An 86,195-nucleotide genomic window follows, 5' to 3' on the forward strand; every position below is an offset into this window, starting at 1 on the left:
CGTGTGAGCAGATGGCCGACGACGACGCCGACGTGGCGGCGAAGGCCATGCGGCGGTACGGCAACCTCACCGAGCGCTTCGAAGCGCTCGGCGGGTATGCCGCCGAGGCGGAGGCCGCGTCGATCGCGCACAACCTCTCCTTGCCGGACCGCATCCTCGACCAGCCGTTGAAGACGCTATCGGGCGGTCAGCGACGACGCATCGAGCTCGCGCGCATCCTCTTCTCCGACGCGCAGACGATGATCCTCGACGAGCCGACGAACCACCTCGACGCCGACAGCGTCGTGTGGCTGCGCGAGTTCCTCAAGGGGTACAAGGGCGGGCTGATCGTGATCAGCCACGACATCGACCTCGTCGGCGAGACGGTCAACCGGGTGTTCTACCTCGACGCCATGCGTCAGGTCATCGACGTCTACAACATGAACTGGAAGAACTACCTGCGTCAGCGGGTGGCTGATGAGGAGCGCCGCAAGAAGGAGCGCGCCAACATCGAGAAGAAGGCCACTGCGCTCCAGCTGCAGGCGGCCCGATTCGGCGCGAAGGCGTCGAAGGCCGCCGCCGCGCACCAGATGGTCGCCCGCGCCGAGAAGATGCTCTCCGGGCTCGAAGACGTCCGTCAGGACGACCGCGTCGCGAAGCTCCGGTTCCCCAAGCCCGCGCCGTGCGGCAAGACGCCGCTCATGGCCAAGGGGCTCAGCAAGTCCTACGGGTCCCTCGAGATCTTCACAGATGTCGACCTCGCGATCGACCGCGGCTCGAAGGTCGTCGTCCTGGGCCTCAACGGCGCCGGCAAGACGACGCTCCTGCGCATGCTCGCCGGTGTCGACAAGCCCGACACCGGTGTCATCGAGCCCGGCCACGGCCTGAAGATCGGCTACTACGCGCAGGAGCACGAGAATCTCGACGTCGACCGCTCCGTTCTCGACAACATGATGTCGGCGGCGCCGGACATCACCGCCACGGAGGCGCGGAAGGTGCTCGGCTCGTTCTTGTTCACTGGCGACGACGTCCTCAAGCCCGCGGGGGTTCTCTCCGGCGGTGAGAAGACGCGCCTGTCGCTCGCAACGCTCGTCGTCTCGTCGGCGAACATGCTGCTGCTCGATGAGCCCACGAACAACCTCGACCCGGCGTCCCGCGAGGAGATCCTCGACGCACTCGCGCACTACGAGGGCGCTGTCGTCCTCGTCTCGCACGACGAGGGGGCCGTGCAGTCGCTGAACCCGGAGCGCGTCCTCATCCTGCCCGACGGCGTCGAAGACATCTGGGGTCGCGACTACATCGACCTCATCACGCTCGCCTGACGACTCCCGCTTTCCGGGGCGTGAGCCTGTCTCCGAGCGGATGCCGCGTGCTCAGAGCGCGTCGAGGAGTTCGTCCTCGGCTTCCATGTCGCGGTCGCGGCGGCGACGCACGGGCCGGGACTTCGCGCCGGCGGCATCCTCCTGCTCTTCGCGACGCGCCCGGATCTCGGTGCGGATCATGTACCAGATGAAGCCGAAGCCCATCACGGCGAACAGGATCCACTGGATCGCGTACGACAGGTGCGGACCCGGGTCCTCCGACGGAGCGTCGAGCGGATTCGGGCGGGCGGCGGGTGCGGGGTCTTCGGTCGTCATCAAGACGTACGCCGACGTCACGACCTCGCCGGAGGTCGGGAGCTGCTCGGCGATCAGCGGAAGGTCGATCGTCGCGACCTGCCCTTCCGGGGCCGAACGGCCGTCACGGGCGGCCATCTCGCCGGGCTGGAGGCGACCGGTGAGGGTCACGTCGCCCGTCGGAGCGGCCGGGATCTCATCGGGTTCGGGCTGATCGGTGCCCGGCGGCACCCAGCCGCGGTCGACGATGATGATGCGGCCGTCATCGGTGCGGAACGGCACCAGGACCTCGAACGCGCTGGTGCCGCCACGGGGACGGTTTCGCACCAGCAGGGTCTCGTCGGAGATGTACTCACCGCGGACCGTGACGGGGCGCCACTCGTCGTCCGCGTCGAAGGTCGAGCCCGGCGCGATCAGGTCGCCGAGCGCGACAGGGTCCTGTCCGTAGTTGTCGGCGACGAGCGCCAGCTCGGCCTCACGTTCGTCGCTGCGCGTGAACTGCCAGTTCGAGAGCCAGACGCAGGCGATCGCGAACACGATCGCGACGGCGATGTACCCACTCCACCGCAGAGCTGTGCGGCCGTTCACGACGCGTCGACCCGCTCGAGCGGCGCCACGTCGACGGGGAAGTTCCGGGTGGCGAGGTACTCGCGGAGGTACTCGACGTGCTCGTCGCACGCGGCCCAGATCTTCCGGCGGTCGGCGGTGTGGATGCGGGGGTTCCGCCAGATCACCTGCCACGCAGCGTCGGCGCGGCATCCGGCTCGCGAGCACTGCGCGGTCATGGCTTTTCCTCCGGACGGGTCTCCTGGATGCGGATGATGCCGTCCGTCGGGCCCGGCTCGCCCGCCGGGGCGGACGGGGGAGCGTCCACGGCGCGCAACGGCTCCTCGGCCTTGCGCGCGGTCGGTGCGGCGCTGACGTTCGCGATGACGACGGCGAGGTAGGGGAGGACAGCGGCGCCGAGTCCGAAGATCCAGGTGTACCAGCTGTACGGGGTGACGCTGACCATGAGGATGAAACAGGTGACGCGGACCGTCATGACGATGAAGTACTTGCGCGTACGAGCGCGGGCGTCATCCTCCGGCGCGGTGGCGAGGGAGGTCGCCGACTGCGGTGGTGCGGGTCTCATGCGACGTGACGTGAGCTCAGCTCCAGGAATTGCTCATGTCGATCATCACGGCGCCCCAGGCGAGGAAGGCGATGATCGACACGACGATCACGAGGATCCAGAAACCGGCGCCGATCCATCCCACGATCGTGCCGCCGAGGGCCAGTCCGCGACCCTTCTCGCCGGAGGTCTTGAGCTGGCGCAGGGCCATGTGGCCGGTGATCACGCCGGCCACCGAGCCCAGGAACGGGACGGCGGTGAGTCCGATGATGGATGCCACGAGGGAGATGATCGCGAGGACGTTGGTCCGGGCCTCGGGCTGTCCGTACCCGTACACGGCGGGCTGCTGCCCGTATGCCGAGGCGGGGTACTGCGGAGCGGCGTAGCTGGGCGGTGCCTGCGTGGGGTTGCCGTAGGGAGAAGAGCCGTACGGCGCGGCGGCGTGGGACGCGGTCCCGTACGGGGGCGCGGGCGGCGGCGGGGGCGTCGGACCGGCCTCGGCGTGCGGCGTCGCCGGCGGCTGCGGCGAGGCGGGATTCGTGGCATCGGTCACGGGATGTCTCCTTCGTCAGGGGTGCCTCTCCAGCGTACCGGGGATGCGCGCCGATAGGCTGGGGCGGTTCCCTCGCCGTGACCCCCAAGGAGCATCACCATGTCCAGCGATCGCGTCGTCCTCGTCACCGGTGGAAACCGCGGCATCGGCCGCGCCATCGCCGAGCGGTTCGTCTCCGACGGGTACAAGGTCGCGGTGACCGCGCGCTCGGGCGAAGGTCCCACGGGCACGCTGACGGTGCGCGCCGACGTCACCGATGCGGCCGCCCTGGACGCCGCGTACAGCGAGGTCGAGGAGAAGCTCGGGCCCGTGGCCGTCGTGGTCGCCAACGCGGGCATCACCAAGGACACGCTGCTGCTCCGGATGACCGAGGAAGATTTCGATTCGGTCGTCTCCACCAACCTCGGCGGCACGTTCCGCGTCGTCAAGCGGGCAGCCAAGGGCATGCTCCGCGCCCGCTGGGGGCGCGTCATCCTCATCTCCTCCGTCGTCGGCCTCTACGGCTCGGCCGGTCAGGTCAACTACTCCTCCTCCAAGAGCGCGCTCGTCGGCTTCGCGCGTTCGATCACGCGCGAGCTCGGTGCCCGCTCGATCACGGCCAACGTCGTCGCGCCCGGATTCATCGAGACCGACATGACCGCGGCGCTGCCGGAGGACACCCAGGCGGACTACCGCAAGAGCATCCCCGCGGGACGCTTCGGCAGCGCCGAGGAGGTCGCCGGTGTGGTCGCGTGGCTCGCCTCCGACGACGCCGCCTACATCTCCGGCGCGGTCATCCCCGTCGACGGCGGCCTCGGCATGGGGCACTGACGCGAGCCCGAGGCATCGGTCTCAGCCGATCGCTGCGAGGATCTCCTCCGTCAGCCGCTCCGGCTGAGTGAACTGCGGCCAGTGCGCGGTGTCCAGGCGCACGACTGCAGCGTCCTCGATCGCCGCGAACTCGGCGCCGGTGGCGCCCCAGTTCTCGGACAGCCGTCGGAAGGTCTCCTCGTCGAGGCCACCCATCAGCAGCGTGACCGGCACCCGGAAACGAGCCTGGTCCATCTCGCCGATCGCGTCGGTCGGAACCTGGGCCGGCACCGACTTCGTACGCGGCGCGGTCTCGGCGCGGACGGTCGGGTCGAGGTCCCAGACGTCCTCCTCGTCGAAGTAGTCCCAGCCCGGGAACGGGACCACACCGTCCACGACGGGGAACTCCGAGATCGTCCCGCCGGGCGGGGGCGGGACGGTGTCCACGAAGACAACCCGGGCGACGCGATCCGGTCGCGCCGCGGCGGCACCCCACGCGACGTTGCCGCCCCCGCTGTGGCCGACGAGGACGACGGGACCCGCGGACGCGTCGATCTCGGCGACGACGGCGCCCACCCACTCCGCCATGCCGATGGCGGCGGATTGGGTCGCCGGCGCACCGACACCCGGCATCGTGAGGGCGACCGTGTCGTGCCCGCCGCGGCGGAGGCCCGGGACCACGGCATCCCACGACGACGCGTCGAGCCAGAGGCCCGGTATCAGGAGGATTCGCATACGGCGAGGCTACGACCGGGTTCCGACACGGACCAGGGCCCTGCGCATGGCGACGCCGCCCGAGGTACCGCGGGTGTCAGGGGAGGAGGGGGATGACCTGGGCGAGGTCCACGGGGCCGACGACGAGGTCTGCCTGGGCGCGCACGGCGGGCTTGGCGTTGAACGCGATGCCGAGGCCGGCGGCATCCATCATCTTCAGGTCATTCGCGCCGTCGCCGATCGCGATGGTCTGTGCGAGGGGGATGCCGTGGGCGCCGGCCCACTCACGGAGTGCGTCGGCCTTGCCGGCGGCGTCGACGATGGCACCGTCGACCACCCCGGTGAGTGCGCCGTCGGCGACGGCGAGGCGGTTCGCCCGCCACACGTCGATGCCCAGGCTCGGAGCGATGGTGTCGAGGATCTCGTGGAAACCGCCGGAGACGACCGCGGCAATGCCGCCCCGCTCATGGATCGCGTCGATGAGCTCGCGGACGCCGGGGGTCGGCTCGACGCGGGCCAGCACACGCGCGAACGCGGCCACCGGCACCCCGCTGAGCGCGCTGACGCGGGAACGGAGGCTCGCGGCGAAGTCGACCTCACCGCGCATGGCGGCCTCGGTGGCCTCGGCCACCTCAGCGCCCCGACCGGCCTCATCGGCGATCAGCTCGATCACTTCGTTGCGGATGAGCGTGGAATCAGCGTCGAACACGACGAGGAAGCGAGGCGCGGGCATTCGTCCACGCTACCGGCTCGGCGGTGGCCGCTCAGGCCGTGATGCGGACGTTCTTGCCCACGACGGTCAGGCCGCTGTCGGTGACGGTGAAGCCGCGCGACAGGTCGAGTTCGCGGTCGACGCCGACCGTCGCACCCGGCTCCAGGACGACGTTCTTGTCGAGGATCGCCCGGTGCACCCGGGCTCCCGCACCGACGCTGACGTAGTCGAACAGCACCGAGTCGGTGATCGTCGATCCGCCGCCCGACAGGGTCCACGGGCCCACGACGCTCCGTTCGAGGTGGGTTCCGGAGAGGACGCAGCCGAGCGAGACGATCGAATCGATCGAGTTGCCGATGCGGCCCACCCCGTCGCGCACGAACTTCGCGGGCGGCGAGTTCACCGACTGCGAGCGGATCGGCCAGTCGGTGTTGTACAGGTTGAAGATCGGCAGCGCCGAGATCAGGTCCATGTGCGCATCGAAGAACGAGTCGATCGTCCCCACGTCGCGCCAGTAGTCGCGGTCGCGATCGGTCGACCCCGGCACGTCGTTGCGCTTGAAGTCGTAGACGTGCGCCTCGCGACGGTTCACGAAATACGGGATGATGTCGCCGCCCATGTCGTGGTTCGACGTCGGCAGCTCGCCGTCCGACTCGACCGCCTCGATGAGCGCATCGGTGTCGAAGACGTAGTTGCCCATCGATGCGAGCACCTCGTGCGGGCTGTCGACGAGGCCGGCGGGGTTCTGCGGCTTCTCGAGGAAATCGCGGATCGTGGACCCGTCGGCGGGGTCGACGTCGATGACGCCGAACTGATCGGCGAGCGCGATCGGCTGACGGATGCCGGCGACCGACGCACGGGCGCCGGAGGCGATGTGGGCGTCGATCATCTGCTGGAAGTCCATGCGGTACACGTGGTCGGCGCCGATGACCGCGACGATGTCGGGCTTCTCATCGTGGATGAGGTTGAGCGACTGCAGGATGGCGTCGGCGGAGCCCGAGAACCAGCGCTTGCCGAGGCGCTGCTGCGCGGGCACCGAGGTGACGTAGGACCCGAGGAGCGCGGACATGCGCCAGGTCTGCGACACGTGACGGTCGAGCGAGTGCGACTTGTACTGCGTGAGCACGACGATCTGGCGCAGCCCCGAGTTGATGAGGTTCGAGATCGCGAAGTCGATCAGCCGGTACTGACCTCCGAACGGGACCGCGGGCTTGGCCCGGTCCTGCGTCAATGGCATGAGCCGTTTGCCCTCGCCGCCGGCGAGAACGATACCGAGGACCTTCGGAGATGCTGGCATGTGCCCACACTAGGACGGTTTCCGTCTCCGTGGACATGCGTGCGGCGAGTTGTTTCGCGTGTCCGCGGACCCGCTCGGTGTCCTAGAGTTCGGAACATGCGCGTCGACATCGTGACGAAGGAATACCCGCCGGAGATCTACGGGGGAGCGGGTGTCCATGTCACCGAGCTGGTGCGGTCCCTCCGCTCGCGGATGGAGGTGCAGGTGAGGGCCTTCGGCGCCGAGCGCGATGAGCCAGACACCACCTCGTACGGCGTGCCCGCCGGGCTGCAGTCGGCCAACGGCGCCGTGCAGACCCTCGGCACCGACCTCGAGATCGTCGGTGACGTCGCCGGGGCCGACGTGGTGCACAGTCACACCTGGTACGCGAACTTCGCGGGCATGCTGGCCGGGATGCTCCATGGCATCCCGCACGTGATCACCGCGCATTCGCTGGAGCCGCTCCGGCCGTGGAAGGCGGAGCAGCTCGGCGGCGGTTACGCCGTGTCGAGCCACATCGAGAAGACCGCGTACGAGAACGCTGCAGCCGTCGTCGCGGTGAGCGACGGAATGCGCCGCGACATCCTGCGCAGCTACCCGAACCTCGACCCTGCGAAGGTGCGCGTCATCTACAACGGCATCGATGTCGAGGCCTGGCAGCCGCGGGAGGATGCCGCGCTGCTCGAGCGCCTCGGCATCGACCCCGCCCGGCCCTCCGTCGTCTTCGTGGGACGCATCACCCGCCAGAAGGGCCTGCCGTACTTCCTCCGCGCCGCGGAACGCCTGCCCGCGGACGTGCAGCTGATCCTGTGCGCCGGGGCGCCGGACACTCCCGAGATCATGGCCGAGGTGCAGGGGCTCGTGCGCGACCTGCAGGAGACGAGGGAAGGCGTCGTCTGGATCGAGGAGTTCCTGCCACGCCAGGACCTCTGCACGATCCTCACCGCCGCGACCGCCTTCGTGTGCCCCTCCGTGTACGAGCCCCTCGGCATCGTCAATCTGGAGGCGATGGCGTGCGGCGCCGCCGTCGTCGGGACGGCGACCGGCGGCATCCCGGAGGTCGTCGTCGACGGCGTCACCGGGCGGCTCGTGCCGATCGAGCAGGTGCAGGACGGCACCGGCACACCCGTCGACCCCGAGCGCTTCGTCGCCGACCTCGCCGCCGTCCTCACCGAGGTGGTGTCCGACCCCGAGCGCGCGGCCGCCTACGGCGCCGCAGGACGGGAGCGGGCGGCATCCGAGTTCAGCTGGGAGGCGATCGCCGACGCCACGGCCGACCTCTACCGCGAGGTCGCCGGATCCGGCCGATAGGCTGGGACCCATGCCAGAGGTCCTCGAACTCACCGACGTCGTCGTCCGCCGAAACGCCCGCAACATCGTCGATGGGATCGACTGGACCGTCGCGTCCGACCAGCGCTGGGTGGTCCTCGGGCCCAACGGCGCCGGCAAGACGACGATCCTGCAACTGGCCGCGACCCTCGTCCACCCGACTTCGGGCGCCGTCACGGTGCTCGAGGAGCGTCTCGGCCGCACCGACGTGTTCGACCTGCGTCCCCGCATCGGGTTCGCGTCCTCTGCGATGGCCAAGCGCATCCCGCAGGACGAGAGCGTCATCGACGTGGTGCTGACCGCTGCGTACTCCGTCGTGGGGCGCTGGCGCGAGGATTACGAGGCCATCGACGAGCGTCGCGCTCGCCGCGTGCTGGGGGAGTGGGGCCTGGCCGACCTCGCCGAGCGCACGTTCGGCACCCTCTCCGACGGCGAGCAGAAGCGCGTCCAGATCGCGCGCGCGGTCATGACCGACCCCGAGCTCCTGCTGCTCGACGAGCCGACCGCGAGCCTCGACCTCGGTGCCCGCGAGGAGCTGCTGACGCTCCTCGGCGGCTACGCGCAGGAAGAGACGACGCCCGCCATGATCATGGTCACGCATCACGTGGAGGAGATCCCGGTCGGCTTCACCCACGTCCTCCTGCTCCGGGAGGGCAAGGCGGTCGCTGCGGGCCCGATCGCCGACACCCTCACCGCCGAGAACCTCAGTGAGACGTTCGGGATGCCGATCACGCTCACCGCCGACGGTGGCCGGTTCGCCGCGCGCGCGGCATCCTGATAAGATCTCTCTTTGGCGCACTCGCGCCGCAGACTTCCACCCGCACCTGGCAAAATCCAGGGCACTTCGTGAGGAACCCAATGAAGACTGACATCCACCCCGAGTACAAGGCCGTCGTTTTCCGCGACCTCGGCTCCGGAGAGACCTTCCTGACCCGTTCGACGGTCACCAGCGAGAAGACGATCGAGCTGGACGGCGAGACCTACCCGGTCATCGACGTCGAGATCTCGTCCGCGTCGCACCCGTTCTACACGGGCAAGCAGCGCATCATGGACTCGGCCGGCCGCGTCGAGAAGTTCAACCAGCGCTTCAAGAACTTCGGCAGCAAGTAGGCAGCCGCTTCGAGAGCCCCGCTTCGGCGGGGCTCTCGTCGTTTTCGGCGCGGGGACCGGTTCAGCGAACGGGCCAGGCGCCGTCGATGACCTCCTCGGGGGCGAGCCGCCCGATGCGCACGAAGTACTCGGTGAGGCTCTCGGCCTGCTCTCGTGCCCATGAGATCTGCTGCGTGTGAAGGGCGACGGGGCACTCCGGCAAATCGAACCGTGCAGCGAGCGCCTGCGCGACCCGCCCCGCGGCGACGGCGTCGGCGGTCGCGTCGTGCGCGCCGTCGAGGGTGACCGCGTAGTGGGCGGCGACGACCTCGAGGGTGCGCTTGCCGCGGCGGTACCTGTCGACGCGCTTGTCCACGACGAGCGGGTCGATGACCGGGGAGGGTGAGTCGAGCGCGGGCAGACCGTGGCGCAGCGCCTCGTGCTTGAGCAGCGAGAAGTCGTAGGACGCGTTGTACGCGACGACCGGGATGCCCTGTGCGAACAGGCCGGCGAGCGCCGCCACCACCTCGGCGACGACCTCCGCGGCGGGTCTGCCCTCGGCACGGGCCCGCTCCGTCGTGATGCCGTGCACCGCGGTCGCGCCGGCCGGGATCTCGATGCCGGGATCGGCCATCCAGCTGGACGACTCGACGACCGCGCCGGTGCCGTCCAGCACGCCGACGTACGCCGTGACGACACGGTCGGTCGCGACGTCGACGCCGGTGGTCTCGAGGTCGAACACCCCGACCCGTGCCGCCCAACCCTGCGCGGCGGGGGGAGTCGGCACTCCCTCGACGGCTGACGCCAGCCAGGCGTCATCCCAGAGGGGCGTGGGGTCGGCTCCTGCGATGGTCACACTCCGACGCTAGGACGGGCCGCCGACATCCCGCGGTCGGCACGCCGCGCGCCGCCACCGGGCCGTCACCTCCGCGCGCCGGGCGCTCGTAGACTCGTCGGGTGAGTGCGCCGAACCCCTATGCCGAGCGGCTCGCCGCGATCCCCGTCGAGCGACGCGACGTCGAGGTCCTCGGGGCGACGACGACGTACTGGGTGTACGGGCCGGCCGACGCCGAGACCACGATCCTCGCCGTGCACGGGTACCGGGGCGAGCACCACGGCCTCGAGCCGATCGTCGCCTATCTGGAGGGCATCCGCGTCATCTCACCCGACCTGCCCGGTTTCGGGGAGACCCCGCCGATCCCGGGCCGCCGGCATGACCTCGACACGTACGTCGACTGGCTCACGGACTTCGCCGCTCAGGCTGCTCCGGATGCCGTGGTGCTCGGGCACTCGTTCGGCTCCATCGTCTCGTCGGCCGCCGTCGCCCGCGGGCTGCCGACCGACCGGCTCATCCTCGTCAACCCGATCGGCGCCCCGGCGCTGGAGGGTCCGCGCGGCCTGCTCACCCGCCTCGCGATCTTCTACTACTGGGCCGGCGCCGCTCTGCCGCGAGCGCTGGGCGACGCGCTGCTGCGCAATCGTCTCATCGTGCGGATCACGAGCGTCGCGATGGCCAAGACGCGGGACCGCACTCTTCGCGCCTTCATCCACGACCAGCACGACACCTACTTCTCGCGCTTCTCCGACCGCGACACGCTGCACCACGGCTTCGTCACGTCGGTCTCGCACGATGTGCGCGCCGCGGCGCCGCGCATCGCGCAGCCCACGCTCCTGATCGCCGCAGAGAAGGACGACATCACGCCGATCACGGCGCAGCGCACCCTGCGCGAGCTCTTCCCGAACGCCGAGCTCGTGGAGATCGCCGACGTGGGACACCTCATCCACTATGAAACGCCGCAGGCCGCGGCATCCGCCATCACGCGCTTTCTTCAGCCTTCCGACGCCGGTACGCGTTGACGTTCATGCGGTTGCCGCAATTGCCGGTGTCGCAATACCGCTTCGAGCCGTTCTTCGAATAGTCGATGTAGACGGCTGAGCAGTCGTCGGCGTCGCACTCGCGCACGCGGTCGAACTGGTCGGAGCGGATGACGTCGACGAACGCCATCGCCACCTCCACCGTGATGCGAGTCGCGAGCGGCGCGCTGTCGTCGGTCGCATGGATGTGCCAGTCGTACTCGTCGTGGATGACCAGCTGGGGGAGCGCCTTCCCCTCCCGCAGCATCGCGTTGACGATGGGGACGGCGCCTTCACGGTCTCCCGCCCACAGCATCCGCAGTCGCGAGCGCGCGGCGCGGAGCTCGGAGAGCTCGACGTCGTCGCGGCGGATGCTGCCGCTGTAGGGGAACTCCTGCAGGAAAGCGGCGAGATCCTCCTGGGTCGCGAGGCGATCCTGCCCGTCCGGATCGGTCTCGGGGAGCGAATTCACGAGGGCGGTGGCCGCCCGGAGCGACTGTTCGGTGTCACGGATGAACATGATGTTGACTCCTGACGATCGTTGGCAGTACTGTCACCAGTGTTAGCACACTTCACTCCTTACGGCCTGGCGTGGCCTCGCTGTTCCCGCTCGAAGGACGACCCCGGTGACGCACACGGCGCCTCTCACTCTTCCCCGCCCCGTCCCCGCGGCATCGCCGCAGCGGTCATCGGCCACGTCCGGCCTCGTCATCGCCGTGGTGAGCGCCCTCGCGTTCTCGGTCAGCGGACCCGTGGCGAAGCCCCTCCTGGAGCAGGGCTGGTCGCTCGCCGCGGTGCTGTTCATCCGCATGGGGGTCGCCGGACTCGTCCTCGCTCCCGCGCTCGTGCGCACGATGCGCCGACACCGTGGATTCCTGCGCACCCACTGGCTGTCGCTGACCGCGTTCGGTCTCATCCCGGTGGCCGGATGCCAGTTGTTCTACTTCTCGGCGATGCAGCGGATGCCGGTGGCCGTCGCCCTGCTCATCCAGTACCTCGCCCCGGTGATGCTCGTCCTGTTCGTGTGGTTCCGCACGCGGCGGACCCCCTCCAAGGCGGTGCTGGCGGGCTCGGTCGTCGCGATCGGCGGGCTCGTTCTCGTCGTCGACGTCACGAGCGCGAGCGCCGACGCCCTCGGCGTGTTCTTCGCGCTCCTGGCCGCTGTCTGCGTCTGCTTCTACTTCGTGCTCAGCGAGAAGACCGGACCCGACCTTCCCCCGCTCGCCCTCGCCTCGGGCGGCCTGCTCGTCGGCGCCGCGACCATCGGCGCACTCGCGCTCGTCGGCATCCTTCCCTTCACCGCCCCGGCGATCACGGTCGACATCGTCGGGATGACGCTGCCCGCCCTCGGCGCGCTCACCCTCGTCGGTCTGTGCACGGCCGTCGGGTACGCGTTCGGAGTCATGGCGGTGCCGCGGATCGGGTCGCGCGTGGCATCCTTCGTCGGCCTGTCCGAGGTCCTGTTCGCGCTGATGTTCGCGTGGATCCTGCTCGCCGAGACGCCGGCGCCGGTCCAGTTCGCCGGCGGCGCGCTGATCCTCGTGGGTGTGATCCTGGTGCGACTCGATGCGCGGCTCGCCGACGAGGTCAGTGCTCCCGTCGAGCCTCTGCCAGGAGAGGTCGGACCCGGTATCCGATGACCTCGCCCATCGCGAGGGAGGTCTCCGTGCGCTCCACCCCGTCGATCGCGAGGATGCGGGCGTCGACGTCGAACAGATGCTGGGTGTCGCGCGCCGCCACCCGGACGAGCAGATCGACCGGTCCGCTCAGTCCGTGACACTGCACGACCTCGGGGATCCGCTCCAGCTCCACGGTGATGCGGGGGAGGTCCGCCTGTCGCACCTGCACCTGCAGGACCGCGTCGATCGCGTACCCGAGAGCGGCCGGGGACATCGCCCGCTCGAAGGAGAGGAACACCCCCGATCGCTCGAGTTTCGCCATGCGCGCCTGCACGGTGTTGCGGGAGAGGCCGAGACGTTCGCTGAGGGCCACGACGGTGGCGCGGTGGTCGTCGGCGAGGGCGTTCAGAAGCTCGAGATCGACGTGGTCCAGGGCGCTCATAGTGCGAAACCCTAGCAGGACACGCCCGGGCGGTCTGCGCAGGATGCTCAATCGCCACGCCGATGGTTGAGCGAGGTGCGATGTCGGCATAGTCTCGCGGCATCCGGCGACGATGCCGGTGTATCTGCGCAGGTCGCCGCCCCACAAGGACATCGACCGCGATCAGAGAGGACGATGATGACCGACACTCTGACCCCCGCCGCCGACCGGTCCACCGACACCGAGAACGTGGCCCGACTGCTCGACCACACCGGCGCCCGCATCCGCGACGAACGGCTCGATCCCTGGATCGCCGACGTCGACGCCCCGATGCTCCGCCAGCTGTACCGGGACATGGCCCTCACTCGCCGCCTCGACGCCGAAGGCGTCGCGCTGCAGCGGCAGGGACACCTCGGGCTGTGGGCACCCGCGCAGGGCCAGGAGGCCGTGCAGATCGGAACGGCATGGGCCTGCCAGGACGACGACTTCCTCTTCCCCAGCTACCGCGAGATCGGGATCGAACTCGTCCGCGGCGTCGAACCGGCTGATTTCGTGATGGTCTGGCACGGCGTGCAGCACTCCTCATTCGACCCGTTCGCGGTTCACATCGCGAGCCCGCAGATCATCATCGGCGCCCAGAGCCTGCACGCCGTCGGCTACGCCATGGGCATCCAGCGCGACGGCGGTGACCAGGTGGCGGTCGCGTACTTCGGCGACGGCGCGACCAGCCAGGGCGACGTCAACGAGGCGATGGTCTTCGCGGCCTCGTTCGGCTCTCCGATCGTGTTCGTCTGCTCGAACAATCAGTGGGCGATCTCCGAGCCGGTCGCACTGCAGGCGCAATACCCGATCGCGGGCAGGGCGCCGGGGTTCGGCATCCCGAGCATGCGTGTCGACGGCAACGACGTCCTCGCCTGCCTCGCCGCGATGCGCTGGGCAGCCGACCACGCGCGCAGCGGGCGCGGCCCCGCCTTCCTCGAGGCCGTGACCTACCGGCTGGGCCCCCACACCACGAGCGATGATCCCACCCGGTATCGGGATGCCGCCGAGGTGGAGCACTGGCGCGCACGCGACCCGCTCACTCGCGTGGAGACGTACCTGCGGGGCCTCGGCGCGTTCGACGACGCGTTCGCCGCCGCCGTCTCCGCGGATGCCGATCGGTTCACCGCCGCGATGCGCCGCGCCGTGGTCGACACACCCGCCCCCGCGCCGCTGGGCGTCTTCGACCACGTCTACGCAGAACCGCACACCGGGATCGACGAGCAGCGCGCCGCGTACGCCGCTTACCTCGACGGCTTCGCCGACGGGGGTGCCGCATGAGCACCATGACCCTCGGCAAAGCCCTCACCGCCGGCATGCGGCAGGCGATGCGCGACGACGAGAAGGTCCTCGTGATGGGGGAGGACATCGGCAAGCTCGGCGGCGTCTTCCGCATCACCGACGGCCTGCTCGACGAGTTCGGCCCGCGCCGCGTGGTGGACACCCCGCTGGCGGAGTCGGGCATCGTCGGCACCGCGGTGGGCCTCGCTCTGCGCGGCTTCCGGCCCATCGTGGAGATCCAGTTCGACGGCTTCGTGTACCCGGCGTTCGACCAGATCGTCAGTCAGGTCGCGAAACTGCACTACCGCACACGCGGGCGCGTGAAGATGCCGCTGACGATCCGGATCCCGTGGGCCGGCGGTGTGGGAGCCGCCGAGCACCATTCCGAGTCGCCGGAGGCCTACTTCGTGCACACGGCGGGACTCCGCGTGGTCGCCGTCTCGAACCCGCAGGACGCCTACACGATGCTCCGGCAGGCGATCGCCTGCGATGACCCGGTGATCTTCCTCGAGCCCAAGCGGCTGTACCACGCCAAGGGCGAAGTGGACCTCGACGGCGACATCGCCGACGCCGCGCCGCTCGGTCTCGCGCGTGTCGTCCGTCCCGGCACCGATGTCACGGTGCTCACCTACGGATCCCAGGTCACCACGGCGCTCGACGCCGCCGTGGCCGCGGAGGATGAGGGTCTCTCGCTGGAGGTCATCGACCTGCGGTCGATCTCGCCGGTCGACTACGCCGCCGTCACGGCATCCGTCCGCCGCACCGGACGCGTCGTCGTCACGCACGAGGCCTCCCGAGAGGGTGGAGTGGCCGCCGAGATCATCGCGAGCGTCACGGAGAAGTGCTTTCACTACCTTGAGGCCGCGCCCGTCCGCGTCACCGGACACGACATCCCCTACCCGCCCGCAAAGCTCGAGCAGTACCACTTGCCCGACCTCGATCGGATCCTCGACGCCGTCGACCGGGTCATGGGTCGCCCGAACAGCACCACGGAGGTGACTGCATGATCACGGACTTCCGTCTGCCGGATCTCGGCGAAGGACTGCCCGAAGCCGAGATCGTGCAGTGGCACGTCTCCCAGGGTGACGAGGTCGCGCTGAACCAGACGATCGCCGAGGTGGAGACCGCAAAGGCGATCGTCGAGCTGCCGTCCCCGTTCGCGGGGACCGTCGCCGCCCTTGCGCATGACGCGGGGGACGTCGTCGCCGTCGGCGATGTGCTGATCTCTTTCGACGTGGCAGGAGACCCCGCGACCGAGACTCCGGATGCCGCGCCCGCGTCCGCCGAGGAGCGTCGCGAGCCGAACCTCGTCGGCTACGGCGCCGTCCCCCGCGGAACCGGTCGTCCGCAGCGGCGCGCCCGCGGCGGAGCGCCGGCGGTGACCGCGGAGCCCGACGTCCGCTCCGCGGCTCCCCACGATGCGATCGCCGACACCGTCCCCGAGCGCGAACTGCGCGAGCGCCCCCGCTCGACGCCCCCGGTGCGGAAGCTCGCGAAGGACCTCGGCGTCGACCTCGCTCTCGTGGAGGCTTCGGGTGTGACCGGGATCATCACCCGCGAGGACGTGGAGGCCTATGCCGTCAGCACGGCGGCCTCGCCGACCGGCGCCCCCGCGCTGCGCACGGACGTCTCCGGCGACCGCGAGGAGCGGATCCCGATCCGGGGTGTCCGCAAGCACACCGCCGACGCGATGGTCCGCTCGGCGTTCACGGCACCGCACGCGGCGACCTTCCTCACCGTCGACGTCACGGCATCCGTCGCCCTCATCGACAGCCTGCGGCAGGACCGGCGTCACGCCGACCACCGCGTGGGCGTCATGGCGGTCGCGGCGAAGGCGGTGTGTCTCGCGCTGCGGCGGACCCCCGTGCTCAACGCGCGGTGGGACGACGCGGCAGGGGGGATCGTCCTGCACCACTACGTCAACCTGGGCGTCGCCGCCGCAACGGATCGCGGCCTCGTCGTCCCCTCAGTGAAGGACGCCGACCGGATGTCGCTGCTCGAACTCGCCGACGCGATCCGCGCGCTCGCCGAGACCGCGCGCGCCGGCAAGGCCACCCCCGCCGACCTGACCGGAGGCACCTTCTCGATCACCAACTTCGGTGTGTTCGGCGTCGATGCGGGGACCCCCATCCTCGTGCCCGGGGAGGCCGGCATCCTCGGCCTGGGGGCGGTCAGACGCATCCCCTGGGAGCACGACGGGCAGGTCGCGCTCCGCGACGTGATGACCCTGAGCCTCTCGTTCGACCACCGACTCGTCGACGGGGCGGAAGCCGCGCGCTTCCTCACCGATGTGGCGGACGTGCTCCGCGAGCCCGGACGTGCGATGGTGCTCGCATGAGCCTCGGACTGTCGGGATACGACCTCACCGATGAACAGCGTGAACTCGCGGGCTTGGTCCGCGCCTTCGCCGACGAGGTGGTCGCACCGGTCGCCTACGAGGCGGACCGCACGAAGACCCTGCCGATGGACGTCGTCGCGCAGATGGGCGAGATGGGGCTGTTCGGGCTGCCCTTCCCCGAGGAGCTCGGCGGTCAAGGCGGCGACTACACGGCGCTCGGCCTCGCGATCGAGGGCCTCGCCCGGGTCGACCAGTCGATCGCGATCACCCTCGAAGCCGGGGTCAGCCTGGGCGTCATGCCGATCCACCGGTTCGGCAGCGACGCGCAGAAGGCCGAGTACCTGCCCGACCTGCTCGCCGGACGCGCCCTCGCGGGCTTCGGCCTGACCGAGCCTGAAGCGGGGTCGGATGCCGGGGCCACCCGCACCACGGCACGCCTCGACGGCGGCGAGTGGGTCATCGACGGCTCGAAGCAGTTCATCACGAATTCCGGTACGCCGATCACGCGGTTCGTCACGGTGACGGCCGTGACCGGCGAGCGCGCGGACGGCGGCCGCGAGGTGTCGACGATCATCGTCCCGAACGGCACCCCCGGGTTCACGGTGGAACCGGCGTACGACAAGGTCGGCTGGCATGCGAGCGACACCCACCCGCTGACCTTCTCGGGCGTCCGGGTCCCGGAGGCGAACCTGCTGGGTGAGCGCGGTCGCGGGTTCGCGAACTTCCTGCACATGCTCGACGAGGGCCGCATCGCGATCGCGGCGCTCGCCACCGGGGCGGCGGAGGGATGCCTGGACGCGGCGATCGACTACGCCGACAGCCGCGTCGTGTTCGGGGAGAAGCTCGGCACGCGACAGAGCATCCAGTTCATGCTGGCGCGCATGCAGCAGCGCGTCCACGTCGCGCGGCTCGGCTGGCTGCATGCGGCGCGCCTGCGCGATGCGGGCAAGCCGTTCAAGGCCGAGGCGGCGATCGCCAAGCTCACCGCGAGTGACGCGGCCATGGACAACGCCCGCGACGCGACGCAGATCTTCGGTGGCAACGGGTTCATGAACGAGTACCCCGTGGCCCGTCACTACCGCGACTCGAAGATCCTGGAGATCGGAGAGGGGACCACCGAGGTGCAGCTGCTCGTCATCGCCCGCGCGCTCGGGGTCGCCTGACCCGGCCGGTCAGACCGCGAGGGCGGGGGACTCGAGCAGGCGCAGCCGTTCCCGCTCGACGAGGAACGTGTGCCGGGAGCCGTTGGCCAGGCGCACGCCGTCGACCGGGTGCTGGCCGGCGGTGGCGTGGCGCATGACGGCGCGGATCAGGCCGCCGTGCGCGACCGCGACGATCTCGGGCGAGCCGGGCGCGTGCGATCGCCGCGCATCGGAGATGACCTGCCGCATGCCGTCGAGGGCGCGCGCGGTGACGACGGGCCAGGGCTCCGCGCCGGGGATCTGCGCGGTCGCCCAGGTGCCGTACCGTTCGAGGAACTCGACGTCGGTGACCCCTTCCGCCTCGCCGTACGCGCGCTCTCGCAGCGCCGGGTAGACGAGCGGGCCGGGGATGCCGAGGATGCCGGCGACGATCTCCGCCGTCTCGCGGGCGCGGGAGAGGTCACTGGAGACCAGGACGAGGGGGACCGCCGGATCGTGGTGCTCAGCGAGCTCCCGCCCGATCCGGCGGGCCTGTTCGCGACCGGTTTCGTTCAGGGGGATGTCGGTGGATCCCTGGATGCGGCGGTTGCGGTTCCAGTCGGTCTCGCCGTGGCGCACGAGGGTCAGGGTGGTCACCCATCGAGCCTACGTGGCGCGCGGGGTTCCGCCGTCCCGCCGTCAGCGGAGCGCGGAGAGGGCGCGAGAGAGCGTCGTGAGCACCTCGGACGCGCCGGCGTCGATCTTCACGGTCGCACGGGCGTCACCGCGGGTCGCACCGCGGTTGACGATGACGACCGGCAACCGGCGTCGGCGGGCGCGCTCGAGCAGGCGGATGCCGGAGTTCACCACGAGGGACGATCCGGCGATCAGCAGCGCGGAGCTGGAGTGCACCAGCTGTTCGGCTTCGCGGAACTTCTCGGTCGGGATGAACTCGCCGAAGAACACCACGTCGGGCTTGAGGACCCCGCCGCAGACGGAGCAGTCGGGAATCGCGAAGCCGTCGCTGACGTGCGGCAGCACGTCGCCGTCGGGGCCGAGCTCGACGTTCTCGGGCACGGTGATCCACGGGTTGTCGCGCTCGACCCGCACCGCCAGGTCGCGGCGATCGAACACCTGCCCACAGTGCACGCAGGTGACCCGGCGCATGGTGCCGTGCAGCTCGACGACGCGATGGCTGCCGGCTCGCACGTGGAGGCCGTCGACGTTCTGGGTGATGACCCCGGATGCCACGCCGGCGCGCTCGAGGTCGGCGAGCGCCTCGTGGCCGGCGTTGGGGGAGGCCGCCGAGAAGGCGCGCCAGCCGAGGTGGCTGCCCACCCAGTAGCGGCGTCGTGAGGCTTCGTCTGCGAGGAACTGCTGCGCGGTCATCGGCGTCCGCGTGGGAGCGCCTTCGCCGCGATAGTCGGGGATGCCCGAATCCGTGGACAGACCCGCGCCGGTGAGGACGGCGATGCGGCGACCGGCGAGCGCGTCGATGGCGCGGCCGATAGCTGCCGTGGCATCCGCGTCCAACTCCGCCAGCATGCCCATCCCCACCTCCGCTCGGTGTCCGCCCGTTGCAGGTGCGAGCCTACGCGCTCTCGTTTACGCCCAGGTTTCGGGCGGCCGTGCGAGCGCGCGCGGCCGGGGATGAAACGATGACGGCATGGCTATCGAGTGGGTCGAGGACCCGGCGGACCCGAGGCTCAGCGACTACCGGGACCTCACCGACATCGCGCTTCGTCGCGTCAGCGAACCCGCCGCGGGGCTCTACATCGCCGAGACCTCGAAGGTCATCGAGCGGGCCGTTGCCGCCGGACACAGGCCGCGGTCGTTCCTCGTGCACGAACGGCGGCTGGCCGACGTCGACCATCTCGCCGGCGACGCGCCCGTGTTCGTCGTCCCGGCGGAGGTCGCCGAGCAGGTGACCGGGTACGCCGTGCACCGCGGCGCCCTCGCGGCGATGCACCGCCCTGCTCTGCGTCCGGTCGCCGACGTCGTGGCGGGGGCGCGGCTCGTGATGATCCTCGAGGACATCGGCGACCACACCAACGTCGGCGCGGCTTTCCGTGCGGCGGCGGGTCTGGGCGCCGACGCCGTGCTGGTCTCACCCCGCTGCGCCGATCCGCTGTACCGCCGGAGCATCCGGGTGAGCATGGGCACCGTCTTCCAGGTGCCGTGGACGCGGATGCCGGAGTGGGACGACGCCCTCGCCGACCTCCGCAACGCGGGCGTCCACCTCGCCGCGCTCGCGCTCGCCGACGACGCGGTCACGCTCGACGACTTCGCCGCCTCTCGTCCCGAACGCGTCGCGGTGGTCCTCGGGGCGGAAGGGGACGGGCTCTCGCGCAGGGCGCTGGAGGTCGCCGACACCGTCGTCACGATCCCGATGACGGGCGGGGTGGACTCGCTCAACGTCGCGGCCGCGTCCGCTGTCGCGCTGTGGGCGCTCCGCTGAGCGGGGTCAGTCCTCGGCGCGGGAGCGAATAACCGGGAGGGCGTCGGGTCGCTTCGCGGTGACGAGATCACCCGAGGACTGGTGTCGGAGCCTCCGGAGGACCCAGGGCACGAGGTGCTCGCGCGCCCACACCAGGTCGTTCTGTCGCGCCGCGCGCCACGTGATCGCCGGGAGCGGGTCGGGCTCCATCGGATGCAGGTCGTTGGGGACGTTGAGCGCGCGCAGCACCATGCGCGCCACCTCATGGTGGCCCAGGGCGTTCAGGTGCAGGCGGTCGTCGTCGAAGAACCGCATGTCCTGGATCTCCTTGAGCGCCCACTGGTCGGCGACGATGCAGTCGTACCGATCGGCGATCGCGCGGATGTTCTCGTTGTAGATCGCCACGCGACCCCGGATGCCACGGAACACCGGCGTGAATGCGGTGTCGATCCCGGTGAACACCACGACGGTGGCTCCCTGCGAGGACAGGCGCGCGACCGCATCCTCGAACTGGACCGCGACGGCGTCGGGGTCACCGCCCGGGCGGATCACATCGTTGCCGCCGGCGGAGAAGGTGATCAGGTCGGGCTTGAGAGCCAGGGCGGGCTCGATCTGCGCCGCCACGATCTGGCCGATCAGCTTGCCACGGACGGCCAGATTCGCGTAGGCGAAGTCGTCGACCTGCGAGGACAGCACTTCGGCGACGCGGTCGGCCCAGCCGCGGTGACCGCCGGGGAGGGAGGGCTCGGGGTCGCCGATGCCCTCCGTGAAGGAATCGCCGAGGGACACCATTCGGCGCCACGGGTGGGTGATCGGATTGGGGACGTACGGGGAACGATTATCGTCTGCCGCCGGCTCGTTCTTTCGCATGGCAACCTCCGCGTCGAGGTTACCTGTCGGCGGGAGCATCTATCGTGGATCGACGTGACAGGCGAGCAGACGACGAAGGAGGTGGAGGTGAACGGTTCGAGCCACGATCCGTCCCAGCCGCACTTCGGAAGCTTCGCCGCCGAGCATCTCTCGCCCGCCTTCCCGCAGCGTGCGCCCTGGGGAACCGCCCAGAACCTCCGCGCGTGGCAGGCCGAGGCCCTCGAGCAATACTTCGCGATGGACGGCCCCGACGGGCCCGGCAGCGGTCCCCGCGACTTCCTCGCCGCCGCGACACCCGGCGCCGGCAAAACGACCTTCGCCCTCCGTCTGGCGAGCGAGCTGCTGCGCCGCCACGTCATCGACCGGATCATCGTCGTCGCCCCGACCGAACACCTCAAGACCCAGTGGGCCGACGCCGCCGCGCGCGTGGGCATCCGCCTCGACCCGCGCTTCAGCAACAAGCACTTCTCGCCCGCCCGGCACTATCAGGGCGTCGCGGTCACGTACGCCCAGGTCGCCGTGAAGGCGTCGGTGCACCAGCACCTGACGCTGAACTCGCGGGCGCTGGTGATCCTCGACGAGGTGCACCACGGCGGAGACGCGCTCAGCTGGGGCGATGCGCTCCGTGAGGCCTACGGGCGGGCGACGCGACGGCTGCTGCTGTCCGGCACCCCCTTCCGCAGCGACACCGCCCCGATCCCGTTCGTGGAGTACCACCCGAACGACAAGGGCATCCGGATCTCGCGCACCGACTACAACTACGGCTACGGGCGGGCGCTCGTCGACGGCGTCGTCAGGCCGGTGCTCTTCCACGTCTACGCGGGGCAGATGCGCTGGCGGACGAAAGCGGGCGACGAGTACGAAGCCCACCTCGGTCAGGACAACACGAAGGACATCAACGCGCAGGCGTGGCGGACGGCGCTGAATCCGGAGGGCGACTGGATCCCCGCCGTGCTGCGCTCCGCCGATCGCCGGCTCACCGAGATCCGCGAGGACGTCCCGGATGCCGGTGGCCTGATCATCGCGACCGATCAGACCGCGGCTCGTGCATACGCCGCGATCCTCCGGCAGATCACGGGTGAGTCTCCGACCGTCGTCCTCTCCGACGACAAGGCGGCCTCGGGCCGCATCGAGACGTTCTCGCAGGCGACGACCCGCTGGATGGTCGCGGTGCGGATGGTGTCCGAAGGCGTCGACGTGCCGCGCTTGGCCGTCGGCGTGTACGCCACCAGCGCCTCGACGCCGCTGTTCTTCGCGCAGGCGATCGGTCGCTTCGTGCGTGCCCGACGGCGCGGAGAGGCGGCATCCGTCTTCCTCCCCAACGTCCCGCAGCTGCTGGCGCTCGCGAACGAGATGGAACGCGAGCGCGACCACGCCCTCGACCGGGAGAGCGACGGCGAGGACGGGCTCGAGGACGCGATGCTCGCCGAAGCGGAGCGCGAGGACAAGGCCTCCGATGCGCTGACGGAAGAGGGCAGCTACCAGGCACTCGGGTCGACGGCGCACTTCGACCGCGTCCTCTTCGACGGCAAGGAGTTCGGCCAGCTCGCCGTGCCCGGCACCCCCGAGGAAGAGGAGTTCCTCGGCATCCCGGGACTCCTCGAACCCGAGCACGTGCACGACCTGCTGATGCAGCGGCAGTCGCGGCAGAGTCGGCACCGCAAGGCCCGCGAGAGCCGGGAGGCCCAGCGCGCCGAGGAGACGGGCGAGGCGCCCGCGCTGCCCCCGGCCCTGCACCGCACCCTCCGAGAGCAGCGGCAGCTGCTCAACAGCCTCGTCGGACTGTACGCGCGCCAGAGCAACCAGCCGCACGGCTCGGTCCACGCCGAGCTTCGCCGGGTCTGCGGCGGCCCCGAGGTCGCCCGCGCGACGGTCGCGCAGCTGCAGGCGCGCATCGACGTCCTCCGCCGCCGCGTCCACTCCTGAGGGTGGCCCGGCGACCCCGCTTCGGCGATCCGAAAAGCTGACAGTCTCGGCTTTCGGGCCCGCCGCGCGCCCGCCGCTGGCTAGCGTGGAAGGGACATGAGCGCGAAGAACCCGACGGCATCGCCGACCACCACGGCCAAGGATCGACGTCGCTGGGCGCAGTACCTCGTCGACGAGCGCGCGGAAGCGCGCGTCTACCGCGAACTGGCGAGCCGCAAAGCCGGCGAGGAGCGGGCGATCCTGATCGCTCTCGCCGACGCCGAGGGGCGACACGAGGAGCATTGGCTGCGCCTGCTCGGCGGCGAGCCGGCGAAGCTCCCCGTCGCGTCGCTGCGCACGCGAATGCTCGCGAACATGGCACGCCGATTCGGGTCGATCTTCGTTCTCGCGCTCGCGCAGAATGCCGAGAACCGGTCGCCGTATGACGACGACCCCCATGCGACGGCGGCGATGCGCGCCGACGAGAAGATCCACGGCGAAGTGGTGCGGAGTCTCGCCGCGCGCGGCCGTACGCGCCTCTCCGGCAGCTTCCGGGCCGCGGTGTTCGGCGCGAACGACGGACTCGTGTCGAACCTCGCACTCGTGATGGGCATCGGCGCCACCGGTGTCGCACCCGGGTTCGTCCTGCTCAGCGGTCTCGCGGGTCTGCTCGCCGGGGCCCTGTCGATGGCCGCGGGGGAGTACGTCTCGGTGCGTTCGCAGCGGGAGCTGCTGCACGCCACTCAGCCCAACAACGACGCCGATCACGTCCTCCCCGACCTCGACCTCGACGCCAACGAGCTCGCCCTCGTCTATCGGGCCCGCGGTCTCGACGAGGCGACCGCCCTGACGCGCGCCCAGACGGTGATCGGAGCCGCCCACGCGAGCGACCGCACGGTGCCGTATCGGCGGCAGCCGGAAGCCGCCGCCGATCTCGAGACGGTGGGGTCAGCGGTGTCCGCGTCGCTCGCGAGCTTCGGGTTCTTCGCCTCCGGCGCGATCATCCCGGTGCTGCCGTGGATCTTCGGTCTCTCGGGGGTCGCGGCGGTCGTCCTGTCCCTCGTCCTCGTGGGCGCCGCGCTGCTGGCGACGGGCGCCATGGTCGGCCTGCTGTCGGGCGCTCCGCCGCTCCGGCGCGGTCTGCGGCAGCTCGCGATCGGGTTCGGAGCCGCCGCGGTGACCTACGTGCTCGGCCTCGCGTTCGGCGTGTCGGTGACGTGACCGTCTCGATTTAACGCTGCGCCGGAAGCGTGCTAATCTCGATCTTCGGTTGCGAAACCGAAAACACCTTGCGCGGGTGGCGGAATAGGTAGACGCGCTAGCTTGAGGTGCTAGTGCCCGAATAGGGCGTGGGGGTTCAAGTCCCCCCTCGCGCACGAACGAATGGGTCCCGGAAACGGGGCCCATTCTTCATTTCCCCGCACCGCTGAGCGGGCCCGCGTCGGACGGGTGCGCACGCGCCTCCGGGGTAGCGTGGAACGCATGTCCGAACACGAAGATCTGCCCGAAGTCGCTCGCGTCGCCCGCGATCTCATCCGGTTCGACACCACGAACTTCGGCGAGGGACGCTCCCACGGCGAGCGCGAGGCCGCCGAGTACGTCGGCGCTTACCTCGAGACCCTCGGGCTCACGCCGGAGTACTACGAGCCGATCTCGCGGCGCACCAACGTCTCGGCGCGCATCCCCGGCCGCAACCCCGACAAGCCCGCGCTCATCCTCCACGGCCACCTGGACGTCGTCCCCGCCGTCGCGGAGGACTGGTCGGTCGACCCATTCGCCGGGGTCGTCAAGGACGGGATGCTCTGGGGTCGCGGAGCGGTCGACATGAAGGACATGGACGCCATGATCCTGACCTCCGTGGCCGACATCCTGCGCGCCGGCGAGCAGCCCGAGCGCGACATCATCGTCACGTTCTTCGCCGACGAGGAGAACGGCGGCGTCGAAGGATCGCAACTGGTCATCCGCGACCGCGCCGAGTGGTTCGCCGGTGCCACCGAGGCCATCAGCGAGGTCGGCGGGTACTCGATCGCGGTCGGCGACCGACGCGCATACCTGCTGCAGGTGGGGGAGAAGGCCCTCGTCTGGATCCGCCTCCACGCGCGAGGCCTCGCCGGACACGGCAGCCGCCATCACCCCGACAACGCCGTCACGCGTCTGGCCGAGGCGGTCGCCGCTCTCGGCCGCACCGGCTGGCCGATCGAGCTCACCTCGACGACCCGACAGCTGGTGGCCTCGCTCGCCGACCTGTCCGGTTCGCTCGCCGACGACCCCGACGCCGTCGCCGACTCGACCGGCGCGGCATCCGCGTTCCTGCGGTCCACGTTCCGGACGACCACCAACCCGACCGGCCTGACGGCCGGGTACAAGCACAATGTGATTCCGGATGCCGCGACCGCCGCGATCGACATCCGCACCCTGCCGGGGCAGGAGGAGGCGGTGCTCGCCGAGGTGCAGCGGATCGTCGGCGAGGACATCGAGATCGAGGTCGTCCACCGCGACATCGGCCTCGAGGTGCCCTTCGCGGGTGACCTCGTCGACGCGATGGTCGCCTCGCTCGCGCGCCACGATCCGGGTGTGCCGGTGATCCCGTACCTTATGGGAGGAGGGACCGACAACAAGGCCCTCGCCGAACTCGGCATCGCCGGCTTCGGATTCGCACCGCTGCGACTGCCCGCCGACCTCGACTTCACCGGGATGTTCCACGGTGTCGACGAGCGTGTCCCGATCGATGCGCTGGTGTTCGGGCAGCGTGTGCTCACCGACCTGATCCGCAGCTACTGAGAGGCGTCCATGCAGATTATCGAGGCGATCATCCTGGGCATCGTCCAGGGCCTGACCGAGTTCCTCCCGATCTCCTCGAGCGCACACCTGCGGATCGTCGGCGAGTTCCTGCCGTCGGCCGAGGACCCCGGCGCGACGTTCACCGCCATCACGCAGATCGGCACCGAGCTCGCCGTCCTGGTCTACTTCTGGGGCCGGATCATGCGGATCATCGCGGCGTGGGCGAAGTCGCTCGCTGGCAAGATCCCGCGCAACGACCCCGACGCGCGGATGGGCTGGATCGTCATCATCGGCACCCTGCCGATCGGTGTGCTCGGCTTCCTCTTCCAGGACGTGATCCGCGACACGTTCCGCAACCTCTGGCTCGTTGCGACGGTGCTCATCGTGTTCGGCATCATCCTCGGCATCGCCGACGCCCTCGGCAAGCGCGTCCGCACCGAGAAGGACCTCACGATCGGGCACGGCCTCGGGCTCGGCTTCGCGCAGGCGCTCGCGCTCATCCCCGGCGTCTCGCGCTCGGGCGCGACCACGACGGCCGGTCTCGCGCTCGGCTACACGCGCCCCGCCGCCGCGGAGGTCGCCTTCCTCCTCGCCGTGCCCGCCGTTTTCGGTAGCGGGTTCTACGAGCTGCTGCAGGCGATCAACGAGCCGGGCGAGTCGGTGTTCACCCTCGGGGAGACCGCCGTCGCCACGGTCGTCTCCTTCGCCGTCGGCTGGGCCGTCATCGCCTACTTGATGCGGTACCTGCAGAAGGGCAGCTTCCTGCCGTTCGTCATCTACCGCGTCGTCCTCGGCGTCGTGCTGCTCATCCTGCTGGCCACCGGAGTGCTGCAGGCGTTCTGACCCGGGTCCGGGTCGGATGCCGCGCCTCCCGCGGCCTGCGGCGGCGATCCGTCCCGGCTCAGCGGCGCGGGTCGTCCTTGCCGCCGCCGCGCGGGCCGTCACCGCGACGGCGCAGGTACTTCTCGAACTCCTGCGCGATCGCGTCGCCGGAGGCCTCGGGGGAGTCCCACGTGTCGCGGGTGTGCTCGAGCTGGCGGATGTACTCGGTCATCTCCTCGTCGTCCGCCGCGGCGGCATCGATCGATGCCTCCCACGCGAGCGCGTCGCCGGGGAGCTCTCCGCGGGCGACGGTCGCCCCGGTCATCTCCTCGAGCTTGTCCAGGAGGGCGAGCGTCGCCTTGGGTGAGGGGGTGTGTCCGGCGACGTAGTGCGGAACGCTCGCCCACAGTGCGGCCGTCGGGATGCCGCTGCGCTCGGCGGCGCTAGCGATCACCGACAGGATCCCCACCGGGCCCTCGTACGTCGAGCGCTCGAGGCCGAGCAGCGTCCGCAGCTCTTCGTTGTCGGAGCCGGCGAAGACGGAGATCGGGCGCGTGTGCGGCACGTCGCTCATCATCGATCCGAGCGCGACGATGCCGGTGATGTCCTCGTGGAGCGCCGCGTCGACGAACTCCGCGGCGAACGCCTGCCACGCGCGCGCGGGCTCGGGGCCCGTCAGCAGCCACAGGGACGTTGCGTCGGGATCGACCGCGAGGGGACGCCACAGCACAGCTTCGGGCCACACCAGGGAGCGCACACCGTCGGCATCCGCCTTCATCTGCGGTCGCGTGTACTGGTAGTCGAAATAGAGTTCGGGGTCGACGCTGGAGGCGCGCTCGAAGTGGCCTGCGGCCTGAATCTGGGTGGCCGCAGCCGTCGCCGCTTCGCCGGCGTCGTTCCAGCCGTCGAAGGCGATCACGAGCACCCGATTACCCAGTCCCTGCACGGACGTCCTCTCTTTCGGTACCCCCACGATACGCCGCCGCCCGCCAGGCGGGTGGGCGCGGCTCACTTAGGCTTGTGCGGTGACTTCCCCCCTTCCCGCCGCGGTCCTCTGGGACATGGACGGCACCCTCGTCGACACCGAGCCCTACTGGATGACGGCGGAGACCGCTCTCGTCGAGCGCTTCGGCGGCACCTGGAGCCACGAGCAGGCACTGGGGGTCGTGGGTCTCGGGCTCGAGGATTCCGCGCAGGTGCTCCAGGCCGCCGGCGTGCAGCTGAGCGCATCCGAGATCGTCGACCACCTCACCGAGGAGGTCCGCCGCCAGCTGCGTGAGCTGGGCGTGCCGTTCCGTGCCGGTGCGCAGCAGCTGCTCCGCGACCTGCGCGACGCCGGAGTGCCCACGGCGCTCGTCACCATGTCGATGCGCCGGATGGCGCAGGAGGTCGTCGACCTCATCGACTTCGACGCCTTCGATCTCGTGATCGGCGGTGACGAGGTCGAGCGACCCAAGCCCTTCCCCGACCCGTACCTGCAGGCGTGCGAGCGGCTGGGGGTCGATCCCGGCGAGACCGTCGCGCTCGAGGACTCTCCCAACGGGGCCCGCTCGGCGATCGCCGCCGGGACGGTGACGATCGGCATCCCGAACATGCTCCCGCTCGACGACGTGGGCGCCTACACCCTTTGGTCCACCCTCGACGGCAGGACGCCCGCGGACCTCGCGGACGTCCTCGCTGCGGCTCGCGCGGAGGTGCGTGCATGAATCTCGATCTTCGACCCAGCGGTCCGTTCCGCCTCGGCGACCGCGTCCAGCTGACCGGTCCGAAGGGCAAGCTGCACACCGTCACCCTCCGCGAGGGCGGTGAGCTGCACACCCACCACGGTGTGCTGCGGCACGAGAGCATCGTCGGCCAGCCCGACGGATCGGTCGTCGTCGGCAGCGGCGGACACGAGTACTTGGCGCTGCGCCCGCTGCTGAAGGACTTCGTCATGTCGATGCCGCGCGGCGCCGCCATCGTCTACCCGAAGGATGCCGCGCAGATCCTGGCGTCTGCGGACATCTTCCCCGGCGCGACGGTCGTGGAGGCGGGCGTCGGCTCGGGCGCACTGTCGATGTGGCTGCTGCGCACCATCGGATCCTCTGGCCGGCTGCTCTCCTTCGAGCGCCGCGAGGAGTTCGCCGACGTCGCACGCGCGAACGTGGAGACCTTCTTCGGCCACTTCCCGGAGTCGTGGAACGTGCTGGTCGGCGACCTCGCGGAGGAGCTTCCCGCCGCCGCGGCACCGGGCACCGTCGACCGGGTCGTGCTCGACATGCTCGCCCCCTGGGAGTGCATCGACGTCGTCGCCGAGGCGCTGACCCCCGGCGGCGTCGTGCTCTGCTACGTCGCCACCGCCACGCAGCTCAGCCGCGTCGCGGAGTACATCCGCGGCACCGGACTGTTCACCGACACCGAGGCCACCGAGACGATGGTGCGCGGCTGGCACGTGGAGGGCCTCGCCGTCCGACCCGACCACCGGATGGTCGCGCACACCGGCTTCCTCATCACCGCGCGCCGTCTCGCTCCCGGCGCCGTGCCCCCCGATGTCCGCAAGCGCGCGCTGAAGAAGCCGAGTTACGCCGACGAGGACGTGGAGGCGTGGACCCCCGGCGCCGTCGGCGACCGGCAGATCACCGACAAGAACCTCCGCAAGCGTGTCCGCAATGCGCAGAAGGCCGTCGACGGCGCACGTCGCGCGGCGGAGGACCGATCGGACGAGACCGTAGACTGAACCAATGCGTCAGATCCCCGCGGCCCTCGCCGTGCTCGGCCTCTCCGCCCTCGCTCTCACCGCCTGTTCCGCAGCCCCTGGCGACCCCGCCGACTGCGACCGCGCGGCATCCGAGTCGACGGCGCTCGACCTCATCGACGTCACCGGCGAGCAGGGCCAGCCCAGGGCCCGCACCAGCGCACCGGTCCACGTGACCGAGACCGCATTCACCGACCTGACCGTCGGCGCGGGAGCGGCCGTCACCACCCGCGCGCAGGACATCGTCTTCACCACGACCGTGCTCAACGGCACGACCGGCCAGACCCTGCTCTCGTCGGGGACGACCGTCCAGCAGGTCGAGCAGTGGGCCACCTTCTCCGAGGGCATCGCCACCATGCTCGAGTGCGCGACCGAGGGCTCGCGCATCGTCGGCGCGATCGCTCCCGACGACCTCTCGGATCAGGCCATCGCCAACATGGGGCTCTCCGAGGGTGACAGCGCCATCTTCGTGATCGACCTCGACAAGGTTTACCTGCCCGCCGCCGACGGTGCACCGCAGTACGTCGACGGCAGCGGCATCCCGACCGTGGTGCTCGCTCCCGACGGTCGTCCCGGCATCACCGTGCCCGACGCCGAGGCGCCCACGGACCTCGTCCTGAAGACCCTGAAGAAGGGCGACGGCGAAGAGGTCGACGGCGACGCCACGGTGCGCGTGCACTACACGGGCGTGCTCTGGGAGACCGGAGAGGTGTTCGATTCTTCGTGGGAGAAGGGCACGACCGCCGCGTTCGGTCTCGACGGTGTCGTCCCCGGCTTCGCCGAGGCGATCGAGGGCCAGACCGTCGGCTCGCAGGTGCTCGCGGTCATCCCGCCCGAGCTCGGCTACGGCGACGCCGGTCAGGGCACCATCCCCGGGGGAGCGACGCTCGTGTTCGTGGTCGACATCCTCGGCATCGACGAGGACGCCCCCGCCGCGCAGTGACGCCCGTCGCGTGACGCGGAGCGGCGGAGCGCAGGACACGGCACGGTGACCGGCCGCCCGCGGAAGCCCGCGCCTAGGATGGTCGTGTGAACGCCGAGTCTGCCCGCAGCGCACCCGAGGAGCGCCTGGTCAACCTCGTCGTCGCGCTCCTCGCCACCGAGCAGGGGCTCACGAAGGACACGATCCTCGGCTCGGTCTCGGGCTATCGCGAGCAGATGGATGCCGGTGCCTCGAAGGACGCACTCGAGAAGATGTTCGAGCGCGACAAGGAGAACCTCCGCGGGCTCGGCGTGCCGATCGAGACGATCGGCGACTTCACCGATCCCGACGACCTCCGCGAGGCGCGGTACCGCGTTCCGACGGCGGAGTACGCGCTTCCCGCGGACATCGGGTTCAGTCCCGCCGAGATCGCCGTCCTGAACCTCGCCAGCGGCGTGTGGGGCGAGACCAGCATGTCGGCGCAGGCGCGCAGCGGCCTCCGCAAGATCCGAGCGCTCGGCATCGACGTCGACGCGCCCATCATCGGGTACGCGCCCCGCATCAGCCTCCGCGAGCCCTCCTTCGCCCCGTTGCAGCGCGCGATCGAGCAGGCCCGCGTCGTCGAGTTCGACTACATCAGGGGCGGTTCCGCCACGGCGCACCGCCGCCGCGTGCAGCCTCTCGCGCTCCTGGAGTACGAGGGCAGGTGGCACGTCTACGGCATCGACGAGTCGATGCAGGCCGAGCGCACCTTCCTCCTCACCCGGATCAGCTCCGACGTCACCCTGACCCGGGCCTCCTTCGACCCGGCGCTGCGCGAAGGCGCCGGGGAGAAGGCCCTCGCAGGGCTCGCCGCCCTCGCCCAGCGCCAGCGGGCGCTGCTGGAGGTCGAGCCCGGCACCGAGGCGGCGCTGCGGCTGCTGCGTCGCGGCATCCCGGCCGAGCAGGGACTGCACGTGCCGTATGTCGACGCGCACATCTTCGCCGACGAGCTCGCCTCGTACGGACCGGAAGTGCGCGTGGTCGCACCCGCCGATCTGCGTGCCCTCGTCATCGACCGCCTCGAGCGCACCCGCGCCCTTCACGCCGCGGAGGAGGTGGCATGAGAGCCAAGCCGATGGTCGCGACCGACCGCGCCTCGCTCATGCTGCAGCTCGTGCCGTATCTCATCAGTCGCGGCGAGGTGTCCGTCGACGAGGCCGCGGAGGAGTTCGAGGTCACGCCCGATCAGATGCGCGCGATGGTCGAGAAGCTCACCGTCATCGGCCTCCCCGGTGAGGGCGGCTTCTGGCAGATGGCGAACGACCTGTTCGACATCGACTGGGACCTCCTCGACGAGCAGGACCGCATCGTCATCACGAACGCCGTCGGGCTCGAGCGGACGCCGCGCCTGACCGCGCGTGAGGCTGCCGCCCTGCTGGCGGGCCTGCAGATGGCGGCGAGTCTCCCCGGCGTCGGGGACAGCGGCGTCGTGCAGGGCCTGCTCGCCAAGCTCGCCCGGGGTGCCTCCAGCGCGCCCGCCGACGTCATCGTCGCACCCACCGCGGTCGACGAGGTGCGCACGACCGTCGCCGAGGCGATCCGGGCAGGCGTCGCGGTGTCGTTCACGTACAAAGCGCCGGACGCCGCGCCCACCACTCGCACCGTCGACCCGGTGAAGGTCCACATCGCCGACGGTCAGTGGTACCTGCAGGGCTGGTGCCATCTGCGTGAAGCGGTGCGCACCTTCCACCTCGACCGGGTTTCCGAACTCGCCCTCACCGGCATCCCGATCAGCCACGGCACCGACCCCGTCCCCGGGCTGTTCACACCCGGTGACACGGATGCCGTGGTCTCGGTGCGCTGCCGGCCCGACGTCCTGCCGCTGCTCGGCGAGTACGTCGACCGGTCGTCCGTCCGCGGAGACGGGGAGTTCCGCGAGGCGGCACTGCGGGTCGCGGATGAGCGCAGCATCAAGCGCGTCGCGGCGCGCCTGGGCGGGGACGTGGAGATCGTGGCGCCCGTGCAGGCGCGCGTCTCGGCAGCGGCGTGGGCCGATGCCGGGCTTGCGCAGTACCGGTGATCCCCGGATCTGAGCCCCCGGTTAGACTGAGGTGACATCGACCCCGAGGAGGCTCCCATGGGCGGCTTGCAAGGCTGGCATCTGATCATCGTCCTGCTGGTGATCCTGCTGTTGTTCGGGGCTGCCAAGCTTCCGGCGCTCGCGAAGAGCCTCGGCCAGTCCGCCCGTGTGTTCAAGGGTGAAATGAAGGCGATGAAGGAAGAGGACGCGCCGGCGACTCCCGAGACGTCCACGCCCCCCACCTCGACGTCCTCGTCGGTGCCGCCGTACCCGCCGCCCGTTCAGGGCACCGGTGGGCCGCAGACGCCCGGCGCCTGACACCCGCAGTGGCGCGCACGCGTCGCAGCGTCGATCCTGACGCGCCCTACCGCGACAAGCGCATGTCCCTCGCGGATCACCTCCGCGAGTTCCGGAAGCGACTGCTGATCGCCGTTGCCGCGCTCGTAGCGGGCATGGTGATCTCGTTCTTCCTCACCGACGGCATCATCTGGGCCATCACCGAGCCGATCCGCGTGGTCGCGGAGCGACGTGGCGACGGCGCGGAGGTGGTGTTGATGTTCGACACGGTCACCTCCGCATTCGACCTGCGCCTGCGCATCGCGTTCGCCGTCGGCATCCTGCTGTCCGCGCCGGTCTGGCTCTGGCAGATCTGGGCATTCCTCATGCCCGGTCTCACCCGCAAAGAGGTCACCTACACGATCGCGTTCGTCTCGGCGGCCGTGCCGCTCTTCTTCGCGGGAGCGTTCTTCGGCTGGCTCGTGTTGCCGCATCTGGTCGACCTCATGGCCGGGTTCACCCCGAACCAGGCGGCCAATTTCTACCAGGCGAAGTACTACTACGACTTCGTCTTCAAGCTGCTCCTCGTGGTCGGCGTCTCGTTCGTCACCCCGGTCTTCCTCGTGGCCCTCAACCTCGCGGGGGTCATGACCGGGAAGGAGATCATGAAGGGGTGGCGCGTCGCGATCGTCATCGCGACGACCTTCGCGGGCTTCGCGACTCCGGCCGCCGACATCATCAGCATGCTCGTGCTCGCCGCCATCCTCACCGTCCTCTTCTTCGCCGCTGCCGGCCTGTCGATGCTCTTCGATCGTCGCCGCAGCAAGCGCGAGACCGAGCTGCTCGGATCGGCCGCGTGAGCGACCCGGCGTCCCGCTACGCCCAGGCGCAGGCACAGCGATCCCACCCGAGATCGGCCGCGTTCGCCGCCGCGCAGTCCTTCGACCTCGACCCGTTCCAGATCGCCGGATGCCACGCGCTCGAAGACGGACGGAGTGTGCTCGTCGCCGCCCCCACCGGGGCCGGCAAAACCATCGTGGGGGAGTTCGCCATCCACCTGGCGATGGGGGAGCCCGGCGAGAAGGCGTTCTACACGACGCCGATGAAGGCCTTGTCGAACCAGAAGTTCCGCGAGCTGCAGCAGGTCTACGGCGACGAGAACGTCGGACTGCTCACCGGCGACACCAACATCAACGGCAACGCGCGGGTGGTCGTGATGACCACCGAGGTGCTCCGCAACATGATCTACGCCGACTCCCCGGCGCTGCGCGGGCTGCGGTACGTCGTGATGGATGAAGTCCACTACCTCGCCGACCGCTTCCGCGGAGCGGTGTGGGAAGAGGTCATCATCCACCTGCCGTCCTCCGTGCGGCTGGTCTCGCTGTCGGCGACCGTGTCGAACGCGGAGGAGTTCGGTGACTGGCTCGACACCGTGCGCGGCGACACCGCCGTCATCGTCTCCGAGATCCGCCCGGTGCCCCTCGAGCAGCATGTGCTCGTCCGGGGCGACCTGCTGCCGCTGTTCGACGACCGCGCCGGCATCGCGACCGCGCAGGTGAATCAGGAGCTCACCCGCATCCGCTCGCCCAAGGGCGCGACGTTCGAGAGCAACCGCCGAGCGTCGGAGTACCGCGGCCGCAACGACCGTGAGGCGCGCCGCCCGCACCGTGGCGGTCACCGGCCCGTGCGCCCCTCCAACGCGCAGCGCATCGAACGGATCGATCGACCGCAGGTGGTCGAGCTGCTCGGCCGGGCGAACCTCCTTCCGGCGATCTTCTTCATCTTCAGCCGCGCGGGCTGCGACGCCGCGGTGCAGCAGGTGCGGCGTTCGGGCGTGCGGCTCACCTCGACGCAGGAGCGCGACGAGATCCGTCGGATCATCGACGACCGTATGCGGCCGCTCCAGGATGAGGACCTCGGCGTGCTCGGATACTGGGAGTGGCGCGACAACCTCGAGCGCGGCGTCGCCTCCCACCACGCGGGGCTCCTGCCCGCGTTCAAGGAGGTCGTCGAGGAGCTCTTCCAGCGCAAGCTCGTGAAGGTCGTCTTCGCCACCGAGACGCTCGCCCTGGGCATCAACATGCCGGCGCGCACGGTGGTACTCGAGAAGCTCGAGAAGTTCAACGGCGAAGCGCGCGTGGCGATCACCTCGGGGGAGTACACGCAGCTGACCGGTCGGGCCGGCCGCCGCGGCATCGACGTCGAAGGCCACGCCGTCGTGCAGTGGACCGAGGGCCTCGACCCGCAGGCTGTCGCCGCTCTCGCCTCGCGTCGCACCTACCCGCTGAACTCGAGCTTCCGCCCGACCTACAACATGGCCGTCAATCTCATCGACCAGTTCGGCCGCGAGCGCGCCCGTGAGGTGCTGGAGTCCTCCTTCGCGCAGTTCCAGGCCGACCGCGCCGTCGTGGGCATCGCGCGTCAGGTGAAAGATGCCGAGGAGTCGCTCGCCGGCTACGAGAAGTCGATGACCTGCGACCGAGGCGACTTCACGCAGTACTCCGGGCTGCGGCGCGAGCTGAGCGCCCTCGAGAAGCTGAACCGGGCCGACAAGACGGCGCCCGCGCTGATCCGCCAGCAGCGCCAGAACGAGATCCAGTCCGTGCGGCGCCGAATGCAGCGGCATCCGTGTCACACCTGCCCCGATCGGGAGGCGCACGCACGCTGGGCGGAGCGCTACTGGAAGCTGCGGCGGCGCACCGACAAGATGCGCCGCGACATCGAGACCCGTACCGGCACCGTCGCGCGGATCTTCGACCGCATCGTCGACGTGCTCAGTGAGCTGGATTACGTCACCTTCGACGACCAGGGCGCTGCGTCGCTGACGGATGCCGGTCGCACGATGCGCCGGATCTACGGCGAACGCGATCTGCTGGTCGCCGAGTCGCTGCGGCGCGGGCTGTGGAACGACCTCGATCCGGCGTCGCTCGCCGCGCTCGCGTGCTGCCTCGTCTACGAGCCGCGACGGGAGGAGTCGGCGGAGTACGGCCTGCCGCGTGGCGCCTTCCGCGAGGCGCTGGCACGCACCCAGGAGCTCTGGGCCGAGCTCGACGATCTCGAGCAGGATCACCGCCTGCCGGGCAGCGAGCCGATCGCCACGGGACTCGCGCGCGCGATGAACTCGTGGGCTCGGGGCGGGAGCCTCGATCGGGTGCTCGACGAGGCGGACATGGCCGCCGGCGATTTCGTCCGCTGGACGAAGCAGACGATCGACCTGCTCGATCAGCTGTCGATCGTCGCCGACATCGCCGTCGCCGGCACGGCGCGCAAAGCACTCGACGCGGTCCGCCGCGGCATCGTCGCCTACAGCTCCGTCTGACTCGTCGCCCCCTGGCACCCGCCGCGCCCGGCGCTCGCCCCAGCCCGGGCGTCCGGCGGGGGGATGCGCGGGCCGGCGATGACGACGTCCCGGGAGGGGGAGGCGGGCCGAACGTCGGTCAGTGGAGGGGATGACGGGAATCGAACCCGCGTAATCAGTTTGGAAGACTGAGGCTCTACCATTGAGCTACATCCCCGAGCCGCTGGAAAACAGCGACTCGACGAGTGTACCGGACGTGGTCGGCTAGACTGACCAACGGCCGTTTTTCGGCGCTCGCCCGCGTGCGCGCCCGGGGCGTAGCTCAGCTTGGTAGAGCGCCCGCTTTGGGAGCGGGAGGCCGCAGGTTCAAATCCTGTCGCCCCGACATAACGGCCCCACGAACCCAGACCCCAAACAGACGCGCGCCTGCGCGGCTGGCGAAGGAGAACGACAGGCATGGTCACCAGCACCGTCGAGCAGCTGAACCCGACTCGGGTGAAGCTCCACATCTCGGTCACCCCCGAGGAGCTCAAGCCCAGCATCGCGCACGCCTACGAGCACATCGCTCAGGACGTGCAGATCCCCGGCTTCCGCAAGGGCAAGGTCCCCGCACCCATCATCGACCAGCGCATCGGTCGCGAGGCCGTCCTCGAGCACGCCGTCAGCGAGGGTCTCGACCAGTTCTACCGTGAGGCCGTCACCGCGAACGAGGTCCGCATCGTCGGCCGCCCGTCCGCCGAGATCGTCGAGTGGCCGAGCACGAAGGACTTCTCCGGCGACCTCAAGGTCGAGGTCGAGGTCGACGTCCGTCCCGAGTTCGAGCTGCCCTCCTACGACGACATCACCGTCGAGGTCGACGCCGTCGAGACCGACGAGGCCGCGATCGACGCCGAGCTCGACAAGCTCCGCAGCCGCTTCGGCACCCTCGTGACCGTCGACCGCCCCGCGAAGGCCGGTGACTTCGTCGAGCTCGACCTGGTCGCCACGATCGACGGCACCGAGATCGACCGCGCCGAGGGCGTCTCCTACGAGGTCGGCTCGGGCGAGCTGCTCGAGGGCATCGACGAGGCGATCGACTCGCTGACCGCCGGTGAGGACACCACCTTCCGCTCGAAGCTGGTCGGCGGCGACCACGCCGGCGAAGAGGCTGAGGTCTCCGTCTCGGTCAAGGCCGTCAAGGAGCGCGAGCTGCCCGAGGCCGACGATGACTTCGCGCAGGTCGCGAGCGAGTTCGACACGATCGCCGAGCTCCGCGAGAGCCTCGTCGAGCGCGTCTCGCAGCAGTCCGTCTTCACGCAGGGCTCCGCCGCGCGCGACAAGCTCATCGAGATCCTCATCGAGCGCTCGGACATCCCCGTCCCCACCAAGCTCGTCGAGGACGAGGTGCACGCTCACCTCGAGGGCGAGGGTCGCCTGGAGGATGACGTCCACCGCGCCGAGGTCACCGAGGCGAGCGAGAAGCAGTTCCGCACGCAGATGGTTCTCGACAAGGTCGCTGAGAAGCACCAGGTGCAGGTCTCCCAGGAGGAGCTCACGCAGTACCTCATCCAGTCCTCGCAGCAGTACGGCATGTCCCCGCAGGACTTCGTCGACGCGCTCCAGGAGGGCAACCAGCTTCCCCTCATGGTCGGCGAGGTCGCCCGCAACAAGGCTGTCGCCGTCGCGCTGGGCAAGGTCAAGGTCGTCGACACCAACGGCAAGACGGTCGACCTGACCGGTTTCGTCGCCGAGGAGGACGAGGCCGAGGCTGAGGCTGAGGAGGCTCCCGCCGAGGAGAAGCCTGCCAAGAAGGCTCCGGCCAAGAAGCCTGCCGCGAAGAAGGCCGACGCCGACGCGGATGCCGCGGCGGACGAGAAGCCCGCGAAGAAGGCTCCGGCCAAGAAGGCGCCTGCCAAGAAGGCCGCCGACGCCGACGCCCCCGCGGAGAAGAAGGCTCCGGCCAAGCGCGCCACCAAGAAGGCCGCTGACAGCGAGTGATCTGACGTCGTCCGAGGGCGGTGGGAGCCGGAAGGCCCCGCCGCCCTCGGTCGTTTCCGGGCAGCGGATGCCGCGGGCGGTATGCCCACGGCGAACACGGGCGAGACGCCGAATCCGCGCCACTAGATTCGAAACACGAACACGAATCCAGGAGAACATCCATGGCTGAACCCCTCATGGCGACCAGTGTCTTCGACCGGTTGCTGAAAGACCGCATCATCTGGCTCGGTTCGGAGGTGCGCGACGAGAACGCGAACGAGATCTGCGCCAAGATCCTGCTGCTCGCCGCGGAGGATTCCGAGAAGGACATCTACCTCTACATCAACTCGCCCGGTGGCTCCATCACCGCCGGTATGGCGATCTACGACACGATGCAGTTCGTCCCGAACGACATCGTCACCGTCGGCATCGGCATGGCGGCATCCATGGGTCAGCTGCTACTGACCAGCGGCACCAAGGGCAAGCGCTACATCACCCCCAACGCCCGTGTGCTGCTGCACCAGCCCCACGGTGGCTTCGGCGGCACCTCGAGCGACATCCAGACGCAGGCGCAGCTCATCATCAGCATGAAGAACCGCCTCGCCGAGATCACCGCGGCGCAGACCGGCAAGTCCGTCGAGCAGATCAACGCCGACGGCGACCGTGACCGGTGGTTCACTGCTGAGGAAGCCCTCGAATACGGGTTCGTCGACCACATCCGCGAGCACGCCGCCGACGTGGCCGGCGGCGGCGGGACCGAGAACTGAAGCGACCGGAGGACACCGACAGCATGAACACCCCCACCTTCGGCCGCCCGCAGGGCATCGCGATGCCCTCGAGCCGGTACATCCTGCCCCAGTTCGAAGAGCGCACCGCCTACGGCTACAAGCGCCAGGACCCCTACAACAAGCTGTTCGAGGACCGTGTCATCTTCCTCGGTGTGCAGGTGGACGACGCGTCGGCCGACGACGTCATGGCCCAGCTGCTCGTCCTCGAGTCGATGGACCCCGACCGCGACATCATCATGTACATCAACTCGCCCGGCGGCTCGTTCACGGCCATGACGGCGATCTACGACACGATGCAGTACATCTCGCCCCAGGTCTCCACGGTCGTCCTCGGCCAGGCTGCGTCCGCGGCATCCGTGCTGCTTGCCGCCGGCGCCACCGGCAAGCGTCTGGCGCTGCCCAACGCGCGCATCCTGATGCACCAGCCCGCCGTCGGCGAAGCCGGTCACGGGCAGGCGTCGGACATCGAGATCCAGGCCGCGGAGATCCTCCGCATGCGCACGTGGCTCGAAGACACGATGGCCCGCCACACCAACCGCGACGCGGCACAGGTGCACAAGGACATCGACCGCGACAAGATCCTCTCCGCGCAGGAGGCGCTCGAGTACGGCATCGTCGACCAGGTGCTGACCTCGCGCAAGCGTCTGCCGGCCGCGATCACCTCCTGATCGCACCGCGCCGGACGATGCCCCGCCGATCCGTCGGCGGGGCGTCGTCGCATCTGGCGCTCATCCACACTCGCGTCGCAATCCCCTCCGTGTCGGGATCTGCGATTAGGCTCATCACCAGCACCTGGAAACCTGAGGGGGAGCGGACATGGCACGAATCGGTGAGAGCGCCGACCTGTTCAAGTGCTCCTTCTGCGGAAAGAGCCAGAAGCAGGTGCAGCAGCTCATCGCGGGCCCCGGCGTCTACATCTGCGACGAATGCGTCGAGCTCTGCAACGAGATCATCGAAGAGCGTATGGCGGAGTCGGGAGGCGGCGAGGTCAGCGACTTCGACCTCCCGAAGCCGCGTGAGATCTTCAGCTTCCTCGAGGAGTATGTCGTCGGGCAGGAGCCGGCCAAGCGGGCCCTCGCCGTCGCCGTCTACAACCACTACAAGCGCGTCCGTGCCCGCGGCACCCTGCAGCCCGCCGAGCAGCGCGCCGACGAGGTCGAGATCGCGAAGAGCAACATCCTGCTCCTCGGTCCCACCGGCTGCGGCAAGACCTACCTCGCGCAGACGCTCGCCAAGCGCCTCAACGTCCCGTTCGCGGTGGCGGATGCCACGGCCCTCACCGAGGCCGGCTACGTCGGCGAGGACGTCGAGAACATCCTCCTGAAGCTCCTTCAGGCCGCTGACTTCGACGTCAAGCGTGCCGAGACCGGCATCATCTACATCGACGAGGTCGACAAGATCGCCCGCAAGGCGGAGAACCCGTCGATCACCCGTGACGTGTCGGGCGAGGGTGTGCAGCAGGCGCTTCTGAAGATCCTCGAGGGCACGGTCGCATCCGTCCCTCCGCAGGGGGGACGCAAGCACCCGCACCAGGAGTTCATCCAGATCGACACGACGAACGTGCTGTTCATCGTCGCCGGCGCCTTCGCCGGGCTGGAGGACATCATCTCCTCGCGCGTCGGCAAGCACGGCGTCGGATTCGGCGCGCCGCTGCAGGACAAAGAGCAGGAGCTCGACGTCTTCCGCGATGTGCTCCCCGAAGACCTCCACAAGTTCGGGCTCATCCCGGAGTTCATCGGCCGTCTCCCGGTCGTCACGACCGTCTCCCCGCTCGACCAGGACGCGCTCATCGAGATCCTGACGGGTCCGAAGAACGCTTTCGTGAAGCAGTATCAGCGGATGTTCCAGCTCGACGGCGTCGAGCTGGAGTTCGAGGAGGAGGCGCTGCGCGCCATCGCCGACCTCGCCGTGGCGCGCAAGACGGGCGCCCGTGGTCTGCGCGCGATCCTCGAAGACGTGCTGGGCCCGATCATGTTCGAGATCCCGTCGGCCGAGGACGTCGACAAGGTCATCGTGACGCGGGCCTCGGTCACCGAGGGCGCGCCTCCCACGCTCGTGCTGCGTCAGAAGCGCAAGAGCGCGTGACCCTTCGCCGCGGCTGACCCTCCGCGAGGCCCCGCCGCGCGTCAGGCGGAGCGGACCGGCAGGATGAGGTCTGTGCGAAGCTGGTCGGTCGCCGTCGTCGACGGGTCGCTCACGTACGCCTCGATGAACACGCCTTTCGGCTGGCCGTCGGCTGCCGCCACGAGACGTCCCCACGCATCGCCGAGCCCGTCATAGGAGCCGAGGTGCGAGGTCACCATCGCGTTCCCGGCGGGCAGTGCGGAGGCGTGGATCGCACCGGCGGGCGTCTCGATGTCGCGCGTCGGGGCACCGGCGGTGGGGAACCCGATCTCGACGTCGAAGACGCCCGAGGGGTCGCCGTGGTAGATCGCAAACGCCGGACCCACCGGCGTGACCAGTCCCGCGCCGACGGCCGTTCCCAGCGCCGTGAAGGATCGGTCGAAGAGGGTGCGCAGATCGTCCAGACGGATCCCGTTGTGGCGGATCACCGTCATCAGCGCAGCCTCCAGGAAGAGGAGCTGTGCGCCGTCATAGGGGGTCGGTGCGAGCGGAGGAATGGAGTCTGCCATGGGCTGATCCTGGCACGGTCGCCCGGGGCGCGACAGGGGGTCGCCGGCCAGGTCGTGGATCAGGCGACGAGGATGTTCAGACTCAGGATGCCAGGCCGCGACGCTCCAGGAGGGGCTCGATCCGGGCCTCGCGGCCCCGGAAGTCGCGGTACGCCTCCAGCGGGTCCATCGACCCGCCGACGCCCAGCAGGCGTCGGCGGAACCGCTCGCCGTTGGCGCGGGTGAGTCCGCCGTTCTCGGCGAACCATTCCACCGTGTCGGCGTCGAGGACCTCGCTCCAGATGTACGAGTAGTAGCCGGCGCTGTAGCCACCGGAGAACACGTGGGCGAAGTACGTGGAGGAGTAGCGGGGTGGGACGACGAGGTTGTCCAGCCCGATGTCGGTGAGTGCCGTCGCCTCGATGTGGGCCACGTCGAGGGTGGTGGAGGCCGTGTCGGCGTCCACGCTGTGCCAGGTCTGGTCGAGCCACGCGGCGGCGAGGTACTCGCTTGTCGCGAAGCCCTGGTTGAAGGCCTCCGACTCACGGAGCTTCTCGACCACCTCGGCGGGGAGCGGCTCGCCCGTCTCGACGTGTCGCGCGTACTCCGCCAGCACCTCCGGCCAGAAGATCCACATCTCGTTGACCTGACTCGGGAACTCGACGAAGTCGCGGAAGACGGCGGTGCCGGCGAAGTGCGGGTACGTCACATGCGCGAAGAGCCCGTGAAGGGCATGACCGAACTCGTGGAAGAGGGTGGTCACCTCGTCGAGGGTGAGCAGGGTCGGCGCACCCGGGGCGGGCTTGGGGACGTTGAGATTGTTGACGACGATGGGAGCTGTGCCGCGGAGCTCGGACTGCGAGACGATCGAGTTCATCCACGCGCCGCCCCGCTTGGTGTCGCGGGTGTACAGGTCGAGGATGAACAGCCCCAGCGCCGAACCGTCCTCCTCCGACACCTCGAAGACGCGCGCGTCGGGGTGGTAGGCCTGCAGGTCGGTGCGCTCGGCGAAGGTGATGCCGTACAGCGCGGATGCCGCGCGGAAGACGCCGTCGACGAGCACGCGCTCCGCCTCGAACCAGGGCCGGAGCGCGGTGCGGTCGAGGTCGTAGCGGGCGGCGCGGACCTTCTCGGTGTAGAACGCCCAGTCGTGGGCCTCGATCGTGAACGGTGCATCTTCTGCATCGACGATCGCCTGGAGCGCCTCCTGCTCGCGACGTGCGTTGGCCGCTGCGGGAGCGGCGAGTCGGCGCAGGAGCGCGTGTACGGCCTCCGGGGAGCCTGCGGTCTGGTCGGCGGTGATGTAGGAGGCGTGCGAGTCGAAGCCGAGGAGCTCCGCGCGCTCGGCGCGGAGGCGCACGATCTCGGTCAGCACTTCGCGGTTGTCGTGCGCGTTTCCGCGGCTCGCACGGGAGCGCGAGGCGTCGAGCAGACGTCGCCGGCTCTCGCGCGACGTCAGGGTGGAGAGGTAGGGGTGGCCGGTGAAGAGGGTCAGGGTGACCACGTACTTCCCGGGGAGGCCGCGGTCGGCGGCGTTCTGCGCGGCGGCCGACAGTTCGCCGTCGGTGAGGCCGTCGAGCTCATCGGCGTCGTCGAACACAGCGGCGAGGTCGTTCGTGTCGGCGAGGAGATTCTTCTCGAACGTGTTCGAGAGCACGGATAGGCGCTGATTGATTTCGGTGAGCACGGACTTCGCACCGTCGTCGAGTGCGGCGCCGGCGCTCGTCATCTCGCGGTACCGGCGTTCGACGAGGTAGCGCTCCTCGGCTCCGAGGTCCAGCGAGTCGAGCTGCTCATAGACGGCCCGGACGCGCGCGTACAGCGCGGCATCGAGCTGGACGGCGTCGTCGTGCGCTGACATCAGCGGCGCGAGGGCGGCGTCGATCTCCTGGATCTCGGGCGTCGCGTGGGCGGAGGAGACGGTGTAGAAGGTCCGAGCCACCCGACCCAGGAGGTCGCCGGCCGCTTCGAGCCGTTCGAGGGTGTTCGCGAACGTGGGTGCCTCGCTCTGCGCGGTGATCGCGTCGATCTCGGCCCGGTGCTGCGCGAACGCGGCCTCGAACGCCGGGAGGTAGTGCTCTGCCCGGATGCCGGGGTAGTCGGGAAGACCGAAGGGGAGTGACGAGGGGGAGAGAAGCGGGTTGGAAGCGGCATCCGTCATTCCTTCAGCGTACGTGGCCGCGTCGGTCCCGATGCTCGCCGAGCTCGCGCTGCGATCGATTGCAAAGAAATAGTTGCAAAGAAGACAATGCAAAGATATCTTTGCATTATGTCTGACGCCGACTCCACCGCCGCCCGCCCCGAACGCGTTCTCGACGCCGGCGCGCTCAAGGCGCTCGCGCACCCCCTCCGGGTGCAGATGTACGACATCCTGTCGCAGTACGGCGCGCAGACAGCGAGCTCCCTGGCGGCGTTGACGGGAGAGTCGACCGGCTCGACGAGCTACCACCTGCGTGCGCTCGCGAAGCACGATCTGATCCGCGAGGTGGAGGGGCGGGGGTCGGCCCGTGAGCGGTGGTGGGAGCGGGAGAAGGGCTCCGTGTCCTTCACGAACCCCGAGGCCATGAAGACGCCGTCGGGCAGGGCGGCGACCCAGGTCGTCATGACCGAATTCCTCAACCGACGCCACCAGCAGCTGCTGCGCTTCGTCGGGGACAGCATCCGCACACCGGCCGAGATCGATGACATGACCGCGCTCATCTCGACCGCCAACCTCCGCCTGACACCTGACCAAGCGAAGGAGCTCAACGAGCGCTTCTCGGCGCTCATCGATGAAGCGAGCGACCGCTACCGCGGACAGGACGAGGCAGGCACACAGCCCTACACCGTCCGCGTGGACGTCTTCGCGCTCCCCGAAGGAGGCAACTGACATGACCACTCTCACCCTCGTGCGCCCCGTGGCGGCGGCGACGCCGACCTCCCTCGACCGCGCGCTCCTCGTCGTCAGCCACACGCTGCAGGACGCCGTCACCCGGCGCATGTCACGGCGGGCCGCATCTGCACCGCTCCGCCTCGCGCACGACGAGGCGATCGAGCGTCGGCGGGACGGCGCCGCGGTCTTGCACACCGGGATCCTGCCGCGGTGACCGTGGTCCGGCCGCGGCCTCCGGTGAAGCCGGGGTTGGGCCCGGCCTTCGGCCGCCTGTGGACCGCCGCCGCGTTCAGCAATCTCGCCGACGGTCTCGGGCGCACCGCGGTGCCGCTCATCGCGACCACGCTCACGCGTGACCCTCTGATGATCTCGATCCTCGCGGCCCTCGCGTTCGTGCCGTGGTTCGTCTTCGCGATCCCGGCCGGGATGCTCGTCGACCGATTCGACCGTCGCATCCTCATGGCGGTCGCGAACACCGTCCGCGCCGCCGCGGCGCTCGGCCTCGCGGTGCTCACCGTCACGGGTGCCCTCGACATCTGGTGGCTGTTCGCCGGCACGCTCGTGTTCGGGTTCGGCGAGACGGTGTTCGACAACGCGACGAACGCGGTGATCCCCGCGGTCGTGCGCGACGAGCACCTCGAACGCGCGAACGGTCGGATCCAGGCCGCGCAGATCACGATCGACAGCTTCATCGCGCAGCCCATCGCGGGCGTGCTCTTCGCGGTGTCGCTGGCCCTGCCGCTCTGGGTCGGGTCGGTCGGCTATCTCGTCCCGATCGTCCTTGCGGTCCTGCTTCCGCTGTCAGCCGCGCGGCCGCTTCGCACCTCAGCATCGAAACCTGATGCCGCGCCGCGCGTGCCGGCATCGGAGGCGCTCCGCTTCCTCTGGACCCACCGTTACCTGCGCGCACTGGTGCTGTTCACGTCCCTCATGGGCTGCGCCTTCTCGTTCGCCCAGGCGCCGACGATCCTCTACTTCCTCGATGAGCACGATGTTGCGCCGGCGGCGATCGGATTCGTGACCGCAGGCATCGGTCTCGGGGCGCTGGCGGGTTCGCTCGTCGCCGCGCCCGTCGTGGCTCGGTTCGGACGCGGCGGCGTGATGTGGGCGGCGAACCTGCTGGCGGCGCTCGCGCTCGTGGCCGTGGGCATCGCGGCCGAGGTCGTCACGGCGGTCGTCGCCTACGCGGCGATGGCGTTCGCGATCTCGACCTGGAACGTCCCGTGGGCGGCGCTGCGCCAGCGGCTCATCCCGCCCGTGCTGTTCGGACGGACGCTGGGCGTCATCCGCATGATCACGTGGGGCATGTTCCCGCTGGCGACCGTTCTCGGCGGGTGGGTCGCCCGGGGAGATCTCCGGCTTCCCTATCTGCTCGCCGGCGGCCTCTGCCTCGTCGCCACCCTCGTGTGCACCAAGCTCCTGCTCGAGGCGTCCCGGCAGGGGCTCAGCCCCGCCGACGCCTGAGCGGGGTCAGTCCTCGAGCGCGTCGACGTGGCCGACGACGACCTGGCCGTCGCGATCCTGTCGGACGACGGCACCCGTCTCCAGCTCGGCGACGGGGCGGCCCTCCAGCCAGGTGAGCGTCCAGCGGGGCTTCGGCTGCACGCCCGACTGCGTCACCGTGGCATCCACCACCGCAATCTGCTCGTGCAGCAGAGCCGGGACGGATGCCGGCGGCTCCGCCCCGCTGTCCCAGCGGGTACCCATTCGCATCATGCCTCCTGAGGGGCGAGTTCGATGTCGGTGACGGCGATGGCGTCGGCGTCGGCGTAGCTGACGGCGGCGATGCGACCGACCGCGGCGAGGTCGCCCTCGGCGGAGCGGATCGCGTCGAGCGCGGCGGCGGGGCCTGCGACGGTGAGCGAAGCGACCGGCGTCTTCTGCGAGGCCTTCGCCTCAGTCTTCGCGCGGCGCACGCCGATCAGAGCCTCACCGACCGCGCGGAGCACCGCCGGGTCGCCATCGATCTCGAGCGGGGTCGGCCAGGCGGCGGTGTGGACCGAGCCCTCCTCGAACCACGACCACGATTCCTCCGCGGCGAAGGAGAGCACCGGAGCCAGCAGACGCAGCAGGGTCGACAGCGCGAGGCGCAGGGCGAGGGCCGCCGAGGCCTGACCGGCGTCGGCCTGGTTGTAGGCGCGCTCCTTCACGAGTTCGAGGTAGTCGTCGCAGAAGGTCCAGAAGAACGCCTCCGTGATCTCGAGTGCGCGCGCGTGGTCGAAGGCGTCGAAGGCCTTCGTCGCGTCGCGGACGACCTGATCCAGCGTCGCCAGCATCGAGGCGTCGAGCGCGTGGGTGATGCGCGCGCCCTCCGGTACGGGGAACGACAGCACGAACTTCGCGGCGTTCAAAACCTTGATCGCCAGGCGACGGCCGATCTTCACCTGCGTAGGGTTCTGCGGGTCGAACGCGGCATCCGCGCCGAGGCGGCTGGAGGCCGCCCAGTAGCGGACTGCGTCGGTGCCGTGCGCGTCGAGGATGTCGGCCGGGGTGACCACGTTGCCCTTCGACTTCGACATCTTCTTGCGGTCGGGATCGACGATGAAGCCGGAGATGGCGGCATCCGTCCACGGCGCACGACCGTCTTCGAGGACCGAACGCACCATGGTCGAGAAGAGCCAGGTGCGGATGATGTCCTGCCCCTGCGGGCGCACGTCGAAGGGGGCGACGAGGTTCCAGAGCTCCTCGTCACGCTCCCACCCGCCGGCGAGCTGCGGCGTGAGCGACGAGGTCGCCCACGTGTCGAAGATGTCGCGCTCGGCGTCGAACCCGCCGGGCACGCCGCGCTGATCCTCGGTGTAGCCGTCGGGCACGTCGGTGGTCGGGTCGACGGGCAGGCGGGACACGTCGGGCGTCAGGACGAGGTCGTAGTCCCGTTCGCCGTTCTCGTCGAGGCCGTACCAGACCGGGATCGGCACACCGAAGAAGCGCTGCCGCGAGACGAGCCAGTCGCCGGTGAGGCCGTTCGTCCAGTTCTCGTACCGGACGCGCATGAAATCGGGGTGCCACCCCATGTCGCGGCCCATTTCGATGAGCTTGTCGCGCAGCTCCGCGTCGCGGGCGCCGTTGCGGAGGTACCACTGGCGGGTGGAGACGATCTCGAGGGGGCGGTCGCCCTTCTCGTAGAACTTCACGGGGTGGGTGAAGGGCTTCGAGACCTCGAGCAGCTCGCCGGACTCCTGGAGCAGCTCGACGATGCGCTTCTTGGCGCTGAACACCGTCTTGCCGGCAAGCTCGGCGTACGCCGCCTTCGCGGCATCCGTCACGAGCACATCGGGAGCCTCATCGATGATGCGGCCGTCGCGACCGAGGATCGTGCGGTTCGGCAGATCGAGCTCGCGCCACCAGATGATGTCGGTCACGTCGCCGAAGGTGCAGATCATCGCGATGCCGGTGCCCTTGTCCTTCACCGCGAGGGGGTGAGGGAGGACGGGGACCTCGACGTCGAACAGCGGCGTGCGGACGGTCTGACCGAAATACGGCTGATAGCGCTCGTCGTCGGGGTTGGCGACGAGGGCAACGCACGCCGCGAGCAGCTCGGGCCGGGTCGTCTCGATGTGGATGTCGCCGGAGCCGTCGGTCTTGTGGAACGCGATGCGGTGGTACGCGGCCTGCTGGTCGCGGTCTTCGAGCTCGGCCTGCGCGATGGCGGAGCGGAAGTCGATGTCCCAGAGCGTCGGCGCCATGGCCTGGTACGCCTCGCCGCGGTCGAGGTTGCGCAGGAACGCGAGCTGGCTCGTGCGGATCGTGTCATCCGAGATGGTGCGGTAGGTCTGCGTCCAGTCGACCGACAGGCCGAGCTTGCGGAAGAGGTCCTCGAACTGCTTCTCGTCCTCGATGGTGAGCTCTTCGCACAGCTCGATGAAGTTGCGGCGGCTGATCGGCACCTGGTCGGCGGGCTTCAGGCTCTTCGCGTCTCCGCGGAACGGCGGCGTGAAGTCGGGGTCGTAGGGGAGCGAGGTGTCGCAGCGCACGCCGTAGTAGTTCTGCACGCGGCGCTCGGTGGGCAGGCCGTTGTCATCCCAGCCCATCGGGTAGAACACCGTCTTGCCGCGCATGCGCTCGTAGCGCACCTTCACGTCGGTGTGCGTGTAGCTGAACACGTGCCCGATGTGCAGGGATCCGGATGCCGTGGGCGGTGGCGTATCGATCGAGAAGACGCCGGCGCGCCCGGAGGCCTTGGCCGCGTCGCGATCGAACAGGTACGTGCCGGCGGCGGACCACGCGGCATCCCACTTCTGCTCGAGGCCCTCCAGGGCGGGCTTGTCCGGGATCTGCGCGTTCGTCATGGTGCTCCTCGAGCGATATGTGCGGCACCGTGTGAGCGTGCCTGAGTGTGGATCGCCCTCAGTCTACCGGCGGTCGCCGCGCACCCACCCCGCACACGGGATGCCGCGGCTCGGTCAGAAGGCGACCTCGATCGTCGGGTTGTCGTCGATGATCGCGCGGACGGCGTCGCTCGTGAACGCGTCGACGAGCGCGGCGGTCGCGTCAGAGTCCGCCTCCTCACCCGGAACGACGACCTGCAGCGCGAAACGATCGTCGAGCTCGGTGAGGAGGCCGTCGTCCTGCGGCGTGAGACCGAGCGCGGAGATGTGGGACGGCCACTGGAAGACCAGGTCGGCCTCGTCGTAGGCGGTGTTGAGCTGCGCGATCTCGAGCTGGAGGAACTCGAAGTCGCGGGGGTTCTCGGCGATGTCGTCGACCGTCGCGGCGTAGGGGTCGACGCCGGATGCCAGCTCGATCACGCCCTCGTCGGCGAGGAGCTTCAGCGCGCGCCCGGTGTTGGACGCGTCGTTGGGGATCGCGACGACGGCGCCGTCGGGGAGGTCGTCGATGCAGTCGTACGCCTTGGAGTAGAACGCGATCGTGAAGTTGTACACGGACTGCACGGGGGTGAGGTCGGCGTCGTTCTTCGCGTTGAACTCCTCGAGGTACGGCACGTGCTGGGAGAAGTTCGCGTCGATGTCGCCCGCCGCGAGCATGTTGTTGATCGTGACGTAGTCGCTGACCTCCACGAGCTCGATCTCGTATCCGTCGGCGATCTCCTCGCCGGCTGCTTCGACGATGTCGGTCATGGGGGAGGTGACGGCCCCCACGCGCAGGGTGACGGTCTCCTCGCCCTCGCTCTGGCTGGCGGCGGGCGCGCACGCGGCGAGCGCGAACACGGAGAGCAGGCCGAGGGCGGCGGCGGAGAAGCGGGGGAGCGAACGGGTGGTCATGAGGTCTCCTTGAGGGTCACGGGGAAGGTCAGCGGTGATCGAGGCGCACCGAAAGGCGCTGCCCGAGGGATTGGATGATGAGCACGACCGCCAGGATCAGCAGGATCGTGAAGTACATGAGCGGGTAGTCGTACTCCTGGTACCCGTATCGGAGCGCGAAGTCTCCGACGCCGCCGCCCCCGACGACCCCGAGCACGGTCGAATACGACAGCAGGCTGATGCTCGCCGAGGTGAGGGCGTAGACCAGGCCCGGGACGGCTTCGGGCAGGAGGAAGCGGAACACCGTCTGCGGCACGGTCGCGCCGAGCGTGTCCGCCATACGCGGGATGCCGGGACTGATCTCCCGCAGGATCTGCTCGACCAGTCGGCCATAGATGGCGACGGCGACGACGCACAGCGAGAAGGTCGCTGCGGGCGTGCCGAAGGTGGTCCCGTAGATGGCGCGCGTCACCGGGATGAGGAACACGACCAGGAGGAGGAAGGGGAAGGACCGGACGACGTTGATGAAGAAGTTCGTCAGGGTCCACGCGACACGGTTCGGCGCGAGCCCGCCGGGACGGGTGAGATAGACGGCTGTCCCGAGCGGTGTCCCGAGGATCACGGCGGCGGTGAGGGAGACGACGAGCATGTATCCCGTCTCGCCGAGGGCCTCGAGCAGATCGTCGCCGCGCTCGCCGAGGCTGTCCTGCAGTGGGCCGAGGATGTCCGCGATCATGCGCGCAGTTCCCGTCGTGCGCGATCGAGGTACGACTCGGATCCGGCGGATGCCGCGGGGCTCACGGTCAGGATCTCCTGCAGGCGTCCGGACTCGAACAGGGCCACGCGGTCGCAGACCGCTCGGACCACGTCGAGATCGTGCGTGACGACGACCACGGTCGTGCCGAAGCGGTCGCGCGCGGAGCGCAGCAGGTCGAGCACTCCCGCCGCCGTCGTGGCATCCAGAGCCGACGTGGGCTCATCGCAGATGAGCAGACGGGGACGCGTGACGAGGGCGCGGGCGATGCCGACCCGTTGACGCTGTCCGCCGCTGAGCTGCGCGGGGAACGCGTCCGCACGCTCGATGAGTCCGACGAAACGCAGCACCTGGTCGACCAGCTCGCGGTCGGCGGAGCGCCGCGAGCGAGCGTTGGGGCGGAGGGCGAGGGCGGCGGCGACGTTCTGCCGAACAGTGCGGTTCGACAGCAGGTGGACCCCCTGGAAGACGACGCCGAGCTCGCGCCGCAGCGCGCGCAGTCCCCGCCGGTCGAGCGCGCCCACCCGGGAGCCGAGGACGTCGACCTGCCCGTCGGCGGCGCGCACCTCTCCGGTGAGTAGGCCCAGCACGGTGCTCTTGCCGGCGCCGCTCTCGCCGATGATCCCGAAGACCTCGCCGAGCTCGATCTCCAGGGTGACGTCATCGAGGGCCCGCACCCCGTTCGGATAGGTAACCCCGACGGAGGAGAGGACGACCGGTCGGGGGTCGGAAGAGGGCACGACGAAACCTCACGGAGAGAATTGTTGGACGAAGTACAACTATAGTTCGGGGATGAGCACACGGTACCGCACGCAGGCGATCAACGATGACGGCGGAACGGGCATCAGTCGGGTGCCGGCAGGCCTCGAGGTCGCGGTCTCGAACCCGTTGAGCGCGGACGCCGACCTCACCCGCAGCAACCCCGAGCAGCTGCTCGCCCTGGCCTGGGCCACGTGTCTCAACGCCACCGCTCAGGCGATCGTGAAGGGCGCCCACCGCACTGCCGTGCGGGTCGAGGTGGAGCTGCAGGACTCCCTCTCGCGCGACGGGTACGAGTTCGCCGTGACCGCGTTCGTGTCCGCCGAGGGGAAGGATGCCGATGCGGTCGCCGCGCTCGCCGAGGCGGCGCACCAGCGCTGCCCCGTCTCCCGCCTGCTGGCCGGGTCCGAGACGGCGTGGGTCCGCACGGAGCCGTGGGCGGGAGCGGACGTCGCCTGAACCGGGATCGGGGGGACCCGGATCCGCCTCCGACGGGCGTCAGTCCTGGACGTCGATGCCCACGGCGATCGCGAGCGCACGCGCGTGCGCGGCGACCTGCGCGTCGGTGAGGGTCGCGCCCCGGAGCGCGCGGATGTCCGTGAAGCTCAGGGCGTCGAGGCCGCGGAGGTCGAGGTCGCGGAGCTGCAGTTCGCGGCTGTCGAACTCCTCCACCTGGCTCTCCGTGATGCGGACCCGCTCGAGCCGGGCGCCCGGCGCATCGAGGGTGCCGATGCGGCATCCGGTGATCTCGACATCGAGGAGGACGGCGGCGGAGAGCGAGAGGTATTCGACCCGGACGCCGTCCAGGAGCACACCATCCATCCGTGCCCGCGACAGGTCGAGGGTCCCGATCCGGCCGCCGCGGATCACCACCGTGCGCCAGGTGCTGTGGCGGGCGATCACCTCGACCGCCGACAGCCCATCGACGGCGACATCCGAGAGGATCGCCCCGCTGACATCGAGGGAATCCACGGCGCCCGAGGCGATGACGCTGCCATCGAGCCGGGAGTGCGCGGCATCCGTCGATCCCGGAGGCAGCGCGATGCGTGCATCCCGCACCTCGCCCGAGCGGGTCAGGGTGGCCTCGACGAGATCCTCAGCGACATCGGGCTCGGAGATCCGGGGTTGCTCGGGACGGATGCGCGATCGGGCCATTCCGTCAGCCTAGGCGGCCGGTATGATGGGGTCATCAGCACCGATCCGGCCATCACCGGGGAGCTCTCGGAAGAACAGCGGTCCGCCGCCCAGTAGAACCGGGCGGGGCAGGCCCGTCATCGCCGCAGGTGAGTGGGTGCACCCGGAACCGGGTCGCATCAAGCGGGGTGGTACCGCGGTCTTTCGGATCGTCCTCGCAGGAGCAGACCTGCAGGAGTGACAATGACCTACCCCCGACCTTCCGCCTTCGGCCCCGCCGCCGACGCGCCCGCGGCCGTCGTCCCGAGCCCGCGCTTCCCCGACCTCGAGCGCGACGTCCTGGCCTTCTGGGAGCAGGACGACACGTTCCGCGCTTCGATCGCCCAGCGCGAGGGTGCGGACGAATGGGTCTTCTACGACGGCCCTCCCTTCGCCAACGGCCTGCCCCATTACGGGCACCTGCTCACCGGATATGCGAAGGACCTCTTCCCGCGCTTCCAGACCATGCGCGGCAAGAAGGTCGACCGCGTCTTCGGCTGGGACACGCACGGTCTTCCCGCCGAGCTCGAGGCCATGAAGCAGCTCGGGATCACCGAGAAGCGCGAGATCGAGGAGATGGGGATCGCCGCCTTCAACGCGAAGGCGCGCTCGTCCGTCCTCGAATACACGCAGGAGTGGGAGAACTACGTCACCCGCCAGGCGCGCTGGGTCGACTTCGAGCGCGGCTACAAGACGCTCGACACCAGCTACATGGAGTCGGTGCTGTGGGCCTTCAAGGAGCTGTACGACAAAGACCTCGCCTACGAGGGTCACCGCGTGCTGCCGTACTGCTGGCGCGACGAGACCCCGCTCTCGAACCACGAGCTGCGTATGGACGACGACGTCTACAAGATGCGTCAGGATCCGTCCGTCACGGTGACCTTCCCGCTCGTGGGCGCGAAGGCCGAAGCCCTCGGTCTCACCGCCGTCCGCGCGCTCGCCTGGACGACGACCCCGTGGACCCTCCCGACCAACCTCGCGCTCGTCGTCGGCCCCGATATCGAGTACGTCGTCCTCCCGGGCGGACCGGCGGGCGCCGCCGACATCCACGAGGACGCCCTCGAGGGGCAGTCGCACCGCTACCTGCTCGCCGCCGATCTGCTCGCGAACTACGCGAAGGACCTCGGCTACGCCTCGGCCGACGAGGCGCGCGACGCCGTCGACCAGACCGTCCGCGGGGCCGACCTCGCCGACGTCGCCTACGACCGGCTCTTCGACTACTACGCCGACGAGGCGACCTGGGGCACACAGCACGCCTGGCGCATCCTCGTCGACGACTACGTCACCACAACCGACGGCACCGGCATCGTCCACCAGGCACCCGCGTACGGTGAGGACGACCAGCGCGTGACGGCGGCCGCCGGCATCCCGCTCATCATGTCGCTCGACGACGGCGGCCGGTTCCTCCCTCAGGTCACCGATGTCGCGGGAGAGCTGTGGCTAGACGCGAACCGTCCGCTCATCCGCCTGCTGAAGGCGGAGGGGCGCCTGCTGCGTGAGGCGAGCTACGAGCACTCCTACCCGCACTGCTGGCGCTGCCGGAACCCCCTCATCTACAAGGCTGTGTCGAGCTGGTTCGTCCGCGTCACCTCGATCAAGGACCGCCTCGTCGAGCTCAACGAGCAGATCACCTGGGCGCCCGAGAACGTCAAGCACGGCCAGTTCGGCAAGTGGCTCGAGGGCGCGCGCGACTGGTCGATCAGCCGCAACCGCTTCTGGGGCTCGCCGATCCCGGTGTGGAAGAGCGATGACCCCGAGTACCCGCGCACCGACGTGTACGGCTCGCTGGAGGAGCTGGAGCGCGACTTCGGCCGGCTGCCGGTGAACGAGGCGGGCGAGGTCGACCTGCACCGCCCGTTCATCGACGACCTGACGCGCCCGAACCCCGACGACCCGACCGGCAACTCCACGATGCGCCGCATCGAGGACGTCTTCGACGTGTGGTTCGACTCCGGCTCGATGCCGTACGCACAGGTGCACTACCCGTTCGAGAACCGCGACTGGTTCGACGAGCACGCACCGGCCGACTTCATCGTCGAGTACATCGGACAGACGCGCGGCTGGTTCTACGTCATGCACGTGCTCTCGGGCGCCCTGTTCGACCGTCCGGCATTCTTGGGCGTCGCCTGCCACGGCATCGTGCTCGGCAGCGACGGGCAGAAGATGTCGAAGTCGCTGCGCAACTACCCCGACGTCAGCGAGGTCTTCGACCGCGACGGGTCCGACGCGATGCGCTGGTTCCTGATGAGCTCGTCCGTCCTCCGCGGCGGCAACCTCGTCGTCACGGAGGAGGGCATCCGCGCGGGCGTCCGCGAGTTCCTGCTGCCGCTGTGGAACACGTGGTACTTCTTCTCGACCTACGCGAACGCCGCCGGCGGGCCGGAGGGTGAGGGGTACGAAGCGCGCTGGCGCACCGATTCCACCAACGTGCTCGACCGATACATCCTCGCGCTCACCGGGGATCTCGTTCGCGGCGTCGCCGCCGACCTCGAGGTGCTCGACTCGACGATGGCCGCCGCCAAGCTGCGCGACTTCGCCGAGGCGCTGACGAACTGGTACATCCGGCGGTCCCGTGACCGGTTCTGGGTGGGGGCGGATGCCGCCGACGCGACCTCCACGGAGGCCTTCGACACCCTCTACACGGTGCTCGAGACGCTCACCCGGGTCGCGGCGCCGCTGCTCCCGCTCATCTCCGAGCGGGTCTGGCAGGGCCTCACCGGCGGACGCAGCGTCCACCTGGAGGACTGGCCGGACGCGGACGCGTTCGCTCCGGCATCCGACATCCGCACCGCGATGGACGCCGTCCGCGAGGTGTCCTCGGTCGCCAACGCCCTCCGCAAGAAGGAGGGCAAGCGCGTGCGCCTGCCGCTCGCCTCGCTCACCGTCGCGGTGCGCGGTGCCGACACGCTCGCCCAGTTCGAGGACATCGTCCGCGATGAGCTCAACGTCAAGGCCGTGCAGCTCGTCGAGCTGACCGACGGTCTCGCCGAGCAGTACGGCATCAGCCAGCGCCTCGCGGTCAACGCCCGTGCCGCGGGTCCGCGCCTGGGTAAGCAGGTGCAGCACGTCATCAAGGGCGCCAAGGCGGGTCTGTGGACCGAAGAGGGCGGCGTGGTCGTCGTCGACGGCATCGCGCTGGAGCCGGGCGAGTACGACCTGACGCTCGAGGCAGGCGGCGTCGCCGAGGGCACCGCCATCGCGCTGCTGCCGGCGGGCGGCTTCGTCCTGCTCGACACCACGACGACCCCCGAGCTCGAGGCTGAGGGGCTCGCGCGCGACGTCATCCGCGCGGTGCAGGACGCCCGCAAGGCGGCCGGCTTCGACGTGAGCGACCGGATCGCCCTCCAGCTGACCTTCGACTCCGACGAGGACGCGCGCGCGGTGGCATCCGCCTTCGACGTCGCCGAGGTCGCGGGGGAGACCCTCTCGGCCGCCGCCCTCGTGGCGACCGCCGACGGGACCGTCCTCCTCGGAGAGGCACTCCGGTCGACCCCCGAGTATACCACCACGGTCACCGCCGGCACGTACGCCAACGTCGGTGCCCTGACGATCGGCGTGCGCCGGATCGGAGCGACCTCATGAGCGACCGGACACGAGCGGATGCCGTCTACGCGGCGCTCCTGGAGCGGCAGGGCGAGCGGTGGGTTCAGCCGCGTGTCGAGCGGACGCGTCGCGTGCTCGAGCTGCTCGCCGACCCGCAGCGCACCTACCGCGTCATCCACGTGACGGGCACGAACGGCAAGACCTCCACGAGCCGCATCATCGAGTCGATCGTGCGGGCGCACGGGCTCCGGACCGGACTGTTCACCAGCCCTCACCTGGAGCGTTTCACCGAGCGGGTCATGATCGACGGCGAACCGATCGCCGACGCCGCCATCGCAGACGCGTGGGACGAGATCTCGCCCTTCGTCGAGCTCGTCGACGCCGAGCTCGACGCCGCGGGCGAAGCGCCCCTGACGTTCTTCGAGCTGCTCACCGTGCTCGCGTTCGTCGCGTTCGCCGACGCTCCCGTCGACGTCGCGGTGATCGAGGTGGGGATGGGCGGCGCGTGGGATTCGACCAACACCGCCGACGGTGACGTCGCGGTCTTCGCGCCGATCGACATCGACCACGCCGACCGCCTCGGCGACACGATCGCCGAGATCGCCCAGGTGAAGTCCGGGATCATCAAGAAGTCCGCGGCGGTGGTGTCCGCTCAGCAGGATGCCGCGGCCGCGGCGGTCCTGGCCGAGTCCGCACGTCGACAGGAGGCGACCTTCGCCTCGGAGGGCGAGCAGTTCGGCCTCCTCGAGCAGAAGCTCGCCGTCGGCGGTCAGCTGATCACGGTCCGAGGGCTGGCGGGGACGTACCCGGAGCTCTACCTGCCGCTCTACGGCGCACACCAGGGGCACAACGCGGCGCTCGCGATCGCGGCCGTGGAGTCGCTCATCGGCGGCGCCTCGCAGTCGCTCGCCGAGGACGTGCTCGCCGACGGCCTCGCCGGGGCCACCTCGCCCGGACGCCTCCAGCTGATCGGCATCGCACCCACCGTACTCGTCGACAGCGCCCACAACCCGCACGGCGCCCGCGCTCTGGTCGCGGCTCTGGGCGACTCGTTCGACTTCGACGAGTGGGGGGTCGTCCTGGGCGCCTTCGGCGACAAGGACGTGGCGGGCATCGTGAACACCCTCGCGCCGGTGGCCGCGCACGTGTTCGCAACCGCGCCCGAGTCCGATCGGGCGGAAGACCCCGATTCCATCGCCGACCTCGTCGAGCAGGTCGGCACCGCCGTGACGGTGCACCGCGACCTCGCCGAGGCGGCGGAGGCCGCCCGTGCGTGGGCCGCAGACGCCGATCGCCGCGCCGTCGTGATCGCCGGCAGTGTCGTGCTCGCCGGCGAGGCCGTGACGCTCTCGGCCGCGGAGGACTGGAAGTCGGGGTACCGCGCATGAGCCCCCGGGTTCGTCGTCACCGCGGGGCACGGGAATCGCTGACCTCGGTCATCCTCATCGCCGAGTCGCTCGTGGTGTTCCTCGGCGGGCTCGTCGTGTTCGGGTTGAAGGTGCTCCCCGATGGGATCGAGGACTGGTGGGGCATCGTCGGCGGCTCCGTCCTCGCGGTGCTCATGATCGTGACGGCGGGCTTGACCCGTCACCTGTGGGCGATCGTGGTCGGGGCGGTGCTCCAGCTCGTGCTGGCCGCCGGTGCGATCCTCGTTCCGGCGCTGCTGATGGCCGTCGCCGTTTTCGGCGGCATGTACGTGTATGCGACGATCAAGGGCGGCGCTCTTGACGAGCGCAACGCCGCGCTCGCTGCGCAGGCGGAAACGAACGGAGACTGACATGGCCACCGAACAGACCCTCGTCCTCGTCAAGCCCGACGGCGTCGCCCGCGGGCTGACCGGCGCGATCCTCGCCCGCATCGAAGCCAAGGGCTACGCCCTCGTCGACTTGCGCCTGGTCGAGCCCGACCGCGAACGGCTCGAGGCGCACTACGCCGAGCACGCCGGCAAGCCGTTCTACGAGCCGCTGCTCGACTTCATGATGTCGGGACCGTCGGTCGCGATCCGCCTCGCCGGCAATCGTGTCATCGAGGGCTTCCGCTCGCTGGCCGGCACCACCGACCCGACTACGGCCGCCCCCGGCACGATCCGTGGCGACTTCGGTCGCGACTGGGGCCTCGCGGTGCAGCAGAACCTCGTGCACGGCAGTGACAGCCCTGAATCGGCAGCTCGCGAGCTGTCGATCTGGTTCGACTGACGCGCGTGAGAAGCGCCCGATGCCCCGCTGGGGATCGGGCGCTTCGTCCTTGCGGCGATCGGGTGCCGGGTCAGAACTCGGCGATCCAGTTGAGGTGGAGCTGGGCGAGCAGCCCCACGACCGCGAACGCGATGATCGCCATCAGCGGGATCCAGGCGGTCAGGGCATCGCCGAGCCGCCGCGCGCGATCCGAGCGGCTGATCACGCCGATGCGCAGCAGATGGACCGCGACGGCGAAGAACGTCGGGATCGTCACCGACCACGTCACCATGCACCACGGACACAGGGTTCCGAGCACGTAGACGCTTTGCGAGATCAGCCAGATCACGAACGTCATCGCGCCCGCGATCCCCAGGCCGAAGAGCGCCCAGAACCACCGGGCGAACTGCGCTCCGGCAAGCAATGCCGCTCCCACGACGACGGGCGCCATCCATCCGGTGAGCCCGAGGATGGGATTCGGAAAGCCGAACACCGATCCCTGCCACGACTGCAGGTTCGCGCCGCACTGGACGAGCAGGCTGATGTCGCACGCCGCCGTCGCCGTCGGATCGGCCAAGAGCTTCAGACGTTCGAGCGTCAGCTCGAACGCGGCGAACCACCCGATCACCCCGGCGACGATGAGCCAGATCGCCAGGATCGTGGGTCGGCGGGTGGTCGTCGGGGAGGTCATGGGGGCGATTATCGCACCGGGGCGGCAGGGCCCTGGGGCGCCACCGGCCGTGCAAATTGGGTCACGTCACGGTTTCGGGTCGGTTAGTGGGATAATGGTCGCTGACATCACCGCGGCCGCGCCGCCGAGATGCCACCCAGAAGACTTCGGGCGATGACCGCCCGCGCAGCGTCACCTCGCCCAGAGAGCGGGGATCGGCTGCAGACCGAGAGAGATGCGGCCCTCCGCCACAGAGCGAGGTCGCCAGAGTTTCGCCGGACGGCACGCGGAGCCGTCCGCTAGGAGTAAGCCAGTGATGGCCGATGAGAACACCGGATCAGCAGACACCGACAACGAGCTGGAGCTGAACGCTCCCGCGCCCGGAGGCGACCACCTCGCCGCCGCGGCGGACACCGCTTCGGCAGAGCCGGAAGCACCCGTGGCCGAGGACACCCCCGCCCACGCGCAGTCGGCATCGGAGGAGTCGACCCCCGACGAGACGCCCGAGCCTGCAGCCGAAACCGACGAGCCCGCTGCCGAGGCCGAGCCCGCTGCCGAGACCGAGATCGCTGCCGAGGCCGAGCCCGCAGCCGAGGTCGACGCAGAGCCCGCAGTCAAGGCTGAGCCCGAGGCCGAGCCGACCGAGCCCGCTGTCGAGGAGACTCCCGCTGACGCGTCGGCGGCCGAGGAAACCCCCGCCGCTGATGAGGCATCCGCCCCGGAGACCCCGGCGGCTCCCACCGCCGTGAGCCTGGGTCTGCTCCCGGAGGACTTCGTCTCCGCCGTCTCGACCGCCCTGCACTTCTACGCGCCCGAGATCGTGCCGCTCCCGGCGCGTCCCGGCGCAGCGCGTGACGACCGCGACGACCAGGGCGGAGAGGGCTCCTCGAACCCCCGGCGCCGCAACCGTCGGCGTGGCGGGGCGGGAGAGGCCGCCGAAGAACCGGCTCCGCGTCGCCGCGCCGTCGAGGTCATCACCGAGCCCCAGCGCATCAAGGGTTCCACCCGTCTCGAGGCCAAGAAGCAGCGTCGCCGCGACGGTCGTGAGGCGGGACGTCGCCGTCCGGTCGTGACCGAGGCCGAGTTCCTCGCCCGGCGCGAGTCGGTCGACCGCGACATGATCGTCCGATCCAAGAGCGGCCGCATCCAGATCGCGGTGCTCGAGGACAACGTGCTCGTCGAGCACTACGTCGCCCGCAACCAGGACGCGTCGCTCATCGGAAACGTGTACCTCGGTCGTGTGCAGAACGTCCTGCCCTCCATGGAGGCCGCCTTCGTCGACATCGGTCGCGGCCGCAACGCCGTGCTGTACTCCGGCGAGGTCGACTGGGATGCCGTCGAGACCGGCAACCAGCCCCGCCGGATCGAACTCGCCCTCAAGAGCGGCGACCGTGTTCTCGTCCAGGTCACCAAGGACCCCGTGGGTCACAAGGGTGCACGTCTCACCAGCCAGATCTCGCTCCCCGGCCGCTACCTCGTGTACGTGCCCGGCGGTGCCATGAACGGCATCTCCCGCAAACTCCCCGACACCGAGCGCGCGCGCCTGAAGAAGATCCTCAAGGAGGTGCTCCCCGAGTCGTCGGGCGTCATCGTGCGCACCGCCGCCGAGGGCGCCACCGAGGACCAGCTCACGCGCGATGTGCAGCGTCTCACCTCGCAGTGGGAGCACATCAGCAAGCAGGCTGAGTCCGGTCAGGCGCCGGCGCTCCTCCACTCCGAGCCCGACCTGCTCGTGAAGATCGTCCGCGACGTCTTCAACGAGGACTTCCGCAAGATGCTCATCCAGGGCGAAGAGGCGTACCAGACGATCACCTCGTACCTCAACGGCGTCGCGCCTGACCTCCTCGAGCGCATCGAGAAGTACGAAGGCGACCACGATCCGTTCGACGAGTTCCGCGTGACGGAGCAGATCGAGAAGGCGCTCGACCGCAAGGTCTGGCTGCCGTCGGGTGGCTCACTGGTCATCGACCGCACCGAGGCCATGACCGTCGTCGACGTCAACACCGGCAAGTTCGTCGGCACCGGGGGCAACCTCGAGGAGACCGTCACCAAGAACAACCTCGAAGCGGCCGAGGAGATCGTCCGGCAGCTGCGTCTGCGCGACATCGGCGGCATCATCGTCGTCGACTTCATCGACATGGTGCTCGAGTCCAACCGCGACCTCGTGCTCCGCCGCCTCATCGAGTGCCTCAGCCGCGACCGCACGAAGCACCAGGTCGCCGAGGTCACCTCGCTCGGCCTCGTGCAGATGACCCGCAAGAAGCTCGGCCTCGGCCTGCTGGAGACCTTCAGCGAGGCGTGCGATGTCTGCGCCGGTCGCGGTGTCATCGTCCACCACGACCCGGTCGTCAAGCACCGCTCCAGCGGTGGCCAGAGCGGCGGCAACGGCGGCGGCAACCGTCGCCCCCGTCAGGGCGGCGGCTCCGGCCAGAACGGCGGCGGCACCGGGGGAGCGGGCAGCACCCCCACCGGCGGCACCCACGTCATCACCGAGGGCGTGAAGTCGGCGCTCGCCCAGATCGCGGCATCCACGATCCAGCCGCACGGCGAAGAGGCTCCGGTCGAGCAGACCGGCGTCGTGGCGCCGCCCGAGCGGGGCGAGCGGGCCGAGCGTCCCAAGCGTGCCCGCAAGAAGAAGGCGGATGCCGCGCCGAAGAGCGACACCGAGCGCATGCTCGACTCGGTCCTCGAAGCGCTCCCCGAACCGAAGGCTCCCGGTCAGGGCCGCGGACGCCGCCGCGTGACGACGGCCGCCCTCACCGGCACGCCCATCTCGACGTCCCCCACCTCCGACGAGGCGTGAGACTCACCGCCCGCGGCGTTCGCGGGCGGTGACTCGCAGGCCCGAGGCGATCAGCCGACGCGTGAGCTCGCGCCCGCTGACCGCTTCGGCGCCGCCCGCCACCAGGCGGGGGATCGCGTCTGCGGGGACGTCGTAGTGGTCCCGGTCGAACGCGCGTGGAGGGATGCCGTGCGCAGCCGCGAAGGCGTGCAGTTCGTCGATGTCGCTGTCCGACACCAGGTGGGCCCACAGCCGCCCGTGCGCGGGCCACATCGCGGTGTCGACGAGCAGGGCCATGGCGTGATCCTAAGCCGACCCGCCTCCCGGGCTGCCCGGCCGCGACTCGCGGGCGGGTGCTTTTGCCCTAACTCAGGGGATCGGGTATTCTGGACCCTTGGTGCGTCACGTGTCGCAGGCCTATGGCGACGCAGAGCCTAGCTTCCGCACCAGGACTTTCCAGTCTCATCAGAGCCCGGAGCCGAGCGCTCCACAGAAGAAACAAGGTGTGAAGTGGTTTACGCAGTTGTGCGCGCCGGTGGCCGGCAGGAGAAGGTCGAAGTGGGCACCATCGTGGTGCTCGACCGCCAGCAGGCGAAGATCGGCGACAAGATCGAGCTTCCCGCCGTTCTTTTCGTCGACGGCGACGCCGTGACGACCGACGCCGACAAGCTCGCGAAGGTCAAGGTCACCGCTGAGGTCCTCGGCGAGGAGCGCGGCCCCAAGATCATCATCCAGAAGTTCAAGAACAAGACCGGCTACAAGAAGCGCCAGGGCCACCGTCAGGACCTCACGCGCGTCAAGATCACCGGCATCAAGTAAGCCAGGAGGCACGAGAGATGGCACACAAAAAGGGCGCAAGCTCCACCCGTAACGGTCGTGACTCCAACGCACAACGCCTCGGCGTGAAGCGCTTCGGTGGTCAGAAGGTCCTCGCCGGCGAGATCATCGTCCGCCAGCGCGGCACCCACTTCCACCCCGGCGCAGGCGTCGGTCGTGGTGGCGACGACACGCTGTTCGCTCTCGAGGCGGGCGCGGTCGAGTTCGGCACGAAGGGCGGCCGCAAGGTCGTCAACATCGTGTCGATCGCCGAGTAAGACACAGAATTCCACGGTGAGGGGCGGGCTACGGCTCGCCCCTCACGTGTTCCCACCGACAGGAGAATCCGCATGGTGACGTTCGTCGACCGCGTGACGCTGCATCTGAGCGCGGGCAAGGGCGGCAACGGCTGCGTCTCCGTGCGACGAGAGAAGTTCAAGCCGCTGGCCGGCCCCGACGGGGGCAACGGCGGCAGCGGTGGCGACATCGTGCTCGTCGCCGACCCGCAGGTCACGACCTTGCTCTCGTACCACCACTCGCCGCACCGCTCGGCGGGCAACGGCGGTTTCGGTATGGGCGACAACCGTTCCGGCGCGGCCGGTGAACACCTCGAACTGCCGGTGCCGGTCGGCACCGTCGTCAAGGACGAGAACGGCGAGATGCTCGTCGACATGGTCACCCCGGGGCTCCGCTTCGTCGTGGCTCCCGGCGGTCAGGGCGGCCTCGGCAACGCCGCGCTCGCGAACCCCAAGCGAAAGGCTCCCGGCTTCGCCCTCCTGGGCACCCCCGGATGGCAGGGCGACGTCCAGCTCGAGCTGAAGACCGTCGCCGATGTCGCGCTCGTCGGATTCCCCTCCGCGGGCAAGTCGAGCCTCATCGCGGCGATCTCCGCAGCTCGTCCGAAGATCGCGGACTACCCGTTCACGACCCTTCACCCGAATCTCGGCGTCGTGCAGGCCGGCGACGCCCGCTACACGGTCGCCGACGTGCCCGGCCTCATCGAGGGTGCGAGCGACGGCAAGGGTCTCGGACTCGAGTTCCTCCGCCACGTCGAGCGGTGCACCGCACTCCTGCACGTCCTCGACTGCGCCACTCTCGACCCCGGCCGCGACCCGATCAGCGACCTCGACGTCATCCTGGCCGAGCTCGCGGCGTACCCGGTGCCCGAGGGTCAGGTTCCGCTGCTCGAGCGTCCCCAGCTCATCGCACTCAACAAGCTCGATGTCCCCGAGGCGAAGGATCTCGCCGACCTCGTGCGCCCCGAGCTCGAAGCGCGCGGCTACCGTGTCTTCGACATCTCGACGGTCAGTCGTGACGGTCTGCGTCAGCTGACCTTCGCCCTGGGTGAGATCGTCGAGCAGCATCGCCGCGACGTGGCATCCGCTCCTCAGCCCGAGCGCATCGTCATCCGCCCGCAGGGATCCGAGAAGGACTTCGAGATCCGTGTCGAGGGCGGCACGTATGGCAACATCTACCGGATCCTCGGCACGAAGCCGGTGCGGTGGGTGCAGCAGACCGACTTCCAGAACGAAGAGGCCGTCGGATTCCTCGCCGACCGCCTCGAGAAGCTGGGGATCGAAGACGAGTTGTTCCGCCTCGGCGCGGAGCCGGGTTCGACCGTCGTGATCGGCGCGGGCGACGGCATCGTCTTCGACTGGCACCCCTCGCTCAGCTCGGCCGCCGAGCTGATGACGGCGCCCCGTGGGACCGACCCCCGTCTCGACCTCAACCCGCGTCGCACCACATCGCAGCGTCGTGAGCGCTATCACGAGCGCATGGATGCCAAGGCCGAGGCGCGTGCCGAGCTCGAGTCCGAGCGTCTCGCCGCCGGAAGCGACTGGGAGGACGAGGACGAGTCGTGAGTCTGCAGGATCGAGCCGGCATCGCCGGCGCCCCTCGTGTCGTCGTGAAGGTGGGCTCCTCGTCTATCAGCGGGGAGAACGCGGAGAAGATCCAGCCGATCGTCGAGGCCCTCGCCGAAGCGCACGCGCGCGGCACCGAGGTGGTTCTGGTGTCCTCGGGCGCCATCGCGACGGGCATGCCGTTCCTGATGCTCGACTCGCGGCCCAGCGACCTCGCCACACAGCAGGCGGCCGCTGCCGTCGGCCAGAACGTGCTCATCTACCGCTACCAGGCGGCGCTGCGCCCGTTCGAGATCGTCGCCGGTCAGGTCCTGCTCACCGCCGGTGACCTCGAGAACCCCACGCACCGGTCCAACGCGCGCCGTGCGATGGAGCGGCTCCTGGGCCTTCGGATCCTCCCGATCGTCAACGAGAACGACACCGTCGCGACCCATGAGATCCGCTTCGGCGACAACGACCGCCTCGCCGCGCTCGTCGCACAGCTGACCGGTGCTGACGCGCTCGTGCTTCTCAGCGACATCGAGAGCCTGTACACGCGGCCGCCGGGTGAACCCGGCGCCCGGCCGATCCACACCGTCGAGTACGGCGACGACCTCGCCGGGTACGAGTTCGGCTCCGTCGTGGTGAACAGCGTCGGCACCGGCGGCGCGGCCACCAAGGTGTCCGCAGCCCGCCTCGCATCCGCGTCGGGTGTCGGTGTGCTCGTGACCAGTGCGGATCTCGTGTTCCAGGCGCTCCGGGGCGAGGACGTCGGCACGTGGTTCGCGCCGAACCCGCAGCCTGCGCCGCCGACGGGCACCGCACCCGTGCGCGTCTCCGAGCACTGAGCGGCGCGTCGCGGCATCCGCTCGCGTTCTAGAATTGCGGGATGACCACCACCCTCGTCAGCGCCCAGGAGCGCATGCAACTCGCGCGTGACGCGTCCCGTTCGGTCGGGCTGATGACGGATGCCGCGAAGGCCGACCTTCTGCGGAGAATCGCCGACGCGATCGACGCCGAGGTCGCCCGGATCGTCGCCGCGAACGCGGAGGACCTTGCCCGGGGCCACGAAGCCGGCATCTCCGAGGGACTTCTCGACCGGCTGCGACTGGATGAGGTGCGCGTGAGCGCGCTGGCCGCGGCCGTCCGCGACGTGGCTGAGCTCCCTGACCCGGTCGGACGCCTGCTCGACGAGCGCACGCTTCCCAACGGGCTGCTGCTCCAGAAGGTGTCGGTGCCGTTTGGAGTCGTCGGCTCTATCTACGAAGCACGCCCCAATGTGACCGTCGACATCGCCGCGCTCGCGCTGCGGGCCGGCAACGCGGTCGTGCTGCGGGGCGGCAGTGCGGCGCAGTCGTCGAACGCCGCACTCATCGACGTCATGCGCGGCGCGCTGGCGGCGGCCGGAGTGGACCCCGAAGCGATCCAGACGGTCGACGACTTCGGTCGCGAGGGCGCTCGAGCGCTCATGCGCGCGCGTGGCCTGGTCGATGTGCTCGTGCCGCGGGGGAGTGCGCAGCTCATCGAGACCGTCGTGACCGAATCGTCCGTCCCGGTCATCGAAACCGGCGCCGGCGTCGTGCACATCATGCTCGATGAGACGGCGCCCCTCGACTGGGCGACAGACATCGTCGTGAACGCGAAGGTCCAGCGCCCGAGTGTCTGCAACGCCGTGGAGACGGTGCTCGTGCACGAGGGCGCCGCGGAGCGGCTGATTCCGACCGTCGTCACGGCTCTGCAGGAGCGCGGCGTGACGGTCCACGGTGACGACACCGTGCAGCGACTCGCGACGGATGTGGTGCCGGTCGTCGACGCGGACTGGGCGACCGAGCACATGAGCCTCGACGTCTCGGTCAAGGTCGTGGCCGACCTCGACGAGGCGCTGGGGCACATCCGCACCTACTCCACGCACCACACCGAGTCGATCATCACCGAGGACGACGCGAACGCGGAGCGATTCCTCGCGGAAGTCGATTCGGCGGTCGTGATGGTCAACGCGTCCACTCGGTTCACCGACGGCGGCGAGTTCGGCTTCGGCGCCGAAGTGGGCATCTCGACGCAGAAGCTGCACGCGCGCGGCCCCATGGGGCTGCCCGAACTGACCACCACGAAGTGGCTCGCCCGTGGGAACGGGCAGATCCGCGGCTGACCGCCTAAACTGTTCCTGCACCCGAATCCTCGAACGGAGCCCGAATGACTTTCGCGACGACCCTCGCCCTCGCCGCAGCGGAGACCGAACACCACGGCAATGTGATGGCGGAGACCTTCGGGTTCGGCGTCATCGCGTTCATCCTGTTCCTCGCTCTCGGGCTCGTGACGCTGTCGTACCGGAACGTGGCGAACCGTCACGCGCACAAGGCTGAGGCCTACGCACAGAAGAACCCGGCACCGCAGGCGGGCCACGGTCACCACTGAGGCCGGCCGCCATGGCAGCGACGCGCGCCCCGCGGATCGGGGTGATGGGCGGTACCTTCGATCCGATCCATCACGGTCACCTGGTCGCGGCCAGCGAGGTCGCACAGTCGTTCGATCTCGATGAGGTCGTCTTCGTCCCCACGGGTGAGCCGTGGCACAAGTCGGGGGTTTCCTCGGCTGAGCACCGATACCTCATGACGGTGATCGCCACGGCATCCAATCCGATGTTCACGGTCAGCCGTGTCGACATCGACCGGTCGGGTGTCACGTACACGATCGACACCCTTCGCGATCTGAAGGAGCAGCGACCCGACGCGGACCTGTTCTTCATCACCGGAGCGGATGCCATCGCTCAGATCCTCGGGTGGCGCGACGTGCAGGAGTTGTGGGATCTCGCGCACTTCGTCGCCGTCTCCCGACCGGGGCACACCCTGAGCCTTGACGGTCTTCCCACCGAGGATGTGAGTGAATTGGAGATCCCGGCGCTGTCGATCTCCTCGACGGATTGCCGAGACCGCGTGAGTCGCGGACACCCCGTGTGGTATCTCGTCCCCGACGGCGTGGTCCAATACATTGCGAAGCACCACCTGTATCGGAGCAAGGCATGAGCACATCAGACCAGCCGAGCCCACCGCTGACCCGGCGGCAGCTGCGTGAGCTGCGCAACACGGCGTCGACCCCGGTCATCACGCCGGAAGAAGCCGAGCAGGCGGCCGCCGAGGCTGCTGCGGTCGAGCCCGAACCGGCTCCGTTGCCGCGCCCCGCAGAACCCGCGCCCCCGCCGATCCCGGAGGACATCGACCTCGATGCGCCGCCGGTCAGCCGCAAGCACGCTCGCCTGCAGGCGAAGCTGCGGACGGAAGCCATCAGCGTCGTGTCGGCGCCTTCGACCCCGGATGTCGCGGAGGACTCGAAGGAGAGCGACGACGCGGCTCCCTCGGATGCCGACGCAACTGAGGCGGAGATCGTCGAGGCTGACGGCATCGAGGACTCGACGGGTGTCGACGAATCGGCCGACGACGAGCAGGTCTTGGACGAGCCTGTCGAGGATGCGACTGTCAAGGACGAGTCCGCTGACGAGCCCGCGCGCGAGGAAGAACCCTCGCAGGAGGAGTCGGTCGATGCCGCTTCTGACATCGTGGAGGACTCCGCCGGTGCGCACGGCGACGAGGCGCCGGCGGACGAGGCCGGCGACGAAGAGGCATCCGACGCCGAGATCGACTCCGAGAAGGAGCACGTCATCGCTCCCGCGCTCGGCGCGCAGCTTCTGGCCGGCGAGTCTGCATCGCCCGACCTGCCGCCGTCCTTCGACCACCTCCTCACGCGAGGGGGAAGCGCTGGCGGATCGGCCTCGGCGCCGAACGCGCTGATCCTCTCGCAGTCTCCCGATACCGGTTCGCTGTCGGTCCCGATCCTCGGGACGGGCGAACTCCTCATCACGGGGAGCTACGCGCTGCCGGAGACCTATGGTTCGACCGGCAGTGTGCCCGGTTCGCAGGATGGCAAAGATGTCGATGCCGTCCTCATCGACGGGGAGCTCCCTCCCGCGTCTTCCCCCACGCCGATCGCCGCCAGTTCGGCGATCAGCACGATCAAGAGTGCGGACGAGATCATTCGTCCGCCGGCGCCCGAAAAGGGCAGCCGGTTGATGATGACGCTGACGATCACCGTCGGCGCTCTCGCTCTCGCTCTTGCGACGGTCCTTGTTCTGGCCGTCGTGAATGGAGTCTTCTGATGGTTGCCGCTTCCCACACGCACGAACTCGTGCAGATCGCCGCCGCCGCGGCCGACAGTAAGGGAGGGGAGGACTTCGTCGCGTTCGACGTGTCTGAGCCACTTCCCTTGGTCGATGCGTTCCTGCTTGTCACCGGGTCCAGCGAGCGTCAGGTCGCCGCGATCGCCGATGAGATCGAAGAGAAAATGCTGGAGGCGGGGCAGAAGCGCCTGCGCCGGGAGGGGCGCCAGGAGGCGCGCTGGATCCTGCTCGACTTCGGTGACCTGGTCGTCCACGTCTTCCACTCGGAGGAGCGGGTCTTCTATGGTCTCGAGCGGCTCTGGAAGGACTGCCCAATCATCCCGGTGACCACTCCGGAGCACGCTCCTAAGGAGTGAATTCGGGTCGCTGGTTCGGAGCACCTCATCTCATGTAGTAAGCTGAATGAGTTGCCGCGAGCGGCGACCAAGGGCCTGTGGCGCAGCTGGTAGCGCATCTGCATGGCATGCAGGGGGTCAGGGGTTCGAGTCCCCTCAGGTCCACTAAATCCCCGGTAAAACGGGGATTTTGTGTTTTCGGCTGAAAAGCTTTCCCTCAGCTCGCCGTCTTTTCACTCCCTTCGGGAGCTGTCCGAAGCGCAGGTTCCGCAGCCTGCTTGATCAGCGCGCGAAGCCAGCCGCCGCGGCGCAGGGTGGAGCAGCCCGCATGCGGCCAGAGCTCGATGCGGGTTACCCGCCCATCCTCTTCGGCAACCTACCCACGGGGCAGCAAGAAGATGGGCGCCCACGTCAAGAAACTCGTCGCCGCCGTGGCCGGTCTGCTTCTCATCACATCGATGAGCGCGTGAGGTTCAAACACCTCGGAGCGATCGATCGGGGTATCGGCAGACGAGGTCGCTTCGGTGCAGTACTACGAGTATCCCTGGGCGGACGTGCCTGAACGGCTGGAGCAGCTCACTATCGATGACCCCGAGATTTTCCGGTGATCGTCCTCAACAATCCGGACGCGCGCGTGGAGTTCAGCTGAGTGTCTGGGCTCAGCCGATCAGGTCGAGAAGGCGTCGACGGATCGGCTGGGCGCGCTCGGTGAAGCCGCGCTGCGCGGCGATGTAATCGGCCTTGCCAGCCGTGGTCTCGACCGGCACCGGCTCGTAGCCCCAGTCGCGCAAGTCGTAGGGCGAGGCGCGCATGTCGAGCTCGCGGATGTCGCGGGCGAGCACGAACGCGTCGAGCATCAGCTCGCCGGGTACCAGCGGGCCGAGCTTCACCGCCCACTTGTACAGGTCCATGCCGGCGTGGAGGCACCCCGGCTGCTCCGTCTGCGACTGGGTCTCGCGCGTGGGAAGGAAGCGGTTGCGGGGCACGGCGTCGGCCGTGAAGAACCGGAACGCGTCGATGTGCGTGCACCGCAAATCGTGACCTTCCACCACGGCATCCGTGCCGTCGGCGCCCAGACGCAGGGGCACCGGATGCCGCGTGTCCCGGTCGCGGTAGACCATCGCCCACTCGTGCATTCCGAAACAGCCATACGACCCGGCGCGGGTGAGTGTGCTCGACAGGATGCCGCGGATCGCGGCGACCAGCGGAGCCTTCTCCGTCAGGAACGCGTCCACATCCGCGGCCACCACACCGTCGACCTCTCGGTACCAGCGCCAGCCCACGTGCGGGGAGTCCGCGGCATCCCTCAGCGCGATGTCACGCCCCGGATGCCACCGACGCAGCAGGCTCGGCTTGTACGAGTAGTACGTGTAGAGGAAGTCATCGACGGGGTGCGTCTGTCCGCGGCTCACCCGGTGACGGCGGTCGGCGGTGAGATCGTCCGCCCGCGCCGCGTGAGCGTCGAGCAGCGCGGACCATTCGGCGCGCGACAGGGCGGTGCGGGTGGCGGACGTCACCTCCCGAGGATAGGCGTTGCGTCTGAGGATCCGAACGTCAGACCGGGAGGATCAATGAGGGGGAGTTGTTGCGGACATTCCCCACCTCGGGGCCCACGACGTGGTCGGTGAGTCCGTCGACGACGGCCGGGGCCGCGTCGATGGCCGCATCGAGCAGGTCACCGACGTTGTCGACCTCGGTGTCGAGCCAGGCGTCTGCGAAGTCGGCGTCGACGAACAGCGGCATCCGATCATGGATGGAGCCGAGCGGCGGAACGGCGTCGCGCGTGAGGATGGTGAACGACAGCACCCATTTCGTGGGATCGTCTGCGGCTTTGGCCGGGTCCTTCCACCACTCATAGAGTCCGGCGAACAGGAGAGGGGATCCGTCGGCGGGGGAGATGAAGTAGGGCACCTTCCCGTCGTCGGCGGTCGCCCACTCGTAGTAGCCCGTCGCCGGCACGATGGCCCGCCGCTTGATGAGCGCCTGCCGGAACATCGGCTTGTCCTCGAGTTCCTCAGACCGGGCGTTGAACGCCTTCACGCCGATCTTCGGGTCCTTCGCCCAGCCCGGGATCAGACCCCACCGCGCCGACTCGAGACGCCGCGTGGGCGGGTCGGTCTTCGCCGAGTCCAGCACGATCCCCACCTGTGCGGTGGGAGCGACGTTGAAGGACGGTTCGGGCAGGTCGTCACCCTCGACGTCGACACGCAGCACGCCGACGAGCTCGGACGCGACGTTGGCGACCACGAATCTTCCGCACATGGCGCCAGCCTAGGAGCCGGTGGCGACATCGCGGATGACGCCGACATCCACGAGCCGCTCCAGCAGCTCGGAGCCGTCGTCGCCGGTCACCCACGGCACGCCCGCAGCGGTGTGATCGTCCACTGCGGTGCGTCCACCGGCGAGCACAGCTTCAGCCGGGGTCAGTCGGCGGATCGCCACGGCGGCCACCTGGTCGGGGTGCTCCGCAGTGAAGGCGGTGTAGATCTCGTCGTCGTGCTGGCCGTCGTCGCCCACGAGGAGCCACTTGATGTCGGGGAACTCCTCGGCCAGGCGCTGGAGGTTCCGCTGCTTGTGGGCCTTGCCCGAGCGGAACCACCGGTCGTGGGTCGGGCCCCAGTCGGTGAGCAGCAGCGCCCCGGAGGGGAAGAGATGGCGGCGCTGGAATCGCACCAGTGTGGGGGCGACGTTCCACGCGCCGGTGGAGAGGTACAGGATCGGGGCGCCGGGGTTGTCGCGCATCAGGCGCTCCAGCAGCACGGCCATGCCCGGTACGGGTTGACGGGCGTGCTCGTTGAGCACGAACGAGTTCCAGGCTGCGAGCAGCGGGCGGGGGAGCGCGGTCACCATGACGGTGTCGTCGATGTCGGAGACGACGCCGAAGCGCACATCGTCGCCGACGATGAACACCCGGGCTTCGACCGGCTCAGAGCCCTCGACGTGCATGGAGATGGTCTGCCACCCGGCGTTCAGTGACGCGGGAACCACGGTGTCGATGACGCCGCCGCGGTCGGCGGTCACCTCGTGGTCGACGCCATCGATCGTGACGGTGACCGTCGCGTTCGCGATCGGGACAGCCACGAAGCTCCGCCAACCCCGGACCCCCGCGTACTCCCCCCGCTCACGGCGTGCTTCCTTCGGCGGGATGAGCACGCGGCCGAGCACCCGCACCCATTCGGTGCCGCCGTACCCGGGGAACGCGGCCACCGCGGGGCGACGGCCGCTGGCACGGGCGCGGCGCTCGCGCCACGCGTGGAAGCGGTACTCGAGGCGCGCGAACCACAGGATCTTCTTCTCGGGGCGGGAAGCAGTAGCCATCCGTTCAGTCTTCCACGTCCACGTTCTCGCCCGCGGGCGTGGTGGGCGCATCGGGCCGCTGATGACGCGCTTCGCGGAAGGAGATGACGCGCTTCACGATGTAGGCGAGGGCGAGGAACCCGGCGATCGCTCCGACGAACAGGTAAGCCGCGAAGTGAAGGGTGTCCGCCAGCTCGCGATAGCCCCCCGCAGCCGCCGCCGCGACCGAAACATAGGCGATCGACCAGATCGCGCACGCCGGGAACGTCCATGCCAGGAAGCGTCGGTAGGCGAAGCCGCTCATCCCCACGGTGAGGGGGACCAGAGAGTGGAGAACGGGCAGGAAGCGGGAGAGGAAGATTGCGACGCCGCCGCGACGCCGCAGGTACACCTCGGCGCGCACCCAGTTCTTCTCACCGATCAGGGCCCCGACCTTGGAGTACCGGATGCGCGGGCCCAGCCACCGGCCGAGCCCGAAGCCGATGCTCTCTCCGATGAGGGCGCCGACGATCACCGTGATGATCAGGATGACGGCTTCGGGGACGCTGCCCACGGCGGTACCGGCGGTGATGACGATGGTGTCGCCCGGGACCACGAGACCCACCAGGACGCTCGTCTCCAGCATGATCGCGACGCCGGCCACGATCGTCCGCACCACGGGATCGACGCCCTGCACGGTGTCGAGCAGCCAGGTGAGGAACTCGTTCACGGGATCAGGCTATCGACCCGGCGACGTCTAGCCTGAGGGGGTGTCCAGAGTCAGCGCCCGGGTCCTTCCGGGGTGGGTCGACCCGGCAGCGTTCGCCGTCACAGCGATGGCGAAGGAGCGCGACTGGTTCTGGCTCGATGCCGGTCCCCACGCGACCGAGGGCTGGAGCCTGATCGGCACCGGTCTACCCGAAGACGCGCCGCGCCATGCCGTCCTCGGCGGGCGGCATCGCTCTCCGGGAGCGCCACCGTTCACGGGAGGCTGGGTCGGCTGGTCGGGATACGACGCGGCGGCTGAGCGTGCCGGTGCACCCGCCGTGCACGAGCCGATTCCGGCGGAGCGGTGGCTGCGCGTCGACCGGATCGTGGCGTTCGACCACTCCGCCCGCCGCATGTGGGCATCGGCCCCCGAGGCGGAGATCGACCGCGTCTGCGCCGACGTCCTCGAATGGTGTTCGACGGCACGGATGCCGGAGCCCCGCCCACCCGTCCCGGTCGCTGTCATCGGTCGGCACACCCCCGAGGAGTACGCGGGGCTCATCGACGCCTGCCGTGAGGAGATCCGAGAGGGGCGGGCATATCAGCTGTGCCTCACCACGCGCTTCGAGACCGCGGCATCCGTCGATCCGATCGCGACCTATCTGCGGCTGCGCACCGCCACCCCGTCCCACCACGGCGGGATGATCCGGTCGGGCGAGCACGCCCTCCTCAGTGCGACGCCCGAACGGTTTCTCGAGGTGCAGGACGGGATCGTGCGGACCCGGCCGATCAAAGGCACGCGCCCCCGGGGAACGGACCCCGAGACGGATGCCGCGCTCGCCGCGGAGCTGCGCGCCAGCGAGAAGGAGCAGGCCGAGAACGTCATGATCGTCGACCTCATGCGCAACGACCTGCAACGCGTGTGCGTGCCGGGCACGGTCGCGGCAGAGAAGCTGCTCGAGGTCGAGTCCTACCCGGCCGTTCACCAGCTGGTCAGCACGGTCGCCGGTCGGCTCTCGCCCGGGGAGACCCTCGGGTCTCTCTGGGATGCCGCGTTCCCCGCCGGCAGCATGACCGGCGCGCCGAAGCTCTCCGCGATGCAGATCCTCCACCGGCTCGAAGGTGCGCCGCGCGGGGTCTTCGCGGGCTGCTTCGGGTGGGTCGGGGACGACGGCGCCGTGGACCTCGCGATGGTGATCCGATCGATCGTGGTGCACCCGGGAGGCGCCTGGGTGGGCGCGGGCGGCGGTATCACCTGGGGCTCGGTCGCCGCGGACGAGGTCGCCGAAGTCGGGGTCAAGGCGCGCGGGCCGCTGGCCGCTGTCGGGGGAAGCCTGCCGCCAGGCTGGTGAAACGGCCGGTCCGGTAGGCTGGAACGACGCCTTCGCGTCTCCTCCCGATACTTTGCACGATTGGTTCCCCGTGTCTTCCAGCACCTCCACCGACGCCGTGACTCCCGAGCCGAACGCCTTCGACGCCCGCACGATCCAGGCGAAGTGGCAGTCGCGCTGGGCCGAGGCCGACCCGTTCCGCGCCGGTGGCGACGAGGACACCCGTCCCCGCAAGTACGTTCTCGCGATGTTCCCGTACCCGTCGGGTGACCTGCACATGGGTCATGCGGAGAACTACCTCTACTCCGACATCGTGGCGCGGTTCTGGCGTCACCGCGGCTACAACGTCCTGAACCCGATCGGCTGGGACAGCTTCGGTCTGCCCGCCGAGAACGCCGCGATCAAGCGCGGCGCCGACCCGCGCGAGTGGACTTACGCGAACATCGACCAGCAGAAGGCGAGCCTGAAGCAGTACGGCGTCTCCTTCGACTGGTCGCGGGTGCTGCACACGAGCGACCCCGAGTACTACCGCTGGAACCAGTGGCTGTTCCAGAAGCTGTACGACCGCGGCCTCGCGTACCGCAAGCAGAGTCCCGTCAACTGGTGCCCGAACGACCAGACCGTGCTCGCGAACGAGCAGGTCGTCGACGGGAAGTGCGAGCGCTGCGGTGCACTGGTCGTGAAGAAGAAGCTCACGCAGTGGTACTTCAGGATCACCGACTACGCCGACCGGCTGCTCGATGACCTGAACCAGCTCGAGGGCTTCTGGCCGCACAAGGTGCTGCAGATGCAGCGCAACTGGATCGGCCGCTCGGTCGGCGCGGACATCGACTTCGAGATCGAAGGTCGCGCCGAGAAGGTGACCGTCTTCTCCACGCGCCCCGACACGCTCCACGGTGCGACGTTCATGGTCGTCGCCCCCGACTCCGACCTCGCCGCCGAGCTGGTCGCAGGGTCGTCCGCCGCTGTCCGGATGCGGTTCCAGGACTACCTCGAGACGGTCCAGAAGGCGACCGACATCGAGCGTCAGACCGCTGACCGCCCGAAGACCGGCGTCTTCCTCGACCGGTTCGCGATCAACCCGATCAACGGTGAGCGGCTCCCGATCTGGGCGGCCGATTACGTGCTCGCTGACTACGGGCACGGCGCCGTCATGGCCGTTCCCGCGCACGACCAGCGCGACCTCGACTTCGCGCGGGCGTTCGATCTGCCGATCCGGGTGGTCGTCGACACGACGGCTCCGGTCACCGGTGCGATCCCGGTGATCGAGTTCGACGAGGACGGCGTGCCGATCGATCCGACCGCCGGCGAGGACGACCTCGACTCCATCGACCCCGCCAAGACGGGTGTCGCGCTGACCGGCGAGGGCCGTCTCATCAACTCCGGGTCGCTCAACGGGCTCAGCAAGCGCAACGCGATCGCCCGCGCCATCGACGAGCTCGAAGCAGCCGGCACCGGCCGCGCCGCGAAGACGTACCGTCTGCGCGACTGGCTGATCTCGCGCCAGCGCTTCTGGGGCACGCCGATCCCCATGATCCACACGCAAGACGGCCGCATGATCCCCGTGCCCGACGACCAGCTGCCGGTCACCCTGCCGCAGGCGCGCGACATCGACCTGACACCGAAGGGCTCGTCGCCGCTGGGCGGTGCGACCGAGTGGGTGCAGACCGTCGACCCCGAGACGGGTGAGCCGGCGCTTCGCGACCCCGACACGATGGACACGTTCGTCGACAGCTCGTGGTACTTCCTGCGGTTCCTGTCACCGAAGAGCGAGTCGGAGGCGTTCTCGTCGGCAGAGGCCGACAAGTGGGGTCCCGTCGACTTCTACATCGGCGGTGTCGAGCACGCCATTCTGCACCTGCTGTACGCGCGCTTCATCACGAAGGCCCTGTTCGACATGGGCGAGGTGGAGTTCACCGAGCCGTTCGCGAGCCTCATCAATCAGGGCATGGTCATCCTCGACGGCGCGAAGATGAGCAAGTCCAAGGGCAACTTGGTCCTGTTCCAGGAGGAGCTCGAGCAGCACGGTGCCGACGCGCTGCGCGTGGGCCTCGCCTTCGCCGGTCCGGTGGAGGACGACAAGGACTGGGCCGACGTGTCCACCGCGGGCGCGGCGAAGTTCCTCTCCCGCGCGCTGCGCATCGCGTCGGAGGTCTCCAGCCCCGTCGAGGTGGTGTGGAAGGACGGGGACACCGCGCTTCGCCGTGCGACCCACAAGCTCTGGGCCGACGTGCCCGGACTCGTCGAGCAGACCAAGTTCAACGTGGTCGTCGCGCGCCTGATGGAGCTCGTCAACATCACCCGCAAGACGATCGACTCCGGTCCCGGCGCGGCAGATCCCGCCGTCCGTGAGGCGGCCGAGGCGGTCGCAATGGTGCTCGACGTCATCGCCCCGCACACCGCGGAGGAGATGTGGTCGCTGCTCGGACGTGAGGGCTTCGTCGGGCTCGAGGTGTGGCGCAGCGCCGACTCGACGCTGCTCGTCGAGGACACCGTGACCGCCGTCGTGCAGATCAACGGCAAGGTGCGCGGCACGCTGAGCGTGTCGGCGAAGATCACCGCTGACGAGCTCGAGGCGCTCGCCCGCGGCGATGAGAAGGTGCAGCGGGCTCTGGGTGGCAAGGAGATCGCCCGCGCGGTCGTGCGTGCCCCGAAGGTCGTCAGCTTCACGACCGCCTGAGCGAGTTCCGGCCTCTCGGGTCGGTGGATGTGAGCGGATGCCGCGGCGTGGAGCCGCGGCATCCGTCGTCTGTCACGCAGGCGTTCGGCGGCTTCACGTGTCCGTTCGCGCCGCTTCGCGTCGTCTGATGCGGCTCGAACTGTCACCCGAGCGAGGATGTCGGCGCTCGGTGCCGATCCGCGTCGTTCACGAGGCTCCCCGGGGGACTCCGGGTCAGGGTCTTCTCCACCGGGAGGAGATCGATGTGACGTTCCACCGCCGCGGCATGACCACGATCAGGGTGGGCCGCTGGGCCGGAGTCTGACGGGGTGGGCGCACAGGGAGCGCCGGCGTCGCGGCGTCGGCTGGGTGTCGGCGCAGCGGTGATCCTGGTCGTCGCTGCCGCCGCCGTCGCGGTCGCGATCGGGGTGGTCCGCTCCGGCGTGGAATCTGCGGCCGTCGAGGTGATCCCTGACGCACCTGCATCGATCGCTCCCGCCGAGGTATATGTCCATGTCTCCGGTGAGGTGCGCACGCCGGGCCTGTACCGGCTGGCGGAGGGCGCGCGCGTAGTCGATGCGGTCTCGGCAGCGGGCGGGATGACGGGCGAGGCGTCGCCCGAAGCGGTGAACCTGGCGCGGCCGGTCAGCGACGGGGAACAGCTGCACGTGCCGGCGAAAGGCGATGCGCCGCCGGGCGAGTCGCCCGGCTCTGCGCCCGCGGGCGACGGCCGGGTGAACCTCAACACCGCGGATGCCGCGGCTCTCGACACCCTGCCGAGGATCGGTCCCGCGATCGCGCAGCGCATCATCGACTGGCGCGAGCAGAACGGACGGTTCACGAGCGTCGACGACCTGATGGCGGTTCCCGGCATCGGCGAGAAGATGCTCGCCTCTCTGCGCGAGCTGGTGACGGTGTGAGCCGGGGAGCGGATGCCGCGTGAGCCAGCGATCTGCCCGTCGCCGCGACCTGCGGCTGCTGCCCGTCGCCGCCGTCACGTGGGCGGGTGCCGGCGCGGCGATTCTCCTTCCCGGATCGGCGGTGTGGATCGCGGGAGGGTTGTGGGCGGCATCCGTCGGAGCGATCGCCCTGGCCGGTGCCGTCGCCCGGCGCCATCGGTCAGCCGCACCCCCGACCGGCGGCCGCCGCCCGATCACCGCGCTCGCCCTCGCCGCCGTGGCGCTGGCCTTCGCGGGAGCCGCGGCCTCACACGTCGCCGCCGCCGAACCAGAACGGTCGTCGCTCGCCGCGCTCGAGATCAGCGGCGGGCGCGCCCTGACGATCGACGCCGACGTCGTCGGGAAGATCGAGACGTCGGCGACCGGATTCCGCTTCGACGCCGTCCTCCGGCGGGCCACGATCGGCGCGCAGGTCCACGAGGTGTCCGCTCCCGTGCTGGTCCGCGTCTCGGAGCGGCCTGTGGGCCTCGACCTCGGCTCGCAGATCCGCGCGACGGCCACGGCGTTCCCCGCCGACCCCGGTGACCGGGCGGTGCTCGTCGTCACGGCGTCGGCACTCGAGGCGCGTCCGCCCCACGGGATTCTGGCGGGCGCCGCGGCGCTCCGTGCCGGGCTCATCCGTTCCGCCGACGGCCTGCCGCCGCCGGGAGCGGGACTCATCGCCGGCCTCGCCGTCGGCGACACGTCCGCGCTCGACGACGAGCTCGACGCGCAGATGAAGGCGTCATCGCTGTCCCACCTGACGGCGGTGTCCGGGGCGAACTGCGCGCTCGTCGTCGGAATCGCCTATGCCCTCTCCGCACTGTGCGGGGCGAGGCGTGGCATCCGCGTGGCGACAGGATTGGCGACCTTGATGGGTTTCGTCGTCCTCGTGTCGCCGGAACCGAGCGTCGTGCGCGCTGCGACGATGGCGGCCGTGGCGATGCTCGGCCTCCTGCTCGGGCGGATAGGGGCGGGGGTGTCGGTGCTGAGCGTCTCGGTGTGCGTCCTCCTGATTCTCGACCCGTGGCTGGCGGCCTCGCTCGGATTCGCTCTCTCTGCCGTCGCCACCGGATCGTTGCTGCTGTTCGCGGGACCCCTCGCGGCGGGACTGACGAAGTGGATGCCGGCGCCCGTCGCGCTGGCCGTCTCGGTGCCGCTGGCCGCTCAACTCGCCTGCGGACCTCTGCTCATCCTCATCGAACCCACCGTCCCGTTGCTCGGCGTCCTCGCCAACCTGATCGCCGGGCCGGCCGCGCCCGCGGCGACGGTCGTCGGGCTGCTCGCGTGCCTCGCCCTGCCGATCCCCGTGCTCGCGTCGGGCCTCGCGGCGGTCGCATGGCTGCCGGCCTCCTGGATCGCGGCGACGGCATCTACGGCCGCCGGCGTCAAGGGCGCGTCGCTCGGATGGCTGGAGGGATTCCCGGGGCTCGTCGTGCTCGCGCTCACCGGCGCGGCGATCGGGATCGTCATCGCCGCGCCCGCCGGCCGGCCGCGCCGCGCGGCGGCGGCCTTGTGCGCAGCGGTCGTGATCGTCACGGTGGCAGCGGCACCGGTCCGCCTCCTGCTCGACCGGGCGCGGGTGCCGGCCGAGTGGAGCATCGCTGCCTGCGATGTCGGTCAAGGTGACGCCGTGCTGGTCCGCGACGGCGGGCAGACCATGCTCATCGACACGGGGCCGGATGCCGCGGCGCTCAGCGCCTGCCTCGACCGCTTCGCCGTGGCGCGCATCGACGTCCTCGTGCTCACGCACTTCGACCTCGACCACCGCGGTGGGGCCGATGCGCTGAACGGTCGCGTGGCCCTCGTCCTGCACGGCCCCGCCGCGACGCCGGAAGACGACGCCGTCGTCGAGCAGCTCCGCGCCGGAGGGGCACGCACCCAGCAGGTCAGCGCCGGTCAGGGAGGGACGCTGGGGGAGTGCCGGTGGGGAGTGCTCTGGCCACGGCCGCGAGATCCCGTCTACCCGAGCGGCAACGACGCAAGCGTCACCCTCCGCGTGACCGGATGCCGCGTCCCCGACGCGCTGTTCCTCGGTGACCTCTCGGGCGCGGCGCAGCGCTCGCTGGCGTCGACGGGTGCGATCGCCCGGGGCGTCCGCGTCGTGAAGGTCGCGCACCACGGGAGTGCGGATCAGGACAGCGAGCTGTACCGATCGCTCGACGCGTCGGTGGCGCTGGTCACGGTGGGGGAGAACACCTACGGGCACCCGCGTTCGGAGATCCTGGACCTGCTCAGCGATGAGGGCGCGGCCATCGCTCGAACAGACAGCGGCGGGGACGTCGCGGTCTGGGAGTCGGAGGGTGCTCTGCGTGTCTGGCGGTCTCGCGGCGACGATGCCGGCTGATCCCGGGACCGAGCACTCGGTGGCCGGATCAGTGCCCGCAGCCACGAGCGCGTCGGCGGTGCTCGGTAGGCTGGAGGCATGCCGAGCCCGCGTCGTCCCGCCGCCAAGACGACGAAGTCCGCGATCCCGCAGATCTCCTGGCGCGCGCCGCAGCCGGCGCCGGTGGTGCTGATCTCCGGACCCGAAGAGGTCTGCGCGGAGCGGGCGACAGCCGGCATCCGGGATTATCTGCGCGCGGAGGACCCGAGCCTCGAGGTGACGGACGTCCGCGCCGACGACTACGCGCCCGGAACCCTGCTGGGCGTCGCCTCACCGTCGCTGTTCGGCGAGCCCCGCCTCGTGCGGGTGTCGGGCGTGGAGAAGTGCTCCGACGCGTTCTTGACGGAGGCGATCTCCTACCTCTCCCACCCCCAGGAGGGCGCCACGATCGTGCTCCGCCACACCGGCTCGAGCGTGCGCGGAAAGAAGCTCCTCGACGCGATCCGCTCGGGTGCCGGCGGGGGTATCGAGATCGCCTGCCCCGCGGTGAAGCGGGACTCCGACCGGTTCGACTTCGCGGCGGGCGAGTTCCAAGCGGCGAAGCGGCGCATCGCACCGCCTGCTCTGCGCGCTCTGGTGTCGGCGTTCGCCGATGACCTCACCGAGCTCGCTGCCGCCTGCCAGCAGCTCATCTCCGACGTCGACGGCGACATCACCGAGCAGATCGTCACCCGCTATTACGGTGGCCGTGTCGAGACCACGGCGTTCGCGGTCGCCGACACGGCGATCGCCGGACGGTACGGCGACGCGCTCATCGCCCTCCGGCACGCGCTCGCCTCGGGCGCCGACCCGGTGCCGATGGTCGCGGCGATCGCCTCGAAGCTCCGGACCATGGCGCGGGTCGCGGGCAGCCGCGAACCGGCATCCGCTCTCGCCGCTCGCATCGGGATGAAGGACTGGCAGGTCGACCGGGCCCGCCGCGACCTCGCGGGCTGGACCGAGTCTTCGCTCGGTATCGCCATCCAAGCCGCCGCACGAGCGGATGCCGAGGTGAAGGGCGCCTCGCGGGACCCCGTCTTCGCAGTCGAGCGCCTCGTGACCGTGATCGCGACCCGCGCCCCCTACGGCGCCTGACCGCGCCCCCTACGGCGCCTGCCCGCGCACCGCGCCCCGCGCCCCGCGCGAACGACGAAGGCCCGCCCCGGGAACGGGACGGGCCTTCGGCAAGTGGTTCGGCTCAGAGAGCGGCGACCTGCTTGGCGATCGACGACTTGCGGTTCGCGGCCTGGTTCTGGTGGATGACACCCTTGCTGACGGCCTTGTCGAGCTTCTTGGTGGCCTTCAGGACCGCCTTCTCGGCAGCAGCCTTGTCACCGGCCGAGATGGCCTCGCGGGCCTGACGGACGACCGTCTTCAGCTCGCTCTTGACGGCCTTGTTGCGCTCGCGCGCCTTCTCGTTGGTCTTGTTGCGCTTGATCTGCGACTTGATGTTCGCCACGTGAGACGTATCTTTCGTTCGGAGTTTTTCGGAGGATGTGCCGCCAGGCGGTAGAGGGGCGCCTCGCGGCGGTCGTGTGAGGGAGGAACCCACACGGCAAGCCGACTTCCAAGCCTACCAGGTCGGGCGCATTATCCCGAAGTCGTGATGTCCTCGTCCGCGTCGTCCGAGCGCTCCGCATCCGAACGCTCAGCGTCGGCGGTGTCCATCGTCGCCAACGCCAGGTCGATGACCGCGTTGAACACCCGCGGCCGCATCGCGGTCACCAGGTGCGAGGTCCGCGGCACGACGATCAGTTCGGCGTGAGGAGCGAGCGTCGTGAACAACCGCTCGTTGACGCGGAGCTGGTCCCACTGCCCGTTGACGAACCACATCGGCACCTCGATGTTCCGCAGCGCCTCGACGAGGTTGAGCACCGAGAGACTCCGCAGGGCGATGTCCTGCGCGTCGTAGGCGTAGCCGCCGGCCCCGAAGTCCAAGCGGGTCTCCACGGGAAGGGTGCGATCGAGAACGAGGTCGGCGAAGTACTGCCCCCGGCGCGGGAGCCGGTTGAGACCTCCCGCAAGGGTCCGGTACGTCGCGAGACCGAGCCCTCGGGGTATCGCGGTGCAGCTGGCCGCGATGAACGCCACCGGCGGTCGCTCGCGCCGGCCCACGTACTCGATGGACAGCAGGCCGCCCATCGAGTGGCCGACCAGGAGCACCGGTCCTCGGGTCGCGGCATCCCGAACCGCCTCGTCGATCGTCTCGAACGCGCCGTCGAGGGTGAACGTCTCGGCTATGCGCCGGCCGTGACCGGGCAGGTCGACGGCGATGGAGGGGATGCCGAGCTCGTCAAGGTGCGCCTGCTGCGAGCGCCACATCGTGGCGGAGGTGCGGATGCCGTGGACGAAAACCACCTGCGCGGTCATGCGCTCAGCCTACGAGCGTCGGCTAGGGGTGAGCCGAGTGCCCGTCGGCATGTGCGAAGCGGGGCGGATCCGTGTGGACCCGCCCCGCTCGCGTACGTCACCCGATCAGAACAGCACGCGCACCTTGGCGGCGTTGCTCTCCGAGCCCTCGGCGACCTTCGGGTCGGCGGGCACGAACGTCGCGGTGTACGTGTGCGTGCCGCGCGAGAGGCGGCCGAGGGTCGTCGAGGCGATGCCCTTGCGGACCTCGACCGTCGCGATCACCTCGTCGCCCTCACGGAACTCGACGGTGCCGGTGGCGCGGCCACCCTGCTGCGAGACGTGCGCGACGAGCGTCGCCGGCACGATCCGGTTGATGTGCACCGGCGGGATGGCGACCAGACGCGTCTTGGTGGTGGCGGCGGGCTCGGCCGCCTCTTCCACCGTGACGGGCACCTGGACGACCGTGCCGCTGGGAGCCGCCGTCAGGGTGAGCGTCGCCGTGCCCGCCGGCGTACCGGCCGGCAGAGTGACGGAGACGGATGCCGCGCCGCCCGTGACCGGGACGGTGCCGAGCACCTGCTCGCCGAGGCTCACCGTGAGCTCCGTGTTGGCGGGTGCGCCGCGGCTGGTCAGGTTCAGACCGGCCACCTCGAACGCGACCGTCTCACCGGCGCCGACAGTTTCGGGAACACCCGAGACCTGCGCGGCGCGCTCGGCGAAGGACGGGGCGATCGGGGAGTTGTCGGCGATGTAGTCCATCCACGCCTCGTAGTCCAGGAGACCCGTGTCGACGTAGTCCGTACCCTCGGTGAAGACGCGGAAGTTGTCGCCACCGGCCGCGAGGAACGAGAACGTTCCGATGCGGTAGGTCCCCGCCGGGTCGATCGGCGCACCGTCGACCGTGACCGACGTGATGCGCTCTCCCTCGGGCAGAGCCGGGTCGAACGTGTACGAGACGTTGTCCGACAGACCGAGCTGGAGGTACGGGCGCTGCGGGACGTTGCCCGCGGCGTCGCGCTGCCACTGCTGCTCCAGCATCGTCGTGAACTGCTCGCCCGTCAGGGTGACCAGGGCGAGGGTGTTGTTGAACGGCAGCACCGCGTTGGCCTGGCTGAACGAGATCGTCCCGTCAGGAAGACCCGCCACCGCGCCGGCGCCGAACTCGGCCTGCGTGTCCCAGAGATCCGAGCGCAGACCGCCCGGGTTGGTCACGCCGATGACGGCGCCGTCGGGCAGATCCGCGAGGCTGTCGCGCAGCATGTTGCCGACCGTGCCTGCGAGCGTCGACTCGGAGGCGCGGTCATCGCGGGTGCCGCCGGTGTACACGCCGTCGACGTACTCGCCGCCGGTGAAGGCGGTCGTGATGTCGCCGGAGACCTCGCCGATCGCGGTGTTGCCGATTGCGGCGGCGTTGGCCAGGGCGGCCTTCGTGATGCGGTCGACCTCCGCCACCCGCGGGTACGCCTCGATGAGCGCAGCGGACGGGGTGGTGGTGCGGGCGACGTTGCGCTCGGCGTGCGCCGCGACCTCACCGGTGGTGGGGTCGACGGTGAGGGTGATCTCACCGATCTTCGCGCCGTACGAGCCGGTCTGCACGATCGGACGGGTGCGCTCGGTGCCGGGCACCGGCGCCGACCACGCGTACTCCTTGTGCGTGTGACCGGTGAAGATCGCGTCGACCTCGGCCGCCGTGTCCTCGACGATCGCGGCGAACGGACCGCCCGCGGCGATCTCCTCCTCGAGGGTCGATCCGTCCGGCGTGCCGGCTCCGGCACCCTCGTGGTAGAGCGCGACAAGGACATCGGCCTCGCCGTTGGCGGCATCCCCGTCGGAGAGCTCAGCGGCGACCCGGTTGACGGCCTCGACGGCGTCGCCGAACTCGATGTCGGCGACACCGCTGGGGGTGACCAGCGACGGGGTCTCCTCGGTCACGGCGCCGATGACACCGACGGTGAGTCCGTCAGCCTCGAGCAGCGCGTACTCGTCGAGCGCAGGGGTGTCGGTGCCGGCGAGGTACACGTTGGCACCGAGCTGCGGCGCGTCGAAGTGCTCCGCGACGCGACCGGCGAGGTCGTCGTAGCCGCGGTCGAACTCGTGGTTGCCCACGGCGCTCGCCTCGAGCTCCAACGCGTTCAGGACGTCGATCGTCGGCTGGTCTTCCGACACCGACGAGGCGAACAGCGAGGCGCCGATGTTGTCACCGGCCGAGAGGAACAGGACGGGGCCGGATGCCGCGGCGCGGAGCTCTTCGACCGTTCCGGCGAACGCGACGGTGTTGCCGTCGATGCGCCCGTGGAAGTCGTTGATCCCGAGCAGCGTCAGCTCGACCGGTGCGGCGTCGGCCTCGAGCCCGACGATCACGGGGTCGTGGTCACTCGAGCGGTAGGCGTCGGCGGAGTAGAACTCGGTGCCGTGCGAGCGGAACCGGCTGTACTCGAGCGCGATCGACTCACCGGAGTTGATGTTCCAGATGTCGGCGCCGGTGGCGCGGGCGAGCGCGGCCTCGTTCAGCAGGATGTGGTCGAGTGATCCCGACAGCCCCGAGAAGCTGTACGACGAGCTGTCGACCTCGAACGCCCGCTCGGCGTCGGCGTAGCCGGCTTCGTAGAGCACCTGAAGGGGGTCCTCCTGGCCGTAGGCGTTGAAATCACCCGCGAGGGCGACGGCGTCGACGTCGCCCTGGATCTCTTCGATCCAGTCGCGGAGCGCCGTCGCCTGGCGGACGCGGGACTCGTTCGAGGTGCCCTGGCCGTCGCCGGTGTCGGCGTCGCCGGGCCACGGGCCGACGGATCCCTTCGACTTGAGGTGGTTGACCGCGAACAGGAACTCGGCGCCGCCGTCAGCGGGCTCGAACACCTGGGCGATGGGCTCCCGCGCGTTGCCGAAAGCCTCGCCGTCGCCGCTCTGGTCGCCGAGGGCGCGGGCGGCGCCGACGGGGGAGACGAGGGCGGGCTGGTAGATGATCGCGTTCGTGATCACGTCCTGCTCGGATGCCGCGGGCAGCTCGTCCGAGGAGGGGACGAACGCCCACGTGCCGGAGCCGTCGACGGCGTTCAGCGCGTCGACCAGGGTCGAGGTGGCCTCGTCGGTGGCTTCGCCGAGCGCGGCGGAGTTCTCGATCTCCATGAGGCCGACGACCGCGGCATCCACCGTGGTGATGGCCTCGACGAGCTTGGCCTGCTGCCGCTCGAGGTCGGCGTCGTCCCAGGCGCCGCGCTGGTCGCAGCCGTCCCGGACGGTCACACCGTCGCCGAACCGGTCGTTGTACGCGGTGCAGGAGGCGGTGTCGGTGCCGAGGGTGGTGAAGTAGTTGAGCACGTTGAAGGAGGCGATCGACAGGTCGCCGCCGACCGCTTCGGGGGCTGCCGTCCGGGTGTTCTCGAACGCGACACCGTCGGCGCCCGAACCGTCGGCGACGAGGGCACTGGTCGGGTTCAGCTTCCAGGAGTTGTTGCGCCAGTCGACGATCAGCGGCTCGGTGAAGGTGACGTCGGCGCCGACGATGATCGGCTCGGTCAGCGACACGTAGGCGGGGGTCTTGTCGGTGTTGGCGGACGAGCTGAAATCGGTCGTCGCACCGTCGTCGAGCAGCACGCCGCGCGCGGCGTTGTCTGCCGCGACCGCCGCGGCCTGGTCGGAGCCGGGGCGTGCGACGTCGGTGGGCTGGCGCAGCGGGGTGGTTCCCTGCGCGAGCCCGACCTCGCCGTACCGGTTGGTGCTGTAGGTGTTCGTGACGGTGAAGTCCCCCTGCGGTGCGATCAGCATCGACTCGAGGGCCTCGCGCTCGGCGGTGGTCGTGGGCCAGGAGACCTCGGCCGGGACAGGAGCCTCGGCGTCGGCGATGACCTCGGCCGCACCGGTGGCGACGGTCAGTTCGGTGAGACCGTTCCACTCCGAGACCGCACCGGTGACGGTGACGGTGTCGCCGAGGGCGACCTCGCCGACGGCGCCCGGGGCGTAGACGAAGACGGCGTCGGAGGACTCATCGATGGTGGCGCCGGATCCCGGCGTCTGGATGACGTAGCCGTTGAAGCCGCCAGTCGGGTAGTGCGCGGTGACGACGCCGGTCGTGGTGACGGTGCGGCCGGCGAGCGGGGAGGTGTCACCGGTGCCCTGGATCGCCGAGATCTCGACGACCTCCGGCTCCGGCTCGGGCTCGGGCTCGGGCTCG

The 86,195-nt window shown here is 69.8% G+C and carries 82 protein-coding genes and 4 tRNA genes; 54 read left to right on the plus strand and 32 right to left on the minus strand.

Annotation, left to right across the window (positions count from 1 at the left end; all coding sequences use genetic code 11):
* On the plus strand, positions 1-1,301 hold a 1,301-nt coding region (locus ACHFGS_RS02215), incomplete at its 5' end, for an ABC-F family ATP-binding cassette domain-containing protein (RefSeq protein ID WP_394289099.1).
* A 51-nt stretch (positions 1,302-1,352) separates the two neighbouring features.
* Here the strand turns inward: ACHFGS_RS02215 and ACHFGS_RS02220 are convergent.
* Genes ACHFGS_RS02220 through ACHFGS_RS02235 form a run of 4 tightly spaced genes read right to left on the minus strand, consistent with a single transcriptional unit; the run spans position 1,353 to position 3,259 of the window.
* Positions 1,353-2,183, minus strand: a complete 831-nt coding sequence (locus tag ACHFGS_RS02220) for an SURF1 family protein (RefSeq protein WP_394279230.1) — start codon at positions 2,181-2,183, stop codon at positions 1,353-1,355.
* Positions 2,180-2,380, minus strand: a complete 201-nt coding sequence (locus ACHFGS_RS02225) for a hypothetical protein (protein WP_394279231.1) — start codon at positions 2,378-2,380, stop codon at positions 2,180-2,182. Before ACHFGS_RS02225 ends, ACHFGS_RS02220 begins: the two co-directional genes overlap by 4 nt.
* Positions 2,377-2,727: a DUF3099 domain-containing protein gene (locus ACHFGS_RS02230; RefSeq protein WP_394279232.1), complete on the minus strand. Its 351-nt coding sequence runs from the start codon at positions 2,725-2,727 to the stop codon at positions 2,377-2,379. The genes ACHFGS_RS02225 and ACHFGS_RS02230 overlap by 4 nt, the downstream gene beginning before the upstream one ends.
* A 16-nt stretch (positions 2,728-2,743) precedes the next feature.
* Complete coding sequence (locus ACHFGS_RS02235) at positions 2,744-3,259, minus strand: DUF4190 domain-containing protein (protein WP_394289100.1); 516 nt, start codon at positions 3,257-3,259, stop codon at positions 2,744-2,746.
* Positions 3,260-3,358: 99 nt separating this feature from the next.
* On the opposite strand from ACHFGS_RS02235, the gene fabG reads away from it, so the two are divergent.
* On the plus strand, positions 3,359-4,069 hold the full coding sequence (gene fabG, locus ACHFGS_RS02240) for a 3-oxoacyl-ACP reductase FabG (protein WP_394278310.1): 711 nt from the start codon (positions 3,359-3,361) through the stop codon (positions 4,067-4,069).
* Between the two features lie 21 nt (positions 4,070-4,090).
* Here fabG and ACHFGS_RS02245 read toward each other — a convergent pair whose 3' ends face one another.
* The 3 genes from ACHFGS_RS02245 to ACHFGS_RS02255 form a co-directional block, all read right to left on the minus strand.
* Entirely contained in the window at positions 4,091-4,783 is a 693-nt protein-coding gene (locus ACHFGS_RS02245) for an alpha/beta fold hydrolase (protein WP_394278309.1), read from the minus strand.
* A 76-nt stretch (positions 4,784-4,859) separates the two neighbouring features.
* Entirely contained in the window at positions 4,860-5,495 is a 636-nt protein-coding gene (gene serB, locus ACHFGS_RS02250) for a phosphoserine phosphatase SerB (RefSeq protein ID WP_394278308.1), read from the minus strand.
* Positions 5,496-5,526: 31 nt separating this feature from the next.
* Positions 5,527-6,771 carry a glucose-1-phosphate adenylyltransferase gene (locus ACHFGS_RS02255; RefSeq protein WP_394278307.1) on the minus strand — a complete coding sequence of 415 codons (1,245 nt, stop codon included), beginning with the start codon at positions 6,769-6,771 and terminating at the stop codon, positions 5,527-5,529.
* Positions 6,772-6,867: 96 nt separating this feature from the next.
* Between ACHFGS_RS02255 and glgA the strand changes: the two genes are divergently transcribed.
* The 3 genes from glgA (at position 6,868) to ACHFGS_RS02270 (ending at position 9,189) form a co-directional block, all read left to right on the plus strand.
* A complete protein-coding gene (gene glgA / locus ACHFGS_RS02260; protein ID WP_394278306.1) occupies positions 6,868-8,061 on the plus strand; it encodes a glycogen synthase in 1,194 nt (397 codons plus the stop codon).
* A gap of 10 nt (positions 8,062-8,071) precedes the next feature.
* On the plus strand, positions 8,072-8,857 hold the full coding sequence (locus ACHFGS_RS02265) for an ABC transporter ATP-binding protein (protein ID WP_394278305.1): 786 nt from the start codon (positions 8,072-8,074) through the stop codon (positions 8,855-8,857).
* 80 nt (positions 8,858-8,937) lie between these two features.
* A complete protein-coding gene (locus ACHFGS_RS02270; RefSeq protein ID WP_394278304.1) occupies positions 8,938-9,189 on the plus strand; it encodes a type B 50S ribosomal protein L31 in 252 nt (83 codons plus the stop codon).
* 61 nt (positions 9,190-9,250) lie between these two features.
* Here the strand turns inward: ACHFGS_RS02270 and ACHFGS_RS02275 are convergent, their stop codons facing one another.
* On the minus strand, positions 9,251-10,024 hold the full coding sequence (locus tag ACHFGS_RS02275; protein ID WP_394278303.1) for an exonuclease domain-containing protein: 774 nt from the start codon (positions 10,022-10,024) through the stop codon (positions 9,251-9,253).
* 101 nt (positions 10,025-10,125) lie between these two features.
* On the opposite strand from ACHFGS_RS02275, the gene ACHFGS_RS02280 reads away from it, so the two are divergent.
* Positions 10,126-11,025 carry an alpha/beta fold hydrolase gene (locus tag ACHFGS_RS02280; RefSeq protein WP_394278302.1) on the plus strand — a complete coding sequence of 300 codons (900 nt, stop codon included), beginning with the start codon at positions 10,126-10,128 and terminating at the stop codon, positions 11,023-11,025.
* Here ACHFGS_RS02280 and ACHFGS_RS02285 read toward each other — a convergent pair.
* On the minus strand, positions 10,985-11,545 hold the full coding sequence (locus ACHFGS_RS02285; RefSeq protein ID WP_394278311.1) for a CGNR zinc finger domain-containing protein: 561 nt from the start codon (positions 11,543-11,545) through the stop codon (positions 10,985-10,987). The genes ACHFGS_RS02280 and ACHFGS_RS02285 overlap by 41 nt on opposite strands.
* Before the next feature lie 103 nt (positions 11,546-11,648).
* On the opposite strand from ACHFGS_RS02285, the gene ACHFGS_RS02290 reads away from it, so the two are divergent.
* The gene (locus ACHFGS_RS02290; RefSeq protein WP_394278301.1) at positions 11,649-12,662 is read left to right on the plus strand and encodes a DMT family transporter; all 1,014 of its coding nucleotides are present in this window, start codon (positions 11,649-11,651) and stop codon (positions 12,660-12,662) included.
* On the opposite strand, the gene ACHFGS_RS02295 is transcribed toward ACHFGS_RS02290, so the two are convergent.
* Positions 12,610-13,083 (minus strand): Lrp/AsnC family transcriptional regulator, encoded by a 474-nt coding sequence (locus ACHFGS_RS02295; protein WP_394278300.1) that lies wholly within the window; start codon positions 13,081-13,083, stop codon positions 12,610-12,612. The two genes, ACHFGS_RS02290 and ACHFGS_RS02295, sit on opposite strands and share 53 nt — an antisense overlap.
* A 177-nt stretch (positions 13,084-13,260) precedes the next feature.
* Here ACHFGS_RS02295 and pdhA point away from each other — a divergent pair, with 177 nt between their 5' ends.
* From pdhA to ACHFGS_RS02315, 4 genes are read left to right on the plus strand one after another with little or no spacing between them, the layout of a single operon-like run.
* Positions 13,261-14,382: a pyruvate dehydrogenase (acetyl-transferring) E1 component subunit alpha gene (pdhA, locus tag ACHFGS_RS02300; RefSeq protein ID WP_394278299.1), complete on the plus strand. Its 1,122-nt coding sequence runs from the start codon at positions 13,261-13,263 to the stop codon at positions 14,380-14,382.
* On the plus strand, positions 14,379-15,389 hold the full coding sequence (locus ACHFGS_RS02305; protein ID WP_394278298.1) for an alpha-ketoacid dehydrogenase subunit beta: 1,011 nt from the start codon (positions 14,379-14,381) through the stop codon (positions 15,387-15,389). The genes pdhA and ACHFGS_RS02305 overlap by 4 nt, the downstream gene beginning before the upstream one ends.
* Positions 15,386-16,720 carry a dihydrolipoamide acetyltransferase family protein gene (locus tag ACHFGS_RS02310; RefSeq protein WP_394289101.1) on the plus strand — a complete coding sequence of 445 codons (1,335 nt, stop codon included), beginning with the start codon at positions 15,386-15,388 and terminating at the stop codon, positions 16,718-16,720. Before ACHFGS_RS02305 ends, ACHFGS_RS02310 begins: the two co-directional genes overlap by 4 nt.
* Complete coding sequence (locus ACHFGS_RS02315; protein WP_394280304.1) at positions 16,717-17,883, plus strand: acyl-CoA dehydrogenase family protein; 1,167 nt, start codon at positions 16,717-16,719, stop codon at positions 17,881-17,883. The genes ACHFGS_RS02310 and ACHFGS_RS02315 overlap by 4 nt, the downstream gene beginning before the upstream one ends.
* Before the next feature lie 9 nt (positions 17,884-17,892).
* Here the strand turns inward: ACHFGS_RS02315 and ACHFGS_RS02320 are convergent, their stop codons facing one another.
* Positions 17,893-18,498 carry a histidine phosphatase family protein gene (locus ACHFGS_RS02320; RefSeq protein WP_394280305.1) on the minus strand — a complete coding sequence of 202 codons (606 nt, stop codon included), beginning with the start codon at positions 18,496-18,498 and terminating at the stop codon, positions 17,893-17,895.
* Positions 18,499-18,540: 42 nt separating this feature from the next.
* Positions 18,541-19,392: a Sir2 family NAD-dependent protein deacetylase gene (locus ACHFGS_RS02325; protein WP_394280306.1), complete on the minus strand. Its 852-nt coding sequence runs from the start codon at positions 19,390-19,392 to the stop codon at positions 18,541-18,543.
* Positions 19,393-19,507: 115 nt separating this feature from the next.
* Between ACHFGS_RS02325 and ACHFGS_RS02330 the strand changes: the two genes are divergently transcribed.
* Positions 19,508-20,299: a TrmH family RNA methyltransferase gene (locus ACHFGS_RS02330; RefSeq protein ID WP_394289102.1), complete on the plus strand. Its 792-nt coding sequence runs from the start codon at positions 19,508-19,510 to the stop codon at positions 20,297-20,299.
* Positions 20,300-20,305: 6 nt separating this feature from the next.
* On the opposite strand, the gene ACHFGS_RS02335 is transcribed toward ACHFGS_RS02330, so the two are convergent.
* On the minus strand, positions 20,306-21,148 hold the full coding sequence (locus ACHFGS_RS02335; protein ID WP_394280308.1) for an SGNH/GDSL hydrolase family protein: 843 nt from the start codon (positions 21,146-21,148) through the stop codon (positions 20,306-20,308).
* Positions 21,149-21,235: 87 nt separating this feature from the next.
* Between ACHFGS_RS02335 and ACHFGS_RS02340 the strand changes: the two genes are divergently transcribed.
* From ACHFGS_RS02340 to ACHFGS_RS02360, 5 genes are all read left to right on the plus strand, one after another.
* A complete protein-coding gene (locus tag ACHFGS_RS02340; protein ID WP_394280319.1) occupies positions 21,236-23,074 on the plus strand; it encodes a DEAD/DEAH box helicase in 1,839 nt (612 codons plus the stop codon).
* A gap of 96 nt (positions 23,075-23,170) precedes the next feature.
* Positions 23,171-24,274 (plus strand): VIT1/CCC1 family protein, encoded by a 1,104-nt coding sequence (locus ACHFGS_RS02345; protein ID WP_394280309.1) that lies wholly within the window; start codon positions 23,171-23,173, stop codon positions 24,272-24,274.
* Positions 24,275-24,344: 70 nt separating this feature from the next.
* Positions 24,345-24,429: transfer RNA gene (locus ACHFGS_RS02350), tRNA-Leu, on the plus strand.
* Between the two features lie 106 nt (positions 24,430-24,535).
* The gene (locus ACHFGS_RS02355; protein ID WP_394280310.1) at positions 24,536-25,834 is read left to right on the plus strand and encodes a M20/M25/M40 family metallo-hydrolase; all 1,299 of its coding nucleotides are present in this window, start codon (positions 24,536-24,538) and stop codon (positions 25,832-25,834) included.
* A gap of 9 nt (positions 25,835-25,843) precedes the next feature.
* Positions 25,844-26,677, plus strand: coding sequence for an undecaprenyl-diphosphate phosphatase (locus tag ACHFGS_RS02360; RefSeq protein ID WP_394280311.1), 834 nt, complete (start codon positions 25,844-25,846; stop codon positions 26,675-26,677).
* Between the two features lie 58 nt (positions 26,678-26,735).
* On the opposite strand, the gene ACHFGS_RS02365 is transcribed toward ACHFGS_RS02360, so the two are convergent.
* On the minus strand, positions 26,736-27,602 hold the full coding sequence (locus ACHFGS_RS02365) for a PAC2 family protein (protein ID WP_394280312.1): 867 nt from the start codon (positions 27,600-27,602) through the stop codon (positions 26,736-26,738).
* Positions 27,603-27,681: 79 nt separating this feature from the next.
* On the opposite strand from ACHFGS_RS02365, the gene ACHFGS_RS02370 reads away from it, so the two are divergent.
* From ACHFGS_RS02370 to ACHFGS_RS02405, 8 genes are all read left to right on the plus strand, one after another.
* Positions 27,682-28,362 carry an HAD family hydrolase gene (locus ACHFGS_RS02370; RefSeq protein ID WP_394280313.1) on the plus strand — a complete coding sequence of 227 codons (681 nt, stop codon included), beginning with the start codon at positions 27,682-27,684 and terminating at the stop codon, positions 28,360-28,362.
* Positions 28,359-29,372, plus strand: a complete 1,014-nt coding sequence (locus ACHFGS_RS02375) for a tRNA (adenine-N1)-methyltransferase (RefSeq protein ID WP_394280314.1) — start codon at positions 28,359-28,361, stop codon at positions 29,370-29,372. The genes ACHFGS_RS02370 and ACHFGS_RS02375 overlap by 4 nt, the downstream gene beginning before the upstream one ends.
* A gap of 4 nt (positions 29,373-29,376) precedes the next feature.
* A complete protein-coding gene (locus tag ACHFGS_RS02380; RefSeq protein WP_394280315.1) occupies positions 29,377-30,333 on the plus strand; it encodes an FKBP-type peptidyl-prolyl cis-trans isomerase in 957 nt (318 codons plus the stop codon).
* Positions 30,334-30,419: 86 nt separating this feature from the next.
* Positions 30,420-31,418 (plus strand): helix-turn-helix transcriptional regulator, encoded by a 999-nt coding sequence (locus tag ACHFGS_RS02385; RefSeq protein WP_394280316.1) that lies wholly within the window; start codon positions 30,420-30,422, stop codon positions 31,416-31,418.
* Positions 31,415-32,374 (plus strand): helix-turn-helix transcriptional regulator, encoded by a 960-nt coding sequence (locus ACHFGS_RS02390; protein WP_394280317.1) that lies wholly within the window; start codon positions 31,415-31,417, stop codon positions 32,372-32,374. The genes ACHFGS_RS02385 and ACHFGS_RS02390 overlap by 4 nt, the downstream gene beginning before the upstream one ends.
* Positions 32,375-32,431: 57 nt before the next feature.
* On the plus strand, positions 32,432-32,692 hold the full coding sequence (gene tatA / locus ACHFGS_RS02395; RefSeq protein WP_394280318.1) for a Sec-independent protein translocase subunit TatA: 261 nt from the start codon (positions 32,432-32,434) through the stop codon (positions 32,690-32,692).
* A 62-nt stretch (positions 32,693-32,754) separates the two neighbouring features.
* On the plus strand, positions 32,755-33,510 hold the full coding sequence (gene tatC, locus ACHFGS_RS02400; RefSeq protein ID WP_394280320.1) for a twin-arginine translocase subunit TatC: 756 nt from the start codon (positions 32,755-32,757) through the stop codon (positions 33,508-33,510).
* Complete coding sequence (locus tag ACHFGS_RS02405; protein WP_394289103.1) at positions 33,507-35,969, plus strand: DEAD/DEAH box helicase; 2,463 nt, start codon at positions 33,507-33,509, stop codon at positions 35,967-35,969. The genes tatC and ACHFGS_RS02405 overlap by 4 nt, the downstream gene beginning before the upstream one ends.
* 122 nt (positions 35,970-36,091) lie before the next feature.
* Here ACHFGS_RS02405 and ACHFGS_RS02410 read toward each other — a convergent pair.
* Positions 36,092-36,165, minus strand: a tRNA-Gly gene (locus ACHFGS_RS02410).
* 94 nt (positions 36,166-36,259) lie between these two features.
* On the opposite strand from ACHFGS_RS02410, the gene ACHFGS_RS02415 reads away from it, so the two are divergent.
* The 5 genes from ACHFGS_RS02415 to clpX all read left to right on the plus strand — a co-directional run bounded on the left by ACHFGS_RS02415 (position 36,260) and on the right by clpX (position 40,777).
* A tRNA-Pro gene (locus tag ACHFGS_RS02415) sits at positions 36,260-36,333 on the plus strand.
* Positions 36,334-36,404: 71 nt separating this feature from the next.
* Positions 36,405-37,925, plus strand: coding sequence for a trigger factor (tig, locus tag ACHFGS_RS02420; protein WP_394289104.1), 1,521 nt, complete (start codon positions 36,405-36,407; stop codon positions 37,923-37,925).
* 20 nt (positions 37,926-37,945) lie between these two features.
* Complete coding sequence (locus tag ACHFGS_RS02425) at positions 37,946-38,671, plus strand: ATP-dependent Clp protease proteolytic subunit (protein WP_394280053.1); 726 nt, start codon at positions 37,946-37,948, stop codon at positions 38,669-38,671.
* Between the two features lie 23 nt (positions 38,672-38,694).
* Positions 38,695-39,360 (plus strand): ATP-dependent Clp protease proteolytic subunit, encoded by a 666-nt coding sequence (locus ACHFGS_RS02430; protein ID WP_394280054.1) that lies wholly within the window; start codon positions 38,695-38,697, stop codon positions 39,358-39,360.
* Positions 39,361-39,508: 148 nt separating this feature from the next.
* A complete protein-coding gene (gene clpX, locus ACHFGS_RS02435) occupies positions 39,509-40,777 on the plus strand; it encodes an ATP-dependent Clp protease ATP-binding subunit ClpX (protein ID WP_394280055.1) in 1,269 nt (422 codons plus the stop codon).
* Between the two features lie 41 nt (positions 40,778-40,818).
* Here clpX and ACHFGS_RS02440 read toward each other — a convergent pair whose 3' ends face one another.
* Positions 40,819-41,325 carry a GyrI-like domain-containing protein gene (locus ACHFGS_RS02440; protein WP_184218027.1) on the minus strand — a complete coding sequence of 169 codons (507 nt, stop codon included), beginning with the start codon at positions 41,323-41,325 and terminating at the stop codon, positions 40,819-40,821.
* 82 nt (positions 41,326-41,407) lie between these two features.
* Positions 41,408-43,465, minus strand: a complete 2,058-nt coding sequence (locus tag ACHFGS_RS02445) for a M3 family metallopeptidase (protein WP_394280056.1) — start codon at positions 43,463-43,465, stop codon at positions 41,408-41,410.
* 108 nt (positions 43,466-43,573) lie between these two features.
* Here ACHFGS_RS02445 and ACHFGS_RS02450 point away from each other — a divergent pair, with 108 nt between their 5' ends.
* From ACHFGS_RS02450 to ACHFGS_RS02460, 3 genes are read left to right on the plus strand one after another with little or no spacing between them, the layout of a single operon-like run.
* Positions 43,574-44,173, plus strand: coding sequence for an ArsR/SmtB family transcription factor (locus ACHFGS_RS02450; protein WP_394280057.1), 600 nt, complete (start codon positions 43,574-43,576; stop codon positions 44,171-44,173).
* A gap of 1 nt (position 44,174) precedes the next feature.
* Complete coding sequence (locus ACHFGS_RS02455) at positions 44,175-44,390, plus strand: hypothetical protein (RefSeq protein WP_394289105.1); 216 nt, start codon at positions 44,175-44,177, stop codon at positions 44,388-44,390.
* On the plus strand, positions 44,387-45,640 hold the full coding sequence (locus ACHFGS_RS02460; RefSeq protein ID WP_394280059.1) for an MFS transporter: 1,254 nt from the start codon (positions 44,387-44,389) through the stop codon (positions 45,638-45,640). Before ACHFGS_RS02455 ends, ACHFGS_RS02460 begins: the two co-directional genes overlap by 4 nt.
* A 6-nt stretch (positions 45,641-45,646) precedes the next feature.
* Here the strand turns inward: ACHFGS_RS02460 and ACHFGS_RS02465 are convergent, their stop codons facing one another.
* From ACHFGS_RS02465 to ACHFGS_RS02485, 5 genes are all read right to left on the minus strand, one after another.
* Complete coding sequence (locus tag ACHFGS_RS02465) at positions 45,647-45,889, minus strand: hypothetical protein (RefSeq protein WP_394280060.1); 243 nt, start codon at positions 45,887-45,889, stop codon at positions 45,647-45,649.
* A complete protein-coding gene (gene valS / locus ACHFGS_RS02470; protein WP_394280061.1) occupies positions 45,889-48,465 on the minus strand; it encodes a valine--tRNA ligase in 2,577 nt (858 codons plus the stop codon). The genes ACHFGS_RS02465 and valS overlap by 1 nt, the downstream gene beginning before the upstream one ends.
* Before the next feature lie 114 nt (positions 48,466-48,579).
* On the minus strand, positions 48,580-49,398 hold the full coding sequence (locus ACHFGS_RS02475; RefSeq protein ID WP_394280062.1) for a MetQ/NlpA family ABC transporter substrate-binding protein: 819 nt from the start codon (positions 49,396-49,398) through the stop codon (positions 48,580-48,582).
* A 28-nt stretch (positions 49,399-49,426) separates the two neighbouring features.
* A complete protein-coding gene (locus ACHFGS_RS02480; protein WP_394280063.1) occupies positions 49,427-50,113 on the minus strand; it encodes a methionine ABC transporter permease in 687 nt (228 codons plus the stop codon).
* Positions 50,110-50,871, minus strand: coding sequence for an ATP-binding cassette domain-containing protein (locus ACHFGS_RS02485; protein WP_394280064.1), 762 nt, complete (start codon positions 50,869-50,871; stop codon positions 50,110-50,112). The genes ACHFGS_RS02480 and ACHFGS_RS02485 overlap by 4 nt, the downstream gene beginning before the upstream one ends.
* Before the next feature lie 52 nt (positions 50,872-50,923).
* Here ACHFGS_RS02485 and ACHFGS_RS02490 point away from each other — a divergent pair, with 52 nt between their 5' ends.
* A complete protein-coding gene (locus tag ACHFGS_RS02490) occupies positions 50,924-51,349 on the plus strand; it encodes an OsmC family protein (RefSeq protein ID WP_394280065.1) in 426 nt (141 codons plus the stop codon).
* A 39-nt stretch (positions 51,350-51,388) separates the two neighbouring features.
* Here ACHFGS_RS02490 and ACHFGS_RS02495 read toward each other — a convergent pair whose 3' ends face one another.
* Positions 51,389-52,045 carry a hypothetical protein gene (locus ACHFGS_RS02495; protein ID WP_394280066.1) on the minus strand — a complete coding sequence of 219 codons (657 nt, stop codon included), beginning with the start codon at positions 52,043-52,045 and terminating at the stop codon, positions 51,389-51,391.
* 222 nt (positions 52,046-52,267) lie between these two features.
* Here ACHFGS_RS02495 and ileS point away from each other — a divergent pair, with 222 nt between their 5' ends.
* The 4 genes from ileS to ndk are packed head-to-tail and all read left to right on the plus strand — an operon-like array spanning position 52,268 to position 57,801.
* Positions 52,268-55,645, plus strand: a complete 3,378-nt coding sequence (ileS, locus tag ACHFGS_RS02500) for an isoleucine--tRNA ligase (RefSeq protein WP_394289106.1) — start codon at positions 52,268-52,270, stop codon at positions 55,643-55,645.
* Positions 55,642-56,994 carry a bifunctional folylpolyglutamate synthase/dihydrofolate synthase gene (locus ACHFGS_RS02505; protein ID WP_394279045.1) on the plus strand — a complete coding sequence of 451 codons (1,353 nt, stop codon included), beginning with the start codon at positions 55,642-55,644 and terminating at the stop codon, positions 56,992-56,994. The genes ileS and ACHFGS_RS02505 overlap by 4 nt, the downstream gene beginning before the upstream one ends.
* Positions 56,991-57,383 carry a DUF4233 domain-containing protein gene (locus ACHFGS_RS02510; RefSeq protein WP_394279046.1) on the plus strand — a complete coding sequence of 131 codons (393 nt, stop codon included), beginning with the start codon at positions 56,991-56,993 and terminating at the stop codon, positions 57,381-57,383. Before ACHFGS_RS02505 ends, ACHFGS_RS02510 begins: the two co-directional genes overlap by 4 nt.
* 1 nt (position 57,384) lies before the next feature.
* Positions 57,385-57,801 (plus strand): nucleoside-diphosphate kinase, encoded by a 417-nt coding sequence (ndk, locus tag ACHFGS_RS02515; protein ID WP_394279047.1) that lies wholly within the window; start codon positions 57,385-57,387, stop codon positions 57,799-57,801.
* Between the two features lie 70 nt (positions 57,802-57,871).
* Here the strand turns inward: ndk and ACHFGS_RS02520 are convergent, their stop codons facing one another.
* The gene (locus tag ACHFGS_RS02520) at positions 57,872-58,471 is read right to left on the minus strand and encodes a vitamin K epoxide reductase family protein (protein ID WP_394279048.1); all 600 of its coding nucleotides are present in this window, start codon (positions 58,469-58,471) and stop codon (positions 57,872-57,874) included.
* Positions 58,472-58,766: 295 nt separating this feature from the next.
* Here ACHFGS_RS02520 and ACHFGS_RS02525 point away from each other — a divergent pair, with 295 nt between their 5' ends.
* Complete coding sequence (locus tag ACHFGS_RS02525) at positions 58,767-61,253, plus strand: Rne/Rng family ribonuclease (protein ID WP_394289107.1); 2,487 nt, start codon at positions 58,767-58,769, stop codon at positions 61,251-61,253.
* A gap of 3 nt (positions 61,254-61,256) precedes the next feature.
* Here the strand turns inward: ACHFGS_RS02525 and ACHFGS_RS02530 are convergent, their stop codons facing one another.
* Positions 61,257-61,529, minus strand: coding sequence for a DUF4031 domain-containing protein (locus tag ACHFGS_RS02530; RefSeq protein ID WP_394279051.1), 273 nt, complete (start codon positions 61,527-61,529; stop codon positions 61,257-61,259).
* A 213-nt stretch (positions 61,530-61,742) separates the two neighbouring features.
* Between ACHFGS_RS02530 and rplU the strand changes: the two genes are divergently transcribed.
* The 10 genes from rplU to ACHFGS_RS02580 all read left to right on the plus strand — a co-directional run bounded on the left by rplU (position 61,743) and on the right by ACHFGS_RS02580 (position 68,560).
* Entirely contained in the window at positions 61,743-62,051 is a 309-nt protein-coding gene (gene rplU, locus ACHFGS_RS02535) for a 50S ribosomal protein L21 (RefSeq protein ID WP_394279052.1), read from the plus strand.
* A 17-nt stretch (positions 62,052-62,068) separates the two neighbouring features.
* Positions 62,069-62,326, plus strand: coding sequence for a 50S ribosomal protein L27 (gene rpmA, locus ACHFGS_RS02540; RefSeq protein WP_394279053.1), 258 nt, complete (start codon positions 62,069-62,071; stop codon positions 62,324-62,326).
* A gap of 72 nt (positions 62,327-62,398) precedes the next feature.
* Positions 62,399-63,910 carry a GTPase ObgE gene (obgE, locus tag ACHFGS_RS02545; RefSeq protein ID WP_394279054.1) on the plus strand — a complete coding sequence of 504 codons (1,512 nt, stop codon included), beginning with the start codon at positions 62,399-62,401 and terminating at the stop codon, positions 63,908-63,910.
* Complete coding sequence (gene proB / locus ACHFGS_RS02550) at positions 63,907-64,737, plus strand: glutamate 5-kinase (RefSeq protein WP_394279055.1); 831 nt, start codon at positions 63,907-63,909, stop codon at positions 64,735-64,737. Before obgE ends, proB begins: the two co-directional genes overlap by 4 nt.
* A 41-nt stretch (positions 64,738-64,778) precedes the next feature.
* Positions 64,779-66,038: a glutamate-5-semialdehyde dehydrogenase gene (locus ACHFGS_RS02555; RefSeq protein WP_394279056.1), complete on the plus strand. Its 1,260-nt coding sequence runs from the start codon at positions 64,779-64,781 to the stop codon at positions 66,036-66,038.
* A gap of 44 nt (positions 66,039-66,082) precedes the next feature.
* The gene (locus ACHFGS_RS02560; protein WP_394279057.1) at positions 66,083-66,304 is read left to right on the plus strand and encodes a hypothetical protein; all 222 of its coding nucleotides are present in this window, start codon (positions 66,083-66,085) and stop codon (positions 66,302-66,304) included.
* A gap of 11 nt (positions 66,305-66,315) precedes the next feature.
* Entirely contained in the window at positions 66,316-66,912 is a 597-nt protein-coding gene (gene nadD / locus ACHFGS_RS02565; protein WP_394279058.1) for a nicotinate-nucleotide adenylyltransferase, read from the plus strand.
* A complete protein-coding gene (locus ACHFGS_RS02570) occupies positions 66,909-68,039 on the plus strand; it encodes a hypothetical protein (RefSeq protein ID WP_394279059.1) in 1,131 nt (376 codons plus the stop codon). The genes nadD and ACHFGS_RS02570 overlap by 4 nt, the downstream gene beginning before the upstream one ends.
* Positions 68,039-68,416: a ribosome silencing factor gene (gene rsfS / locus ACHFGS_RS02575; protein ID WP_394279060.1), complete on the plus strand. Its 378-nt coding sequence runs from the start codon at positions 68,039-68,041 to the stop codon at positions 68,414-68,416. Before ACHFGS_RS02570 ends, rsfS begins: the two co-directional genes overlap by 1 nt.
* Before the next feature lie 71 nt (positions 68,417-68,487).
* Positions 68,488-68,560: transfer RNA gene (locus tag ACHFGS_RS02580), tRNA-Ala, on the plus strand.
* A 494-nt stretch (positions 68,561-69,054) separates the two neighbouring features.
* Here ACHFGS_RS02580 and ACHFGS_RS02585 read toward each other — a convergent pair.
* The 4 genes from ACHFGS_RS02585 to ACHFGS_RS02600 are packed head-to-tail and all read right to left on the minus strand — an operon-like array spanning position 69,055 to position 72,401.
* On the minus strand, positions 69,055-69,912 hold the full coding sequence (locus tag ACHFGS_RS02585) for a 3-methyladenine DNA glycosylase (protein ID WP_394279061.1): 858 nt from the start codon (positions 69,910-69,912) through the stop codon (positions 69,055-69,057).
* 37 nt (positions 69,913-69,949) lie between these two features.
* Positions 69,950-70,657, minus strand: coding sequence for an SOS response-associated peptidase (locus ACHFGS_RS02590; RefSeq protein WP_394279062.1), 708 nt, complete (start codon positions 70,655-70,657; stop codon positions 69,950-69,952).
* A gap of 9 nt (positions 70,658-70,666) precedes the next feature.
* Positions 70,667-71,713 carry an App1 family protein gene (locus ACHFGS_RS02595; RefSeq protein WP_394279063.1) on the minus strand — a complete coding sequence of 349 codons (1,047 nt, stop codon included), beginning with the start codon at positions 71,711-71,713 and terminating at the stop codon, positions 70,667-70,669.
* 4 nt (positions 71,714-71,717) lie between these two features.
* Positions 71,718-72,401: a DedA family protein gene (locus ACHFGS_RS02600; RefSeq protein WP_394279064.1), complete on the minus strand. Its 684-nt coding sequence runs from the start codon at positions 72,399-72,401 to the stop codon at positions 71,718-71,720.
* A gap of 40 nt (positions 72,402-72,441) precedes the next feature.
* On the opposite strand from ACHFGS_RS02600, the gene ACHFGS_RS02605 reads away from it, so the two are divergent.
* The 5 genes from ACHFGS_RS02605 (at position 72,442) to holA (ending at position 80,767) form a co-directional block, all read left to right on the plus strand.
* A complete protein-coding gene (locus ACHFGS_RS02605) occupies positions 72,442-73,731 on the plus strand; it encodes an anthranilate synthase component I family protein (protein WP_394279065.1) in 1,290 nt (429 codons plus the stop codon).
* Positions 73,732-73,801: 70 nt separating this feature from the next.
* The gene (gene leuS / locus ACHFGS_RS02610; RefSeq protein ID WP_394279066.1) at positions 73,802-76,390 is read left to right on the plus strand and encodes a leucine--tRNA ligase; all 2,589 of its coding nucleotides are present in this window, start codon (positions 73,802-73,804) and stop codon (positions 76,388-76,390) included.
* Positions 76,391-76,698: 308 nt separating this feature from the next.
* Positions 76,699-77,289 carry a helix-hairpin-helix domain-containing protein gene (locus tag ACHFGS_RS02615; RefSeq protein WP_394289108.1) on the plus strand — a complete coding sequence of 197 codons (591 nt, stop codon included), beginning with the start codon at positions 76,699-76,701 and terminating at the stop codon, positions 77,287-77,289.
* A 19-nt stretch (positions 77,290-77,308) separates the two neighbouring features.
* Complete coding sequence (locus ACHFGS_RS02620) at positions 77,309-79,654, plus strand: ComEC/Rec2 family competence protein (protein WP_394289109.1); 2,346 nt, start codon at positions 77,309-77,311, stop codon at positions 79,652-79,654.
* Positions 79,655-79,732: 78 nt separating this feature from the next.
* Positions 79,733-80,767, plus strand: coding sequence for a DNA polymerase III subunit delta (gene holA, locus ACHFGS_RS02625; protein WP_394289110.1), 1,035 nt, complete (start codon positions 79,733-79,735; stop codon positions 80,765-80,767).
* Positions 80,768-80,870: 103 nt separating this feature from the next.
* On the opposite strand, the gene rpsT is transcribed toward holA, so the two are convergent.
* The 3 genes from rpsT to ACHFGS_RS02640 all read right to left on the minus strand — a co-directional run.
* A complete protein-coding gene (gene rpsT / locus ACHFGS_RS02630; protein WP_394279575.1) occupies positions 80,871-81,131 on the minus strand; it encodes a 30S ribosomal protein S20 in 261 nt (86 codons plus the stop codon).
* A gap of 131 nt (positions 81,132-81,262) precedes the next feature.
* Positions 81,263-82,042, minus strand: coding sequence for an alpha/beta fold hydrolase (locus ACHFGS_RS02635; RefSeq protein WP_394279574.1), 780 nt, complete (start codon positions 82,040-82,042; stop codon positions 81,263-81,265).
* 105 nt (positions 82,043-82,147) lie between these two features.
* The coding region (locus ACHFGS_RS02640) for an ExeM/NucH family extracellular endonuclease (RefSeq protein WP_394289111.1) at positions 82,148-86,195 on the minus strand (4,048 nt) is incomplete at its 5' end.

This window comes from Microbacterium sp. (assembly GCF_043427715.1).
Classification (GTDB): domain Bacteria; phylum Actinomycetota; class Actinomycetes; order Actinomycetales; family Microbacteriaceae; genus Microbacterium.

Excerpts from the sequence above, each read along its gene's own strand:
- ACHFGS_RS02355 (WP_394280310.1), top strand. The coding sequence starts at position 24,536 with ATGTCCGAACACGAAGATCTGCCCGAAGTCGCTCGCGTCGCCCGCGAT.
- nadD (WP_394279058.1), top strand. The coding sequence starts at position 66,316 with ATGGCAGCGACGCGCGCCCCGCGGATCGGGGTGATGGGCGGTACCTTC.
- tatC (WP_394280320.1), top strand. The coding sequence starts at position 32,755 with ATGTCCCTCGCGGATCACCTCCGCGAGTTCCGGAAGCGACTGCTGATC.
- ACHFGS_RS02360 (WP_394280311.1), top strand. The coding sequence starts at position 25,844 with ATGCAGATTATCGAGGCGATCATCCTGGGCATCGTCCAGGGCCTGACC.
- ACHFGS_RS02595 (WP_394279063.1), bottom strand. The coding sequence starts at position 71,713 with ATGGCTACTGCTTCCCGCCCCGAGAAGAAGATCCTGTGGTTCGCGCGC.
- ACHFGS_RS02390 (WP_394280317.1), top strand. The coding sequence starts at position 31,415 with ATGAGAGCCAAGCCGATGGTCGCGACCGACCGCGCCTCGCTCATGCTG.
- fabG (WP_394278310.1), top strand. The coding sequence starts at position 3,359 with ATGTCCAGCGATCGCGTCGTCCTCGTCACCGGTGGAAACCGCGGCATC.
- tatA (WP_394280318.1), top strand. The coding sequence starts at position 32,432 with ATGGGCGGCTTGCAAGGCTGGCATCTGATCATCGTCCTGCTGGTGATC.
- ACHFGS_RS02490 (WP_394280065.1), top strand. The coding sequence starts at position 50,924 with ATGAGCACACGGTACCGCACGCAGGCGATCAACGATGACGGCGGAACG.
- ACHFGS_RS02450 (WP_394280057.1), top strand. The coding sequence starts at position 43,574 with ATGTCTGACGCCGACTCCACCGCCGCCCGCCCCGAACGCGTTCTCGAC.
- valS (WP_394280061.1), bottom strand. The coding sequence starts at position 48,465 with ATGACGAACGCGCAGATCCCGGACAAGCCCGCCCTGGAGGGCCTCGAG.
- ACHFGS_RS02555 (WP_394279056.1), top strand. The coding sequence starts at position 64,779 with ATGACCACCACCCTCGTCAGCGCCCAGGAGCGCATGCAACTCGCGCGT.
- ACHFGS_RS02330 (WP_394289102.1), top strand. The coding sequence starts at position 19,508 with ATGGCTATCGAGTGGGTCGAGGACCCGGCGGACCCGAGGCTCAGCGAC.
- ACHFGS_RS02305 (WP_394278298.1), top strand. The coding sequence starts at position 14,379 with ATGAGCACCATGACCCTCGGCAAAGCCCTCACCGCCGGCATGCGGCAG.
- ACHFGS_RS02590 (WP_394279062.1), bottom strand. The coding sequence starts at position 70,657 with ATGTGCGGAAGATTCGTGGTCGCCAACGTCGCGTCCGAGCTCGTCGGC.
- ACHFGS_RS02440 (WP_184218027.1), bottom strand. The coding sequence starts at position 41,325 with ATGGCAGACTCCATTCCTCCGCTCGCACCGACCCCCTATGACGGCGCA.
- holA (WP_394289110.1), top strand. The coding sequence starts at position 79,733 with ATGCCGAGCCCGCGTCGTCCCGCCGCCAAGACGACGAAGTCCGCGATC.
- ACHFGS_RS02560 (WP_394279057.1), top strand. The coding sequence starts at position 66,083 with ATGACTTTCGCGACGACCCTCGCCCTCGCCGCAGCGGAGACCGAACAC.
- ACHFGS_RS02265 (WP_394278305.1), top strand. The coding sequence starts at position 8,072 with ATGCCAGAGGTCCTCGAACTCACCGACGTCGTCGTCCGCCGAAACGCC.
- ACHFGS_RS02570 (WP_394279059.1), top strand. The coding sequence starts at position 66,909 with ATGAGCACATCAGACCAGCCGAGCCCACCGCTGACCCGGCGGCAGCTG.
- ACHFGS_RS02505 (WP_394279045.1), top strand. The coding sequence starts at position 55,642 with ATGAGCGACCGGACACGAGCGGATGCCGTCTACGCGGCGCTCCTGGAG.
- ACHFGS_RS02475 (WP_394280062.1), bottom strand. The coding sequence starts at position 49,398 with ATGACCACCCGTTCGCTCCCCCGCTTCTCCGCCGCCGCCCTCGGCCTG.
- ACHFGS_RS02525 (WP_394289107.1), top strand. The coding sequence starts at position 58,767 with ATGGCCGATGAGAACACCGGATCAGCAGACACCGACAACGAGCTGGAG.
- obgE (WP_394279054.1), top strand. The coding sequence starts at position 62,399 with ATGGTGACGTTCGTCGACCGCGTGACGCTGCATCTGAGCGCGGGCAAG.
- ACHFGS_RS02345 (WP_394280309.1), top strand. The coding sequence starts at position 23,171 with ATGAGCGCGAAGAACCCGACGGCATCGCCGACCACCACGGCCAAGGAT.
- glgA (WP_394278306.1), top strand. The coding sequence starts at position 6,868 with ATGCGCGTCGACATCGTGACGAAGGAATACCCGCCGGAGATCTACGGG.
- ACHFGS_RS02510 (WP_394279046.1), top strand. The coding sequence starts at position 56,991 with ATGAGCCCCCGGGTTCGTCGTCACCGCGGGGCACGGGAATCGCTGACC.
- ACHFGS_RS02520 (WP_394279048.1), bottom strand. The coding sequence starts at position 58,471 with ATGACCTCCCCGACGACCACCCGCCGACCCACGATCCTGGCGATCTGG.
- ACHFGS_RS02245 (WP_394278309.1), bottom strand. The coding sequence starts at position 4,783 with ATGCGAATCCTCCTGATACCGGGCCTCTGGCTCGACGCGTCGTCGTGG.
- serB (WP_394278308.1), bottom strand. The coding sequence starts at position 5,495 with ATGCCCGCGCCTCGCTTCCTCGTCGTGTTCGACGCTGATTCCACGCTC.
- ACHFGS_RS02530 (WP_394279051.1), bottom strand. The coding sequence starts at position 61,529 with ATGGCCCTGCTCGTCGACACCGCGATGTGGCCCGCGCACGGGCGGCTG.
- ACHFGS_RS02255 (WP_394278307.1), bottom strand. The coding sequence starts at position 6,771 with ATGCCAGCATCTCCGAAGGTCCTCGGTATCGTTCTCGCCGGCGGCGAG.
- ACHFGS_RS02335 (WP_394280308.1), bottom strand. The coding sequence starts at position 21,148 with ATGCGAAAGAACGAGCCGGCGGCAGACGATAATCGTTCCCCGTACGTC.
- tig (WP_394289104.1), top strand. The coding sequence starts at position 36,405 with ATGGTCACCAGCACCGTCGAGCAGCTGAACCCGACTCGGGTGAAGCTC.
- ACHFGS_RS02430 (WP_394280054.1), top strand. The coding sequence starts at position 38,695 with ATGAACACCCCCACCTTCGGCCGCCCGCAGGGCATCGCGATGCCCTCG.
- ACHFGS_RS02270 (WP_394278304.1), top strand. The coding sequence starts at position 8,938 with ATGAAGACTGACATCCACCCCGAGTACAAGGCCGTCGTTTTCCGCGAC.
- ACHFGS_RS02295 (WP_394278300.1), bottom strand. The coding sequence starts at position 13,083 with ATGAGCGCCCTGGACCACGTCGATCTCGAGCTTCTGAACGCCCTCGCC.
- ACHFGS_RS02225 (WP_394279231.1), bottom strand. The coding sequence starts at position 2,380 with ATGACCGCGCAGTGCTCGCGAGCCGGATGCCGCGCCGACGCTGCGTGG.
- ACHFGS_RS02325 (WP_394280306.1), bottom strand. The coding sequence starts at position 19,392 with ATGGGCATGCTGGCGGAGTTGGACGCGGATGCCACGGCAGCTATCGGC.
- ileS (WP_394289106.1), top strand. The coding sequence starts at position 52,268 with ATGACCTACCCCCGACCTTCCGCCTTCGGCCCCGCCGCCGACGCGCCC.
- ACHFGS_RS02375 (WP_394280314.1), top strand. The coding sequence starts at position 28,359 with ATGAATCTCGATCTTCGACCCAGCGGTCCGTTCCGCCTCGGCGACCGC.
- ACHFGS_RS02465 (WP_394280060.1), bottom strand. The coding sequence starts at position 45,889 with ATGCGAATGGGTACCCGCTGGGACAGCGGGGCGGAGCCGCCGGCATCC.
- clpX (WP_394280055.1), top strand. The coding sequence starts at position 39,509 with ATGGCACGAATCGGTGAGAGCGCCGACCTGTTCAAGTGCTCCTTCTGC.
- ACHFGS_RS02635 (WP_394279574.1), bottom strand. The coding sequence starts at position 82,042 with ATGACCGCGCAGGTGGTTTTCGTCCACGGCATCCGCACCTCCGCCACG.
- rpmA (WP_394279053.1), top strand. The coding sequence starts at position 62,069 with ATGGCACACAAAAAGGGCGCAAGCTCCACCCGTAACGGTCGTGACTCC.
- ACHFGS_RS02310 (WP_394289101.1), top strand. The coding sequence starts at position 15,386 with ATGATCACGGACTTCCGTCTGCCGGATCTCGGCGAAGGACTGCCCGAA.
- ACHFGS_RS02495 (WP_394280066.1), bottom strand. The coding sequence starts at position 52,045 with ATGGCCCGATCGCGCATCCGTCCCGAGCAACCCCGGATCTCCGAGCCC.
- ACHFGS_RS02380 (WP_394280315.1), top strand. The coding sequence starts at position 29,377 with ATGCGTCAGATCCCCGCGGCCCTCGCCGTGCTCGGCCTCTCCGCCCTC.
- pdhA (WP_394278299.1), top strand. The coding sequence starts at position 13,261 with ATGACCGACACTCTGACCCCCGCCGCCGACCGGTCCACCGACACCGAG.
- ACHFGS_RS02480 (WP_394280063.1), bottom strand. The coding sequence starts at position 50,113 with ATGATCGCGGACATCCTCGGCCCACTGCAGGACAGCCTCGGCGAGCGC.
- rsfS (WP_394279060.1), top strand. The coding sequence starts at position 68,039 with ATGGTTGCCGCTTCCCACACGCACGAACTCGTGCAGATCGCCGCCGCC.
- ACHFGS_RS02455 (WP_394289105.1), top strand. The coding sequence starts at position 44,175 with ATGACCACTCTCACCCTCGTGCGCCCCGTGGCGGCGGCGACGCCGACC.
- ACHFGS_RS02315 (WP_394280304.1), top strand. The coding sequence starts at position 16,717 with ATGAGCCTCGGACTGTCGGGATACGACCTCACCGATGAACAGCGTGAA.
- ACHFGS_RS02445 (WP_394280056.1), bottom strand. The coding sequence starts at position 43,465 with ATGACGGATGCCGCTTCCAACCCGCTTCTCTCCCCCTCGTCACTCCCC.
- ndk (WP_394279047.1), top strand. The coding sequence starts at position 57,385 with ATGGCCACCGAACAGACCCTCGTCCTCGTCAAGCCCGACGGCGTCGCC.
- ACHFGS_RS02230 (WP_394279232.1), bottom strand. The coding sequence starts at position 2,727 with ATGAGACCCGCACCACCGCAGTCGGCGACCTCCCTCGCCACCGCGCCG.